Annotated in this window: 111 protein-coding genes and 2 pseudogenes (2 of these 113 cut by a window edge); 62 read left to right on the top strand and 51 right to left on the bottom strand. The window is 66.9% G+C overall.

Annotation, left to right across the window (positions count from 1 at the left end):
• The 5 genes in view from N536_RS0103920 to N536_RS0103900 are tightly spaced (at most 24 nt apart) and all read right to left on the bottom strand, a layout consistent with a single transcriptional unit that may run on beyond the window.
• Positions 1-111, bottom strand: the 5' end (the start) of a protein-coding gene (locus tag N536_RS0103920; RefSeq protein WP_231514400.1) for an MFS transporter. It extends 1059 nt beyond the left edge of the window; only the first 111 of its 1170 coding nucleotides appear in the window; its start codon is at positions 109-111; the stop codon falls past the left edge of the window.
• Positions 111-1214, bottom strand: coding sequence for a 3,4-dihydroxy-2-butanone-4-phosphate synthase (gene ribB, locus N536_RS37415; protein WP_231514399.1), 1104 nt, complete (start codon positions 1212-1214; stop codon positions 111-113). Before ribB ends, N536_RS0103920 begins: the two co-directional genes overlap by 1 nt.
• A gap of 11 nt (positions 1215-1225) precedes the next feature.
• Complete coding sequence (locus N536_RS0103910) at positions 1226-2527, bottom strand: NtaA/DmoA family FMN-dependent monooxygenase (protein ID WP_029112401.1); 1302 nt, start codon at positions 2525-2527, stop codon at positions 1226-1228.
• Positions 2527-3828, bottom strand: coding sequence for an NtaA/DmoA family FMN-dependent monooxygenase (locus tag N536_RS0103905; protein WP_029112400.1), 1302 nt, complete (start codon positions 3826-3828; stop codon positions 2527-2529). The genes N536_RS0103910 and N536_RS0103905 overlap by 1 nt, the downstream gene beginning before the upstream one ends.
• Positions 3829-3852: 24 nt before the next feature.
• The gene (locus N536_RS0103900; RefSeq protein ID WP_369798376.1) at positions 3853-6003 is read right to left on the bottom strand and encodes a thiamine pyrophosphate-dependent enzyme; all 2151 of its coding nucleotides are present in this window, start codon (positions 6001-6003) and stop codon (positions 3853-3855) included.
• A gap of 109 nt (positions 6004-6112) precedes the next feature.
• On the opposite strand from N536_RS0103900, the gene N536_RS0103895 reads away from it, so the two are divergent.
• Positions 6113-7090: a hypothetical protein gene (locus N536_RS0103895; RefSeq protein WP_029112398.1), complete on the top strand. Its 978-nt coding sequence runs from the start codon at positions 6113-6115 to the stop codon at positions 7088-7090.
• Here N536_RS0103895 and N536_RS0103890 read toward each other — a convergent pair.
• A complete protein-coding gene (locus tag N536_RS0103890; RefSeq protein WP_036435100.1) occupies positions 7087-7545 on the bottom strand; it encodes a MarR family winged helix-turn-helix transcriptional regulator in 459 nt (152 codons plus the stop codon). The two genes, N536_RS0103895 and N536_RS0103890, sit on opposite strands and share 4 nt — an antisense overlap.
• Before the next feature lie 144 nt (positions 7546-7689).
• Between N536_RS0103890 and N536_RS0103885 the strand changes: the two genes are divergently transcribed.
• Genes N536_RS0103885 through N536_RS0103875 form a run of 3 tightly spaced genes read left to right on the top strand, consistent with a single transcriptional unit; the run spans position 7690 to position 11401 of the window.
• The gene (locus tag N536_RS0103885; protein WP_029112396.1) at positions 7690-8133 is read left to right on the top strand and encodes an MmpS family transport accessory protein; all 444 of its coding nucleotides are present in this window, start codon (positions 7690-7692) and stop codon (positions 8131-8133) included.
• Positions 8112-10967 carry an RND family transporter gene (locus N536_RS0103880; protein ID WP_036435420.1) on the top strand — a complete coding sequence of 952 codons (2856 nt, stop codon included), beginning with the start codon at positions 8112-8114 and terminating at the stop codon, positions 10965-10967. Before N536_RS0103885 ends, N536_RS0103880 begins: the two co-directional genes overlap by 22 nt.
• Positions 10964-11401: a hypothetical protein gene (locus N536_RS0103875; RefSeq protein ID WP_029112394.1), complete on the top strand. Its 438-nt coding sequence runs from the start codon at positions 10964-10966 to the stop codon at positions 11399-11401. Before N536_RS0103880 ends, N536_RS0103875 begins: the two co-directional genes overlap by 4 nt.
• Here the strand turns inward: N536_RS0103875 and N536_RS0103870 are convergent.
• The 3 genes and pseudogenes from N536_RS0103870 to N536_RS0103860 form a co-directional block, all read right to left on the bottom strand.
• Positions 11376-11669: a cupin domain-containing protein gene (locus tag N536_RS0103870; protein WP_231514416.1), complete on the bottom strand. Its 294-nt coding sequence runs from the start codon at positions 11667-11669 to the stop codon at positions 11376-11378. The two genes, N536_RS0103875 and N536_RS0103870, sit on opposite strands and share 26 nt — an antisense overlap.
• Positions 11670-11775: 106 nt before the next feature.
• Positions 11776-12764: pseudogene (locus N536_RS37410) on the bottom strand (aldo/keto reductase).
• A 9-nt stretch (positions 12765-12773) separates the two neighbouring features.
• Positions 12774-13658 (bottom strand): aldo/keto reductase, encoded by an 885-nt coding sequence (locus N536_RS0103860; protein WP_029112392.1) that lies wholly within the window; start codon positions 13656-13658, stop codon positions 12774-12776.
• Between the two features lie 100 nt (positions 13659-13758).
• On the opposite strand from N536_RS0103860, the gene N536_RS37405 reads away from it, so the two are divergent.
• Positions 13759-14697: a helix-turn-helix domain-containing protein gene (locus tag N536_RS37405; protein WP_051574210.1), complete on the top strand. Its 939-nt coding sequence runs from the start codon at positions 13759-13761 to the stop codon at positions 14695-14697.
• Positions 14698-14706: 9 nt separating this feature from the next.
• Positions 14707-16503, top strand: a complete 1797-nt coding sequence (locus N536_RS0103850; RefSeq protein WP_029112391.1) for a fatty acyl-AMP ligase — start codon at positions 14707-14709, stop codon at positions 16501-16503.
• A gap of 95 nt (positions 16504-16598) precedes the next feature.
• On the opposite strand, the pseudogene N536_RS37400 reads toward N536_RS0103850, so the two are convergent.
• Positions 16599-16895: pseudogene (locus N536_RS37400) on the bottom strand (winged helix-turn-helix transcriptional regulator); the annotation flags it as partial.
• Positions 16896-17099: 204 nt separating this feature from the next.
• On the opposite strand from N536_RS37400, the gene N536_RS0103840 reads away from it, so the two are divergent.
• Genes N536_RS0103840 through N536_RS0103805 form a run of 8 tightly spaced genes read left to right on the top strand, consistent with a single transcriptional unit; the run spans position 17100 to position 24296 of the window.
• Positions 17100-17681: an NADPH-dependent FMN reductase gene (locus N536_RS0103840; RefSeq protein WP_029112390.1), complete on the top strand. Its 582-nt coding sequence runs from the start codon at positions 17100-17102 to the stop codon at positions 17679-17681.
• Positions 17682-17728: 47 nt separating this feature from the next.
• Positions 17729-19162, top strand: coding sequence for an APC family permease (locus N536_RS0103835; RefSeq protein ID WP_029112389.1), 1434 nt, complete (start codon positions 17729-17731; stop codon positions 19160-19162).
• Positions 19159-19920: a hypothetical protein gene (locus N536_RS0103830; RefSeq protein ID WP_029112388.1), complete on the top strand. Its 762-nt coding sequence runs from the start codon at positions 19159-19161 to the stop codon at positions 19918-19920. Before N536_RS0103835 ends, N536_RS0103830 begins: the two co-directional genes overlap by 4 nt.
• Before the next feature lie 4 nt (positions 19921-19924).
• Positions 19925-20764 carry a fumarylacetoacetate hydrolase family protein gene (locus tag N536_RS0103825; protein ID WP_029112387.1) on the top strand — a complete coding sequence of 280 codons (840 nt, stop codon included), beginning with the start codon at positions 19925-19927 and terminating at the stop codon, positions 20762-20764.
• A 4-nt stretch (positions 20765-20768) separates the two neighbouring features.
• Complete coding sequence (locus N536_RS0103820; RefSeq protein WP_029112386.1) at positions 20769-21179, top strand: RidA family protein; 411 nt, start codon at positions 20769-20771, stop codon at positions 21177-21179.
• The gene (locus N536_RS0103815) at positions 21166-22566 is read left to right on the top strand and encodes an amidase (RefSeq protein ID WP_029112385.1); all 1401 of its coding nucleotides are present in this window, start codon (positions 21166-21168) and stop codon (positions 22564-22566) included. Before N536_RS0103820 ends, N536_RS0103815 begins: the two co-directional genes overlap by 14 nt.
• A 5-nt stretch (positions 22567-22571) precedes the next feature.
• A complete protein-coding gene (locus N536_RS40615) occupies positions 22572-23045 on the top strand; it encodes a cupin domain-containing protein (protein WP_155948398.1) in 474 nt (157 codons plus the stop codon).
• Positions 23046-23087: 42 nt separating this feature from the next.
• Positions 23088-24296, top strand: a complete 1209-nt coding sequence (locus N536_RS0103805; protein WP_029112384.1) for a cysteine desulfurase-like protein — start codon at positions 23088-23090, stop codon at positions 24294-24296.
• On the opposite strand, the gene N536_RS0103800 is transcribed toward N536_RS0103805, so the two are convergent.
• The 3 genes from N536_RS0103800 to N536_RS37390 are packed head-to-tail and all read right to left on the bottom strand — an operon-like array spanning position 24293 to position 26639.
• A complete protein-coding gene (locus N536_RS0103800) occupies positions 24293-24709 on the bottom strand; it encodes a DUF5313 domain-containing protein (RefSeq protein ID WP_029112383.1) in 417 nt (138 codons plus the stop codon). The two genes, N536_RS0103805 and N536_RS0103800, sit on opposite strands and share 4 nt — an antisense overlap.
• 24 nt (positions 24710-24733) lie before the next feature.
• Positions 24734-25219, bottom strand: a complete 486-nt coding sequence (locus tag N536_RS0103795; protein ID WP_029112382.1) for a MarR family winged helix-turn-helix transcriptional regulator — start codon at positions 25217-25219, stop codon at positions 24734-24736.
• Between the two features lie 58 nt (positions 25220-25277).
• A complete protein-coding gene (locus N536_RS37390) occupies positions 25278-26639 on the bottom strand; it encodes an NAD(P)/FAD-dependent oxidoreductase (protein WP_036435095.1) in 1362 nt (453 codons plus the stop codon).
• Between the two features lie 59 nt (positions 26640-26698).
• On the opposite strand from N536_RS37390, the gene N536_RS0103785 reads away from it, so the two are divergent.
• On the top strand, positions 26699-27769 hold the full coding sequence (locus N536_RS0103785; protein WP_029112381.1) for an aldo/keto reductase: 1071 nt from the start codon (positions 26699-26701) through the stop codon (positions 27767-27769).
• 1 nt (position 27770) lies between these two features.
• On the opposite strand, the gene N536_RS0103780 is transcribed toward N536_RS0103785, so the two are convergent.
• From N536_RS0103780 to N536_RS0103770, 3 genes are all read right to left on the bottom strand, one after another.
• Positions 27771-28664, bottom strand: coding sequence for an RNA polymerase sigma-70 factor (locus tag N536_RS0103780; protein WP_029112380.1), 894 nt, complete (start codon positions 28662-28664; stop codon positions 27771-27773).
• On the bottom strand, positions 28661-29839 hold the full coding sequence (locus N536_RS0103775; RefSeq protein WP_029112379.1) for an NAD(P)/FAD-dependent oxidoreductase: 1179 nt from the start codon (positions 29837-29839) through the stop codon (positions 28661-28663). Before N536_RS0103775 ends, N536_RS0103780 begins: the two co-directional genes overlap by 4 nt.
• A 71-nt stretch (positions 29840-29910) precedes the next feature.
• Complete coding sequence (locus N536_RS0103770; RefSeq protein ID WP_155948396.1) at positions 29911-30750, bottom strand: cutinase family protein; 840 nt, start codon at positions 30748-30750, stop codon at positions 29911-29913.
• A gap of 233 nt (positions 30751-30983) precedes the next feature.
• Between N536_RS0103770 and N536_RS0103765 the strand changes: the two genes are divergently transcribed.
• Positions 30984-32534 carry an HNH endonuclease signature motif containing protein gene (locus tag N536_RS0103765; protein WP_029112377.1) on the top strand — a complete coding sequence of 517 codons (1551 nt, stop codon included), beginning with the start codon at positions 30984-30986 and terminating at the stop codon, positions 32532-32534.
• Positions 32535-32538: 4 nt separating this feature from the next.
• Here N536_RS0103765 and N536_RS0103760 read toward each other — a convergent pair whose 3' ends face one another.
• Positions 32539-33255 (bottom strand): CoA pyrophosphatase, encoded by a 717-nt coding sequence (locus N536_RS0103760; protein ID WP_029112376.1) that lies wholly within the window; start codon positions 33253-33255, stop codon positions 32539-32541.
• Positions 33256-33326: 71 nt separating this feature from the next.
• On the opposite strand from N536_RS0103760, the gene N536_RS0103755 reads away from it, so the two are divergent.
• Complete coding sequence (locus N536_RS0103755) at positions 33327-35834, top strand: RNA helicase (protein WP_029112375.1); 2508 nt, start codon at positions 33327-33329, stop codon at positions 35832-35834.
• Here the strand turns inward: N536_RS0103755 and N536_RS0103750 are convergent.
• Positions 35831-37471 (bottom strand): peptide chain release factor 3, encoded by a 1641-nt coding sequence (locus tag N536_RS0103750; protein ID WP_029112374.1) that lies wholly within the window; start codon positions 37469-37471, stop codon positions 35831-35833. The genes N536_RS0103755 and N536_RS0103750 overlap by 4 nt on opposite strands.
• 93 nt (positions 37472-37564) lie before the next feature.
• Between N536_RS0103750 and N536_RS0103745 the strand changes: the two genes are divergently transcribed.
• The 4 genes from N536_RS0103745 to N536_RS0103730 are packed head-to-tail and all read left to right on the top strand — an operon-like array spanning position 37565 to position 40884.
• On the top strand, positions 37565-38401 hold the full coding sequence (locus N536_RS0103745; protein WP_029112373.1) for a family 16 glycosylhydrolase: 837 nt from the start codon (positions 37565-37567) through the stop codon (positions 38399-38401).
• Between the two features lie 46 nt (positions 38402-38447).
• On the top strand, positions 38448-39305 hold the full coding sequence (locus N536_RS0103740) for an ABC transporter substrate-binding protein (protein WP_036435405.1): 858 nt from the start codon (positions 38448-38450) through the stop codon (positions 39303-39305).
• The gene (locus N536_RS37385; RefSeq protein WP_036435085.1) at positions 39302-40129 is read left to right on the top strand and encodes an amino acid ABC transporter permease; all 828 of its coding nucleotides are present in this window, start codon (positions 39302-39304) and stop codon (positions 40127-40129) included. Before N536_RS0103740 ends, N536_RS37385 begins: the two co-directional genes overlap by 4 nt.
• The gene (locus N536_RS0103730; protein WP_029112371.1) at positions 40126-40884 is read left to right on the top strand and encodes an amino acid ABC transporter ATP-binding protein; all 759 of its coding nucleotides are present in this window, start codon (positions 40126-40128) and stop codon (positions 40882-40884) included. Before N536_RS37385 ends, N536_RS0103730 begins: the two co-directional genes overlap by 4 nt.
• On the opposite strand, the gene N536_RS0103725 is transcribed toward N536_RS0103730, so the two are convergent.
• Together N536_RS0103725 and atpE are read right to left on the bottom strand one after the other, a co-directional pair.
• On the bottom strand, positions 40867-41565 hold the full coding sequence (locus N536_RS0103725; protein WP_051574207.1) for a cutinase family protein: 699 nt from the start codon (positions 41563-41565) through the stop codon (positions 40867-40869). The genes N536_RS0103730 and N536_RS0103725 overlap by 18 nt on opposite strands.
• Before the next feature lie 121 nt (positions 41566-41686).
• A complete protein-coding gene (gene atpE, locus N536_RS0103720) occupies positions 41687-41917 on the bottom strand; it encodes an ATP synthase F0 subunit C (RefSeq protein WP_369798375.1) in 231 nt (76 codons plus the stop codon).
• 228 nt (positions 41918-42145) lie between these two features.
• Here atpE and N536_RS0103715 point away from each other — a divergent pair, with 228 nt between their 5' ends.
• The 4 genes from N536_RS0103715 (at position 42146) to N536_RS0103700 (ending at position 45229) form a co-directional block, all read left to right on the top strand.
• Positions 42146-42628, top strand: a complete 483-nt coding sequence (locus N536_RS0103715; RefSeq protein ID WP_029112368.1) for a hypothetical protein — start codon at positions 42146-42148, stop codon at positions 42626-42628.
• An 83-nt stretch (positions 42629-42711) separates the two neighbouring features.
• Positions 42712-43968, top strand: a complete 1257-nt coding sequence (locus N536_RS0103710; RefSeq protein WP_029112367.1) for a hypothetical protein — start codon at positions 42712-42714, stop codon at positions 43966-43968.
• A 3-nt stretch (positions 43969-43971) separates the two neighbouring features.
• Complete coding sequence (locus N536_RS0103705) at positions 43972-44478, top strand: DUF4232 domain-containing protein (protein WP_064751510.1); 507 nt, start codon at positions 43972-43974, stop codon at positions 44476-44478.
• Between the two features lie 19 nt (positions 44479-44497).
• Positions 44498-45229: an esterase gene (locus N536_RS0103700; RefSeq protein WP_029112365.1), complete on the top strand. Its 732-nt coding sequence runs from the start codon at positions 44498-44500 to the stop codon at positions 45227-45229.
• On the opposite strand, the gene N536_RS0103695 is transcribed toward N536_RS0103700, so the two are convergent.
• The 6 genes from N536_RS0103695 to N536_RS37375 all read right to left on the bottom strand — a co-directional run bounded on the left by N536_RS0103695 (position 45226) and on the right by N536_RS37375 (position 51902).
• Positions 45226-46500, bottom strand: coding sequence for an aspartate aminotransferase family protein (locus N536_RS0103695; protein WP_036435082.1), 1275 nt, complete (start codon positions 46498-46500; stop codon positions 45226-45228). The two genes, N536_RS0103700 and N536_RS0103695, sit on opposite strands and share 4 nt — an antisense overlap.
• A 13-nt stretch (positions 46501-46513) precedes the next feature.
• Complete coding sequence (locus tag N536_RS0103690; RefSeq protein WP_029112363.1) at positions 46514-47359, bottom strand: amidohydrolase; 846 nt, start codon at positions 47357-47359, stop codon at positions 46514-46516.
• Positions 47356-48375, bottom strand: coding sequence for an aldo/keto reductase (locus tag N536_RS0103685; protein WP_029112362.1), 1020 nt, complete (start codon positions 48373-48375; stop codon positions 47356-47358). The genes N536_RS0103690 and N536_RS0103685 overlap by 4 nt, the downstream gene beginning before the upstream one ends.
• Positions 48376-49347, bottom strand: a complete 972-nt coding sequence (locus tag N536_RS0103680) for a DUF5107 domain-containing protein (RefSeq protein ID WP_029112361.1) — start codon at positions 49345-49347, stop codon at positions 48376-48378.
• On the bottom strand, positions 49344-50888 hold the full coding sequence (locus tag N536_RS37380; RefSeq protein WP_197040053.1) for an APC family permease: 1545 nt from the start codon (positions 50886-50888) through the stop codon (positions 49344-49346). The genes N536_RS0103680 and N536_RS37380 overlap by 4 nt, the downstream gene beginning before the upstream one ends.
• 120 nt (positions 50889-51008) lie before the next feature.
• The gene (locus tag N536_RS37375) at positions 51009-51902 is read right to left on the bottom strand and encodes a LysR family transcriptional regulator (RefSeq protein ID WP_036435079.1); all 894 of its coding nucleotides are present in this window, start codon (positions 51900-51902) and stop codon (positions 51009-51011) included.
• A 149-nt stretch (positions 51903-52051) separates the two neighbouring features.
• On the opposite strand from N536_RS37375, the gene N536_RS0103665 reads away from it, so the two are divergent.
• The 4 genes from N536_RS0103665 (at position 52052) to N536_RS0103650 (ending at position 56631) form a co-directional block, all read left to right on the top strand.
• Positions 52052-52885: a hydroxypyruvate isomerase family protein gene (locus N536_RS0103665; RefSeq protein ID WP_231514398.1), complete on the top strand. Its 834-nt coding sequence runs from the start codon at positions 52052-52054 to the stop codon at positions 52883-52885.
• Positions 52882-53781 carry a 2-hydroxy-3-oxopropionate reductase gene (locus N536_RS0103660; RefSeq protein WP_029112359.1) on the top strand — a complete coding sequence of 300 codons (900 nt, stop codon included), beginning with the start codon at positions 52882-52884 and terminating at the stop codon, positions 53779-53781. Before N536_RS0103665 ends, N536_RS0103660 begins: the two co-directional genes overlap by 4 nt.
• Positions 53781-55841, top strand: coding sequence for a transketolase (gene tkt / locus N536_RS0103655; protein WP_029112358.1), 2061 nt, complete (start codon positions 53781-53783; stop codon positions 55839-55841). Before N536_RS0103660 ends, tkt begins: the two co-directional genes overlap by 1 nt.
• A 109-nt stretch (positions 55842-55950) precedes the next feature.
• On the top strand, positions 55951-56631 hold the full coding sequence (locus tag N536_RS0103650; protein ID WP_029112357.1) for an SDR family oxidoreductase: 681 nt from the start codon (positions 55951-55953) through the stop codon (positions 56629-56631).
• Here N536_RS0103650 and N536_RS0103645 read toward each other — a convergent pair.
• Entirely contained in the window at positions 56600-57451 is an 852-nt protein-coding gene (locus tag N536_RS0103645) for an SDR family oxidoreductase (RefSeq protein ID WP_036435071.1), read from the bottom strand. The two genes, N536_RS0103650 and N536_RS0103645, sit on opposite strands and share 32 nt — an antisense overlap.
• A 146-nt stretch (positions 57452-57597) precedes the next feature.
• On the opposite strand from N536_RS0103645, the gene N536_RS0103640 reads away from it, so the two are divergent.
• The 5 genes from N536_RS0103640 to N536_RS43420 all read left to right on the top strand — a co-directional run bounded on the left by N536_RS0103640 (position 57598) and on the right by N536_RS43420 (position 61981).
• Positions 57598-58266, top strand: a complete 669-nt coding sequence (locus N536_RS0103640) for an HD domain-containing protein (protein ID WP_029112355.1) — start codon at positions 57598-57600, stop codon at positions 58264-58266.
• Between the two features lie 160 nt (positions 58267-58426).
• Positions 58427-59227, top strand: a complete 801-nt coding sequence (locus N536_RS0103635; protein ID WP_029112354.1) for an alpha/beta hydrolase — start codon at positions 58427-58429, stop codon at positions 59225-59227.
• A complete protein-coding gene (locus N536_RS0103630; RefSeq protein ID WP_029112353.1) occupies positions 59224-59832 on the top strand; it encodes a TetR/AcrR family transcriptional regulator in 609 nt (202 codons plus the stop codon). Before N536_RS0103635 ends, N536_RS0103630 begins: the two co-directional genes overlap by 4 nt.
• 30 nt (positions 59833-59862) lie before the next feature.
• Positions 59863-60297, top strand: coding sequence for an SRPBCC family protein (locus tag N536_RS0103625; protein ID WP_197040052.1), 435 nt, complete (start codon positions 59863-59865; stop codon positions 60295-60297).
• A gap of 115 nt (positions 60298-60412) precedes the next feature.
• Positions 60413-61981, top strand: coding sequence for a PGRS repeat-containing protein (locus N536_RS43420; protein ID WP_051574205.1), 1569 nt, complete (start codon positions 60413-60415; stop codon positions 61979-61981).
• Positions 61982-62008: 27 nt separating this feature from the next.
• Here N536_RS43420 and N536_RS0103615 read toward each other — a convergent pair whose 3' ends face one another.
• A complete protein-coding gene (locus N536_RS0103615; protein WP_029112350.1) occupies positions 62009-62782 on the bottom strand; it encodes an IclR family transcriptional regulator in 774 nt (257 codons plus the stop codon).
• A 316-nt stretch (positions 62783-63098) separates the two neighbouring features.
• Between N536_RS0103615 and N536_RS0103610 the strand changes: the two genes are divergently transcribed.
• Positions 63099-64097, top strand: coding sequence for a glycoside hydrolase family 6 protein (locus tag N536_RS0103610; protein WP_036435068.1), 999 nt, complete (start codon positions 63099-63101; stop codon positions 64095-64097).
• Between the two features lie 6 nt (positions 64098-64103).
• On the opposite strand, the gene N536_RS0103605 is transcribed toward N536_RS0103610, so the two are convergent.
• The 7 genes from N536_RS0103605 to N536_RS37370 are packed head-to-tail and all read right to left on the bottom strand — an operon-like array spanning position 64104 to position 69538.
• On the bottom strand, positions 64104-64589 hold the full coding sequence (locus tag N536_RS0103605) for an SRPBCC domain-containing protein (protein ID WP_029112348.1): 486 nt from the start codon (positions 64587-64589) through the stop codon (positions 64104-64106).
• A gap of 3 nt (positions 64590-64592) precedes the next feature.
• A complete protein-coding gene (locus N536_RS0103600; protein WP_029112347.1) occupies positions 64593-64934 on the bottom strand; it encodes a helix-turn-helix transcriptional regulator in 342 nt (113 codons plus the stop codon).
• A gap of 46 nt (positions 64935-64980) precedes the next feature.
• Entirely contained in the window at positions 64981-65661 is a 681-nt protein-coding gene (locus N536_RS0103595) for a DNA alkylation repair protein (protein ID WP_029112346.1), read from the bottom strand.
• A gap of 10 nt (positions 65662-65671) precedes the next feature.
• The gene (locus N536_RS0103590) at positions 65672-66859 is read right to left on the bottom strand and encodes a metallophosphoesterase (RefSeq protein ID WP_029112345.1); all 1188 of its coding nucleotides are present in this window, start codon (positions 66857-66859) and stop codon (positions 65672-65674) included.
• Between the two features lie 26 nt (positions 66860-66885).
• The gene (locus N536_RS0103585; protein ID WP_029112344.1) at positions 66886-67893 is read right to left on the bottom strand and encodes a LacI family DNA-binding transcriptional regulator; all 1008 of its coding nucleotides are present in this window, start codon (positions 67891-67893) and stop codon (positions 66886-66888) included.
• Between the two features lie 26 nt (positions 67894-67919).
• The gene (locus N536_RS0103580) at positions 67920-68687 is read right to left on the bottom strand and encodes an SDR family NAD(P)-dependent oxidoreductase (RefSeq protein WP_051574203.1); all 768 of its coding nucleotides are present in this window, start codon (positions 68685-68687) and stop codon (positions 67920-67922) included.
• On the bottom strand, positions 68684-69538 hold the full coding sequence (locus tag N536_RS37370; RefSeq protein ID WP_036435065.1) for a sugar phosphate isomerase/epimerase: 855 nt from the start codon (positions 69536-69538) through the stop codon (positions 68684-68686). The genes N536_RS0103580 and N536_RS37370 overlap by 4 nt, the downstream gene beginning before the upstream one ends.
• A gap of 271 nt (positions 69539-69809) precedes the next feature.
• Between N536_RS37370 and N536_RS37365 the strand changes: the two genes are divergently transcribed.
• Both N536_RS37365 and N536_RS0103565 read left to right on the top strand, forming a co-directional pair.
• Positions 69810-71051 (top strand): MFS transporter, encoded by a 1242-nt coding sequence (locus tag N536_RS37365; RefSeq protein ID WP_051574201.1) that lies wholly within the window; start codon positions 69810-69812, stop codon positions 71049-71051.
• Positions 71048-72775, top strand: a complete 1728-nt coding sequence (locus N536_RS0103565) for an FAD-dependent oxidoreductase (RefSeq protein ID WP_029112342.1) — start codon at positions 71048-71050, stop codon at positions 72773-72775. Before N536_RS37365 ends, N536_RS0103565 begins: the two co-directional genes overlap by 4 nt.
• On the opposite strand, the gene N536_RS37360 is transcribed toward N536_RS0103565, so the two are convergent.
• Positions 72732-73331: a TetR/AcrR family transcriptional regulator gene (locus tag N536_RS37360; RefSeq protein ID WP_051574235.1), complete on the bottom strand. Its 600-nt coding sequence runs from the start codon at positions 73329-73331 to the stop codon at positions 72732-72734. The two genes, N536_RS0103565 and N536_RS37360, sit on opposite strands and share 44 nt — an antisense overlap.
• A gap of 50 nt (positions 73332-73381) precedes the next feature.
• On the opposite strand from N536_RS37360, the gene N536_RS37355 reads away from it, so the two are divergent.
• Entirely contained in the window at positions 73382-74338 is a 957-nt protein-coding gene (locus N536_RS37355) for an SDR family NAD(P)-dependent oxidoreductase (RefSeq protein WP_081809022.1), read from the top strand.
• Here N536_RS37355 and abc-f read toward each other — a convergent pair.
• The 3 genes from abc-f to N536_RS0103540 are packed head-to-tail and all read right to left on the bottom strand — an operon-like array spanning position 74233 to position 77413.
• Positions 74233-75885: a ribosomal protection-like ABC-F family protein gene (gene abc-f, locus N536_RS0103550; RefSeq protein ID WP_029112341.1), complete on the bottom strand. Its 1653-nt coding sequence runs from the start codon at positions 75883-75885 to the stop codon at positions 74233-74235. The genes N536_RS37355 and abc-f overlap by 106 nt on opposite strands.
• Positions 75882-76571, bottom strand: coding sequence for a bifunctional 2-polyprenyl-6-hydroxyphenol methylase/3-demethylubiquinol 3-O-methyltransferase UbiG (locus N536_RS37350; RefSeq protein WP_051574200.1), 690 nt, complete (start codon positions 76569-76571; stop codon positions 75882-75884). The genes abc-f and N536_RS37350 overlap by 4 nt, the downstream gene beginning before the upstream one ends.
• A complete protein-coding gene (locus N536_RS0103540) occupies positions 76568-77413 on the bottom strand; it encodes a methyltransferase domain-containing protein (RefSeq protein WP_197040051.1) in 846 nt (281 codons plus the stop codon). The genes N536_RS37350 and N536_RS0103540 overlap by 4 nt, the downstream gene beginning before the upstream one ends.
• A gap of 111 nt (positions 77414-77524) precedes the next feature.
• Here N536_RS0103540 and N536_RS0103535 point away from each other — a divergent pair, with 111 nt between their 5' ends.
• The 3 genes from N536_RS0103535 (at position 77525) to N536_RS0103525 (ending at position 79768) form a co-directional block, all read left to right on the top strand.
• Positions 77525-78124: a TetR/AcrR family transcriptional regulator gene (locus N536_RS0103535; RefSeq protein WP_036435057.1), complete on the top strand. Its 600-nt coding sequence runs from the start codon at positions 77525-77527 to the stop codon at positions 78122-78124.
• Between the two features lie 103 nt (positions 78125-78227).
• Positions 78228-79256, top strand: coding sequence for a fused (3R)-hydroxyacyl-ACP dehydratase subunits HadA/HadB (locus tag N536_RS0103530; protein ID WP_029112338.1), 1029 nt, complete (start codon positions 78228-78230; stop codon positions 79254-79256).
• Positions 79257-79294: 38 nt separating this feature from the next.
• Positions 79295-79768: a hypothetical protein gene (locus tag N536_RS0103525; RefSeq protein ID WP_029112337.1), complete on the top strand. Its 474-nt coding sequence runs from the start codon at positions 79295-79297 to the stop codon at positions 79766-79768.
• Here N536_RS0103525 and N536_RS0103520 read toward each other — a convergent pair.
• From N536_RS0103520 to N536_RS0103510, 3 genes are all read right to left on the bottom strand, one after another.
• Complete coding sequence (locus tag N536_RS0103520; protein WP_036435055.1) at positions 79765-82617, bottom strand: RND family transporter; 2853 nt, start codon at positions 82615-82617, stop codon at positions 79765-79767. The two genes, N536_RS0103525 and N536_RS0103520, sit on opposite strands and share 4 nt — an antisense overlap.
• A 2-nt stretch (positions 82618-82619) precedes the next feature.
• Positions 82620-83066 carry an MmpS family transport accessory protein gene (locus tag N536_RS0103515; RefSeq protein ID WP_029112335.1) on the bottom strand — a complete coding sequence of 149 codons (447 nt, stop codon included), beginning with the start codon at positions 83064-83066 and terminating at the stop codon, positions 82620-82622.
• 186 nt (positions 83067-83252) lie between these two features.
• On the bottom strand, positions 83253-84251 hold the full coding sequence (locus tag N536_RS0103510) for a LacI family DNA-binding transcriptional regulator (RefSeq protein ID WP_231514397.1): 999 nt from the start codon (positions 84249-84251) through the stop codon (positions 83253-83255).
• A gap of 441 nt (positions 84252-84692) precedes the next feature.
• Between N536_RS0103510 and N536_RS0103505 the strand changes: the two genes are divergently transcribed.
• From N536_RS0103505 to N536_RS0103495, 3 genes are read left to right on the top strand one after another with little or no spacing between them, the layout of a single operon-like run.
• Positions 84693-85820, top strand: coding sequence for a fatty acid desaturase (locus N536_RS0103505; RefSeq protein WP_029112333.1), 1128 nt, complete (start codon positions 84693-84695; stop codon positions 85818-85820).
• A 39-nt stretch (positions 85821-85859) separates the two neighbouring features.
• Complete coding sequence (locus tag N536_RS0103500; RefSeq protein ID WP_029112332.1) at positions 85860-86174, top strand: MocE family 2Fe-2S type ferredoxin; 315 nt, start codon at positions 85860-85862, stop codon at positions 86172-86174.
• A 1-nt stretch (position 86175) separates the two neighbouring features.
• On the top strand, positions 86176-87414 hold the full coding sequence (locus N536_RS0103495) for an NAD(P)/FAD-dependent oxidoreductase (RefSeq protein ID WP_036435051.1): 1239 nt from the start codon (positions 86176-86178) through the stop codon (positions 87412-87414).
• A 2-nt stretch (positions 87415-87416) separates the two neighbouring features.
• On the opposite strand, the gene N536_RS0103490 is transcribed toward N536_RS0103495, so the two are convergent.
• Positions 87417-87707, bottom strand: a complete 291-nt coding sequence (locus tag N536_RS0103490; RefSeq protein ID WP_197040050.1) for a hypothetical protein — start codon at positions 87705-87707, stop codon at positions 87417-87419.
• Positions 87708-87780: 73 nt separating this feature from the next.
• Entirely contained in the window at positions 87781-88359 is a 579-nt protein-coding gene (locus N536_RS0103485) for a TetR/AcrR family transcriptional regulator (protein ID WP_029112329.1), read from the bottom strand.
• A 90-nt stretch (positions 88360-88449) separates the two neighbouring features.
• On the opposite strand from N536_RS0103485, the gene N536_RS0103480 reads away from it, so the two are divergent.
• The 6 genes from N536_RS0103480 (at position 88450) to N536_RS0103455 (ending at position 94053) form a co-directional block, all read left to right on the top strand.
• A complete protein-coding gene (locus N536_RS0103480) occupies positions 88450-89349 on the top strand; it encodes an SDR family NAD(P)-dependent oxidoreductase (protein WP_029112328.1) in 900 nt (299 codons plus the stop codon).
• Entirely contained in the window at positions 89349-90371 is a 1023-nt protein-coding gene (locus tag N536_RS0103475; protein ID WP_064751509.1) for an aldo/keto reductase, read from the top strand. The genes N536_RS0103480 and N536_RS0103475 overlap by 1 nt, the downstream gene beginning before the upstream one ends.
• 51 nt (positions 90372-90422) lie before the next feature.
• Complete coding sequence (locus N536_RS0103470; protein WP_029112326.1) at positions 90423-90851, top strand: pyridoxamine 5'-phosphate oxidase family protein; 429 nt, start codon at positions 90423-90425, stop codon at positions 90849-90851.
• Between the two features lie 80 nt (positions 90852-90931).
• Positions 90932-91603 carry a FadR/GntR family transcriptional regulator gene (locus N536_RS0103465; RefSeq protein ID WP_029112325.1) on the top strand — a complete coding sequence of 224 codons (672 nt, stop codon included), beginning with the start codon at positions 90932-90934 and terminating at the stop codon, positions 91601-91603.
• A gap of 99 nt (positions 91604-91702) precedes the next feature.
• Positions 91703-93124 (top strand): sialate:H+ symport family MFS transporter, encoded by a 1422-nt coding sequence (locus tag N536_RS0103460; RefSeq protein ID WP_051574199.1) that lies wholly within the window; start codon positions 91703-91705, stop codon positions 93122-93124.
• Positions 93121-94053, top strand: a complete 933-nt coding sequence (locus tag N536_RS0103455; RefSeq protein WP_029112323.1) for a dihydrodipicolinate synthase family protein — start codon at positions 93121-93123, stop codon at positions 94051-94053. The genes N536_RS0103460 and N536_RS0103455 overlap by 4 nt, the downstream gene beginning before the upstream one ends.
• On the opposite strand, the gene N536_RS0103450 is transcribed toward N536_RS0103455, so the two are convergent.
• On the bottom strand, positions 93993-94244 hold the full coding sequence (locus N536_RS0103450) for a hypothetical protein (RefSeq protein WP_029112322.1): 252 nt from the start codon (positions 94242-94244) through the stop codon (positions 93993-93995). The genes N536_RS0103455 and N536_RS0103450 overlap by 61 nt on opposite strands.
• Positions 94245-94322: 78 nt before the next feature.
• Complete coding sequence (locus N536_RS0103445; RefSeq protein WP_029112321.1) at positions 94323-95153, bottom strand: LLM class F420-dependent oxidoreductase; 831 nt, start codon at positions 95151-95153, stop codon at positions 94323-94325.
• A 168-nt stretch (positions 95154-95321) separates the two neighbouring features.
• On the opposite strand from N536_RS0103445, the gene N536_RS37345 reads away from it, so the two are divergent.
• Entirely contained in the window at positions 95322-96503 is a 1182-nt protein-coding gene (locus N536_RS37345) for a YbfB/YjiJ family MFS transporter (protein WP_231514396.1), read from the top strand.
• Here the strand turns inward: N536_RS37345 and N536_RS0103435 are convergent.
• Positions 96445-97368: a LysR family transcriptional regulator gene (locus tag N536_RS0103435; protein WP_029112320.1), complete on the bottom strand. Its 924-nt coding sequence runs from the start codon at positions 97366-97368 to the stop codon at positions 96445-96447. The two genes, N536_RS37345 and N536_RS0103435, sit on opposite strands and share 59 nt — an antisense overlap.
• Positions 97369-97494: 126 nt before the next feature.
• On the opposite strand from N536_RS0103435, the gene N536_RS0103430 reads away from it, so the two are divergent.
• The gene (locus tag N536_RS0103430; RefSeq protein ID WP_029112319.1) at positions 97495-98208 is read left to right on the top strand and encodes an SDR family NAD(P)-dependent oxidoreductase; all 714 of its coding nucleotides are present in this window, start codon (positions 97495-97497) and stop codon (positions 98206-98208) included.
• A 1-nt stretch (position 98209) separates the two neighbouring features.
• Complete coding sequence (locus tag N536_RS0103425) at positions 98210-98569, top strand: nuclear transport factor 2 family protein (RefSeq protein WP_029112318.1); 360 nt, start codon at positions 98210-98212, stop codon at positions 98567-98569.
• Here N536_RS0103425 and N536_RS0103420 read toward each other — a convergent pair.
• The 3 genes from N536_RS0103420 to N536_RS37340 are packed head-to-tail and all read right to left on the bottom strand — an operon-like array spanning position 98566 to position 102381.
• Positions 98566-100770, bottom strand: a complete 2205-nt coding sequence (locus tag N536_RS0103420) for a xanthine dehydrogenase family protein molybdopterin-binding subunit (protein WP_029112317.1) — start codon at positions 100768-100770, stop codon at positions 98566-98568. The two genes, N536_RS0103425 and N536_RS0103420, sit on opposite strands and share 4 nt — an antisense overlap.
• Positions 100767-101744, bottom strand: a complete 978-nt coding sequence (locus N536_RS0103415; RefSeq protein ID WP_029112316.1) for a xanthine dehydrogenase family protein subunit M — start codon at positions 101742-101744, stop codon at positions 100767-100769. The genes N536_RS0103420 and N536_RS0103415 overlap by 4 nt, the downstream gene beginning before the upstream one ends.
• Position 101745: 1 nt before the next feature.
• Positions 101746-102381: a (2Fe-2S)-binding protein gene (locus N536_RS37340; RefSeq protein WP_231514395.1), complete on the bottom strand. Its 636-nt coding sequence runs from the start codon at positions 102379-102381 to the stop codon at positions 101746-101748.
• Between the two features lie 174 nt (positions 102382-102555).
• On the opposite strand from N536_RS37340, the gene N536_RS0103405 reads away from it, so the two are divergent.
• The 5 genes from N536_RS0103405 to N536_RS0103385 all read left to right on the top strand — a co-directional run bounded on the left by N536_RS0103405 (position 102556) and on the right by N536_RS0103385 (position 107625).
• On the top strand, positions 102556-102948 hold the full coding sequence (locus N536_RS0103405) for a DoxX family protein (protein WP_029112315.1): 393 nt from the start codon (positions 102556-102558) through the stop codon (positions 102946-102948).
• 63 nt (positions 102949-103011) lie between these two features.
• The gene (locus tag N536_RS0103400) at positions 103012-104526 is read left to right on the top strand and encodes a serine hydrolase (RefSeq protein WP_029112314.1); all 1515 of its coding nucleotides are present in this window, start codon (positions 103012-103014) and stop codon (positions 104524-104526) included.
• A 114-nt stretch (positions 104527-104640) separates the two neighbouring features.
• Complete coding sequence (locus tag N536_RS0103395; protein WP_029112313.1) at positions 104641-106368, top strand: hypothetical protein; 1728 nt, start codon at positions 104641-104643, stop codon at positions 106366-106368.
• Between the two features lie 49 nt (positions 106369-106417).
• Positions 106418-106726 (top strand): DUF732 domain-containing protein, encoded by a 309-nt coding sequence (locus N536_RS0103390; RefSeq protein WP_155948392.1) that lies wholly within the window; start codon positions 106418-106420, stop codon positions 106724-106726.
• Between the two features lie 44 nt (positions 106727-106770).
• Positions 106771-107625, top strand: coding sequence for a carbon-nitrogen hydrolase family protein (locus N536_RS0103385; protein WP_029112311.1), 855 nt, complete (start codon positions 106771-106773; stop codon positions 107623-107625).
• Here the strand turns inward: N536_RS0103385 and N536_RS0103380 are convergent.
• Entirely contained in the window at positions 107622-109082 is a 1461-nt protein-coding gene (locus N536_RS0103380) for an aminotransferase class I/II-fold pyridoxal phosphate-dependent enzyme (protein WP_029112310.1), read from the bottom strand. The two genes, N536_RS0103385 and N536_RS0103380, sit on opposite strands and share 4 nt — an antisense overlap.
• A 144-nt stretch (positions 109083-109226) precedes the next feature.
• Between N536_RS0103380 and N536_RS0103375 the strand changes: the two genes are divergently transcribed.
• The 4 genes from N536_RS0103375 to N536_RS0103360 form a co-directional block, all read left to right on the top strand.
• Positions 109227-111002, top strand: a complete 1776-nt coding sequence (locus N536_RS0103375; protein ID WP_029112309.1) for an N-acetylglutaminylglutamine amidotransferase — start codon at positions 109227-109229, stop codon at positions 111000-111002.
• Between the two features lie 2 nt (positions 111003-111004).
• Positions 111005-112123 carry a glutamate--cysteine ligase gene (locus tag N536_RS37335; protein ID WP_197040049.1) on the top strand — a complete coding sequence of 373 codons (1119 nt, stop codon included), beginning with the start codon at positions 111005-111007 and terminating at the stop codon, positions 112121-112123.
• A gap of 95 nt (positions 112124-112218) precedes the next feature.
• Positions 112219-113229, top strand: coding sequence for a substrate-binding domain-containing protein (locus tag N536_RS0103365; protein ID WP_029112308.1), 1011 nt, complete (start codon positions 112219-112221; stop codon positions 113227-113229).
• Positions 113226-114120: the 5' portion of an ABC transporter permease gene (locus N536_RS0103360; RefSeq protein ID WP_029112307.1), read on the top strand. Its footprint extends 101 nt past the window's final position; only the first 895 of its 996 coding nucleotides appear in the window; its start codon is at positions 113226-113228; the stop codon falls past the right edge of the window. The genes N536_RS0103365 and N536_RS0103360 overlap by 4 nt, the downstream gene beginning before the upstream one ends.

The following is a 114120-nucleotide window of genomic DNA, read 5'->3' as shown; positions in this document are numbered from 1 at the left end:
GAACTCGCTGACGAAGATCACTTCCAGCGGCGCGGTGAGACTCATCGTGACCCCGCTGGCCGCCATCAACGGCAGGAACCATCGCGACCGGGGATTGGACGCGACGCGCATCAGCAGGACATTGACGTCTCATCGGTGGCCGAGGCGGGCAGCTCCACGGTTTCGGTGACCTCGAGACCGTAGGCCTCGAGCCCGATTCGCTTGACGGGGTTGTTCGTGATCAGCCGCATGCGCCGCACCCCGAGGTCGCTGAGGATCTGCGCCCCGACGCCGTAGTTGCGGGCATCCCCCTCATCCTGCAGGCCGTACGCGTGGCGCCCCTCCTGGCCGCGCAGATAGACCACCACGCCGCAACCCTCGGCGGCGATCATCTGCAACGCGCCGTCGAGTTCGGAGCCACAGTCGCAGCCCGCCGACTCGAAGACGTTGCCCATCAAGCACTCCGAATGCACCCGAACGAGTGTCGGCGCGTCGCCGTGGCGGGGTGCGTCACCCATCACCAGCGCGATGTGTTCGCGGTCGTCGAGCAGCGAGTGGAAACCCTTGGCCTGGAACTCGCCGTGGTGCGTCGGCAGGCGGCTGGAGGCCTTGAACTCCACCAGGCGTTCGGTCAAGCGTCGATGGGCGATCAGCTCCGATATCGTGACGATGATCAACTCGTGCTCTTCGGCGAAGTCCTGCAGTCGTTTTCCGCGTGCTACCTCTCCGTCGTCGCAGAGCACTTCACCGATCACGGCGACCGGGGGCAGCCCGGCCAGCCTCACCAAGTCGACCGCCGCCTCGGTGTGCCCGGCCCGACGCAGCACGCCGCCGTCGACGGCCCGTAGCGGGAACACGTGGCCGGGCCGACTCAAATCGCCCGGCTGCGTGTCGGGGTCGGCGAGTAGCGCGATCGTTCGGGCGCGGTCGGCGGCGGAGATTCCGCTGTTGATGCCCGTCTTGGCGTTCACCGACACGGCGTAGCCGGCGCCGCGTGGGTCCTCGTTGACGGCGACCATCGGTGGCAGACGTAGCCTGTCCAGGTTGCCTGCCGGCATGGGGACGCAAAGGATTCCGCTGGTGTGCCGCACCATGAACGCGACTCGTTCCGGCGTGGCGTGTCCGGCGGCCAGCATGAGATCGCCGTCGTCATCGGGGTTTTCGGCGTCGACGACGATCACCATGCGGCCTGCACGCAGCGCGGCGACCGCGGAGTCGACGGTCGAAGCCCCCAACGCCGACATGCTCAGAACTCGCGCAGCGTGTCGCGTAGGTGCGACTGGGTGTACTCGGTGCGTGCCAGTCCCTTGCGCTGCATGGCCGGAATGAGTCCCTCGCAGATCTCGGTGATGTAGGCCTTGCTGACCCTCTGGGTGCTGATCAGGAAGCCGTCGCCGCCGACCTCGGCCATGGCCTCGCCCATCTTGTCGGCGACCTGGTCGGGTGTGCCCACCAGCTCGATGGAGTCGGACGTGCCGCCGGCGTCGAGAACCAACTGGCGCAACGTCTTTCCGCTGCCCCACTGGGCGAACTTGTCCAGCGATCCGCGCTCGCCGTTGGTCTCCAGCTCGGGCAGCGGCTCGTCCAGCTCGTAGACCGAGAAGTCGATGTCGGTGACCGACGAGATGCTGGCCAGGGCCTGCTCGAAGAACGCCGGGTCCTCGGCGGCGGCCTTCTTGCGGGCCCACGCCTCCTCCTCGGTCGTGCCGAGGGTGGGGCTGACGACGAAGAGCACCTTGATGTCGTCGGGATTGCGGCCCTGCGCGGCGGCCCGCGCGCGCACGTCGTCGCGGTAGGACTTCATGCCATCCACGCCGTTGGCGACGGCGATGATGGAGTCCGCGTACTTCGCCGCGAACTGGCGGCCCTTCGGCGAACCGCCGGCTTGCACGAACGTCGGCTGACCCTGTGGTGAGCGCACCGTGTTCAGCGGGCCGCGCGACTTGAAGTACTTGCCCTCGAAGTGAATTGCGCGCACCTTCTTGAAGTCCGCATAGGTATTGGTCTCCTGGTCGCGGACCACGGCGTCGGGCTCCCACGAATCCCACAGCTGGCACACCAGGTCGACGTACTCGTCGGCGATGTCGTAGCGCAGATCGTGCTCGGTGAGCTTGTCCATCCCGAAGTTCTGCGCCGAACCGTCCTCACCGGAGGTGACGATGTTCCACCCGAAGCGTCCCTCGGCGATGCTGTCGAGTGTGGAGGCCAGGCGCGCGAGCAGGAACGGCGGATAGAACGTCGTCGACATCGTGGCGACCACGCCCATCTTCGACGTCGCGGCGGCCATGATCGCGGCCAGCGGCGCCGGATCGTGCTTGGGCGCCATGGTCGCGTACTTCAGATACACCTCGGAGTTGCCGCCGTACGCCTCGGACACCATGAGGGTGTCCTCGATCATGATGTAGTCGAAGCAGGCCTTCTCCATCGCCTGGGCCATCTCGATGTAGAACTTTCCGTTCCACGGCGTGCCGTCGTTGCCGAACGGCGTGTTCCACTCGTTGGCGGTGAAGTTCATAAACCAGCCGAGGTGTAACCTCTTGTCGCTCATCAGAACTCGCGCAGGTGTTCGCGCAGCATCGTGCCGGAGTAATCCGAGCGGGTGAGGCCGCGCTTCTGCAACTCGGGGACCAGACCGTCGGTGATCTCGGTGACGTAGCGCCGGTTGAGCCGCATGACCGGGCTGGTGATGAGGAAGCCGTCGCCGCCGACCTCTCCCATGACCCGCTCCATCTCGTCGGCCACCTCGACGGGTGTGCCCGTGAACTGAAGGTTGCCGCCGATGGTGCCTGCGCCAGTGACCAACTCGCGCAGCGTCTTTCCCTTGCCGCGGGCCACGAAGCTCTCCAGTGCCCCCCGCTCGCCGTTCGTCGACAACTCGGGCAACGGCTCGTCCAGATCGAACTGGGCGAAGTCGATCTCGGTGATCGACGAGATCTCGGCCAGCATGTACTCCACGTAGAGCGGGCTGGTGAACCACCGCTCCGCCTTGGCCAGCGCCTCGTCGTGCGTATCGGCGACGATCGGCGAGACCAGGTACAGCAGCTTGCAGTGCGACGGATCGCGTCCGATGGCCTTCATCCGCGCGTGGATGTCGTCGCGGTAGGACCGCATGGCCTCGACGCCGTTGGCAGGCGCGACGATGGTGTCGGCGTGCAGCGCGGCGAGCTCGCGCCCGGGCGGCGACGCGCCCGCCTGCGCGATGGTGGGGCGGTACTGCGGGGAGGGCGCGGTGTTCAGTGGGCCGCGGACCTTGTAGTACTTGCCCTCGAAGTCGATCGTGTGGACCTTCTTGAAGTTGGCGTACGTGCCGGTGGTGTAGTCGCGTTCGATGGCGTCCGGCTCCCACGACTCCCAGAGTTTGGTGACCACCTCCATGTACTCGCTGGCCCGCGCGTAGCGCTCGTCGTGCTCGTAGAGCTTGTCGAGTCCGAAGTTCTGCGCGGAGCGGTCCTCACCGGAGGTGACGACGTTCCAGCCGAACCGTCCCTTCGCGATGTGGTCGATGGTGCTGCACAGCCGTGCCAGCAGGAACGGCGGGTAGAACGTGGTCGACATGGTGGGGACGACGCCGAGGCGGCTGGTGGCCATCGCCATCATCACGGCCAGCGGAACGGGATCGTGTTTGGGGTTCACCCCGTGCTTGAGGTCGTGTTCCATCGTGCCGCCGTAGGCGGTCGACACCATGAGCTTGTCCTCGATCAGGACGTAGTCGAATTTGGCGCGCTCCAGATCCTTCGCCATTTCGACGTAGAAGTCTCCGGTGAAGTCACGCCCACCGTCGCCCCAATTCCCATTCCACTCGTCGGCGACGAAGTTCAGGAACCATCCCAGATGAAACATGTCGGTCATGACGACAAGACAACTGGGGAGGCGTTACTCCAGTGTGTCCTCGCTGTACCGCAGAGATTGCGCTACGAGCGCGACGGCGGCGGCTTCGATGGTCTCCTCCGACAGCAGCACCTGCAGGGCCGCGTCGCCGAGGGGGATGAAGCTGTCCCGGCTGGCCACTCGGCTCACCCGCCCGGTGTAGCCGTGTTCGAGCAGCGTCGCCAGAATGCCCTCACCCACGCCGCCGGTGGCGCGCGTTTCGTCGACGACCAGCACGCGCCCGGTGGCGGCTGCTTCGCGCAACATGTCGTCGACCGGCAGCGGCGCCAGCCACCGCAGGTCGACGACGCGGGTGCCGATGCCGCTGCGCTCCAGCTTGCGCCCCACCCGCAGGCTCATCCGCAGGCCGTTGCCAAAGGTGAAGATCGTCAAATCCGTTCCGTCACCGTAGGTTCGGGCCCGCCCGATCGGCGCGATCGACGCTGCCGTCAGGTCCGGATACGGCCTGACCCAGCCGTCGTCGCCGTCCTCGTACAGATCACGCGTGTGGTACAGCGCGATCGGTTCGAGGAAGACGCAGACGACGCCCGCGCCACTGGCCGCCTCGGCGCAGGCGTGCAGCATCGCCGCCGCGTCGTCCGGCCGCGCGGGTGAGGCGATCACGATGCCGGGGATGTCGCGGATCGCGGCGATCGAGTTGTCGTTGTGGAAGTGTCCGCCGAACCCCTTCTGGTAGGCGTAGCCGGCGACGCGCACGACCATGGGATTGCGGTACTGCCGATCGGAGAAGAACTGCAGGGTGGCGCCCTCGCCGCGGATCTGGTCGGCCGCGTTGTGCAGGTAGGCCAGGTATTGGATCTCGGGGATGGGCAGCAGCCCGGACACGCCTGCCCCGAGTGCGAGGCCGAGGATCGCCTGCTCGTCGAGCAGGGTGTCGAACACGCGCGCGGAACCGGCCTTGCCGAGCAGCCCGCGGGTGACGCCGTAGACCCCGCCCTTGCGGGCGACGTCCTCGCCGAAGAGCAGTGCCTCGGGGTGGCGCAGCAGGATGTCGTGCAGGGCCCGGTTGATGGCCAGCGCGACGGTCAGCGGCGCATCGTCGCGCGTACCGCCGGTTACCGGACGCGATGAGAGGGTGACGGCCTCGTCGAGGCTGTCCTGTAGCGGCGCCATCACCGTCCACGGGTTGTCGAGCTGTTTGAGTTCGCTGACCTCGGTGGCCAGGTCGATGACCTCCGTGCGTTTCGCCTCGTACCGCTCAAGCACCTCTTCGCGCGTCGAATAGCCCTGCGAGATCAGCATTTTCGCGGTGCACAACACCGGGTCGCGCTCGAAGTCGGCGGTGATCTCGTCGGGCCTGCGGTAGGCCGGCTCGAAGTCGGAGCCGGCGTGACCCATCAGCCGCACCGTGCGCAGGTGCAGGAACGCCGGCTTGCGGTGGGTGCGCACCCATGACGCCGCCGCGGTGGCGGCCTGCAGGGTGTCCGCGACGTCGGAGCCGTCGGCGCTGAAGTACTCGAGGCCGTCGCGGTCGCCGTAGGTCCTCGCGACCCAGCCGCGGGGAGTCTTGACGCTGATGCCGATGCCGTTGTCCTCGCAGACGAACAACAGCGGCATCGGCAACCCCTGGTACGCGGCGTGCATCGCGGTGTTGATTGCCCCCACCGCGGTGGAGTGGTTCACCGACGCGTCTCCAAAACTGCACACCGTCACCGCGTCGTCGGGCCAGGCGCATGCGACGCCCAGCTTCTTCGCCCTGGCGATCGCGAACGCGACGCCGACCGCCCGCGGCAGGTGCGACGCGATGGTCGAGGTCTGCGGAATGATGTTCAGGTCCTTGCGGCCGAACACCTTGTGCCGTCCACCCGAGATGGGTTCCTCGGTGGCACCGACCAGCCCGAGCAGTACGTCGCGGATCGGATCGCTGCCAGCCCCCTGCGCGGCGCGGGCCAGGAAGAAGCCGCCGGAACGGTAGTGCAGCAGGGCCGGGTCGGTGTGCCGAAGTGCCGCGGCGACCGCTGCGTTGCCCTCGTGCCCGGACGAGCCGATGGTGTAGTAGCCCCTGCCGTGCGAGCGCAACCAGCGCGCGGCGAGGTCGAGGTGGCGGCTGCCGAGCTGGGCGTCGAACAGGGCGAGCGCTTCGTCGCGACCCAGCCCGGCAACCGGCGTGGCCGGTTGCTCACCGAGCGCGGTGATGGTGGCGGTGAAGTACTCGTCGATGGCCTCGGACTTCGGACTGGCCACTTCACCTCCTGAGCGTCGGATCTTCCTAGGCCAGCATGCACGTCTGGTTAAAGTGCGTTCCATGGTGGTCCGGGCCGTGACCGAGTGGCTTCTGGATTCCGATCCCGCGCTGCGTTGGCAGGTCGAGCGCGACCTGCTACGCGAACAGCCCGATGTCTGGGAGGCGACGCGGGCGAAGGTCGCGACGGAGGGCTTCGGCGCCCGACTTCTGGCGCTGCAGGACGCGGACGGCCAGTGGGCCGGGGGCGCGTTCTTCCCCTCCGACTTCGACTTCGAGGGACCGGAGGCGGCCGAGGGCGCAGGGCAACCCTGGACGGCGACCACGTGGACGCTCAACGCGCTGCGGGAGTGGGGACTCGACCCGACCGTCCTGCGTGAGCGCCGCACCGTCGAGCTGCTCGCCGAGAACAGTCGATGGGAGTACGACGACCTGCCGTACTGGGCCGGTGAGGTCGACTGCTGCATCAACGCCTGGACCGTCGCCAACGGCGTATGGCTCGGCGCCGACGTTATGGGCATCGTCGACTGGTTTCTCACCCGTCGCCTCCCCGACGGTGGCTGGAACTGCGAGTGGGTCGACGGCTCGACGCGATCGTCGTTCCACTCGACGCTCAACTCCCTCAAGGGACTGCTGGCCTACGACGCATCGACCGGAGGCACCGGCGCGACGCGCGCTGCCCGGCGTTCGGGCGAGGAATACCTGTTGCAGCGGGGGCTCTTCCGGCGGCTCTCGACCGGTGCACCGGTGGGCGAATGGGTCGATCGGTTCGCCTACCCCATCCGCTGGTCGTGCGACGTGCTCAACGCCGCCGAGTACTTCCGGCAGAGCTCGCTGCTCGACGGGTCGCGGCCGGACGCGCGGATGGCCGACGCCATCGAACTCATCCGCGCCGCCAGGCAACCGGAAGGCACCTGGCTGCAGGCGGGTCGACCTCCCGGCAGGGTCTGGTTCGAGGTGGATGTGCCCGCGGGCGAGCCGTCGAAGTGGCTGACCCTCTACGGGACTCGGGTCCTCGAGTGGTGGGACGCCGGCGTTTAGGTCTCAACCGCCGCTTGCAGGCCGGCAGCCTCGCGCATCTGTCCGAGCACGCGCACGACCACCTGCGCGGCGAGCCACAACGCCACCTGATCGTCTCGGGACACCGGGGATAGCATCGCGGTGATGCGCTGCCGGCGAACCTCGGCCCGGTTCTCCCAGTTTCGTCGACCCCCTGCGCTGAGCATCACCAGCGATGCGCGGCCATCATCGGGATCACTCCACCTCTCCAACAGTCCTTGGCGTTCCATGCGCTGAACCAATTGGGTCATTCCCGACTGGCTGGAGCCCTCCGCCGCGGCGAGTGCCGTCAAGCGCATCGGGCCCTCGCGGTGCAACCGGTTCAGTACCAGCGCCGCGCTGGCGCTGAGATCGTCGCGGTCGATCAGGTGTCGCCACATCGTGTCCGTCCCGAGCGCGATCATCTCGCTGACGGCGTCGACGCCCGCTCGTTCCATGATGGCTTTATATCACCTTAGTGATGCATCACGGACCGCGAGTGACCCGTTTCCTGTGAGATCGCTAGATATTTACGGCCGCGCAGTTGAACTATCCATCCTGTCTAGGATATAAACCTCGTTGATACTGCGAAAGGTGATCGGGTGAGCCAACGATCGGTCGGCAGGACCGCTCTCGCGAAGTCCTGGATTCCACTGGTTGCCGTCGTCGCGGTCACGGTGGGTTCGTTGGGCATGTGGAAGGTGCACCAGGCGTCCGCACCAGGGTCCGTCCTCGCCGTGAACGGCCCGCAGGCGCCCGAGGAGTTCACCCCCAAGGAGCTGACCTACGAATTGTCGGGAGACCTTGGGGAGGGCGGGATGTTGGTCTACGTCGATCTCGACGCACATCCGCACCAGGTCGACATCACGGAGTTGCCGTGGTCGCACACCGAGACGACCACGCTCACGGTGGTCTCCGGCAGCATCTCGGCGCAGGTGCGCGGCGGCCAGGTCGGCTGCCGGATGCTGGTCAACGGCGTTGTGCGCGACGAACAGTCGGCCACTCGCGAGAATGCGGACGTCACCTGCAGGGTGAAATCCGCGTGAGCGCGCACCAAGCGAAGCGGCCGTTCTTCGCGAGGACCGTCCGCCTCCTCGCCATCCCGATCATCGTCTTCTGGGGCCTCGTCGCCGTCACGACGAACACGTTCATCCCGAAGGTGGAAGACGTCGCCGCCGAACTCGCCGGGCCGATGATTCCCACGTATGCGCCGTCGCAGGCGGCGATGCTGCACATCGGCGAGAAGTTCCAGGAATCGACGTCGACCAGCCTGACGATGGTCGTCCTGGAAGCCGACCGTCCATTGAACGACGGAGACCATCAGTACTACGACGACTTGATGCGACGTCTGCAGCACGACGCGCAGCACGTGCAGTACGTGATGGACCTGTGGGGCAAGCCGATCACCGCTGCGGGCGCACAGAGCGTCGACGGCAAGTCGACGTACGTGCTCCTCCGGCTCGCCGGCGACATCGGCCAGATCCAGGCGAATCAGTCGGTCGCCGCCGTCCGTGACATCGTCGCGAAGGACACCCCACCGCCCGGCCTCAAGGTGTACGTCAGCGGCGCGGCACCGCTGGCCTCGGACACCCTGACGATCGCGAACTCGAGCCTCAACAACATCACGATCGTCACGATCTTCCTGATCATCGTGATGCTGCTGATCGTCTACCGCTCCCCGACCGCACTGCTGGTGCCCCTGGCCAGCGTCCTGTTCGAGATGCTGATCGCCAAGGGCGCCGTCTCCACGCTGGGCCACCTCGGGGTCATCCCGCTGTCGTCGTTCGCGGTCAACATCGTCGTCGCCCTGTCGCTGGGAGCCGGGACCGACTACGGCATCTTCTTATTGGGTCGCTATCAAGAGGCCCGCCAGGCCGGCGAAACCCGGGAGGAGGCGTACTACACCGCGTACCGAAGCGTCTCCCCAATCATCATCGGCTCCGGGCTGACGATCGCCGGTGCGGGCCTGTGCTTGAGCTTCGCGCGGCTCGACTACTTCCACACCATGGGACCGGCCGTCGCCATCGCCATGCTGTTGACCATCTCGGCGGCGCTGACACTCAGTCCCGCAATCCTGGCCGTGGGCAGCCTGTTTGGGCTCTTCGACCCGAAGCGAGTGGTGCGGGGTCAGCTGTATCGGCGCATCGGAGCAAGCGTGGTGCGCTGGCCCGTGCCGATCCTCGCGGCGAGCTCGGCCGTGGTGATGGTCGGGGCGCTCTTCGTGCCGAGCTACCGGGTGAGCTACGACGACCGCACCTACCAGCCCGCCGACGCACCTGCCAACCAAGGTTTCGCGGCCTCGGATCGACACTTCCCGCCGAGCAAGCTGTTCACCGAGATGCTGATGGTCGAGACCGATCACGACATGCGCAACTCGGCTGACTTCATCTCGCTGGATCGCGTGGCGAAGGCCCTCATCCGGCTGCCCGGCGTCGCGATGGTGCAGAGCATCACCAGGCCACTTGGCCGACCACTCGACCATGCCAGCATCCCGTACCTGTTCACCACGCAGGGTAGCGGCAACGGCCAGCAGTTGCCGTTCAACCAGCAGCAGAACGCCGACACCGATCAGCAAGCCAAGATCCAGACCGAATCCCTTGCGGTGCTGGCCAAGACGATCGAGATCACCCAGAAGATGTCCGACGAGCTGCACTCGACCGTGCTGACCATGGAGAATCTGCAACAGGTCACCGACGAGATCAACGACAACATCTCGAATCTGGACGACTTCATCCGGCCTCTGAAGAACTACTTCTATTGGGAGCCGCACTGTTTCGACATCCCGCTGTGCTGGTCGTTCCGATCGCTGTTCGACGGGCTCGACGGCATCGATGCCCTCGACGCCGAGATCGCCAACGCCGTCACCGACCTTCAGGCCGTCGATGCGCTGCTGCCCCAGATGATCACCCAGTTGAAGATGATGCTGAACGACACCCAGGCGCTGCGAGCCGTCGTCGTCAACTCCTACGGTCCGGCGCATCTGCAGTCCACTCAGACCGACCAGACGTATGACGACATGATCAACGTGGGCAACGACTTCGACGCATCCCGCAGCGACGACTTCTTCTACATGCCGCGGGAAGCCTTCGACAACGAAGACGTCAAGACGGGGATGAAGCTGTTGATGTCGCCGGACGGCAAGGCCGCTCGGTTCATCGTCACCCACGAGGGCAATGCCATGGGCCCCGAAGGCGTCGAACACGTCGAGCAGTTCCCCGACGCCATCAAGGCCGCACTCAAGGAAACGTCGTTGGCTGGGGCGAAGATCTACATCGGCGGTGCCGGTTCGAACAACAAGGACATCAAGCAATACGCCGCTTCGGATCTGCTGATCGTGGCGATCGCCGCGTTCGTGCTGATCTTCCTGATCATGATGATCCTGACCCGAAGTCTGATGGCTGCCATCGTGATTCCCGGAACGGTGGCGTTCTCGTTCGCAGGCGCGTTCGGCCTGTCGGTACTGGTCTGGCAACACTTGATCGGGCTGCACCTGCACTGGCTGGTCCTACCGATCACGTTCATCATCCTGGTGGCGGTCGGTTCGGACTACAACCTCCTGCTGATCGCCCGCGTCAAGGAGGAGGTGGGAGCCGGGCTGCACACCGGCCTGATCCGCGCACTCGGAAGCACGGGTGGCGTGGTGACGTCCGCGGGCCTGGTATTCGCGTTCACCATGCTGGCGATGCTCACCAGCGATCTGCGCACCATCGGCCAGGTGGGCTCGACGGTGTGCATCGGCCTCCTTCTGGACACTCTGATCGTGCGTTCGTTCATCGTGCCGTCCATCATCCGAATTCTCGGGCCGTGGTTCTGGTGGCCCACACTCGTGCGCAGTCGTCCCCTGCGGCAACCGTCGGACTTTGCAGGAGTGCGGCGATGAGTCTTTGGGCCTATCTGACGATCGCCTTCTTCGTGGCCATTCTCGTCTTCGCGTCGCTCGCCTCGATGTTCGTGGCCCGCTTGGCGCGCCGACCAAGACTTCCGCTCAGCGACGAAGTCAACGGCATCCCAACGGTTTTGCGTAAATTGCGTCAGCGCGAACCGTTGTCGGATGAGGAGCTTGCCCTTGCCAGACAAGCTCTTTTCGACCGCGGATCCTTCCTGGCGCTGTGCATCCCCGCGACGATCTTCAGCATCGGTTGCTTCTACGTGTTCGGCAGCCTCGAACACCTCCACGGAGCCACGCCGTCGGAACGCACCTTCCTCGGAGTGATTCCCATGTTCACGTCCACGAGTCTGGCCATCCGGATGCTCGTGAGCGCACGCCTGAAGAGGCGTCTGCCGAAGGTCAGCCCCGGTACTCCTCGTCGGTGACGTGCTCGAGCCACGTCGTTGTGGTGGACGGGTTCTCGGCGTTGTCGAGCATCGCGAGGTGCTCCATGAACGAGTCTGGCGTCGCGCCGTGCCAGTGCTCCTCGCCGGGCGGGCAATAGATGGTCTGGCCGGGATGGGCCTCGACCTTGGCCTGGCCGCGCGACTGAACCCACGCGACTCCCTGAGTGACGTGCAGGGTCTGACCAAGGGCATGCGAATGCCAAGCGGTGCGGGCACCCGGTGCGAACCGCACCTTGGCGACGAACATCCGCTGGCCGTCTTCGCGAGGCCGCGCGATGGGGTCCAGCCAGACGTCGCCGGTGAACTGTTCGGGCGGGTTCTTGGTGGTCGGGGTGCGAGGCTCGATCTGCATGTCAGAGTCCAACCATCGCCATGCCTGCGGGGTTGTAGCGGTCACCCTGGACACCCACCCGCGCAGCGAGCGCGTCGAGGTCGGCCACCTCGTCGGCCGACAGCGCGACCTGGGTCGAGCCGGCATTCTCGTCGATGCGGCCGCGGCGGCGGGTGCCGGAATCGGCACGATCCACGGCTGCTGCGCGAGCAGCCAGGCCAGGGCGACCTGACCGGGCGTGCTGCCCTTCGCGTCGGCGAGCGCGCGCACGTGACTCACCAAAGTCTCGTTGGCACTGATGTTTTCCGCCTCGAACCGGGGGATGGTGGCCCGGACGTCGCCAGCCGCGAAGCTCGCAGAGGCATCCACCGTGCCGGTGAGGAAGCCCTTGCCGAGCGGGCTGAACGGCACGAATCCGACGCCCAGTTCCGCGCACGTGGGCAGCACTTCCGGTTCGGGGTCGCGGGTCCACAGCGAGTACTCGCTCTGCACCGCGGTGACGGGATGGACGGCGTGGGCGCGCCGGATGGTCGCCGCACCCGCCTCCGACAGCCCGAAGTGACGGACCTTGCCCGCTTGCACGAGTTCACCCACCGTCCCGGCGACGTCCTCGATCGGCACGTCGGGGTCGACACGGTGTTGGTAGAAGAGGTCGATGACGTCGGTTCCGAGCCTCTGCAGCGACGCGTCGGCCACCCGCCTGATCTGCTCGGGTCGTGAATCGGTGCCGACCATCTTGCCGTCCTGGATGTTCCAGCCGAATTTGGTGGCGATCACCACCTGGTCGCGCAGCGGTGCCAGCGCCTCGCCGACGAGCTCCTCGTTGACGTAGGGCCCGTAGACCTCGGCGGTGTCGAAGAACGTGATTCCGGCTTCTTGGACGGCGTAGCGGATCACGCCGATCATGTCGTCGCGGTCACCGGGGTTGGGACCGTAGCTCTGCGACATGCCCATGCAGCCGAGTCCGATGGCCGAAACCCGAAGGCCCTGGCCGAGCGTGCGTGTGTGCATGAATCCTCCTCAAGCTTCCGGTATTTCGAGACCGAAGGTCTCACGGGTGATGACGTCGGGCTCCGGGCCACCCCGGACACCGGTGTCGAGCGCGTCGATGGCGGCGAGTTGCTCAGTGGTGAGCTCGAAGTCGAACACGTCGAAGTTCTCGGCGATCCGCGACGGCGTCACCGACTTCGGGATGGCCTGGCGGCCCTGCTGCAGGTGCCAGCGCAGCATCACCTGCGCAGGCGACTTGGCGTGCGCGGCAGCGATTTCGCCGATCGCGGGATTCTCGAGCGTCGACGTATGCGGGCCCTCCCGGTAGAACGTGATGCCCCCGATCGGAGCCCAAGCCTGATTCAGGATGCCGTGTTCGTGATCCGCCGCGAGCAACTCCGACTGCCGGAAGTACGGGTGGACCTCGATCTGGTTGACGGCAGGCACCACGTCGGTCTCTTCGAGCAGCCGGTCGAGGTGCGTCGGCATGAAGTTGGAGACGCCGATTGCGCGTACCTTGCCGTCGGCGTACAGCTTCTCCAACGCCTTGTACGCGTCGATCGTCAGCTGGAACTCGCCGGGCAGCGCCTGATGCAGGATCAGCAGGTCGAGCTGGTCGACGCCGAGCTTGCCTGCCGACTTGTCGAAGGCGTGCAGCGTGGCGTCGAACCCGTAGTCGGTGATCCAGACCTTCGTCTCGATGAACACCTCGTCGCGAGCCAGGCCGGACCGGCGGATCGCGTCGCCCACCTCCCGCTCGTTGCCGTACGCCGCGGCGGTGTCGATGTGGCGGTAGCCGGTCTCCAGGGCCACGCCGACGGCCGCGACGGTCTCGGCAGGCGGAGTCTGGAAGACACCGAAACCGAGGGCCGGAATGTCGACACCGTTGTTCAGGGTGAAGGTGGGAACGGTCATGCCTCGACGCTAGCTTCGGCGCGGGCGACGAGGGAGTGCCCGTCGAACCAGGCACCAGCAGTACCTCCCTGCCCGTTCGCGCCGCGCTTACCGTGGGGTGATGGGCACGATGGACCTGCGCAACGAGATACGCGAATTCCTCGGTTCGCGCCGCGCGCGCATCAGCCCGGAGCAGGCGCAGCTGCCGACGTACGGCGGGAACCGCCGGGTCAAGGGGCTACGCCGCGAGGAAGTCGCGATGCTCGCCGGTGTGTCGGTCGACTACTACGTACGCATGGAACGCGGCAGCCTGGCTGGCGCCTCGGAGACCGTGCTCGAAGCCTTGGCCGCGGCGCTGCAGCTCGACGACGCCGAGCGCGACCACCTGTTCGCCCTCGCCAGGGAGTCCGGTGGGAGTAGCCGCCGTCGGCGGCGCAAGACACCGGCGACCGTTCGGCCTGCGCTGCAACAGGTCCTCGACGCGATCACGGATGCCCCGGCGTGGATCCGCAACGGCCGCCACGACGTGCTCGCGATGAACCAGCTGGCCCGTGCGCTCTACGCGCCCGTCCTCGCCGACCCACGCCGGCCGGCCAACACCACCCGCTTCGTCTATCTGAATCCCGAGGCGGCCAGGGAATTCTTCGTCGACTACGACAAGATCACCCGCGATGCCGCCGCGATGCTGCGGCTCGAGGCGGGCCGTAACCCGCACGACGAGGACCTGATCGCGCTGATCGGCGAGCTGTCCACCAGAAGCGAGCTGTTCCGGCAGCGGTGGGCGTCGCAGGACGTGCGCTTTCACCGCAGCGGCCGCAAGCGGTTGAATCACCCCGCCGTGGGTCAGCTCGATCTCGACTTCGAAGCCTTGGAGCTGCCCGCCGAGCCCGGCCTGCAGCTGAACATCTACACCGCACCCGCGAACACCCCGACGGCGGACGGCCTCAAGCTGCTCGCATCCTGGGCGGCCAGTCAGGACGATCTGCTCTCCGAACGGACGCAGCGAGATACCCATCACTCCCCCCAGAAAGTTAGTGATACTGCGCGTCACGTTAATTAAACTGGCGGCATGGATGACGGCCTGCTGCGGATCGAGGACTGCCTGGACGGCGACGGCGCCGTTGCGCTGCCGCCCGGCACCACGCTGCCATCGCTCATCGACCGCAACATCGCGAACGTCGGTGACACGGTCGCGTACCGCTACCTCGACTACGCCCGCGCGGCGGACGGGCAGGCCGTCGAGCTGACCTGGACCCAACTCGGGCGGCGGATGCGGGCCATCGGCGCGCGCATCCAGCAGGTCACCTCCCCGGGCGATCGGGTCGCGATCCTCGCCCCGCAGGGCCTCGAGTACGTCGCGGGATTCTTCGCGGCGATCAAGGCGGGGACCATTGCGGTGCCGTTGTTCGCACCCGAACTTCAGGGTCACGCGCAGCGCCTCGAAACTGCGTTGCACGACTCGCGGCCGACCGCAGTCATCACGACGGCAGCGGCGGCCGACGCCGTCACCGCCTCGCTGGTGAAGTTGTCGTCCGCCCGCAGGCCGCACGTCATCGTCGTCGACGAGATACCCGACTCGGCGGAGGACGGCTTCATTCCGGTCGATGTCGACGTCGACGACGTGTCCCATCTGCAGTACACGTCGGGTTCGACGCGGCCCCCGGTCGGCGTGGAGATCACGCACCGCGCGGTCGGCACCAACCTGATCCAGATGATCCTCTCGATCGACCTGCTTGACCGAAACACCCACGGCGTCAGCTGGTTACCGCTCTATCACGACATGGGGCTGTCGATGATCGGCTTTCCCGCGGTGTACGGCGGTCATTCCACTCTGCTGTCGCCGACGGCGTTCATCCGCAGACCGCAGCGCTGGATCCACGCATTGTCGGCCGGGTCGCGGCGCGGACGCGTGGTCACGGCCGCGCCCAACTTCGCCTACGAGTACACGGCCCAACGGGGCCTACCCGCACCGGGCGAGGACGTCGACCTCGGCAATGTGGTGATGATCATCGGTTCCGAACCGGTCAGCATCGACGCGATCAACACCTTCAACGCCGCGTTCGCGCCGTTCGGATTGGCGCCGACGGCGATCAAGCCGTCGTATGGCATCGCAGAGGCCACGTTGTTCGTCTCGACCATCGCGCCCAGCGCGCAGGCCACCGTCGCCCACTTCGACCGTGCGCAATTGGCCGACGGTCGAGCGGTACGGATCGCGGCGGACGCTGCGGGCGCCATCCCTCAGGTGTCGTGCGGTCAGATCGCCCGCAGTCAGTGGGCCGTCATCGTCGACCCCGACTCGGGTACCGAACTCGGCGATGGGTGCGTCGGCGAAATCTGGTTGCACGGCAACAACATTGCGCCCAGATACTGGGGCAGGACGGAGGAATCCGCACCGACGTTCGGCGCCACGCTTCGGTCGCGTCTGGAGGTGGGCAGCCACGCCGACGGCTCCCCGGAAGGTGCGACGTGGCTGCGAACCGGGGACCTCGGTGTCTACCTGGACGGTGAGCTGTACGTGACCGGTCGCCGTGCGGATCTGGTGGCCATCGACGGCAGGCACCACTACCCACAGGACCTCGAGGCCACCACGGCGGATGCGTCGACGATCGTGCGGCGGGGATACGTCGCGGCCTTCTCGGTGCCCGGCGACGGCCTGGTGATCATCGCCGAGCGCGCGTCGGGCACCCGTCGGGCCGACCCCACCTCCGCGATCCAGGCCATCCGGGCAGCCGTGTCCGATCGGCACGGGCTCGACGTCGCCGACGTCCGCTTCGTGCCTGCGGGCGCACTGCCCCGCACCACGAGCGGCAAACTGGCGCGCCTCGAGTGCCGCAGCGAGTACCTCGCGGGCGCATTCGGAGGCTAGGCCGAGCGTCCGTTCCTGCGCGAGCTCTTGGCGGGGCGCTGCGTTCGGTCCCTCTCCGCCTTGGTGCTGACGGTCCAGTCCTCGGAGTCCTCGGGCATCCAGTAGTCCGCCCACTCGGCGAGCGCGCGCACCGCGCGATGCAGATCGAGCCCCTTCTCGGTCAGCGCGTAGCCGACCCGCACGGGCACGGTCGGCTCGACGCTGCGCACCACGATTCCCTCGTCCTCGAGTTCCCGCAGCCGGCTGGCCAGCATCTTGTCGCTCATCTCGGGAATCTGCTCCGCGATCTCGGTGAACCGCGTGGCGCCCAGAAGTAGGGCGCGGATGATGACGCCGTTCCACCGGCGTCCGACCAGTTCGGCGGCGTGGTGGTAGCTGGGGCAGTAGCCCATGCCGAGGTCGTAGTGGCTTTCCTTCATCGCCGGCTCGCTCATTTCCACGCCCTTCTCAGCTCAGGTGTCACTTAACGATTGTAAGTGACTTTCCAGCGTTCGAGCGGAGAGCCCCGTTGAATTCATTTGGGTAGCCGCTTGCATTTGGTAAGTGACTAACTTAGTCTCGATTGTAAGTCGCTTACCGAGAGATAGTTGAGAGCCATGAATGGAACCGAACCGCTCCGGTTGGCCGTGGTCATCGGGAGCAACAGAGAGGGCCGCTTCGGGGACACCGTCGCACGATGGTTTCTCAAGCAGGCCAACGAGATCGACGGCCTGGACGTCGACACCATCGACCTCGCCGACCTCGACCTACACACCCGAATCGGCATCGACCCGCCGGAAGCGATGCGATCGGTCTCGGCACGCGTCGCTGCCGCCGACGCGTTCGTCTTCGTCACGCCGGAGTACAACCACAGCTACCCCGCGTCGATAAAGGCCTTCATCGACCTGCACGTCGACGAGTGGGCAGGCAAGGCGGTCGGGTTCGTCTCGTACGGCGGGCTGTCCGGCGGACTGCGGTCGGTCGAGGCATTGCGTCTGGTCTTCGCGTCGCTCAACGCGGCGACCGTGCGCAACACGGTCACGTTCGCGAACGTGTGGGACCAGTTCGTCGACGGCGAGCCGGTCGATCCGCACAGAAGTGCTCATGCCGCGAGAACCCTTGTCCATCAGATCAAGTGGTGGGGCCACGCGCTACGGGACGCCCGTCGTGCCGCGCCTCTGGCATCGGAGCCGGACTGAGGAGGCCCGGCGTCATGACCCATTCACGGCAAGAGTCAGGAAGTTCGATGGCATCGGAACCGCAGGATGCTTCGCATCATCACGAGGCGGCTGGTCTGGAGCCAAGCCAACTGAGGTCGGCGCAGATCATCGGGCTTGCACTCACGTCGCAGACACCCGCCGTGGCCCTGGCCACCGTTCCGTTCCTCATCGTGCTCACCGCGGGGAACGGAAGTTGGTTGGGCGCGTTGATCATCGCGATCACCACGGCGTGCATCGGGATTTCCGTCATCACGTTCGCGAGGCGCTACGTCGCAACGGGATCGGTGTACTCCTACATGCCGCACGTCTTCGGCGCATGGGCGCGCCTTCTCGTCGGGGCGACGTTGGCCATCGGCTTCGTGACGCTGATCGCGGGAGTTCTTCTGCTCACCGGCGTCTTCGCGGGCAGTTTCCTCGTCGCGATGGGCGTGAGTTCCGGACTCTCCGCCGGCGCGATCACGCTGACGAGCACCTGCGCCATCGTCATCGCCTCCGCGCTGGCGTATCGCGGCCTCGACGCATCGGTGCGTACCGCCGTCGTGCTGACCCTCATGACGGTCCCCATCATCGCGCTGATCACGCTCGCGACCGCGATGCACACCGGTCCTGTCCTGGGCGGACAACTCAGCCTCGAGGGGGCGTCGGTCAGTGGGATCTTCCAGGGCGTCGCGGCAGGCGCGGTGTTCGTGGTGGCCTTCGAGAGCTCCGCCGCGCTCGCGGCCGAGACCAAGTCGCCAAGGCGCAACATCCCGCTCGCCGTGATGAGCGTCCCCGTCATCCTCGGCGCCGCCTACCTGGTGGCCACGCTGTTGCAGGTTCCCGGTCTCACCGCGGCGGCGGACGCGATCAACTCCGGGTTGTCGCCCGCGGCCGCCCTCGCGCAGCAAGCCCGGCTCGGTGACGTGGTGGTGAAGTCCATCGACTTGGTTCTGGCCGTGGCGAACCTGGCTTCGCTGATCGCCTTCGTCAACTACGGCTCCCGCTTCGTCGCAACACTGGCTACCGATGGCCTGCTCCCCCGCGCGCTGGCCAAGGTGCACCACAGGTTCCGCAGTCCCAACGTCGCCGTGATATCGCTTGCAGCTGCGGCACAGGGCTGCCTACTGCTGCTGATTTGGCTCTACCCAAACGATCTGCTCACCAAGGTGTTTCCGTCGCTGTCCACACTCACCGTGTACGCGTGGGTCGTGCCGTGGGTGTTGATCTGCCTCGGATCCATAGTGCTTCGGATTCGCGAACGCCGAGCGCGGCCGTTACCCGTCCTCACGGCGCTCGTCGGTGCCGCGCTGACGGTGTGGATCTACGTGAACGCGATGGTCAATCCACCCGCGCCGCCCGTCGACAACATGACGTACGTCTTCCTGGTGGCCGCGGGTGCAATGTTCGCGGCCTTCGTCTACCTCGACCGCCGCCAACGCCGCAGGCAACCCCCGGTCCAACCGAACGGAGACCTTCCATGAAACGCGTCAAGACGATCGTGGCCGGTGGCTACCGCTACATCGAATCGGTGTTCCAGTTCTCCGGTGGCGTCGCCGCCCAGCCGGGTTTCGCCATCGAGCGGGCGCTTCTGCCACAACCCCTTCCGCTCGACGACGGATTCGCCGCGATCGAATCGCACCTGACCGCCGTCGGCCGCCCGACCACCGCACTGTGCGCCTGTGAGTTGCGGTCACCCGCACCGTTCACCGAGGCGGGTTTCGTCGAGTTCAACACCGCCTACGTCCGCACCCTGGAGCGTTTCGGCTTGTACCGCGACGGCGCCAATCCCGTTGCCCGTACGAATGTTTGCCCACGTACCGGGAAGCCGGACGTGCCAAGTATCTATGCGTTCTGCTACACCGTGCCGTCGGAAACCACTCAAGCCACCTTCGTCGTCTCCGGCGGTGCCGAGGCAGCAGAGGGCGCCGGTGACTACGTCGACAGCATCGTCCGGCTCGGCGACACCAGCATCGACGGGTTGCGGGACAAGGTCCGCTACGTGCGTGACGAGCAGGCGCTTCGGCTCACCGCGCTCGGCATGCAGTGGCGTGACGTCGTCGACACCCGGCTGTACACGTTGCACGACGTGGGTCCCCTACTTCAGGCGGAACTCCTGCATCAGGGCGTCGGCCTGCACGGCGTCAGATGGTACGACGCGAGCCCGCCCGTCCAGCAATGCGAGTTCGAGATGGACGCACGCACCGTCCTGCGCGACATCAAACTGACCGAGGAGAAGTAGTCCAATGCGTCTGGCCAGCTTCACGATTGACGGCACCGCCAAGTACGGGATCGTGACCGACGACGGAGTCGTCGACCTCACCCGGCACCTCCGCCATCGACACCTCAAAGCGGTCCTCGCCGACGATGCGCTCGACGACGCCGCCGCCTATTCGGACGCGGCTCCGGACCATTCACTGTCGGACGTCTCGTGGCTACCGGTGATCCCGAATCCGGGCAAGATCCTGTGCATCGGTGTCAACTACGCGGATCACCGCGAGGAGACCGCGAACGACGAGGTGCGCCATCCCGCGGTGTTCTTGCGGACCGCGGAGTCACAGACCGGCCATCGAGCCGCCATCGTCCGGCCCTTCGAATCGCACACCCTCGACTACGAAGCCGAGATAGCCCTGATCGTAGGGCGCGAGGGGCGCCGCATTTCCCGCGAGCGGGCGTGGGATCACATCGCCGGCTACAGCTGCTACAACGACGGATCCGTCCGCGAATTCCAGCGCCACACAACTCAATACACCGCGGGGAAGAACTTCGTCGGCACCGGCGCCTTCGGTCCGTGGCTGGTGACCGCGGACGAGATCCCACCCCAGACCACGATGACGCTGTCCTGCCACCTCAACGGCGAGCTGATGCAGAAGACCACGACCGACCAGATGATCTTCGACATTCCCACGATCATCGAATACCTATCGGTCATCACGCCGCTTCGACCAGGGGACGTCATCGTGACCGGGACTCCGGGTGGCGTCGGTGCCCGCAGGACGCCACCGGTCTGGATGAAACCGGGTGACCACGTCGAGGTCAGCGTCGACCGGATAGGCGTACTCGAGAACACGATCGCAGACGGGTGAAACCATGAAGACAGAACTCCAGACAGAACAATTGAGCACTCCCAGCGGACACTTCTCGCAAGGAGTCGTCGCAGATGCGAACGGCCGCATGGTGTTCCTCTCCGGAATGACGGCGCGTGCTGCCGATGGCCGGGTCGTCGGCGCCGGTGACATCGACGCGCAGACGCGGCAGGTGTGCGAGAACCTCAAGCGGGCAATGACCGCCGCGGGTGGCACGTTGAACGACATCGTCCGGGTGGACGTGTTCGTGCGCAACATCGAACACTTCGACGCCATTCATCGGGTGCGACGCGAGTACTTCCCGTCGCCTGCCCCCGCGTCCACCATGCTCGAAGTCTCCAAGATGGTGTCGCCGGACATGCTGATCGAGATCAACGCGATCGCCCTGATCCATCACGGTCATGCGGGAGAGTGAGCTCGGCGTCGCGCAGCTGGCAGATCTCATTGCCCGACGCGAACTCTCGCCACTCGAGGTGGCCAAGGCGTCGATCGCCCGCTTCGAGGAAACCGAACCCCTGCTCAACGCGTTCATCTCCCTCGACCGCGACCGCGTGCTCGCCGATGCAGCGCGCTTGGACGGCGAAGCTCGCCGCGGCGAGGTGCGCGGCCCGCTGCACGGGGTGCCGATCGCCGTCAAGGACAACATCTGCACGCGCGCTGAGCGCACCACGGCGGGGTCGGTCGTGTACGGCGCGCACGTCCCGGATCGTGATGCGACCGTCGTCGAGCGACTGCGATCGGCGGGGGCGTTGATCTTCGGCAAGACGAACCTGCCCGAATTCGCCTACGGCCCAGCCGATGCCTACCACTACGGGCCGACCCGCAACCCGTGGGACCCGGACCGGTACGCCGGCGGATCGAGCATGGGCTCGGGTGCTGCAGTCGCGGCCGGTGTGGTGGCAGGCGCGCTCGGCACCGACACGACGGGTTCGATTCGCAATCCGGCGACGTGGTGTGGTGTCGTCGGATTCAAGCCATCGTATGGACTCGTCCCGCTGCGCGGCGTGCTCCCGCTGGCAACGAGCTTCGATCACGTGGGCCCGCTCGCGCGGTCGGCAGAGGACTGCGCCAGCATCCTGTCGGTGATCGCCGGCGTCGATCACGCGGATCCGACGTCGGAGGCATTTCCTCGAGTCGACTACGTCGCGCAGCTGGGCCGACCCATTGCCGGTCTACGCGTGGGCGTCGTTCCGCAGCTGTGGGAAGCGCTGGGGCCCAGCGTGAGTCGCCCGCTGTGCCGGGCGTTGCAGGACCTGCGTCAGCTCGGCATCGACCTGGTCGGCGTGGACATCGGTTACTGGGACGCGGTCGTCGAGGCCGGCGCCGTGCTCGTCGAGTGCGAAGCGGCCGTCGAGTACCGCACCATCGTGGAGCAGTCCGGCTCACGGCTGCTGCCCGAGGTGGAAGGCCGGTTGCGGGCCGGGTTGGCCACGCCGGCACCGGCGTTGGTGGACGCGCTGCGCGTCGCGCGGATGTTTCGGCACCAGTACCGGAATGCGATGCGCGACGTGGACCTGCTGGTCCTTCCCGGCCATGAACGCACCGCGCCGCGCATCGACCCGAGTGGGCGCAGGCTGGACCCGAGCACCACGCTGCGCATGGTCATGCCGATGAACGTCGTCGGCGCACCCGCCGTGACGATGCCTGCCGGCGTCGTCGACGGCCTGCCGATCTCGCTGCTACTGGCAGGCGGTATAGGCAGCGAGGCATTACTGCTCGCCGTCGCTAGTGCATTTCAACGAATCACCGACTGGCACAGGCGACGTCCGCCGCGCCTTACCAACACAACCGAGAAGGAGTGACAGCCATGTCAGAACGTCAATCGATCGTCGTGCGCAGTGGTGAAGGCCGACGGTATCGCCAGGGTCCCGCGCTGTTCAAGGCCGCCGGCGACGAGACGGGCGGCCGGTTCGACTTCTTCGAGATGTCGATCGAATACCTCACTGGCCCCGGGCTGCACTACCACCACGTCCAGGACGACACGTTCTACGTCCTGGAGGGCGTCCTTGCGGTCCAGTTCGGCGACGAGGTGGTCGAATTGGGGCCCGGCGACTTCTGCACCGTGCCTCCCGGCGTGCCACACACCTTCGACAACATCCGCAAGGACCAACCTCCGGTCAAGGCGATCAACCTCATGACCCCTGCCGGATACGAAGGGTTGTTCGCCGCCAACGAGAACCTGGAAGCCGACGCGGATCCCGCTGTCCGAGAGCAGATCAATGCCGAGCACGAGGTGGTCTACGTCGGTCCGCCGTTGAAGGTGAAGCTCGGGCTCGAGTGACTCGCGCCGTCGGGGATCGGCGAGCAGTGGGAGACTTTCCCGGTGTCCAACCAACTCGACGTCGACGCGATCCGCGCCTGCTTCCCCGCACTCGATGACGGCACCGCGTACTTCGACGGACCGGGCGGATCCCAGACGCCCACCGCCGTCGCCGACGCCGTCCGCGATGCGATGCTGCACCCGTTGGCGAATCGCGGTCACACCACCGTCGCAGCGCGCAACGCCGAAGAGATCGTGGTGCAATGCCGTCGCGCTCTTGCCGACTTGCTCAACGCCGACCCTGACGAGGTGATCTTCGGGCGAAGCATGACCGCACTCACCTTCGATCTATCCCGGACACTGTCGACGCGCTGGCGTCCCGGTGACGAAGTCGTGGTGACGCGCCTCGATCACGACGCCAACGTCCGGCCGTGGGTGATCGCCGCCGGCAACGCCGGCGCCGTCATCCGCTGGGTGGACTTCGACCCCGAGACGTCCGAGCTGGACGTGCGCAGCGTCGAGGCACAGTTGAGCGAGCGCACCCGCCTCGTCGCCGTCACCGCCGCGTCCAACCTGATCGGCACGATGCCCGACGTGCGGGCCATCGCCACGCTGGTGCACTCCGCGGGCGCGTTGTTGTACGTCGACGGCGTGCACTACACCGCCCATGGCACAGTCGATTTCCGCGATCTCGGGGCGGACTTCTTCGCTTGCTCGCCGTACAAGTTCCTTGGCCCGCACTGTGGTGTGGTCGCCGGACGGCGCGAGGTCCTCGCCGAGCTGCGGCCCGACAAGCTGTTACCTAGCCCGGACGCCGTGCCCGAGCGCTTCGAACACGGCACGCTTCCCTACGAACTGATGGCAGGCACCACCGCAGCCGTCGACTTCCTCGCGGGCATGACCGCCGCCACCGGCACGCGCCGCGACCGGCTGGTGGCCGTCATGAGCGCCCTGGCGCAGCACGAGGACACCCTCCGCACGAGGATCGAGGCTGGCCTGCAACAACTTTCGTCGGTGACCGTCCATTCGCGGGCCGCGCGCCGGACGCCCACCCTGCTGCTCACCTTCGCCGGACGCGATGCCGGGGACGTCTCCGCGGCGCTGGCTGAGCACGACATCAATGCGCCCGCGGGCTCGTTCTACGCCTACGAGGCGTCGAGGGTGCTCGGCTTGGGCGCAACGGGCGGTGTGCGAATCGGCTTGGCCCCGTACAACAATGCCTCCGACGTCGACCGCCTTCTTGGCGTGCTGGCGAACCAATGTGGCGCCTAGAACGGGCTGCTGTTCGCCTGCCACTTCGCCGATTCGGGGCGTGGGCCGAAGCGCCGGATGTAGTCGTCGTGCATCGCCGCGTCCCTCTCGCGCTTGAGCACGTCGACCAGGTTCGGATCGAGATCGTGCTGCGCGAGCCGGTGTCGGCGCCACACCTTGTTGAGCGCGATCGTCATGAGCAGCGCCCAGATGTAGATGGGTGCGGTCATCTCGAGGTGCACGTAGAGCGACGCGGGAATCAACCAGAACGGAGCGAGGACCAGCAACGGCGGTATCGCCATCCGCGTCACGTGCCGTCGGACGGCTCCGGGACCGGCGAGGTCATGGGACACCCAGGTCCTCATCGAATCGGGTAGGCGACGTCCGTACGAGTACGCGACGTACTGCCAGAGGGTGGGTCGGTCGGTGGCCACGATGCCTCCTATGAGTTGAGTGGTTCAAACGTCCAGTGCGCCTGCCGCAATGGCGGCGGTGTTGATGTGGGTCAGTACCCGGCGCAGTTCTTCGAGTTCGGTCAATTCGACGCCCAGGCGCGCGACGACGGCGGGCGGAATCTCCAGTGCCCGCTCGCGCAGCGCGATTCCATCGTCCGTGAGCTCGACATTGGTCGAGCGTTCGTCGGCGACGCTTCGGGTGCGCGTGATGAAGCCGAGTGCCTCGAGACGCTTGAGCATGGGCGACAGGGTGGCCGAGTCCAATTGCAGCGATGACGCAATCTGCTTGACGGACAACGGAATTCGATCGTCGTCCGTCGCCCTGTGATGGTCCCAGAGCGCCAGCATCACCAGATACTGCGGGTGGGTCAGGCCCAGTGGTTCCAACAGCGGACGGTAGACGGCGAGAACCGCCCGATTGGTCACCGCCAGGGCGAAGCACACCTGCTGTTCGAGGGCGAGCTGGTCGACGTCATCGGTGATGGGCACGTTTTGATGGTACCCTAATAGTTAGTGCACTATCTATATGTCGATCGTCACAGGCTGCCTAGGGCTTGTCGGCTTCCGCCTGTCGTTCGGTCAGGGCCTGGAGATCGCAGTTCGACCAGGTGTAGGGCTGCTCGGCCGACGTCGTGTTCCCGAGTAGGAACGTCCGGTCGGTGCGGTTCGAGCGGGCGATGGCGCCCAACCACGTCGCCAGCGTGCTGACGCGGTTCCGCACGCCGGTGAGGAACGCGATGTGCACCAAACCCCAACCCAGCCAGCCGAGGAACCCGGTGAGCCTGACGGGGCCTGCCTGCAACAGCGCGTGCCCTCGGCTGATGTAGGCCGCCGAGCCGAGGTCGCGGTAGCGGTACGGCTTGCGCGGCTTGCCCTCGAGGTCGTGCCGGACGCACGCCGCGGCGTGCAGGCCACCCTGCATGGCATTCTCGGCCACCCCGGGTAGATCGTCACGGCCGACGAGGTCGCCAATGACGAAGACCTCCGGATGCCCCGGCACCGTCAGGTCGGCCTCGACGGCGATCCGACCTGCGTGATCCGACGACGCCCCCAACACCTCGGCGACTCGGCGCGCGAACGGAACGGCCTCGACGCCCGCCGTCCACAGCACCGTCCGCGCCGCATACTCCTCATCCGGGCCGCCCGCCTTGGGGGAGATGGTCACCCCGTCGCGGCGCACGTCGGTGACGTGCACGCCCATGTGCAGCTCGACGCCGAGTTTCTCGAGGACCTTGGCGGCCTTGCCCCCGAGGTCCGGCGCGAAGGTCTTGACCAGTCGATCGCCACCGTCGAAGAGCAGCACCCGAGCTTCCTCGGGGTCGATGCTGTGGAATTCGTTGGCGAGGGTTCGGGTGGCCATTTCCCGGATCTGCCCGGCCAATTCCACTCCGGTGGGACCGCCACCGGAGACGACGAAGGTCAGCCAGGCCTCGCGCTCCGGTCCGGGCGGGAGCGTCTCGGCGATCTCGAAGGCGCCGAACAACCGTCGCCGGATCGATAGCGCGTCGTCGAGGGTCTTCATCCCCGGTGCCCACTGCGCATACTCGTCGTGGCCGAAGTACGACTGCTGCATTCCGGCGGCGACGACCAGGACGTCGTAGTCGACGGTGAACGTGGTCGCATCGGGGCGGCGGGCAGTGACCCGGCGCGCGTCGGCGTCGAGGTCGATCGCGTCGCCGAGCAGGGTGGTGACGTTGCGGTGGCGCTCCAGCTCCTCGCGCAGCGAGCGGCTGATCTGCCCAACGCTCAGCGTCCCCGTCGCGCATTGGTAGAGCAGGGGCTGGAAGACGTGGCACGCCGCGCGGTCGAGCAGCGTGACGTCGACGTCGACACCGCCCAACCTGCGCGCGCAGAACAGGCCACCGAAACCGCCCCCGATGATCAATACCTTCGTGCGACTTTGGCTCACTTCTCCGAGGCTAGCCGCCGGACCAGCCGAGAGCCGGTGCGTCACTACCATTGGCGGCCATGGCCGACGACCTCGCGATCACCGACGTTCCGTTCACTCACGATCCGTGGCTGGCAGCCCGGGAACGCTATGCCGCGATGCCCTACCGGCGGGTGGGCACGTCCGGGCTGCTGTTGCCCGCCATCTCGCTTGGCCTCTGGTACAACTTCGGCGACAATCGGCCCTTCGACGGGCAGCGCGAGGTGCTGCGCTACGCCTTCGATCGCGGCATCACCCACTTCGACCTCGCCAACAACTACGGGCCTCCGTACGGCTCGGCCGAGGAGAACTTCGGCCGGATGCTGCGTCGCGACTTCAAGCCGTACCGCAATGAACTGATCATCTCCACCAAGGCGGGGTGGGACATGTGGCCGGGGCCCTACGGGCAGCTCGGCGGGCGGGCCTACCTGCTGGCCAGCCTCGACGAGTCCCTCGACCGCCTCGGACTGGACTACGTCGACGTCTTCTACTCCCACCGCATCGATCCCGTGACACCGCTGGAGGAAACCATCGGCGCCCTCGACACCGCGGTGCGTTCGGGCAAGACGCGGTACGTCGGCATCTCGTCGTACTCGGCGGCCAAGACCGCGGAAGCGGCGGCCATCGCGCGGCGACTGGGCACGCCGCTGGTGATCCACCAGCCGTCGTACTCATTGTTCAACCGCTGGATCGAAGGTGGCCTCACCACTGAGCTCGCCAGCGCCGGCATGGGAGCCATCGCGTTCACCGCGCTTGGCCAAGGCCTTCTGACCGACCGGTATCTGGAGCGGCCCGCGGCCGACGTCGACCGCGCGACGGCACGTCCTACCTTCGACGACGACGTGGTGACCGACGAGGTCCGCGACCGCCTTCGGGGCCTCGCCGCGATCGCCGAACGACGTGGCCAGACGCTGGCGCAGCTTGCTCTGGCATGGGTGCTTCGCGAACCGATCGTCGCGTCGACGCTCGTCGGCGCTTCGAGCGTCGCTCAGCTCGAAGAGAACCTCGGTGCGTTGGCGAACCTCGACTTCACACCGGAGGAGCTCAGCGAAATCGACCAGTACGCAATGGATTCCGGCATCGACCTGTGGCGTGAGAGTTCGGACGTCTGACCTAGCGGCTGATCCTGCGTGCCGTGGTGATCGTCGTCAGCTTGTCCGGATTGGCCATCGCGTAGAGGTGGGTGATCTTGCCGCCAATGATCTCGAGGGTCAAGATGCCATCCAGGACCTCGCCCGAGTACACCGCGACGGCTGGTGCGCCGTTGGCGGTGACGACCTCAAGTCGCCTGCCCACCAGGCCCTTTCGTAGTGGACCAGCTACCAAGGCGGCTACCTTCGCGGCGCCGACGATCGGCTTGCGTGCCGCACCGACCCTGCCGCCGCCGTCGGCGATCGAGGTGACGTCCGGTGCCAGCATCGCCATCAGGCCGTCGACGTCGCCGCTGGCGGTCGCCGCCAGGAACTGCTCGGTGATCCGCCTGCTCAGCTCGGGGTCGACGGGATCGAACTTCTTCCGCCGCGCCTGCACGTGCTCACGTGCGCGGTGTGCTACCTGACGCACAGCGGCAATGGATTTACCTACGGCCCCGGCGATTTCGTCGTAGTCGAATCCGAACACCTCGCGCAGCACGAACACGGCCCGCTCGTCGGGGGTGAGCGTTTCGAGCAGCACGAGCATGGCCATCGACACCGACTCGGCGAGCACGACATCGGATGAGGCGTCGCGCTCGTCGAGCAGCAGCGGCTCGGGTAGCCATGGCCCGATGTAGTCCTCCCGGCGACGGGCGTTGGTACGCAAAGTCTTGAGCGCCTGGCGGGTCACCAGCTGCGCCAGATATGACTTGGTGTCCCGCACCGTCGCGAGGTCCACTTGCGCCCACCGCAGGTAGCTGTCCTGCAGCACGTCATCGGATTCCGTTGCCGAGCCCAGGATTTCGTAGACGATCGTGAACAGCAGCGGCCGCAGATGGGTGAACCGTTCGGCGTGCTCGTCGGTGTTCGTCACGGGGTCGTGCTCACTTCTCGTTCCAGCGCCGGGCGCGGGCCGCCCTTGAGCCAGACGGTCGAACCCGGTTTGCGCGCCTCGCGGCGCAGGCCCCACAGCGCACCCTTGGTCACCGCCTCCTTGAGCATGGCGGGGATGCGACCGCGGATGTGGAAGTCCACGGGAGTGTCGTCCTTGTGGGTGAATTGCCCAACGGCGGCGCGTCGGCCCAGGCCGACGTTGGACGCAATGAACGCCATGTCGAAGGTTGCGGGCGGGACACCGGCGATGCGGCTCAGCACGGTGTCGACTGCCGTGGCGGCGGTGGGTCCGGCGGCGGCGCAACACATCCGCACTGCATGTCCCGACGGTGCTACGGCGTCCCCGCCACCGACGATGCGATCGTCGTCGACGCTCGTGAGCGTCTCGTCGGTGAGCAGTCGGCCGAGCGCGTCCGTCCGCAGGCCGCTTTGGGTTGCCAGATCCGGCACCCCGAATCCGCCCGTCCAGATGGTGATCGCGCTGGGGCGCACCGTCCCATCCGCCAGCACGACGGCGTCGGTCCGAACCTCGGTGACCACTGCGCCCTCCAGCACCGTGACGCGATTCCCATTGAGCCACTTGGCGACTGAACGCCGCGCTGGCTCGGCGAAGGACGGCGCCAGTCGGCCGCCGCAGACCATCGTGACGTTGCGACCCTGCTCGGTCAGCTCGGCGGCGATCTCGATTCCGGTGAGCCCGCCGCCGACGACCGTGATCGGAACGTCGGGATCGGACGCGTCGAGTGCGGTGCGTAGCCGTTGTGCGGGCTCGAATTCGGCAAGGGGATAGGCGAATTCGGCCACGCCCGGTACTCCCGCGGGCGCCGCTGCGGTACTGCCGACGGCGTAGATGACGTAGTCGTAGCCCAGCGTGTCACCCGAGGCCAGCAGCACCTTGCGCGCGGCGGTGTCGATGCGGGTCACGCTGTCGACGACGAGCCGGACGCGCTCGCCAAGCAGCGAGCCGTAGTCGGCGGTGGCGTCCCCGGTCCCTGCTGCGAACTGGTGCAGCCGGAGGCGCTGGACGAATTTCGGGCGGGGGTTGACGAGGGTGATGCCGATGGCGGGGTTCTGCTGCAGACGGTTGGCCGCCAGGGTTCCTGCGTAGCCGCCGCCGATGACGACGACCTCGTGGGTTTTCGTGTGATCAGTCATGCCCTCGAGATCCCGGCGCCGCCCGTTTTGTGACAGGACGTCCTCGATTGTGACTCAGGTCACTTCGGTCGCTAGGCGCCGGGCGCGGTCAGTGCGACGGCCGACGTCGGCGCCGCCGTAGCGGCAGCGGCCACCAGGTTGTAGAGCGGCGCACCCCAGGCGTGCACACCGCTTTCGGCGGGCGCGTACGAGGTGTGGATCGCCAGAGCCGCCGGCGACAACGCGTCGGTGTCGGCATCCGGGCCGGCGTCACAGACCGGATCACCCACGTCGCACACGCTGACGGTCCGCGCCCCGATCTCGGGCGGCAGCGGCGAGGTGGGAGCCGACGCCAGGAACGAGTGCTCTTGGGCGACGCCCTTGCCGACGCCGGGTGCCACGGCGGTGGAGCCCATGTTGATGGTGGTGTCGGCGGGCAGCCGGTCGCCGTCGGCGATCAGCAGTGCGGCCGCCACGTGGGGGTCATCGGCGAGGTCGTGCAGGTTGCGGTGGATCACCATGGCGCCCTGCGAGTAGCCGGCGAGCACCACCTTGGTGTTGGGGCAGCGCTCGGTGAACGCCTCGAACTGCTCGGCAGTCGCGTCGGTGCCGTCCTCGACGCTGTCCATGAAGTCCATCCAGCCACCGATGCCGCCCTCCAGGGGGACCGGAGCGGCTGGGTACTGGACGGCTTCCGCGGTGATGGTCCGCCCGCTTGCGGCCAGTTCGGCCTGCAGCTGCTGGAAGGACTGGTAGACGACTGCGCCCATGCCGCCGTTTTCTCTCAGGCCGGCCGCGTCACGCTGACCGGAGCCGGCGGCGCCGAGCCAGTGAAAGTCGGCGCACCCAGGTGCGGCCGATGCGGTGCCGGTGGCGAGTCCTGCCAGCGACATGCCGGCCACGAGAACGGCCAATCCCATACGACGAATCACGACGAGTCCCTCCAACCCTCGCGGCAGACGTTGTTCGGTGTCCTGCCGCGCTCAACCGGTTATCGGTCTTTGGGCCGGTCGGTGTTACAGCTGAGGCTCAGGAAGCGAGCCGCCTACACCCACCCTCCGACAATTCCGCCGCCGCGAGAGGGACTTATCCACAGTTGCGAATTCATCCACAGATCGCGTTCTCGGGGTCGCGGACCAGGGGTGTTCGGCATAGCTTCGAAAGCATGTTCGATGAGTTGGTGGCTGACGCAGCCGGTGCGTCCAGCGCCGCGGCCGTCGCCCGGTGGGCGCGGGAGGAAGCCTCCGCGTGTGCCCGCCGGCTGGCTGCCATGGTCGCCATGCTCGACGTCCGCTATGCCGCCGACGGATCGGCGCGCCGCGAGCAGTGGTACCTGGACAACTGGGGCGCGGTGGCCGCGGAGATCGGCGCGGCGCAGAACATCACGCCCGGAGCGGCGTCGCATCAGCTGATGGTCGCCACCGCGCTGCGTGACCGGTTGCCGAGGGTCGCGGCGGTGTTCGCCGACGGCCTGGTCACGTATCGAACGGTGGCCACGATCGTGTGGCGCACGTTGCTGATCCTTGACCCCGACGCACTGCGGGCCGTGGACACGGGGCTCGCCGAGGGGTTGCTGTCCTGGGCGCCGATGTCGGTGGACGAAACCACTGGGGCGATCGATGAGCTAATCGCTCGCCACGATCCGCACGCGGTACGCCGCACTCAGCGTCAGGCCCGCAGTCGGTCAGTGGACGTCCACATCGACGACGACAGTGGGGTGGCGTCGGTGTGGGCCACTTTGTTCGCCCACGACGCCAAGGCGTTCGATAGCCGCGTCGACGCGATAGCCCGGTCCACCTGCGCTGGTGATCCGCGCACGCTCGATCAACGCCGCTCCGAGGCCCTCGGCGCCGTGGGCCGCGGCGCCGACCGCCTCGCGTGCATGTGCGGCGCCGCCGACTGCGAGGCCGCGACGGCCACGGTTCCCAATCCCTCAGTGGTGTTCGTCGTGACCAACGACGACACCCTGACCTCCGACGATCAGGCCGCCGTCGCGCAGGACGCCGCCCTCGACGGCGACGAGCCTCCACCTGCCAACGCCAAGCCGCTGCGCGAGCAGACGGTGACCGAGGCGTTGACCGATGACGATCCCGGTGAGCCGGCCGCCACCCGCCCCGGGGCGATGATGGGTGGACGGCTGATGCCCGGCCCGCTCGTCCGCCGCATGGCTCTGCAGGCTGCCGTCAGGAAGGTCTTCCACCCCGGCGACAGCCCACCCGAACCCCGCTATGCCCCATCCCTCAAACTGGCGGACTTCGTACGGTGTCGTGATCTGACGTGCCGGTTTCCCGGCTGTGACGTACCGGCCACGAATTGCGATGTGGACCATACGATTCCGTACCCAATGGGGCCGACGTGTGCGTCGAACCTCAAGTGTCTGTGCCGTTTTCACCATTTATTGAAGACCTTCTGGGGCGGGCCTCAGGGCTGGCGCGATCGACAGCTGCCAGACGGCACGGTCGTCTGGACGTCCCGGGGCGGGCAGACGTACACCACCCAGCCCGGTAGCCGACTGCTGTTCCCGTCCTTGTGCCTGCCCACCGCCCCCGTCGTGATGAACGCTGCGCCCAGCACACCGGCAAACGGCGCTGGGTTGACCATGCCTCGTCGCGCACGGACCCGCGCCGATGACCGCCTGAGCCGCATCGACGACGAGCGGCGCTTCAACGCAGCGGTGCTGGAGGCCATTCGAGAGGAAGAGCCGCCCCCCTTCTAGGTGCCTACTTCCAGGCGAAGACGGGCTGCTCGAGCTCATCGACCGCGTCGTGCCGGCCTTCGAGGCACAGCCACCGCAGCTGCAACAGCACGGCGCCGGTCGGTGCGTGAATGAGGTCGTTCCCCAAGGGAATCTGCACGACCGCGCGCGGGCTCTCCGGGATGTCGATGAACCGCGGCGAATCATCGCGTTGCAGTTGATGCAACCCCACCCGGTACACCGCCACCACTTCATCGGGCGACGGATGGAGCTCGAGCCGTCCACCACCCCAGATCACGACGGGCGTGATGACGTAGCCGGACCGCGTCGGATAGTCGTCGAGCAGGCCGAGCACGGACGACTCGGGCAGCGCGACGCCCACCTCCTCGTCCAACTCCCGCAGCGCGGCATCCACCGCGGTTTCGCCCGGATCCAGCCGGCCGCCCGGCAGCGCCCACTGCGCGGCGTGCGCCCTGAGCCGAGCGGCCCTGCGACACAGCAGGAAAGCGGCTCCACCGGACACGTCGACCATGCGACCGTCGAGGCCAGCCTCCATCGGCCGCCCGGCGATCCAGTCGTCCACCGGCGCCGAATCCACCCTGTCCTCACCGACCTCGGAGTCCACGATCACCACCGCGACGGCTGCGTGGCGCTTCGTCGGGTCGGTCACGGCCCGCCGATCGTGCCCCGCCAAATTCGCGCGCATCCGCTCGCGCAGCGCCTCGTCATAGGTGATCGTCACCGCTCGACCATAAGCAGGCGACCACGGCGATGCCGCGACCGGTAAGCCGATCAGGCACGCTGGTGGTCACGATGACCGCTCCCCTGCTCGCTTCCAGCGCCGACCCCGACGAGCTGTTCGCCTCGTTCGCCGCATGGGCCGAGGCGAGCGGCACCGTGCTGTACCCGGCACAAGAGGAAGCGCTGATCGAGCTGCTCAGCGGCGCGAACGTGATCCTGGCGACGCCGACCGGCTCAGGCAAGTCCCTGGTCGCCACCGGCGCGCTGTACGCGGCGATGGCCGCCGGACGTCGCAGCTACTACACCGCGCCGATCAAGGCGTTGGTCAGCGAGAAGTTCTTCGCGCTGTGCGACGTGTTCGGCGCCGCCAACGTCGGCATGCTCACCGGCGACGCATCGGTCAACGCGGGGGCGCCGATCATCGCGTGCACCGCGGAGGTGCTGGCCAACATCGCGCTGCGCGAGGGCGCTGACGCCGACATCGGCTTGACCGTGATGGACGAGTTCCACTTCTACGGCGACCCCGACCGCGGCTGGGCGTGGCAGGTGCCGCTGCTGGAGCTGCCCAGGGCCCAGTTCCTGCTGATGTCGGCCACGCTCGGCGATGTCACGTTCCTGCGCGAGGACCTCACCAGGCGCACCGGCCGGTCGACGGCGCTGGTCGCCAATGCCGAGCGTCCGGTTCCGCTGCATCACTACTACGCGACCACGCCGATGCACGAGACGATTCAGGATCTGCTCGATACCAAGCAGGCGCCGGTCTACGTCGTCCACTTCACCCAGGCCTCGGCGCTCGAGCGGGCGCAGGCCCTGATGAGCGTCAACGTCAGCACCAAGGAGGAAAAGGCCGCGATCGCCGACCTCATCGGCGGGTTCCGGTTCTCGTCGGCCTTCGGCACGACACTGTCGCGTCTTGTCCGGCACGGCATCGGCGTCCACCACGCCGGGATGCTGCCCAAGTATCGGCGCCTGGTGGAGCAGCTGGCCCAAGCCGGCCTGCTCAAGGTCATCTGCGGCACGGATACCCTCGGCGTCGGCATCAACGTGCCGATCCGGACCGTCGTCTTCTCGGCCCTGTCGAAGTACGACGGCGTCCGCACCCGACTGCTGCAGGCCCGCGAATTCCATCAGATCGCCGGGCGAGCAGGCCGGGCCGGCTACGACACCGCGGGCACCGTCGTCGTCCAGGCACCCGATCACGAGGTGGAGAACCTCAAGCAGTTCGCCAAGGTCGCCGACGACCCGAAGAAGCGTCGAAAGTTGGTGCGCCGCAAGGTGCCCGAGGGCATGGTGCCGTGGAGCGAGTCGACGATGAACAGGTTGATCGAGGCCACGCCCGAACCGCTGACCAGCAACATGCGGGTGTCGACGGCGATGATCCTCGACGTCGTCGACCGCCCGGGCGATCCGTTCGTCGCGATGCGCCGGCTGCTCACCGAGAATCACGAGCCCCGCAAGCGGCAGCTCAAGCACATCCGCGAAGCGGTGGGCATCGCCCGCTCCCTGCTGCAGGCCGGCGTCCTGGAACGGCTGAAAGAACCCGAGCCAGATGGTCGGCGCTACCGGCTGACCGTCGACCTGCCGCCCGACTTCGCACTCAACCAGCCTCTGTCGACGTTCGCGCTCGCCGCGATCGAGGTCCTCGACCCCGCGGTGGAAACCTATGCGCTGGACGTGGTTTCGGTCATCGAAGCCACGCTCGAGGACCCCCGCCAGATCCTGGCGGCGCAGCTGAACAAGGCGAGGGGCGAGGCCGTCGCAGCGATGAAGGCCGAGGGCATCGAATACGACGAACGCATCGAACTGCTGGACGACGTCACCTACCCGAAGCCTCTCGAGGAGTTGCTCGGCCACGTCTTCGAGGTGTACCTGCACACGAACCCGTGGGCTGCCGACGCGCGACTGTCCCCCAAGTCGATCGTGCGCGAGATGTGGGAGCGGGCCTTCACGTTCCGCGAGTTCATCAGCGTCTACGGCCTGACCCGGTCGGAGGGCGCGGTGCTGCGCTACCTCTCCGACGCCTTCAAGGCGCTGCGCTCCGGGGTGCCTGCCGCTGCGCGCACCGAGGAGGTCACCGACATCGTCGAGTGGCTGGGAGAGCTTGTCCGCCAAGTCGATTCGAGCCTGCTCGACGAATGGGAGCAACTCACCAACCCCGAGGAGCCGCTGGACGCGCCCGTCGCCGTCCCCGCGCGCCCGCGCCCCCTGACAGGGAACGAGCGGGCCTTCACCGCGATGGTCCGCAACGCGCTGTTCCGCCGCGTGGAGCTGTTCGCGCGCCAGCGCTGGTACGACCTCGGCGAGCTGGACGCCGGCTCCGGGTGGACGGCGGAGCGTTGGGAGGACGTCGTGCGCGCGTACTTCGACGAGCACGACGAGGTGCTCACCGGCGCCGACGCGCGCGGCCCGGCAATGCTCATCATCGACCGGCAGCCCGACGTGTGGCGGGTGCGGCAGATCCTCGACGACCCGGCCGGTGACCATGACTGGGGCTTCGACGTCGAGGTGGACCTGGAGGCCTCCGACGAGGAGGGCGTTGCGGTGCTACGGGTGGTCGACGCGGGTCGTCAGGACAGTTAGTCGCCGGCCGCGACCAGGGAACGCAGCTGCATGGTGGGGTTCTCCCGTTGCACGTTCTCGAGGCGCCACTTCGTCGAGAACACCGCAAGGAGGACGCCGTCGGTGCGGGTGAACACCTCGACCGACGCCTGTTTCTGCAGTAGCTCGACATCGGCCGGGTCGACGGCACGGGCCACGGTGTACGGGAGCGGCTCGAGCTGGATCGGTGCGCTGAACTCGCCGGCCATCCGGTGGCTGGCCACCTCGAACTGCATCGGCCCGACGGCCGCGAACACCGGCGCCTGGTCGCCGCGGCGGTCCGAGCGCAGCACCTGGATGACGCCCTCCTGGTCGAGCTGCTCGATGCCCTTGCGGAACTGCTTGTGCTTGCTCGGATCCGTTCCGCGCGCGACGGCGAAGTGCTCGGGAGAGAAGCTGGGGATCGGCGGGAATTCCACGGGCACGTCGACGTAGAGCGTGTCGCCGGGGCGCAGCGCGTTGGCGTTGGCCAGACCGATCACGTCGCCAGGCCACGCCGTATCCAGCGTCGAGCGCTGTTGACCGAAGACCGATTGCGCGTACTTCGTGACGAACGGCTTGCCGGTGGCACCGTGGGTCAGGACCTCGCCGCGTTCGAACGTGCCGGAGCACACCCGGGCGTAGGCGATGCGGTCGCGGTGTGCGGAGTCCATGCCCGCCTGGACCTTGAACACGAAGGCGCTGAACGGCGCCACCGCGTCGCGTCGGTTGCCGTCGACGTCGAGCTGTCCGCTCGGCGGCGGCGCGATCTGGACGAGCACGTCGAGCAGCTGGTTCACCCCGAAGTTGAGCACAGCCGACGTGAACAACACCGGCGTCGACTCGCAGCCAAGGAAGGTCGCCGGGTCGTAGTCGGATCCATCGGCCTCGAGCAGTTCGGATTCCTCGACCGCGCGATCCCAATCGACGCCCGCCGAGTCGTGAGCGTCGTCCGGGGCGATGTGCTCTTCGGGCGCGGCCTTGGCGCCGCCCGCGGTGCGGGTGTAACGGATGAAGTTGCCGGTGCGCCGGTCGAGGACGCCCTTGAAGTCGCCTGCGACGCCGACCGGCCACGTCAAGGGGGTGGGACGAAGGCCGATGCGCGCCTGGATCTCGTCGAGGAGCTCGAGCGGGTCGCGGCCGGGGCGGTCCCACTTGTTGATCACCGTGATGATCGGGATCCGGCGATGCCGGCACACCTGGAACAGCTTGAGGGTCTGCGGCTCAAGGCCTTTCGCGGCGTCGATGAGCATCACGGCGCAGTCCACCGCGGTCAGGACGCGGTAGGTGTCTTCGGAGAAGTCGGCGTGGCCCGGGGTGTCGAGCAAGTTGATGACCGACGTTTCCCCGCTCTCCGTCTGATACGGAAACTGCAGGGCCGTCGACGTGATCGAGATGCCGCGGGCCTTCTCCATCTCCATCCAGTCCGACACGGTGGCGCGGCGACCGGCCTTGCCGTGGATGGCGCCGGCCTCGGTGATGGCCCTGGCGTGCAGGACGAGCGCCTCCGTCAGGGTGGACTTGCCCGCGTCGGGATGGCTGATCACCGCGAACGTCCTGCGACGTCGCGCTTCGGCAGAGATGCGGTCTGCCTGGCGGCCTGTCGCGGCCGTCGACACACCTGAGGCGGTATCGGTCATTGCACGGTCGAGTTTATTGGCCCCAGGTGCTGAAACGATAATCGCGCGCCAAGCCGTTTGCGCTGGACGGACCCAGCGGCTTTCATGGTGTGGGTGCCTGACATGAACCGTCGCCATGCGATCTCGCTGGCCGGCATCGCCGCACTGGCCGCCGCGCTGCCCACCGGAACTGCCAACGCCTCACCCGGCCGCGTCGATCTGCCACCGCCGTCGGCGCCGCCACCGAGCGGCTACCTCTTCCAAGACGAGTTCGACGGGCCCGCCGGGTCGGCCCCGAACTACGCCAAGTGGGAGCCTGCGCTGGAGCGCGAGTCGATGGAGGACCCCACGTTCTGGGAGTTGCCCGAGAACGTCGGCCAGTACCGGGACGACCGCCGCAACGTGTTCCTCGACGGCAAGTCCAACCTGGTCCTGCGTGCCGCCAAGGACGGCAACACCTACTACAGCGGCAAGCTGTTCGGGAAGTTTCGGGGCGGCATCGGCCACACCTGGGAGGCCAGGATGAAGCTGAACTGCCTCACCCCGGGGTGCTGGCCCGCCTGGTACATGGCCAACAACAGCCCGGTCAACGGCGGCGAAGTCGACGTCATGGAGTGGTACGGCAACGGTCACTGGGCCGCGGGCACCGCAGTCCACGCCAACCTCAACGGTGGCGAACACGTGAGCCAGGGCATCACCGTCGACAGCGGTTGGCACACCTGGCGCGTCCAATGGGACGAGGCAGGCATGCGCTTCTGGAAGGACTACGTCGACGGCGCGCAGCCGTACTTCAACGTCCCCGCGAACTCGCTGCCGAACTGGCAGTTCAACGAGCCCGGCTATCAGATGTTCCCGATCCTGGGTCTCGCCGTCGCGGGTTCCGGCGGTGGCGACCCCGGACCGGGCACCTACCCGGCCGACATGCTCGTCGACTACGTCCGCGTCTGGTAGATCCGAACGTTGGCGCGCAACGGCCCAGTGCGCGATGATGCGGCCCATGCGCAACCTCTCGTTCGTCGTCTCCATGCTGGCCGTCGTCGGGCTCGTCACCGCGACCGCCTGTGCCCCGGCTGACGACACGTCTTCGGCCACGTCGTCGGCGCCCGCCGGCGACAAGTGCTCGAAGGACTCGCTCACCACGCTGAGCAAGGGGTCGATCACGTTCGGCACCGACCAGCCGGCCTACCCGCCCTGGTTCATCGACGACGACCCCGCCAACGGCAAGGGCTTCGAGTCCGCGGTCGCGTACGCCGTCGCAGGCAAGCTCGGCTACGCCAAGGAAGACGTCAAGTGGGTGCGGGTGCCGTTCAACGCGGCCATCGCCCCGGGCCCAAAGACGTTCGACGCCAACCTCAATGAGTTCTCCATCACCGACGAACGCAAGCAGGCCGTTGACTTCTCGACGCCGTACTTCGACGTGACGCAGGCGATCGTCGCGGTGAAGGCGTCGCCAGCGGCCCAAGTGAAGGACCTCGCCGGGCTCAAGGGTCTCAAGCTCGGCGCCCAGGTCGGGACGACCAGCTACACCGCCGCCAAGGCGATCGACCCGGGCGTTGCGGTGTTCAACAACAACGACGATGCCAAGGCCGCGTTGTCGAACGGCCAGATCGACGCACTGGTGTTGGACCTGCCGACGGCCTTCGAGGTGCAGAGTGAAATGACGGATGGCGTCATCGTCGGCCAGCTGCCCGCGGGTGACGAGAAGGCCGAGCAGTTCGGCATCGTGCTGGACAAGGGCAGCCCGCTCACGGCATGCGTTTCCAAGGCCGTCGACGACCTCGGCAATGACGGCGAGCTGTTCAAGCTGCAGAAGGAGTGGCTCTCCGGCGCAGGCGCCGCGCCAATGCTGTCGTGACGACCGCCGCCATCGACCGGGTTGCCTACCGGCAGTCGCGGGCCCGCCGGTCGACGCTGATCGCGCTCCTGTCGACGGTGGTGTTCGCTGCGGTACTGCTGTTCGCGGTCACGTCGTCGCCGGGTTGGCCCCGAGTGCGCGACTCGTTCTTCAACCTGCGCCTCGGCTGGGACAGCCTGCCCCTGCTGTTGGAGGGGCTGTGGCTCAACATCCGGGTGCTCGTGGTCTGCGAGGTGCTGGTCCTGATCTTCGGTCTGGGCCTGGCCGCGGTGCGGACGCTCCGCGGGCCGGTGTGGTTTCCGGTGCGGGCGTTGGCAATCGGGTACGTCGACCTGTTCCGGGGCCTGCCGCTGCTGATCTGCCTGTACCTCGTCGGTTTCGGCCTGCCCGGGTTGCGGTTGTCGGGCATCCCGACGAGCCCCGTGCTGCTCGGTGGTCTTGCCCTGGTGCTGATCTACTCCGCGTACGTGGCGGAGGTCTTCCGCGCGGGCATCGAATCGGTCCATCCGTCGCAGCTCGCCGCCGCCAAATCCATTGGCCTGGACTACCGCCGCACGATGCGGCTGGTGGTGTTGCCCCAGGCGACCCGTCGGGTGACGCCCGCGTTGCTCAATGACTTCGTGGCGTTGCAGAAGGACTGTGGGCTCATCTCGGTGCTCGGTGCGGTCGACGCCGTGCGGGCGGCTCAGATCCAGGCCGCCACGACGTACAACTTCACGCCGTATGTCGTTGCGGGCCTGTTGTTCATCGCGCTTGCGGTGCCGTCGGCGCGCCTCGCCGACTGGGTGGCCCAGCGGGTGGCGACGCGGCAGGGGGCAGTGTGACCAGCCCCCTGTTGTCGGTTCGGGGACTGGTCAAGGCCTACCACGACCGACCGGTGCTCAACGGAATCGATCTCGACGTCGCCGAGCACGAGGTCGTGGTGCTGATCGGGGCGTCGGGGTCGGGGAAGTCGACGCTGCTGCGGTGCATCGACCTGCTCGAGGACATCGATGACGGGCAGATCCTGCTCGGCGGCCGCGACATCAGCGATCCGCGCATCGACGCCGACGAGGCGCGCCAGGCGATGGGCATGGTCTTTCAGTCGTTCAACTTGTTTCCGCACATGACCGCGTTGCAGAACGTCGCGCTGGCACCCCGGTTCGTGCACGGTGCGTCGCGGAGCGACGCCCAGGATCGCGGCCGAGAGCTGTTGACCCGCGTCGGTCTTTCCGCGCACGCCGACGCGTACCCGGACAAGCTGTCCGGTGGGCAGCAGCAGCGGGTGGCGATCGCTCGGGCCCTGGCGTACGAGCCCCGACTGTTGCTTCTCGACGAGATCACCAGCGCCTTGGACCCGGAGTTGGTCGGCGAGGTCCTCGCCCTCGTCGGTGAGCTCGCCGCCAGTGGAAGCACTATCGTGATGGCCACCCACGAGATGGCGTTCGCCCGCGACGTCGCCGACACCGTGTACTTCCTCGACGGCGGCCAGATCGTCGAATCAGGTTCGGCCAAGCAGATTTTGGCCGACCCGCAGCAGGACCGGACCCGTCAGTTCCTGCGGCGGTTCACCGGCGGGCTCTCAGGCCGCGGCAGTTGACGGCTGACCCGTCAGCACGCGGTTGGCGGCGAACGTCGCTCCCTGTTGGACGAGGCCGGACTGCACGTACAGGCTGTGGGCGGCCCTGTCGTCGCCGGGCGAACACACCGGGTCGGCACCGTTGCACAGGTCGATGGCCTTCGCGCCGTACAGCGGGCTGAGCGACGTAAGTGGCTGCCCGACCTTGTTGGACGGATTACCGAAGACCGCAACCGCGGCAACGTGATTCGCGACCTCGGGCGGCAGGATGTTGTCGAACCCCAAGGTGGGCGTCGCCGCCGTCGTGATGGCGTCGATCACCGCTGCGCCTTGTGAGTACCCGCCGAGGACGATCTTCGTGGTGGGACAGCTCGCGGCGGTGGCCTGGACGTGAGCGCTTGCGTCGTTGGCTCCCGCAGCTGCTTGCAGGAACTCGTTCGATGCGGGGTAGTCGACCGCATAGACACCGACGGACTTGCCGTTGACCTGCGTGCGCAGTGCGTCGACGAATGCCTGGCCCTCCCGGCCGACACCGGGCGCCTGGCCGGTGCCGCGGGCGAAGACCACCTCGACGGCAGGACAGGCATCGGCCGACGCGGCCGGCGCGGCCGCGACCAGAGCAATGGCTGGTGCGCTCGCCAGCACCGCGGTCGTGGCGAAGACGGCCAACCGGGTTGACGCGAATGCGCTCGTAATGGGCATGCTGGACTCCTAGGAAGGCGGAAACGCGATGTCGAGACGTGAAAGTCGAATCGCGATTCGCAAATTCCTTAGACCGTCGAACTTCCTCGGTGTCCTCGGTCACACCAGGCCGCGGGCAGGCCTATCCACCCGGTGTGGCAAATACGAAGAGCGCCATGAAGGCGACGTTGATGAAGAAGACCGCCTCCACCAAGCCGACCGTGATGAGGAACGGCGTGAACAGTCGGGCTTGCGCATCGGGTTGCCGAGCGACTCCGGCGATGAACTGGGCGCCGGCCAGGCCGTTGCCCATTCCGGCGCCGATGGCACCGCCCGCCAGGGTGATGGCGCCCGCCAGCAGGGCGTTTCCCATGAGTTCGTCAGTGGCCATTTGAACACCTCCACGGCTCCGTTGCCTACTACCAAATGTAGTACTACGTGCGCCGTTTGCATAGCCCCAACGTCAACGAAAGGGCAACGCCAGCAACACGTCGCAGCTAATCTGTCGGCACTCTCTTCTTGGGATCGGTAGCAACCCCGACGCCATTCACTGGCCCCACGAGCGCCGCACTCCGCGGCGACCTTGACGGATGGACGCGCAATGACGACGACGAGAGCCACGACGCTCGCGCTGCTCGCCGCAGCGTTGTTGACCGCGGGGTGCTCCGCCACCACGTCCGATGCACCGGTGGCGACTCCGGTCGCGCTCCAGCCGTGCGACTGGGTCACCGCCGACGAAGCCGCCGCCGTTCTGGGCGGCCCGGTCACCACCTCGCCGCACGACGATCAATCCGATGCCGGCGAAATGTCTTGCGGCTACAGCAGGGGAATCGGGGACAACGGGATGACGTCCGAACTGCAGCTGTCCGGCACCTTCCCGGTCGCGCCCGCGAACGCCACCCCCATCGAGGGCGTTGGCGTCAAGGCGCACTGCGTGATCGAGCCGACGACGACGCCGCCGTCCACCACGCTGGTCGTCTCACTGAGTGGTGGACGGCTCTACCGGGTCACCGGTTGGTACACGCCGTCGTGCGATTCGCTGAAGCAGCTCGCCAAGGCTGCCGTCGGTCGCATCGGCCCCTGACCCCGTCGCTCCAAGAATCATCCAAGCCGCACGGCGCACTGTAGCCACGAGATACACCAGCAGACCACGAGAAGGACATCCGCATGAACCACACGCCTCGCACACTCGCGAAGGTCGGCGTCGCCGTCATCGCGACGTTGCTGGCCGGTTGCTCGACGACGGCCAATCCCCCTGCGTTGCAAGCACCGTCGAGCTCGGCAGCGCCGGTCGCACCCGCCGCCGCTCGCGGTGTGGAGGCCGCCATCAACGACGTGCCATGGGAAGACGTCGGCCCCGGTTGGACACTCGCCACCTGGAGCCCCGCCATCGCACACCGGCCCGGCGAAGAGCGCGCCCCCGGCGAGCCGGATCCGAACACTGCTGCCACGACGCTGTTCCTCGTCGACCCGGCAGCCAACCGCTACGCGATCACCACCTTCTCGGGTGCGGCCGCGAACCTCGACTTGACGGACTGGTCGGGCGACGGCAGCAGGGCACTGTTCACCGGCGGCGCCAAGGCCATCTCGGTTGACCTGCACACTGGCGAGCAGACCCTCATCCCCGCCGGGGGCTACGCCCGCTACACGCGGCCCGACGGCAAAGCGCTGCTGGTTTCGACGAGCTTCAACGGCAATGAACCCGGCACCCTGAAGCGAATCGACTTCACCGGCGACGTGCAACAGACCTACCCGACGGAGGACCTCGGCGGAGCAGGCCAGTTCAGCGGCCGCTACCTCGCGTCGCCCGATGGCACGCAGCTCGTCCTCGGGACCGCCAACCTCGGAAACGAGGTCGTACCGCGCAGCGACGACAGCCTGGTGGTGGTCGGCAACGACGGACGGATCATTCGGACACTGCCGACGCCGATGGCCAACGCCGACTGCGCACCGATGAGGTGGTGGGCACCCACCGTGGTTCTCGCGGCCTGCTCGCCCGAGCAAGGCTCCGGCAGTCAACTCTGGACGGTGCCGATCGACGGTGCGGCGCCGACGGCGCTCACGGCGCTCAACTCGGGCCAGGGCGACGATCCGGGCTTCGGCTCCAGCATCGCCGAAGGGCTCGCGTGGAAGCTGCCCAGCGGCACGTTCCTCCAGTCGGCCGGAGCCTGCGGCACCGCGTTCCTGTCGCGCTTGACTCCCGACGGCCACGTCACGCGAGTGGACGTTCCCGGTATGTCGCAGAGCGTGTTCGTCACCGGGGCGACCGGTGACAAGTTGATCCTCGAGGGCCACCTGGACTGCGGCGGCGGTACCGGTCTGGTGTCCTACGACCCGGCGGCCAACACCTCCACCTTGTTGCTCGGCGGAACTGTCAACGGTGGCGGCGTCACCGAGGCGATCCTCTTCCCGGAAGGGGCATGAACGATGAACCGCATTGTCCGCCAGCTGGTTCCGCTCGCACTCATCGTGTGCGCCACGACAGCCCTGCCCGCGCTCGCACACGCCGAACGACCGCAGGCCTGCTCGCCCGGGCACGTACAGGTGACCAACGGCGGCGAGCAGGCGGCCGCCGGACATCGTCGGGTGCTGCTGGTCTTCAGCTTGGCTCCCGGTGCCACGCCGTGCACGCTCACCGGCTATCCCGGAGTCTCCTCCGGCGCAGGCGGACCGCTGCTCCACGCCGACTGGACGCTGTCCGGCTACATGGGCGGTGTGCAAACCGAGAAGCCTCCGGTCGTCACGCTGGCGGCATCGCAACCGGCGTACGCCGTCGTCGAGGGCACCGCCGTCGACCAGGGCGATGCCGATCACCCTTGCCCGACCTACACCGACCTCCAGGTCATTCCACCCAACACCAGCGATGCGACAACCATCCCGGTCACGATCGACACCTGCGGTCTGCAGGTCCATCCCGTGACTCCACAGGCCTAGCGCCGGAACGAGATTCGACATGAGCACACGAAAGGCGTTGATCGCACTCACCGCTGCCGCGGCGTTCGTCGTGGCGACGGCCTGCGGCCCATCGAGCACGGCAGAACCGAGCACCTCGACCTCAGCCGCGCCCGCCGCACAGTCGGCGTGTGCCGACCTCGCCGGAACGGTCGACGCTGACCAGACCTGCCGCGTCCACGCCGCAACCCCCACCTACGTGGTCGACATGACATTTCCCGTCGACTACCCGGATCAGCAGTCGCTGTCGGATGTCCTGAGGCAGGAATACGACTCGTTCATCGACTGGGTCGCGCAATTCGGGCAGCCTGCTCGTGGCCGGCCGTACGAGAAGACCGTGACCGCGACGTCGTATTCCTCGGGCACACCGGAGTCCGGCACCCGGACCCTGGTGCTGAAGGTGCAGTCTGACGCCGGCCTCGCCCACGAGGGCCACCCGAACACGTCGTTCGACGCGCTCAACTACAACCTCGCCAAGCACGCCGCGATCACGTTCGACACGCTGTTCAAGCCAGGCACCCAACCGCTGGAGACGCTGAACCCGATCGTCCTGCGCGAACTGCAGAAACCGGGCTCCGTCGTGAACGACCTCAGCGAGCGCACCTACCAGAACTTCGCGCTCACCGACGACGCGGTGCTCTTCTTCTTCGCCCAGGACCAGGTGATCGTCGACAACAATGGCTCACACCGGGTTTCGGTGCCCAAGGCGGAACTCGCGTCGCTGCTAGCCTAGACGGTGCTCAGGTCCGACAGGGCGGCGTCGAAGCGCTTGACGGTCTCGTCCACGTCGGCGGTGGTGTGCGCCGCAGAGACGTACCAGATGCCGCGGTAGGCCACCCAGATTCCGGAGGCGATCAGTTTCGCCGCGAAGCGGCCGTAGCGGTCACCGTCGATGGCCTGCAGCTGCGCGTACCGCGTGACGGGCTCGGTGCCGGAATCGAATCGCGCGTGAAAGGCCATGGGCAGGCCCTGCATTCGGATCGGTACGCCGTGGTGGTCCAGCAGGGCGGTGAGGGCGTCGATGAGCGCGGTACCGACCGATTCGACGTGGCGGTAGACGCTGCCGTCCTCGAGTTCGTCGAGCGACGCCAGCACGGCGGCGGTGGCGATGGTGTTGCCGTTGAAGGTGCCCGCGTGGGTGAGGGCGCCGGTCGCCACGTCGGAGAACAAGTCGTGTCGCCCGACCAGCGCGGCGCAGGGCCAGCCGGCCGCCATCGCCTTGCCGTACACCGCGAGATCCGGTGTGACAGCGAAGCGTTCGGCCGCACCGCCCAGCGACACCCGGAACCCGGAGATGGTCTCGTCGAAGATCAACACGATGCCGAGACGAGTGCACGCGTCGCGCACCTGGTCCAGGTAGCCTTCGGCAGGCATGATGGCCCCGGCGTTGAGCATCATCGGTTCCATGACGACTGCGGCGATCGTGTCGCCGTACTCGCTCAGCGCCGTCGCGAAGGCCTGCGGGTCGTTCCACTCGATGGTCAGTGTGGGATCTAGGGCGTCGGGCAGTTGGCCGAGGCTTCCCGGCTCGGCCCGTGCGCCTTCGGAGCGGATCTGGATGTTGTCGAACCAACCGTGGTAGTGGCCGTGGAAGCGCAGCACGTTGCGCCGGCCGGTGGCATTGCGGGCGATGCGCATGGCGGCCTGAATCATCTCACTGCTGGAGCTGCCGAACCGGAGCTGATCGGCCCATGGCAGGACCGTGAGAATGCGTTCGGCGGCTTCGATCTCGCGGCGGTGGGTGGCGGCGTAGATGATGCCGTCGCGTTGAGCAGCCACGACCTTCTCCACGACGCGAGGCGGGGCGTACCCCAAGAAGTTGGGGCCCTGCCCGAGCAGGTAGTCGACGTACTCGGTGCCGTCGGCGTCCCATAGCCGGCAACCGCTGGCCCGCTCGACGATGAGGTGCGGGTTGAGCAGCCGGGTGTTGCTGCTGACACCCCCGGCCAGTGCTCGTAACGCCCGCTGCTGAAGGCCCCGTTGGGTCGAGGTGGGGTTGGTCATCACTGCTCTCCTCTCATGCAGGCGGTCGGTAGAAGCGCAAGGCATTGCGGCAGAACACGTCACGCCGCTCGTCGTCGTTCAGCGCGGCCAGGCAACGCCCGGTCGCGGCGACGACGCCGCCATAGGTGGAGGCCAGCTCGCAGACCGGCCAATCGGATCCGAACATCAGTCGTTGGACGCCGAAGACACCGAGCAGGTGGTCGACGTAGGGCTGCAGATCAGCAGGAGTCCACGCCGCCCATGCCGCCTCGGTGGCAAGGCCCGACAGCTTGCACCACACGTGGCGGTTGCGAGCGAGGGCCGAGATTCCGTCGGCCCAATCGTGGGACCAGCCCTTGGCCACGGGCGGTTTCGCGCCATGGTCGACGACGAAGCGGACCTTCGGATGACGGCGGACCAGCGCAGTGGCGGCTGCCAGTTCACGGGCGGTGATCTCGAGGTCGAAGGTCAGGCCGCGGCCGACCAGTTCCCGCATCCCAGCGTCGACGTCGGTGCGGAGCAGCCAATGCGGGTCCGGCTCGTCGGCGACGGCGTGCCGCAACCCGACCAGATGCGTGCCCCCCGGGCCTGCGCGCAACGCATCGATCTGGGCGCCGACGCGCGGTGACGTCAAGTCGACCCAGCCGACCACGCCGACGATCGCCGTTGTCCGCGAGCACAACTCGAGCAGGTCCGCCGTCTCGTCCAGATCGGCGCGCACCTGCACGGCGATCGTGGCGGTGACGTCATTGGCGACCAGATGGGGTTCCAAGTCGTCGAAGTCGTAGCGGCGCCGCAACACCGCGAAGTCACCCGTCATCCAGGGGTATTCCCCGACGTCGGGATCCCACAGATGGTGGTGGGCGTCGACGATCGTCACCGTCCCGCGCCTGCGGCGGGCGTCGGGGCGGTGTCGGCCAGGAGCCGTTCCGCCTTCAGGTCTAGCCACAGCTCGTCGGGGATCGGCAGATCGAACAATGCCACGTTCTCGGTGATCTCGGCGCTGCTGCGGGCTCCGGTGAGCACCGCGGCGACGACGGGATGGGCTATGGGGAACTGCAGCGCCGCAGCCTTGAGCGGCACGTCGTGCCGCCGGCAGACGTCCGCAAGCCGCTGCGCGCGTGCGATGAGATCGGGCGGGGCGGGGTCGTAGTTGTAGCGGGCACCAGGGCCTGCGTCGGCGAGCAGGCCGCTGTTGAACACACCGCCGGCGACGACGGCGATGCCGCGCTGCTCGCACAGGGGCAGGAAGGATTGCAGCGCAGTCTGTTCCAGCAAGGTGTAGCGGCCCGCGAGCAGGAACATGTCGGGATCCGACTCGCGGGCAAACCGTTCCAGCGCCGCGGTCTGGTTCATGCCCGCCCCGATCGCGGTGACGACCTTCTGCTCCCGTAGCTCGATGAGCGTGGGTAGCGCCGTCGCCAGCGCCTCGTCCACGTAGTCGTCGGGATCGTGGACGAGGACGACGTCCAGGCGATCGGTGCCCAACCGCGCCAGGCTTTCCTCGATGGACCGCAGGACGCCGTCGCGGGAGTAGTCGTACACCGTGGCGACGTCGGGTGCCCCGGCGTCGTACGGGCGGCCCGTCGAGTCGAAGTCGTCGGGATGAGGCGGCGCGTCGGCACGCAGCAGCCGGCCGACCTTGCTGGACAGCACGTAGTCGTCGCGGCGGTATCCGGCAAGGCCGCGGCCCAGGCGCACCTCGCCGTTGCCACGCCCGTATTGCGGGGCGGCATCGAAGTAGCGCAGGCCGGCATCCCATGCCGCTGCCACGGTTTCGCGCGCGGCGTCGTCGCTGACCTCGGTGTACATGCCGCCGATCGCGGTGGCCCCGAACCCGAGCGCGGTGACCGTCAGTGCGGTCCGGCCCAGCTGGACCGGGGTGTCGTGTGCCATCTACCGCACCGTTCCGTCGGGGTGCAGTTCCGTCACGGTCTCGACGCCGTCGTACAGGACCGCGACGACCTCGGTCGTCTGGCTTTCCTCGGGAGCGAGCAGGCGGGCGCGGCCTGCGGCGACGGCGCCCTCCAGCGGACTCGGGTAGCCGGTCCACGGTTCGATCAGCGCCTGCTGGTATCCGCGCCATCCGCCGTAGACGAGGCAGAACCACACCACGGGAAACAAGTCGTGGTCGAAGCACAGCCCGAAGCCACGTCGGTCGGCGACGTCGGTGGCCGCCACCCAGCCGGCGGTCAGCCCGGTCAGGTAGTGCAACGCGAACGCACCGATGTCGATGTCGTCGGCGCGCCGCAGGTCGTGCCCGCGTAGTTCGGGCCAGTCGTATTCGTCGCCGGGGAGTCCGAGCCGCTCGCCACCGGCCTCGTCGACGAGGCCCGTGGTGGCCGGGATGTCGAACCGCATGCCGGGCCTGATGGCCAGGCTCGGGTGGACGCCCCAGTTGTAGTCGAAGGGCATCGTGCCGATGTTGCGCAGCGCGTAGCTCAAGGTGAAGTGCTGTTCGTCGTCGCGCAGGGTGATCGTGCGGGTTAGTTCAGCAGGTGTGATGGGGGTCCGCACCGTGGTGGTGAGGCTGACTTCGTCTGCGCTGGCGTGCATTCGATAGTCGGCGGGGGCGGTCCACACCTCACCCATGTACGGCAGCAGGTCACCGTAGCGGTTGCGGCTGGCTCGTCCGCCGGGGAAGGCGTCATCCCAACCACCCGCCCAGTGGTCGTCGAAGTCGGCGTGCACGGCCGCGACATGAGGTGTCACGCGCGACGACTTCCACAGCAGATCCATGTCGCGGTGCTTGTCCAGTACCCGAAAGATGTTGGCGCCGCGCTGCGGAAGGACGTCGAGAGCGATGTGCTTGTTCTCCAGCCGCACCACCCGCAGGCCGTGGTAGGTCCAGTTGTCGTCGATGTTCATCGCGGCTGCCGGGCCGTGTGCAGGTGCTCCTCGACCTCCTCGACCGCGGTGGCCAGGTAGCCGGCCTCGGTCGACAGTCCCTCGTCGCGGCTCAACGATTCCGCGATCCTGCGAGTCGTCTTGGGAGCGGCGATGATGACGACGATGATGGCGATCACCCAGATCGCGGCGATGACGATGTTGGCGCGGCCGGGAGTGGTGGCCGGCCACGGTACGACGTTGCGGAACATGGTGTACGCGATGACGCCGACTGCCAGTACGGGGATCACGTAGTCGAGCTTCGCCGCGGGATGTCCGTGCCGGGGCGCCCGGACGCACAGGTAGTACCAGGCTCCGACGGAGAACAACGCGTAGGCGACCAACAGCACGAGTGTGCCGACGGTGCCGGACCAAGCGAACAGGTTGAAGGCCGTGTCGGTGATCGCGACGCGCATCAGCACGATGATGGCCGCGGCCAGCCCGCACACGAACAGCGTCGCCGAGATCGGCGTTCCCGACTTGGCGGAGACCTTGGTGAAACCGCGGCGTTCGAACGCACCGCGATTGAGCGCGAACAACAGTCGCGACGCCGCCACGGCGGTCGCCAGTGCGCAACCCATCGCGGAGATTGCCGTGCCGAGCGTGACGAGGTCGCCGACCACGGGTCCGACGTACTGTTCGCCGAGCGTGCCGAACAGCGAGGCCGACTTGGAGAAGGCGTCGACCCCGGCGGCGTCGGTGCCGAAGCCGAGCATCTCCACGGTCGTGCCGATGATGTAGAACAGGCCGCCGAAGAGTGCAACGCCGAAGATCGCGATCGGGATTGCTCGTTTCGGGTTGGTGGTTTCCTCGCCGAGCGCGGCGGCGGCCTCGAAACCCGCGAAGGACAGGAAGCCGAACACGATGCCCAGGAACAGCGTGCTCGTCGATATCTCCGGCGGCACCGTGAACATGTCCAGCGTGAACCGTTGTCCACCAGGCGCATTCCCCTCCGTCACCCTGAACACGACGACGGCGGCGATGACGACGATCACCGCTGTCGTCACGATCTCCACCCACAGCAGCGTGGCCATCGACTTCTTCACCGGGGAGATGGCCAACAGCGTCGCGATGCCCACGGCGACCAGTGCGATGATCCAGGGCACGATGCCGGGTGTCGTCTCGTAAATGCCCAACCCGCGCAGGAATTCGGCACCGAAGATCCCGGCGGTCATCGACGTGGTCAGCATGAAGCTGAGGTAGGCACCGAGCAGCGACCACCCGGCCACCACGCCGGCGCGTGGACCGATGGTGACGCCGGTCAGGCCGAAGACGGAGCCGGCGTGGCTGAGTCTGCTACAGACCCTGGCGAATCCGTAGGCGACGAGAAGCACACCCACCGTGGCGAGGACGAAGGTGAGCGGTACTGCCCGCCCCACCGTCGCACCAGCGCCCTGCGGGTTGATGTTGATCGCGAGGCTGGCGCCCATCGCGGCCACCGAGAGTGAGATCGCCGCCCACGTCGCCAGCGACCGCCGTAGTTTCGGTTGGGCTCGGGTTGACTGCTCTGCTGATGAGGTCATGGTTCCCATTTCTCGTGCGGCGGCCAATGGGCCGGGGTGGCTCGACCGTAACGACGGACTCTGCCGCGACACAATGACGAACCTGGCCGACGATTATTCGGCTGAGCCGAAGGACGCAGGTCAGACGCTGCCGCCGAAACCGGTGGCGATCGTGACGAGGTCGGCGACCTTCGCCGTGTGTTCCGGCCACCACGCCAATGCCACCACGCACGGCGGGATGTCGCGGATGCGGCGGAACGCCACGCCGGGTCGGGAGTAAAAGCGTTCGGCCCCTGCGGAGGTGACGCTGATCCCGACCCCACGCGCGACGAGGTGCAGTTCGGCGTCACGGGTGCTCGCCTCGTCGACGACGGGCGCAGGTGTGGTGCGGTAGTCGCTGAGCAACCAGTAGTCCCGCCACGGCCCAGGTCCCTTGGGCGCGGCGATGATCGGTTCCTTCAGTAGATCGGCGACGGAGACACTGTCCTGGCTTGCCAGCGGATGCCCCTCGGGCAGGCAGGCGACGCGGTCCTCACTGAGCAATTCGAGTGTGGTCAATCCCGCCAGCCCCGTCGGCGGTCGGATGATCGCGGCGTGCACGGAGGAGTCGCGCAACCCCGCGGTGGGATCGACGAAATCGTATTCCACCGTACGCAATAGGCGATGCGGGTACTCGGTGGCGAAGGCCCGCAACAGCCATGGAATGACCTCGAGTCCGGCGCCGATCGTGTAGCCGAGGACGAGCGCCGATCCGTCCCGGTCGGCGGTGCGCTGCGCGGTCTTGATGGCCGAGTCGAGGTCGTCGAGCACCTGTGCGGCCAGAGTGGAGAACACCACGCCTGCCTCGGTCAGCTCGACCGATCGGGTGGTGCGGGCGAACAACTTGAGTTTGAGTTGGTGCTCGAGGTCCTTGATCGTCTCGCTCAGCCACGGGTTGGACACCAGCAGCTGCTCGGCGGCGCGTGAAAAGCTGCGATGTTCGGCCACGGTGAGGAACGCACGGAGTTGACGCAGAGTGATGTTGGGCTGCGTCATGCGGCGAGACGCTACTCGCGATTGGGCTCAACTGTTCGCCGAGTGCGAATAATGCCCTGACTCACCCGTCATTGTTCGGCGCCGGGTCGCTCCCTAGCATCGGTAGTGCACGCATGCAGTGTGCAATTCCCCTGTTACGGATCGAGGACGTGTTGGTTTCCGCATTGTGGCCGCAGTCGCAGGCGAACATCTCGCTGTTGTTCGGCGAGGTTCCATTCGAACGTCGACCAGCCGCCGCAGCGGCGGCCGGTTTCACCGCGATCGAGTGCTGGTGGCCGTTCACCGGCGCGACGCCGTCGGCCAGGGAGGTCGATGCGTTCGTCGCGACGATCACCGACGCCGGCGTGCACCTGCGCGCGCTGAACTTCTTCGCGGGCGACATGGCCGGTGGAGAACGGGGCATCGCCTCGCATCCCGACCGGCGAGCGGAATTCGACGACAGCGTTGCGGTGGCCGTCGACATCGGCGCCCGACTGAACGTCACGGGATTCAACGCGCTCTACGGCAACCGCCTCCCCGGGGTCAGCCACGCAGAGCAGGACGAGGCCGCGCTGCAGGCGCTCGCCGCCGCCACCGAGCGGGCAGACGCCATCGGCGCCACCGTGCTGGTGGAGCCGGTCAGCGGGGTGGACGCCTACCCACTCAAGCTGGCAGCCGACGCGCTGAGCGTGATTCGCGGTGTGCGCGAACGGATACGGACAGGGCGGGTTGCGCTGCTAGCGGACCTGTATCACTTGACCGTGAACGGAGACGACGTCTTCCGCGTCATCGCGCACCACGTCGACCAAATCGGGCACGTGCAGATCGCGGACGCACCCGGTCGCCACGAACCCGGCACCGGGCACGCGCCGATCGTCGAACTGGTCGACCTCCTCAGCGTCGCCGGCTACACCGGTGGCCTTGGTCTCGAATACATTCCGGCCGGGGACACCGTTGCCGGCCTGGAGTGGCTGCGTCGACTGGTGCCCGAGGTGATCCGATGACCGCTCCCGACACGACCATCGCCTTCATCGGGCTGGGAATCATGGGGTCGCCGATGGCGGCGAACCTGTGTGCGGCCGGTTTCGACGTCGTCGGCTACAGCCGTACGCGTGCCAAGGTCGACGAGCTGGTGCCCCGCGGCCTACGTGCGGCGGACGACGTCGCAGCAGCCGTGCGGGAAGCCGACGTCGTCATCACGATGTTGCCCGACTCCCCCGACGTCGAAGCGGTGGCGCTCGGACCGGGGGGAATCCTCGAAAACGCCCGAAAGGGCGCGTTGTACATCGACGCGAGCAGCATCCGGCCGGACACCGCCCGGGCCGTCGGCGCGCGCGCCGAGAGCCACGGCGTGCGATTCCTCGACGCCCCCGTCAGTGGTGGCGAACAGGCCGCGATCGACGGCACGCTGTCGATCATGGTCGGTGGCTCCGCCGCCGCGGTGGCGGAAGCCGAACCCGTGCTGCGCCACCTCGGCAAGACCATCGTCCACGTCGGCCCCGTCGGATCGGGCCAAACCGTCAAGGCCGCCAACCAATTGATCGTCGCGGGCAACATCGAACTACTCGCTGAGGCGCTGCTTTTCCTCGAAGCCCACCACGTCGACACCGAGGCGGCCATCACCGTCTTGGAGGCTGGCCTGGCCGGCAGCACCGTGATGGCACGCAAGGCTCGCACCATGGTGGCCCGAGAATTCCAGCCGGGGTTCCGAATCACCTTGCACGACAAGGACCTAGGCATCTTCACCACCGCCGCCCACGAGGCCCGCGTCGCCGCTCCGCTGGGCGCGGTGGTGGCACAACTGATGTCCGCCGCCCTCGCTCAAGGCGACGGCGACCTCGACCACTCGGCACTGTTCCGGCTCGTGGAGCGGCTCTCCGGCGTCTCGAAGGAACTGTGATGACCGATCTGGACGTAGGCGTCGACGTCGACACCGTCGCCATCAACACCATCAGGACGTTGGTCATCGACGCCGTGGCACAGGCGAAGTCGGGGCATCCCGGCGCCGCGATGGCACTGGCGCCCGTCGGTTACGCGCTGTGGAATCACGCCTTGACCTACGACGTCTCCGATCCACGCTGGATCAACCGGGATCGGTTCGTCCTCTCGGCCGGGCACGCCTCGATGCTGCTGTACGCGTTGCTGCACCTAGCCGGTGTCCGAAGTGCTGATGACGACCGGCTGGCGGTGGAACTAGACGACATCCGGCGGTTCCGCCAACTCGGCAGCCCGTGTGCCGGGCACCCCGAATACGAACTGGCCGACGGCGTCGAGTGCACCACCGGGCCGTTGGGCACGGGCATCGCCACCAGCGTCGGCATGGCCATGGCGGGCAAATGGCAAGCCGCGCACTTCAATCGGTCCGGCTTCGACGTCTTCGACTACCGGGTCTACGCCCTCGCCGGGGACGGCGACATGATGGAGGGCATCGGCCAGGAGGCCGCGTCGCTCGCAGGCCACCTCAAGCTGGACAACCTCTGCTGGATCTACGACAGCAATGCCGTCACCATCGAGGGCGAGACGTCGTTGGCGTTCACCGAGGATGTCGCCACCCGGTTCCGGTCCTACGGATGGACCGTCACCTACGTTGCCGACGCGAACGACATCGACGCTCTGCGAAGGGCGTTCACGCGGTTCGCCGACCACACCGGATCGCCGATGCTCATCATCGTCAGCAGCATCATCGGCTACGGCGCACCGACCAAGCAGGGCACCGCGTCGGCGCACAGTGAACCGCTCGGCGAGGAGGAGGCTCAGGCAGCGAAGCGCTTCTACCGTTGGCCGGTCGACGCCCAGTTCCTCGTCCCCGACTCGACCTACGAGCAGTTCGCACTCGGCATCGCCGCCCGCGGTCACGAACGCCGGACCGAGTGGAACTCCGCGTTCGACGCTTACCAATCGGCCCACCCCGAACTGGCTGCCGAGCTCGCCTCGATGCTGGCTCGGACTCCACCCGAGGGCTGGGATGGTGCCCTACCGGAGTTCAGCCATGAGGACGGGCCGATTGCAGGCCGGATGGCAAACCACGCGGTGCTCAACGCCGTGGCCGCCACCGTTCCGTGGGTGATCGGTGGTGCGTCGGATCTCGCGCCGTCCACCAAGACCACGCTCGACGGCGCCAGTGGGCACTTCGGCCCTGCCGACTATGACGGCCGTAACCTCCACTTCGGGGTCCGCGAGGCCGCCGCCGCGGCGGCAGCCAACGGCCTGGCCTTGTGCGGTCTTCGCCCGTTCCAGGCCGGGTTCCTGGTGTTCTCCGACTTCCAGCGCGGGCCTCTTCGTCTCGGCGCGTTGATGCGGCAGCCGGTCATCCACATCTATACCCATGACTCCATCGGCATGGGCGAGGACGGACCCACTCATCAACCGATCGAGCAGTTGGCCTCGCTTCGAGCGATCCCCAACCTGATCGACCTTCGGCCCGCCGATGCCAACGAGATCCGCGAAGCGTGGCGCGTCATCATGTCGGTCACGGACAGGCCCGTCGCCCTGGTGCTGTCCAAGCAGGACCTGCCCGTCATCGACCGGTCGCACACCGGGGCCGCGTCGGGACTGGCCCGCGGCGCCTACGTGCTGGCCGAGCCGCCCGAGGGGAAGCGGCTGGACGCACTGATCATCGCGACCGGCAGCGAAGTGGCCCTGGCGATGGAGGCCCGAGAACTGCTCGCCGACACTGGTATTGGTGCCCGCGTGGTCAGCATGCCGTCCTGGGCGCTGTTCGACGAGCAAGATCAGGCCTACCGCGACGCCGTTCTCCCACCCGATCTGATCGCGCGGGTGGCCGTCGAGGCCGCTTCCGGATTCGGCTGGGAACGACACGTCGGAGCGCACGGGTGCATCATCGCGATGGACGGCTTCGGCGCCTCCGCTCCGGCTGCGCAGCTGCGCAGCCACTTCGGCTTCACTGCGGAGAACGTCGCACGAGCCGCCGGGGCACTGGTCGGTGTAGTTCTCAGCTGACGCACGGGTTCCGGCTAGCTGCAATATCCGACCGGTTAGGGACTTCATCCAGGGGTTTCCATGTTCTCCTCGGTATCCCACACCCGGTGGGAAGCGAAGGAGGCACACGATGAATACCGAAAACGTCACTGCGCTGGTGACCGGCGCCAATCGGGGGCTCGGTCGGCGGTTCGCAAAAGAACTCGTCGAACGCGGCGCCAAGGTCTACGCCGCGGCGCGCAATCCCGAGACCGTCGACATCCCCGGCGTCGTACCCATCCAGCTCGACATCACCGACCCCGAGTCGATCCGTCGGGCCGCCGAGCAGGCCGCCGACGTCAACGTCCTGGTGAACAACGCGGGCGTCTCGACGCGCGCCACGCTGCTCGACGGACCGCTCGAGGACATTCGTCTCGAGATGGAGACACACTTCTTCGGCACGCTGCAGGTCATTCGCGCCTTCGCCCCGGTCATCGAGCGCAACGGCGGCGGCTCCATCCTGAACGTACTGTCCGTGCTGTCCTGGGCGCACCCACCGACCAGCGGTGCGTACGCCTCCGCGAAGGCGGCGGCCTGGGCGTTGACGGACGCGTTCCGAACTGAGTTGGCGCCCAGGGGGATTCACGTCACAGCCCTGCACGTCGGCTACATGGACACCGACATGGTCAGCTACATCCCCGCCGACCAGAAGACCGACCCCGGCGTCGTAGCGAGATTGGCGCTCGACGGACTGTTCGCCGGCGAACCGGAGGTCCTCGGCGACGAACTGTCGCGACAGGTCAGGGCTGGCCTGTCTTCGCCGCCTCGGTGACCCTGGCTCGCTCCTTGATCGAGGCGATCACTCCGCCGTCATTGAGGATGTCGGTGCCGGTGAGGTAGCCGGCCTTGTCACTGACGCAGAAGGCGAACAGCTCTGCCAGTTCTTCGGGCTTGCCCCACCTCGGGACGGCGGCGTCGACGACCATCGCGCCCGCACCGGCCTGTTCCTCCAGCCGGCCCATCTCGGTGTCGATCGATCCTGGGGACACGGAGACGATCCGAAGGCCCCGTCCGTTGAACCGTTCGGCCTGCGATGAGCTGTACCACTTGACGAAGCTCTTGCTGACCGAATACGCGATGCCCGATCGCATCTCGTCGGGAACGACGTTGCAGGAGGCCAACATGTCGGTCATGAACGCCTGTTCGTCCTGCAGCGCGCGCGGGAACCGAGCCGTGGGCGTCATTTCCTCGGGCAGCATGTGGGCCGCCATCGACGCGACGTTCACGATCGCGGCCCCCTCGGCGGCGGTTTCGTAGAAGACCTCGTTGACGTTCAGCGTGCCGAGCGCGTTGGTTCTCATCACGTAGTCGGCATCGCCCATGCTCGGGCTCACGCCTGCTGCATGGACCACTGCGGCGACGGTCCCGAGGCCGGCCGCGGTCTCGAACAGCGCGACGACCGCCTGCCGATCGGTGACGTCACAGTTGACGGCCGTAGCCGTCATCCCGAGGTCCTTCAGCGTGGCGGCGGCGGCATCGAGGCGGTCCTGTCTGACGTCGCACAGGACGACTGTGTGGTCCCGGCCGACGATCTTGGCCGTGGCCAGACCCATGCCGCCCGCGCCGCCCGTGATTACCGCCACTCTTGTCATCTCTGGACCGTATACGGATGGCGCCCCCGTTACACATCGGGGGTTGGGTGTTACGCCCGTCGGCGCCTGGTGGTCAGTCAAAATCCTTTCGGATGATGGCCAGCTAGCCGCTGTCGCACCCAGTCGGGCTTCGGCAGTGTGACGGCATGACCAAGGCAATCCGCAATTCAGCCACGTGGGACCTCCCGGACTCCGACGTCTGTTCGGCCGCACTGGAGTTGGCGTTCGATGCGTCTCCCGAGTTCCTCGCCAACCACTGCGTGCGCAGTTATCTCTTCGCACGGGAGCGGGCAGCCGCGACGGGCTTGCGCAGCGGCGTCGACTACGACGATGAACTCGTCTTCCTCAGTTGCCTCCTGCACGACCTCGGCATCACCGACCGCGGCGCTGGCGACCAGCGGTTCGAGGTCGAGGGAGCCGACGCCGCGGCCGGCTTCCTCCGTGGCGACGGGGTTCCCGACGACAGGGTCACCACGGTGTGGCAATCCATCGCCCTGCACACCAGTGCGGGCTTGGCGGAGCGATTCGGTCCCGACCAGGCCGTCTCGCACTTCGGCATCGCACTGGACATCAGCGGCATGGAGAAGGACCTGCTCTCACCGGGTTTCGCGGAGCGGGTTCACGCGGCGTGGCCGCGACACGACCTTGGGTACGCCATCGCCTACCGCATCGCCAGCGGTACAGCGGCCAACCCGATGAAAGCGCCGCCGTTTTCGTTCCCCGCGCACCTGCACCGGTTGATCAACGGTTCGTCGTTGACGTTCTTCGACCTGGTGGGTTGGGGGGATCAACCCCTCGTTTTGGAAGCGCCCTGAATACTGCCCCACGGCCGTGAAGTCGGCGATCATCGCGGCGAAGAATCCGACGCGATAGCCCATGTGACGACGCCCACGTCGGCGTCGGGATGATCCGCCGCCTTGGCGCCGTTGAGCACTCTACCGGCTTATGTAACGTCGTTCTATAGAGGAGCTCATCATGACCAACGTCGTCTTCATCCACGGCCTGTGGATCTCGCACACCGCGTGGCAACCGTGGATCGAACACTTCGCCGCCCAGGGCCATCAGGCCATCGCCCCGGCATGGCCCGGCGAGTACCCAAGTGTGCAAGAGACGCGCGAAAATGCTTCTGACCAAGCGGGATTCGGCATCGACGACTTGACCGATCACTTCGCCAAGGTGCTCGATCGGTTCGACACCCCGCCCGTCGTGATCGGCCACTCGTTCGGCGGCCTCATCGCCCAGAAATTGCTCGCGCAGAACAAGGCGGCCGCTGCGATCGCCATCGATCCCGCGCCGATCAAGGGCGTCAGGCCGCTCCCGATCGCCCAGCTACGCTCGGCCTTCCCCGTACTGGGCAATCCCCTCAACCGCGGCCGCGCGAAGGCGCTCACCCAGGCGCAGTGGCGCTACGGTTTCGGCAACGCCCTGACACCCGCGGAATCCGACGCGCTCTGGGAACAGTGGTCCATCCCGTCACCCGGCAAGCCGCTGTTCGAGGCCGCGAGCGCGAACTTCTCGCCCAATTCACCCGCAAAGGTCGACACCACCAACGGCACGCGCGGACCCCTGTTGATCACCGCAGGCACGGCGGACCACACCGTACCCCTGGTGACCGCCAAGGCTGCCCACGCGCTCTACGGAAAGTCCGACGCCATCACCGACTTCCACGAATTCGAAGGACGCGGACACTCCCTTACCATCGATGGCGGGTGGCGCGACGTCGCCGACACCGCCCTCGCCTGGATGGTTCATCGAGAGGTTGCCGCGCTGGCATGACCACGACTCGCCGTCGCCGCACGGCCAGTGACCAGGTCTCGGCCGCATTGCTACACGCGGCCGAGACCGTGCTGGACCGCGACGGCACCAACGGCGTCACCATCCGCGCGGTCGCGAGTGAAGCGGCCGTCGCACCCATGAGCGTCTACAACAGGTTCGACAACAAGGAAGGCCTTCTTGCCGCGTTGGCCGTGCGGGCGTTGGACGAGCTGGCCGCCGTCATCGAGACACCCTCGGACGCCGAGCCAGTGCAGCGATTTCGTCAGGCGTGCCGGAGTTATCGCGACTACGCACTCGAGCACCCGGCTCGATACCTGTTGATCTTCTCGATGGGCAGCCCACTCGAAGACCAGTCGTCACCAGTCGCGGATCACGGGCGCGCAGCCTTCGGCGTCCTCATCGAGCTGATCCGCGCGATGGCCGCCGACGGGACGTCTTCCGATCCGACCGAAGCCGCACAAGCGGTCTGGAGTGCGCTCCACGGCGCCGTCACCATCGAGATTGCCGGGATCGGTCAGACGTCCGACGCCACGACCAGCTACGAGAACATGCTCGACCTGCTGATCGCGGGCCTCGGTGTCTATGATCCCGGGCAGAGATCTTGATCGGGCGACCGGCCGCGCCGACGACCGTCGATGAAAGGCGCAACGTCCATGTGGGAGTACGAGCACACCATCGAGACAACCGTTGCGCCACAAGCACTGTGGGAGGTCTGGGCCGATATCGAGGCGTGGTCGCAGTGGAGCCCGGGCATCGCCGAGATCAAGGTGGATGGCCCCTTTACGGCAGGCACCACGTTCGCGATGATCCCGGGACCGGATGAGGAGCCGATCAACATGCGCTTGGCCGACGTCGTCGTCGGTGAGCAATTCACCGACGTGTGCGATTTCGGTGGAGTCATCGTCACCACGGTGCACCGCCTCGAGCCGCTCGACGGTGGCGGCACCCGAGTCACGTACCGCACCGAGATCACCGGTGCCGAAGCTGACGAGCTCGGCCCGCAGATAGGCCCTGACATCACCGCGGACTTTCCCGACGTGGTAGCGGCCTTGGTCGCTCGAGCTGCCTAGCCCGGAGCCCTCGCCCATTTCATTCAATGAGCCCATTTCACTCAATGAAACGGGCGCGCGACAATCCGCCGCACCAAGTCGTATCGTTCGCTGACTTGATCCGAGGGGGGCCGCGATGACGACTGCCGCACGTGCCAGCCACCTCACCATGGCGACCGCCGCCCTGGCGGTCGGCGTACTCGCAGCTGCCGGAACCGCCTACGTCTCCGGCCCGCAGACCAGCGGCGCGCCGGTGCGAGCCGTTCCCCGCTCCGTCGCGATTTCGCCCGCGCCGGCAGCGACACCAGTGGCATTGGCCGGGCTCGCCACACCGAATGGCCTGCTTGCCGCAGCGCTTGCACTGCCGGGGAACACCGGACCCACGACCGTCTCTTCGTCAGAAGAGGGCGCCGTTTCGGGCGGCACTTCCCTTGTAGGACATGGTGTAAGCGCCGGTCCGATCTCCACCTCGATGTTCTTCGCGCCGAGCGGTTTCGGCCCTTCCGCGACGCCCTCCGGCGGTTCATCGTCGGCCGGAATGAATCCGACAGCGCTGGTGGCGGCCCATCCCCTACTCACGCCGCTAGCGCCGACGGCAGTGCCGTCGATCGGTGACTTCTTCGCCGCCGTGGTCGGCATCTTCATCAGCAATGGCGATGAGCCGGGCGAGAACGGTGGCCTGCTGATCGGCAACGGTGCCGACGGCGGACCTGGCCAAGACGGTGGCCACGGCGGCTTCTTCTTCGGCAATGGTGGCAACGGGGGAGCCGGCGCGCTCGGCCAGGCGGCCGGAAACGGCGGCGGGGCAGGACTGATCGGCAACGGCGGGAACGGCGGCGCCGGCGGTGACGTCGTGGAGACCACGGCCGTCGCCGTCGGACGCGCAGGTGGCAACGGCGGATCCGGCGGGCTGCTCTTGGGCAACGGCGGCGCTGGCGGCGTGGGCGGACAGGGCGTGAGCGTCGACGGTCTCGCATTCGGCGGACGAGGCGGCGAGGGCGGCGCCGCTGGCCTGATGGGCGCCGGCGGAACGGGCGGCATAGGCGGACTCGGCCAGAGCACCACCTCCCAGGGCGCAGGCGGCTCGGGGGGCGGCGGCGGCGACGCACAGTTCGGCGACGGCGGCACGGGTGGCCAGGGTGGTGAGGGCCTGAGCAAGTCGGGCAACACCTTTGGCGGCGTCGGGGGCGACGGCGGCAATGCGATCATCGCCGGCAACGGCGGCGACGGCGGCTTCGGTGGGATCGGAATCAGCACGTCGGGTCAGGGCCTCGGTGGCGGCGGGGGCAACGGCGGCACCGGAGCCTGCAGTGGCGACGGTGGTAACGGCGGCGACGGTGCTTCCGGTAACAGCACGAGCGGGAACGCCTTCGGCGGCGCAGGGGGATTTGGCGGCCAGGGCGGTTCGACTGGCAGTGGTGGCGGCGGCGGAGACGGCGGCGCGGCCGGCAGCCCGTTGGGCGCCGCGGTGGCCGGTCATGGCGGAAACGGCGGCGCCGGCGGTACCGGGCAGCCCGGGGGCGACGGCGGTGGCGGCGGCCTTGCGCAGTCCCTGTCCGGCAACGCCTTCGGCGGCGATGGCGGCAACGGCGGAGCCGGCGGCAAGGGAGCCGCCGGCGGTGCAGGCGGCCCCGGTGGACCCGCCACCAGCTCGACCGGCAGCCATACCGACGGGCAGACCGGCAGCCCCGGCGCGGACGGCTAGGACGCGCTACGGCGCTCCGCTCATCCGTCAGCTCGAAGGTCGATGCAGCGGGCCGATGTCTGCCGCGACGGCGTCGAACGCACGAAGGACGGCGCGGATGATTTCGCGCGCGTTGGCGCGGCCTACGGGCAGAGTGACACCGATGACGGCCTTCGTGTCTGTCGTGGTTGGCAGCGGCGCGGCCACACAGCTCCACCCCGGGGTGCTCTGTTCGGATTCCACGGCGAAACCCTCCTGGCGAGCTCGTTGCACAGACGCGAACAACTGTCGGACGTCGCGTGGGGCGTTGGGCGCGGATGGCGCCATTGGACGCCGGGCGACGCGTTCGAATAGTTCTGGTTGCTGCGCGAGCGCTAAATGGCCCAAAGCAGTGCTCGTCAACATCGCCACGCTGCCCGGTGCCGGCCATCCGTGGCGCGCAAGGACGACGAACTCTGGATCGGAGACCCGCACGACAGGCGCAACATCTTCCAGCTCACGTCCGGCGGCCATCCACGCGATTCCCCCGTATGCTGCGTGAAGATCCTCCATGACCGGGACGTAGCGCTCGAAATCTCGTTGCAGGGCGGCCTTTTCACCGAGGCGACTCAGTTCGGGGCCCAGCGAGTAACCGCCGTCGGTGCGCGTGAGCAGCTGCCGGCTCACCAGGCCGGTTGCAATTCGCAACACCGTGGGCTTGGGGATGCCACTGACCGCAGCCAGCTCAGCCAAAGTGACTCGTGGACCGCAGATGGCCACCGCCTCGATGAGGGCCATGGCACGGCCGACCACGGTGTGGTCGTCGACAACCTCACCCGCCATGTCGGATCATCCCTCGCCGCGCCGATGCTCCGCTTCACTCGGGGGGACGGAGCAAAGCACATTCTGACAGAGACCTCACCCAGTTCGCGGGCTTTGGACAGTCCAGACAAATCTGTGAATGTGCTTGGAGTTCACTGGGAATCCGTCGGCACACCTTCGCCCGGTGGCGTTCAAGAGCGACCTATGGTCGTGACCAACCAGCAACCCACCAGCAACCCGGGCAGCGCGCAGCCAAGCTGGTCGTTGATTTGCGAACCCGCAGTCGAGAGTCAGTCGCGGATTGGCGCTTACTGCGTAGCCCCACTATTTTTCTGGGGTGACGTCCTCAGCTGCTGGTGCAGTAACACGTTGGATCTCCCCCTTCCTTGCCATCGCGGCGGTCGCCGCGGGCGTGATCGCTGACCCAGTGCCTGCCGTTCCGGCCCCGACGGTGCGCCTGGCCGCCGACGCGAACCCGTTGGCCGGATTGCCGTTCTACGTCAACCCCTCCTCCAAGGCCAGGAACGCCGCCAACGGCGTCAACCCGCCGAGCCCGGAGCTGAACGCCATCGCCGACACACCGACCGCGTACTGGATGGACAACCTGTCTACTCCTGCGGTCGACGCGCAGTACATTGCCGCAGCTCAGGCTGCCGGCACCATGCCGGTACTCGCGCTGTACGGAATTCCGCACCGCGACTGCGGCAGCTTCGCCGCCGGTGGATTCGGGTCCGCCGGCGCGTACAAGGGCTGGATCGATGGCGTCGCGGGCGCCATCGGCGCTGGCCCGGCGACGGTCATCCTCGAACCCGATGCCCTCTCCATGGCCGACTGCCTGTCGGGTGACCAGCGCCAGGAGCGCTTCGACCTGATGAGCTACGCCGTCGACGCGTTGACCCGCAACCCCGCCACGGCCGTCTACGTCGACGCCGGGCACTCCCGGTGGACGGCCGCCGGCGAGATGGCCAACCGGCTCAACCAGGTCGGCGTCGCCAAGGCACGGGGCTTCAGCCTCAACACCGCGAACTTCTTCACCACCGCCGAAGAGATCGGATACGGCGACGCCATCTCCGGGATGACGGGCGGCAAGCCCTACGTCATCGACACGTCGCGCAACGGTGCCGGCCCGGCCGAGGGCGAAATGTACTGGTGCAATCCGACCGGACGGGCGCTCGGCGCCCGCCCGACGACGGATACCGGCAACGGCAACGTCGACGCCTTCCTGTGGATCAAACGCCCCGGTGAATCCGACGGTTCGTGCGGCCGGGGTGAGCCCGGCGCCGGGCGCTTCGTCAACCAGTACGCGATCGACTTGGCCCGCAACGCCGGACTCTAGCCCGCGTCAGGACGCAATCAGGTCGTCGATCTGGTTGATCGACAACGAGGCGCCCTCGACGATGCCCATGTCGAGGACTTGCTGCAACGCCTCGGCGGACTCGAAGGTGCTCGTGAAGATCGCCCGCGTGCCGCCGTCGTGTTCGGCGAAGGTGTAGACGTTCTTCGAGACCGGCATCTCGGGGTTCGGGTTGAAGTCCAGGTCGGCGAAACCGTCGACGAAGGTGAAGCTCGTCGGCTCGTCGACGGACGTGATCTGCCAGTATCCGGCGTGCTTGTCGCCGTCCGGGCCGGTCATGAAGTACGTCATGCGGCCGCCGGGCGCGAGGTCGTGGTCGACCACGGTGGCCGGGTAAGTCGGTGGCCCCCAAACCTTCTCGAGCTGACGCGGGTCGGCGTAGACCTGCCAGATACGCGCCACCGGCGCGGCGAAGTCGGCGGTGATGGTGAGCGTCAGCGCGTCGAGGTCGTGTTGGACGTCGGTCACGGGCATCGTTCAGTTCTCCTTGGTTGGGTCGAATGAGATGAGTTCGTCGATGCGGGCGATGCGGCCACGCCACACCTGTTCCAGCTCGGTCAGCATGGAGGCCACCGACCGCACCGCAGCCACGTCACCGCTGGCCAGCTGCTCGCGACCACTACGCCGCTTGGTGAGCAGACCCGCCTTCTCCAGCACGACGACGTGCTTCTGTACCGCCGCGAAGCTCATCTCGTACCCCGCGGCGAGCGTGGAAACCGAGTGCTCTCCGGCCAGCACCCGGCGCATGATGTCGCGCCGGGTCCGGTCGGCGAGCGCGTGGAACAGGGCGTCCGCCCGGTCCTCGTCGGTCTCGATCACGCACTAAACATACAACCAATCGGTTGTAGGTTGTCAAGGCCCAGTACTACAGGTGCTTGAGCGCCTCCCGTTTCGACAGACCGCTGAGTTGGTCTTCTCGGTCGGCGACGAAGGCTCGTACCCACTCCGGGTCTGTGCGCGCGTACTGCCGCAGCGCCCACCCGATGGCCTTGCGAATGAAGAAGTCGGAGTCATCGAAGTTCGCGTCGATGGCCGATGTGAGCAGCGTCAGATCCGTCCCTTGCTTCGCGCCCAACTGCGCGATGATCGACGTTCGGCGCAGCCAGAGATTCGGATCGGTCGCCCACCCGAGCACGGTCGGACGAACGTCGGCGGGATGCGCGATCAAGATCGGGCCGATCACGTTGGCGGCGATCTCGTCGACCGTGTCCCACCAGGCACCGGCGATGATCAGTCTGCAGTACAGCGGAATTCGGTCCGGTGTCTGGAACGCGCGGTAGAGCCGGTGTTTGGCGAGTTCGATTGCGGCGTAGCGCTCTTCGCGGTGTGTCGCATCGACGAAGAGACTCTCGACGGTGTCGTCGAAGGCACCGTCCGACTCGACGGGATGCGCGGCGAAGATCGGCCGGCAGATCCGACGAACATCGGGAAGGCGCACGCCGTAGTAGGGCATCTCCGACTTCATGTACGCCTGCATCGCGGGAGCGCGGCTCGGGTCACCGGCGGCGGCCAGTGCGTGGCGGACGGCGTCGGTCAGCTGGGACACGCCGAGATTCTCAGGCCGTGCGACGCAGCGTCAGTAGCGTGATCTCGCTGGGCGCGAAGACGCGGAACGGTGGGCCCCAGAAGCCGGTACCCCGACTCGTATAGAGCTGCGTGCGCTCGCCATGCTTGCTCAGTCCCTGCACGACGGGTTGATCGAGTCGAACGAGGAAGTTGAACGGCCAGATCTGCCCGCCGTGGGTGTGTCCCGAGATCTGCAGGTCCACTCCCGCAGCGACCGCCGCGGTGATCTGCTTGGGCTGATGGGCGAGCAGCAGCACCGGCAGCCTTGAATCGGTATTCGCCAGCGCCGCTTCGAGATTCGCGCCGTGTCCAGCGACGCCGGAGCCTTGGGCCGTGGCGTCGTCGACGCCCGCGATGACCAGCTTGTCGCCGTCGCGTTCGACGGCAATGTGCCGGTTGTGCAATGCATCCCAGCCGATTCCGTCGATGTAATCGAGCCAGCCCTGCGCCTCGCTGAAGTATTCATGGTTGCCGGTGACGTAGACGCGGGCGAGCCGCGCGCGCACCGAGGCGAGCGGTCTGGCCTGCGGCTCCCGGACGTCCACCGTTCCGTCGGCGATGTCGCCGACGTGGCAGACGACGTCGGCATCGAGTTCGTTGACGCGATCCACCACCCCGGCCGACCAGCGCGCCCGGTCGATCGGCCCGTAGTGGGTGTCGGTGATCACCGCGACGCGCAGACCGTCCAGTCCGGGACCCAGTCGAGAGATTCCGACGTCGACGCGCCTGATGCGCGGCACCCGCATCGCCTCGGCATACCCCCACGCGAGGAGGGCGACGACGACGGCCACCACCACGCCCGCGACGATGCGCGAACGCCCCGGCTCCCCGACGCCGCCGACCAGCAAGGCGAGCCGAAGCAGTACGGACAACACCGACCAGACGAACAGCACCCAGATCGCCCCGAGCAGCGCGTCGCCCGTCGCGGCGGCCCAGTCGCGGTGCCGGCCGTGCCCGAGCGTCATCATGACCGGCAGCCCGACGAACGCCGCGGCGAAGGCGATGGTGCCGGCGACGACCATGCCCGTCGGCCATTGCGTGCCCGCCACCAACAGCGTCCACCAGGGCACTCCCAGCAGGAGCAACGTGATGGTGAAGACGAGAAGCAGCCGGCGCCTGCGCCGCCGGGGGCGTGCGCGTGCGACCGATTCGACCTCGGCGGCCGGAGTGTCTTGCATTACCGCGAGGGTACCGTCGCCGCGAGTTACCTGGTTGGTGCCGGACCGGTGGTGCCCCGTACGTGCAGGGTGACGGGAAAGACCCGCGCACCCGGCTGTTCGGGAACGTCGTCATCCAGCCGGGCCAGCAACAACCGGACCGCTTCGCCGGCCATGTCCTCGATCGGTTGATGGACCGTCGTCAGGTTGATCATGGCCCACTCGGCCTGTGGCGAATCGTCGAAGCCGACCACGGACAGCTCTTCGGGTACCCGCACGCCGAGACGCGCAGCCGCGTCCAAGGCAGCGAACGCCAGTTCGTCGGTCACACAGAAGATGGCCGACGGGGGGCGGTCCACCGAGAGCAACTCGGTGGCCATCTGTACCCCATGCTCGTGGTCTATCTCGCCCCGCCGGACATAGTCCTTGGGCAACGCGATACCGCGACGCTTGAGTGCTCGACGAGCACCATCCTCGCGTGCGGCACCGTTGGTCCGGTCGCGGGGGACCGACAGGATGGCGATCTCGCGGTGGCCGAGCCCGGCCAAGTGGTCGATGACCAATTCACCGGCCCCGTCGTCATCGGAGAGCACGGCCTCGAGATTCAGCGTTGGATCGTTTCGACTCAACAGCACGACGGGCGTGTTCCGTTCGAGCACCTTGCGGACCGTGCGCGATTTCCGTCGCGCCGAAACGAAGATCATTCCGTCGACTGTCGCTGGGTCGAGGACGTCGACGCTGTCGACGTCCTTGGGAATGTCGGGATCCCGAATGAGCGCCATCCGGTAGCCCTGTTGGCTCAGCCGGTGCTGGATGGCGTCGACCACTGCTGGGTAGAACGGGGACTTCAAGTCTGCGACGACGACCCCGATGGCCCGTGCGCGCTTGGTGACCAAGCTGCGGGCTGCGGAGTTCGGGACGTACCCGAGTTCTCGCGCGGCGGCGAGCACTCGTTTGGTGGTCTTCTCCGTCACGGCGGGGTCGCCGCGCATCACGCGCGACACCGTCGACTGGCTCAAACCCAAGTGGGCAGCAAGGTCGACGCTCGTCACCACCTACTCATCCTATCGGCGACGCGTCGTCAAGCGGTGTTGCGCCCTCCGCTCAGATCGAGTGTTTGACCGGTGACGTAGCTTGCCTCGACGGACAACAACCAAGTCGCCAGAGCCGAGAACTCGGCCGTGCTGCCAACGCGTCCCATGGGAACCCGGGATAGCAGTGCCGCGTTCCGTTCCGGGCTGAGGTCGGCCAGCATTGGAGTTTGCATCATCGATGGCGCAATGGCGTTGACGGTCACGTTGTCTCGAGCCACCTCCTTGGCGGCGGTCTTGACCAGAGAAACCACGGCGGCCTTCGACGCGGAATAGGCGGCTTGATGCGGATTGCCCTCACGCGCCGAAATCGAGGAGAGAACCGCCACCCTGCCGTACCCCTGAGACACCAAAACCGGGAGCAATACGGCGAGTCCGTGAAAACAGCCGTCGAGGTTGACGCTCATGGTCTTCGACCATCCGTCGACCGGCATGGATGGAATCGACGTCTCCGGTCCTTGAATCCCGTGGGCGAACAAGGCGCCGTCGATCCGACCATGGGTGGCCAGGACTCGGGCCACCGTCTCCTCCCACGCCGCGCGATCCGTCACGTCTAGCGCAGACAAGCATGCGCCAACGTTGTTCTGGTTAGCCACGATATCGGTGCCGACAACCGATGCACCTTCACGAATGAGCCGCTCGACCGTTACCGATCCCAGGCCCCCGGCGGCGCCGGTAACGAGAATGACCCGCCCCGCGAATCGGCCGGGGTAGAAGATCGACGAATCGGCGACGGTAGCGGCGTCCAGTACGGTCATTGCAGCACATTCCTTCGTTCGGTGGCGAGCAGGTTGCGAGTCGATGTCATGAGCCGCGCCAAGTGGCGTGCGACGCCGAAGGTTTCGACGAAGACGACGTCGGGCACCTCGATGCTGATCGGTACCCCCGGCAACTTCGCGAGGATCGCGTCGAGCGGGAAGTCACCCGCACCCGGGACGAGACGTCTTGCCCGCGACTCGATTTGACGGGCAGATCCGTCGGTGTCTTGCCCGAGCGGCATGCGCGCCGGCGCCGCCAGGTGGGGAACCTCGGCAGGCCCGTCACAAAGTTGAATGAGCTGAACCATTCCCTCAGGAGCGGCCTCTAAGTCGTTGGCGGTTCCGCCTGCGCGAACGAAGTGCAAGACGTCGAGCATGATTCCGCAACCGGTGCGTGCGGCGACGGAGACGGCGGCGGCGAACGTATCGACCTTCTGGTACGAAATCGGCTCGATCAACGGCATGATCCCGAACTCGCGTGCATCACGCACTAGACCACTCAGGTTGTCGATCAAGCGATTTCGCTGTTCATCGCCGCCGATCACGTTGAGCACGCTTGCCCCCAGAAATGCCCCCGCCTCCAGTACCGGCAGCCATTGCTCGCGACCGCGTGTGCCGTCCAGGGTGAAGACTTCGACGTCGAACACAGCCAGACCGACGTCTGCGAGCCGGGCAACAGTCTGCGCCGCCATCGGTGAACCCGCCGTCATGGGATACCGCGCCTCCGAGGGCGTCGCGGGATGAACGCGGACACCCACCGAGGCGTACCCGCAGCTGGCCGCGACTTCGACCAACTCAGGGGGAGACAAGTGCAGGGCGGATAGATGGGCTAGTCCGATGGGTCGTGTCACGGAGGTCCTTTGCGCTGTTACAGGCGAGGGTTGACGTACCGTCGCCGGCGTACTTATGCTGTGGATCACAGTTTGACTACGTAGTCATTGTTGCATCGCGATTCTCTCCCTGCAAGTGGCTATGACGCCCACAGCACCACTCGACGAAAGAGAGCCCACCATAACGCCCTCGAATGCTCCAGCGTCGGAACCGATTCCGAGGCACATCGTGGATGGCGTACACGATCGAGCTTCCGACCCACCCGTCCGACAACGTTCGCGACGCGCAGCCATGGCCAGCACGGTCGGTGCGATCGTCGATTGGTATGACTTCTTCCTGTACGGGACTGCGGCAGCGCTGGTATTTGGACCGTTGTTCTTCCCCAACGAGACTCCGGCCGTAGGCACTCTGGCGTCCCTTGGCTCATTCGCCGTGGGCTTCGTCTTCCGCCCGATCGGCGGAGCGATCTTTGGTCACTTCGGCGACCGCGTAGGACGACGAAAGATGCTGGTAATCACCATCTTGCTGATGGGCCTTGCCAGTACGGCGATCGGCTTGTTGCCCAGCTACGCCATGATTGGCATCGCAGCTCCGATCCTGCTGATTCTGTTGCGCTCGGTGCAGGGCATCGCGGTGGGTGGCGAATGGGGCGGCGCCGCCTTGATGGCAGTCGAGAACGCCCCCAAGAACAAGCGCAACTTCGTCGCCAGCGGTGTCCAGATCGGTTCCTTTCTCGGACTGCTCCTGGGCACCATGGCATTTGCGCTCGTCACCAACCTGACCACGGAACAGCAATTCCAGTCCTGGGGTTGGCGACTACCGTTCTTGATCAGCATCTTGTTCGCGCTTGTCGGCCTATGGATACGCAGCGGAGTTCCAGAATCCAAGGTGTTCGCAGAGTTGGAGAAGACGAAGAAGAAGCAAGCCGCTCCCCTACTGGAAGCGCTGAGGACCAGCCCCAAGCAGATCGTCGCCATCATCGGCATGCGATTGGTGGACCAGAGCACTTTCTACCTCGGGTTCACGTTCTCGTTGGTGTACGTCAAGAACTACACGGACACGCCGCCGAGCAGTGTGCTCACGGCGTCGATGGTCGCCCTGGTGCTGGCCGTGCCGATCACGTCATTCTGGGGATTTCTTGCCGATCGGGTCGGGGCCCGTTGGTTCTACGTCGTCGGACCGCTCTGTGCCGCAGCCGCGGGTGTCCCCTTCTTCCGTGCACTGGAGACCGGATCGATTCCCATGATGGTCCTCGGCTTCTTCATCCTCATCAATCTCGGACACAACATTTCGACCTCGGTTCAGCAAACCTGGTTCACCGACATGTTCGATGCGCGAATTCGTTATAGCGGAGCCGGTTTCGGATACGCGGTGGCCGGGGCCGTGGGCGGATTCGTACCGCTGATTGCTACCGCGCTGCTGGACGAGAGTGGCAATTGGCTTCCGGTGGCCGCTCTGCTCGCTGCTGCGTCTATCACTGCACTCTTGAGCTCGCTGTGGTCGTACAGGTGGACCGGGCAGGCGAAACGATGACCGACATCTCTTGCGACCTACTCGTCATCGGCGCGGGTGCGGGCGGACTCTCGGCAGCGGTCACCGCGGCCTACCGGGGCGCGAAAGTCGTCGTAGCCGAGAAGTCCGACGTCTGCGGCGGCGCGACAGCATGGTCCGGCGGCTGGATGTGGGCGCCGGGCAACCCACTGGCTGTCGCAGATGGCGTGTATGAAAGCGTCGATCTGCCACGCACTTATCTCGAGCACCGCCTCGGGGCGAACTTCGACGCCGCCAAGGTGGACGCGTTTCTCCGGAGTGCACCGCGAATGGTCGAGTTCTTCCACGACAACACCCGGCTGCAGTTCGTGCCCGGAACCAACATTGCCGACATCTACGGCGGCACACCGGGCGCGGGAACCGGACACCGTTCCGTGGCGCCACAACCGATCGACGCCTACGGGATCCCCGCTGCCGTCAGAAGGATGATGCGCTGGCAGCTGTACGAAACCTCATTTCTGGGCATGGGCATCATGGCCGGCCCAGACCTGCAGGCGTTCCTGCACGCCACCCGCTCCCCCAAGGCCTTTGCCCACGCCGCACGCCGAGTCAGTCGCCACCTCGTCGACATGGCGATCGCCCGCAGGGGCATGCAGCTCGTCAACGGCGCCGCGCTGATCGGTCGGCTCATGACATCGGCCCACGAGTTGGGAGTCGACGTGCGAGTGTCGTCGCCGGCACGGGCGCTGATCACCGACGACGCGCGGGGCGTTGTCGGAGCGCGCCTCGACGGGCCAACCGGGCCGCTCACCGTCCACGTGACACAGGGGGTGGTCCTGGCGACAGGCGGCTTCCCGAGCAACGTGGCGATGCGGAAGACGCACTTCCCCCGCACCCCTACCGGGCGCGAGCACTGGACCCTGGCACCCGATACCGCCGCCGGCGATGGCATCGCTCTCGCCGAATCGGCCGGAGGACGCCTCGACACGACCGTCGCATCACCGGTCGCCTACTGCCCGGTCTCGCTGGTTCCGTATCGCAATGGTCGGACCGGGGTGTTTCCCCACATCCTCGATCGCGGAAAGCCCGGCGTGATAGGCGTATTGGCCTCGGGGCGACGCTTCGTGAACGAGGCCGACGGCTACCACGACTACACCACAGCGATGATCCGCGCAGTGCCGCACGGAGAAGAGGTGTGTTCCTGGCTGGTGTGCGACCACCGCTTCCAGCGGTTGTACCCCCTGGGCATGTCCAAGCCGCGCCCAATCCCGGTGTGGCCCTACGTTCGATCGGGCTACCTCAAGCGAGGCCGCACGATCGCGGACCTGGCGCGCGAGTGCGGAATCGACCCCGTCCAACTGCAGTCAACGGTTGCGTCGTTCAACGATCACGCGCGGCGCGGCGAGGATCCCGAATTCCACCGTGGTGAAACGCCTTTCAATCGTGGTTCTGGCGATCCAGACAACCCGTTTCCCAACCCGTCGCTCGCGCCATTGGAAAAGGGGCCGTTCTATGCCGTCAAGGTGGTGCCCGGTAGTTTCGGCACGTTCGCCGGCGTGGTCACCGACGCATCGGCCCGCGTGCTCGACGACTCCGACAATCCGGTACCGGGCCTCTACGCCGTCGGTTCCGATCAGGCCAGCGTCATGGGCGGGCATTACCCCGCCGGGGGCATCAACATCGGGCCTGCGATGACGTTCGGTTACATCGCCGCGAAGCACGCTACGGAGTCGACGGCCGAGCAGATTGCGCACGACTCGGCGTGACCGTCGCCGCGATTCCGTCGATGAGTTCCTCGGCGGTGGTGTGCCATTTCTCCGTGCGGAGAAGGCCACTCAGTTCCAGGCCGGCGGCTCCGTGCGCGGCGGTCAGGAGGGTCGCCGCGGTGCGCTCGGCGTCGCGTTCGCCGGTCACTTCGATGACGATGACGATGAACTCGTCGCACATCCGCTGTGCGGCCCGGACCACCGCCGCCGGATCTCCTGACGGCGTGCTGAACATCAGTTGGTAGAGGTGCGGCTGCCGGCGGCTTAGGGCGATGACGGCGACCAGCGCTGCTCGCAACTTGTCGGCGGGCCGAAGTCTTGAGTCAGATTGCAGTGTGCACATCTCATCGCCGAGGCGCTCCCAGCCTTCCGCGGCGACGGCGGTCAGCAGGCTCTCCTTGTCGGCGAAGTGCCGGTATGGCGCTCCACGGGTCACGCCTGCCCGTGCGCCCACCTCGCGCAGCGTCACTGCGGCCGGACCGCCCGCGTCCAGAAGTTCGGCGGCGTCGTCGAGCAAAGCGCGCCTGGTGGCGGCGGCAGATTCGGCGCGACTCATGATCATCCACTCTAGTTGACATCGTCATCTGAGCGGGTACGTTGGCTCAGATGACAACGTCATCTGACAATCGAGAGCTTGCCGTCGTCACCGGCGCGTCCACCGGCATCGGCGCGGCCACCGCCCGCGAACTCGCCCGGCGGGGATTCCATGTCCTCGCGGGTGTCCGGCGCGACGAGGATGCCGACGCCATCCGGGGCCCGGGTATCGAGCCGGTGATCATCGACATCACCAACTCGGATCACGTCTTGGCGCTCGCCAGGCGGGTGAACGACGATCCGCAGGGCAGGGCCGTGCGGGCACTGGTGAACAACGCCGCCATTCAGGCCAACGTCCCGATCGAGGCCTTCGCGATCGACGAGTGGCGACACATGTTCGAGGTCAACCTCTTCGGCCACGTCGCCCTGACACAGGCGTTGCTGCCCGCCCTGCTCGACAGTTCGGGTCGGGTGATCAACATCAGCTCGGTGGGCGGCAAGGTGGCCATGGCTACCTACGGTCCTTATGCCGCAACGAAATTCGCGCTCGAAGCAGTCAGCGATTCCTTACGACGTGAATTGGCGCCGTTCGGCGTCCACGTGGTCGTGGTCGAACCGGGCGCCGTGCGCACGGAAATGCTCGGGCGGGCGATCGCGGCAGCCAATGACCTGGTGCCGGCCATGACGCCCGATCAACGTCGGCGCTACGGCGGACTGATGCAGGCCGTCAACACGCAGGCCGCGACGTCGACCAAGTCAGGCCTGCCCGCCGACGCCGCAGCCGTGGTGATCGCCGACGCGATCACGGCACGCAAGCCGCGCACCCGCTACACCGTCGGCCGCGAAGCCGCCCTGATCCGTGTGGTGCGCTTCCTCCCCGACCGGGCCCTCGACCGCATCCTTGCCGCGGCGCTGCGTCCGCACTACAACTCCACGACGCGGCCACCGTCGACGAGCCACGACCGGTCCAGCCGCACGTTCTGCAGCATCCGACGGTCGTGCGTCACCAGCAACAACGCGCCGTCGTAGGAGTCGAGCGCTTGCTCGAGCTGTTCGATCGCGGGGAGGTCGAGATGGTTCGTCGGCTCGTCGAGCACCAGCACGTTGGTGCCCCGCGCCTGCAGCAGGGCAAGACCGGCACGGGTCCGCTCACCGGGCGAGAGCTCGTCCACCGTCCGTTCGACGTGGTCGGTGCGCAGGCCGAACTTGGCGAGCAGAGTCCGCACGTCGGCGGTCGTCCAGGTCGGGACTCGCTGCTCGAAGCGATCGACGAGCCGCTCGTCACCGGTGAAATCGGCACGCGCCTGGTCGATTTCGCCGATGTCGACGTTCGCGCCAAGACTCGCACGGCCTTCGTCGGGCCGCTGTCGGCCGAGGAGCAACCGCAGCAGCGTCGACTTTCCCGCCCCGTTGGGACCGGTGATGCCGATCCGCTCGCCGGCATCGACTTGTAGCGAGACAGGGCCGAGCACGAAATCACCTTGGCGCACAATGGCATCGACGAGTGTCGCGACGACCGAGCTCGATCGCGGCGCCGCTCCGATGGTGAACTCGAGCGACCATTCCTTGCGGGGTTCGGCGACCTCTTCCAGGCGCGCGATCCGGCTCTCCATCTGGCGGACCTTCTGCGCCTGCTTCTCGCTGGACTCGGTGGCCGCCCGGCGTCGATTCTTGTCGTTGTCGGGGGCCTTGCGCATCGCGTTGCGGACACCCTGGCTCGACCATTCCCGTTGGGTGCGTGCGCGTGCCACGAGGTCGGCCTTCTTCTCGGCGAACTCGTCGTACTGTTCGCGTTTGTGTCGGCGGCCGACCTCACGCTCCTCCAGATAGCTTTCGTACCCGCCGCCGAAGACCGTGGTCGTGTTCTGGGCCAAGTCAAGCTCGAGGACGCGGGTGACGGTGCGGGACAGGAACTCCCGATCGTGACTCACCAGCACCACGCCACCGCGCAGTTCTCCGACGAAGTCCTCCAGCCGGGCGAGGCCGTCGAGGTCGAGGTCGTTGGTCGGCTCGTCGAGCAGCACGATGTCGAAGCGCGACAGCATCAGCGCCGCCAGCCCAACCCGCGCCGCCTGCCCGCCCGACAGCGCAGTCATCGGTGACTCCGGCCGCACCGCGTCGGAGTCGAGCCCGAGATCGGCCAGAACCGCGGGCAATCGCTCGTCGAGGTCGGCCGCCCCGGTCGCCAGCCAGTGATCCAGCGCGGCGGAGTAGGCGTCGGCCTGGGCCGCGCTGTGATCCGGATCGGACAGCGCTGCGGCCGCTGCTTCCATGGCGTTCGTCGCCTCGGTGCATCCCGTCCGCCGCGCGATGTATGCGGCGACGGTCTCCCCGGGCACCCGCTCGTGCTCCTGCGGCAGCCAACCGATGAACCCGTCGGGAGGCGCGACGTTGACCGTTCCCTCGAGCGGTGCGAGATTCCCGGCGAGGATGCGCAGCAGCGTGCTCTTGCCTGCCCCGTTGGCGCCGACGACGCCGATGACGTCGCCCGGTGCCACGGTGAGGTCGACGCCCTCGAAGAGGGTGCGGTGGGCGAACCCGCCTGCCACGTTCTTGGCGACGAGGGTTGCGGTCATGGCCCTATCGTCGCATCGGCGCCATCGCTAGTCGTAGTAGGCGAAGTGCGGACGAGTTCGAAGCGCAGGATTCGCAGTCGCCCGCTGCGCATCCCTACCTTGAAGGGCGGTGGGATGGGAGTGTGGCGGGCGATCTCCTCGATCGGCACCACGCCGCTGGCTCGCAAAGCCCAGGCGGGAAAGCGGCCACGCACGTCGTCCTCGGATATGCCGGGAACGACGCCGCGAACTTTCGTGAATCCAGCCATGCACAGCAGCGCACCCGGGGCAGCAACGCGCGTAACACCGTCGGCGTAGGCGTCTCGCTGTCCGTCGGAGAGGTTGTAGTAGCAGCCGCTGTCGACGATGAGGTCATAGCCATCGCCGATGTCGAGGTCGTCCAGTCGGGTGACGTCTCCTCGTAGAAATCGCGCGCCGGACGCGTCACCGACCGCGCGGGATCGTGCGATGGCAACGGCGTGGCTGATCATGTCGATCCCGGTGACTTGCCATCCGCGGCGGGCGAGGTAGAGCGTGTTGCGCCCGGCACCGCAGCCCAGGTCCAGCGCGTGACCAGGTTCGAGTCGGTGGCCGCCTTCGACGTATTCGATCAGCCAGCTGTCGGGCACGTCGGCGCCGTTGAGCGCAGGATTTCCGCCGATTCGCGAGAGCACCTCGTACAAGGGGCGCATGCTGCGGCGGTTCATCTGTGCTCCGTTCGGGTAGGTGGCTGATCGGCCGGCTTGCGTCCCCAGGCCGACACGACGGGGAAGGCCGCAATGTCGAGTTGGCCGGTGTCCAGGTCGGCGAGATGTTGGTCGATCTCTTGCGCTGTCGCCGATCCGGCGGCGATCAAGGCGGGACCGGCACGCATCACCAGCGTGGCTTGCAGGCGCCGGGCATTCGGCCCGCCCATGGTGAACCCCACCTCGGCCTCCACCTCGGTCAACCCGGCCTGCCGCAGTCGTCGCGGCAGCGTCCGTCCGAGGCTGAGGTCGGAGCGCGCGGCCAGCGCGCTCCACACCGCGCTGCGCAGCTTGTTGGCCAACGCTTGGCTGGGCCCGGTCTGCTCCGGGCAGGCCAACGGCTGCAGCATGGGATCGGAGCTCTCCACGAGCAGCCAGCCACCGGGCCGTAGCGCGGTCACCGCGGTCGCCAGTGCCGCCGACGGGTTGCCGAGGTGCTCGAGCACCAGCCGGGCATGCACCAAGTCGAAGTCGGCTCCCGGTGGCGGGTCGACCGTCAGATCGTGACGGCGCACCTCGAAAGCCGGGTTCTCGACGTCCTCCAGTGCGGACGTGTCGATGTCGGAGGCCAACACCCGCCCCGCGGGCCCGACCTGCCGGGCCAGCCAGCTGGGGACGCCGTCGCCGCCGGCGCCGGCCTCCCAACAGTGCCAGCCGTCGCGGATGCCCAGCGCCAGGATGTGCCGAAAGGTGCGCTCGTCCAATAGATCACCGAGCACAGCGAACTGATCGCGCGCCATCCTGCGTCGTTCCTCCGGTGACGGCGCCCTGATCGTGGTGATGGTCGCTGGGTTGGGTTGCACTCGATCAGCTCCTTCGACGCGCATACAGATAGGGTACGGATAGTTCTCTATTTGCGCGCTACGCTACCACCGGAACGACGCCGGACCAACAACTCCGAAGGGGGCATCGCGATGAATGCGCAGCCGGTCGATCACCGACGGCTGCCGCGCCGACGTGACGGTGTGCTCATCGAGGCGATCCACGCCGCGACCCTGGCGGAGCTGAGCGAAAGGGGCTACGCGGGCCTTTCCATCGACCGGGTCGCCAAACGGGCCCGCACCAGCAAGGCGGCGATCTATCGGCGGTGGCCATCACGCGCGGAGTTGGTGGCCGCGGTCATCCGCCACGCCAGCGAGGGCGATCAGAACATGGCCCCCGACACCGGCGATCTGCGAGACGACTTGTTCGCGGTGCTACGCGCGGCCGCCGACCGGCTCGACGGCCCATTCGGCGAGGCGGCCCGCGGACTGATCGCCGAAACGCTCGCCGACCCCGACTCGACCCGGGCCGCGCGCGACCATCTCCAAAGTCAGCGCAACGCGATGATCACAACCGTGCTTGAACGCGCCGTGAGCCGGGGTCAGGTCACGCGTAAAGTACTGACGCCACAACTGATTTCACTGGCCCCCACACTTGTCAGCCACCACTTTCTCTTGCACGGCGCCCCGATCGCCGACCAGACCATCATCGACATCCTCGATCACGTCGTCATGCCATTGCTGCAGCCCTGACCGCGGCGCACCCTCACGAACGCTTTGCGTTGCTACCCGGTCCGCGCGTTAGTGTGCTTTGGTCTGCCGAAGCGAGCAGCCGATAGAAGAGTTGAGCAAATTCATGACCGCAGCAGCAGAGACGTCGACGCTGGAAGCCCGCGTCGGCCACTACTACCAGATGGACGGCACCTATCTGGTCGGCCGCGAGAAGGTGCGCGAGTTCGCCCGCGCGGTGCAGGACTACCACCCCGCCCATTGGGATGTCGCCGCCGCCGCCAAGCTGGGCTACTCCGACGTCGTGGCGCCGTTGACGTTCACGTCGGCCCCGGCCATGGCCTGTAACCAGCAGATGTTCGAATCCGTCGTCGTCGGTTACGACATGTACCTGCAGACCGAGGAAGTCTTCGAGCAGCATCGCCCGATCGTCGCGGGCGACGAACTGCACATCGACGTCGAGCTGACGTCGGTACGCAGGATCGCCGGCCGAGACCTGATCACCGTGACGAACACCTTCACCGATGCCGCAGGCGAGCGGGTGCACACCCTGCACACCACCGTCGTGGGCGTCACCGGCGAGGACGTCGACCCAGCAATCCGGGCGGCCGTGCAGGGCGTGATCATGCACGACGTGAACCTGCTCGGCGTCGACCACTCCGATGACGCGTACGAGAAGACGGTGCGCCCCGACGGTGAGGTCCACATCGCGGAGGACGGTTCGCGCACGCCGGGCACGCCCTCCTTCGACGACGTCAAGGTCGGCGACGAGCTTCCGGTGCACCACGCGCGGCTGTCCCGCGGCGACCTGGTGAACTACGCGGGCGTGTCCGGCGACGCCAACCCGCTGCACTGGGACGAGCAGATCGCGAAGCTCGCAGGGCAGCCGGACGTGATCGCCCACGGCATGCTCACCATGGGTCTTGGCGCCAGCTTCGGCGCCGCATGGTCAGGCGACCCCGGAGCGGTCACTCGGTACGCGGTGCGCCTGTCGCAGCCCGCGATCGTGCCTGCCTCCGGGGGTTGCGACATCGAGTTCAGCGGGCGGATCAAGTCGCTGGATCCGGCGACCCGCACCGGTGTCGTCATCGTCGGCGCGAAGTCCGTCGGGCGGAAGATCTTCGGATTGGCGACGTTGCACGTCCGCTTTCGCTGAGGCTGGCAAAACTACTTAGTTCGGGTAACGTTTATAGGATGAGTCTCGGTCCATGGGGTGATCTGACGATCCTGGCTGCGGTCCTCGAAGTCGTCTTCGCCACGTGCGTGTTCGTCTACATCGGTCAGCTGGAGAAGCGGACCGCCCATCCGTTGGGCGAGAAGGTCGGCGCCCACAAGGCGGTCCTGGCCAAGCTCCGCAAGGGCGAACCGCTGTCGCGGGACGAGGTCGACTACGCGAGCGAACTGATCACCGACGCTCGATCGCCGCTCGCATACGCGATACCTGCGGCGTTGTTCACCATGGGATTCTTCTACGTAGTCGGCTGCCTCTTCGTGCTGCACATCCATGGCGGCCACCCGTCGTTTAGAACCTTCATCGGGGGCATCCCGATGCTGACCTCCATGAACATGGCCGCTCAGCTGCGCAGGGTCGCCCGTTTGAAGGGCAAGTTGCCCGACGTTTCGGTGCCGGAGCCCGCGCCGTCCAGGGAACTCGTCGGAGCCCACTAACTCGCCGGCTCGCCGTCCTCCCATAGCGGCAGCTGACCAGCCGCTTGGCGTGGTTCGTGTCGCTGACGCAGTGGGCGGGCGCGCACGTTCAGGGGCCACCAGAACCAGCGGCCGATCAGCGCTGCAAAGGCCGGGGTCATGAACGACCGCACGATCAGCGTGTCGAACAGTAGGCCCAGGGCAATCGTCGTGCCGATCTGACCGAGAATCCGCAAGTCGGCGAACACGAACGACGCCATCGTGGCCGCAAAGACCAGACCGGCCGCCGTCACCACCGCACCGGAACCGGCCATCGCCCGGATGATGCCGGTGTTCAAGCCGGCGCCGATCTCCTCCTTGAAGCGGGAGATCAACAACAGGTTGTAGTCCGACCCCACCGCCAACAGCAAGATGACGGCCAGCGCCAGCACGATCCAATACAAGTCGATGCCAAGCATGTCCTGCCAAATCAGCACGGACAGCCCGAAGGAGGCGCCCAACGAGAGCGCCACGGTCCCCACGATGACGAGCGCCGCGACGATGCTTCGCGTAATGAACATCATCACCAGCAGGATCAGGCTGAGCGCCGCGATGCCCGCGATCACGAGGTCGTACTTGGCGCCGTCCTGAATGTCCTTGTAGGTGGCCGCAGTACCGGCGATGTAGACCTTGGACCCGGCGAGAGGTGTGCCCTTGACCGCCTCCTGCGCGGCATGCCGGATGGCGTCGATGTGCGAAATGCCCTCTGGCGTAGCGGGATCGCCGTCGTGCGTGATGATCATCCTGGCGGCCTTGCCGTTTGGTGACAGGAACAGCTTCAGACCGCGTTGAAACTCGGGGTTGGTGAACGCTTCCGGCGGCAGATAGAAGGAGTCATCGGTCTTCGACGCGTCGTATGCCTGGCCGAGGGCCGTGGAGTTCTGCAGTGCCGCCGCAGTCTGGTCGTTGATGCCCGACGTCGTCGCGTAGTTCGTCAGCGTCAGATCGCGGTTGGTCTGCTGGGTGGCGATTTGCGGTGGGATCAGTGCCAGCAGCTTCGGCTGCAGCGCGTCCAGCTTGGCGATACTGCCCGCAACGTCCGCCAGTTGATCGGTCAGCTGATCGATGCCGTCGAGGGCGTCAAAGAGCGACCGCAGCGCCCAGCACACCGGGATGTCGAAACAGTGTGGCTCCCAATAGAAGTAGTTGCGCAGCGGGCGGAAGAAGTCGTCGAAGTTGGCGATCTTGTCGCGTAGATCTTGGGCCGTGGCCACCGTGCCCTGGAAGGCCTTGGTCTGTTCGTCGGTGACGGCACTGGACTGTTGTTGCAGCGAATACTGTTGCCGCAGAACGTCGATCGAGTTGTTGATCACGTCCACCTGCTTGAGCAGGTCGGCGCCGCGGGCCTGTTGGAAGGGCAGGTTGTTGATCTGCGACGCGCTGCCCGCGCTGATCTGGAACGGTATCGACGTGTGGTCAAGCGGTGTGCCCAGCGGCCGGGTGATCGACTGCACCTGAGCGATGCCGTCGGTGTGGAAGACCGCCTTGGCGACGCGTTCCAACAGGATCATGTCGGTGGGGTTGCGCAGGTCGTGGTCCGCTTCGATCATCAGCAGTTCGGGATTCAGGCGCGCCTGCGAGAAGTGGCGCTCGGCGGCCGCGTAGCCGACGTTGGCCGGCGCACCAGCCGGCATGTAGGGCCGCGCGTCGTAACTCGTCTTGTACGCCGGCAGTGCCAGCAGCCCGATGAGGGCAATGGCGATCGTCGCCACCAGGATGGGCCCCGGCCAGCGCACGATCGCCGTGCCGATGCGCCGCCAGCCCTTGGTGCGCATGGGCCGGCCGGGTTCGAACAGACCGAAATGGCGGCCGATGACCAGCAGGGCCGGAGCCAGGGTCAGTGCGGCGACCACGGCGACGAGGACGCCGATTCCTGCCGGCACGCCCAGGCTTTGGAAGTACGGGAGCCGGGTGAAGGTCAGACAGAGCACCGCGCCGGCGATCGTCAAACCCGAACCCAGGATGATGTGCGCGGTCCCGTGGTACATCGTGTTGAACGCCGAGACCCGGTCCTGCCCCGTGTAACGCGCCTCGTGGAAGCGGCCGAGAAGGAAGATCGCATAGTCGGTTCCGGCGGCGATGACGAGCAGGGTCAGCAGATTGGTCGAATACGTCGACAGCTCGATGACCCCGGCATTCGCCAGCACGGCGACGACGCCGCGGGACGCGGTCAGCTCGATCATCACCGTGAAGAGGACGAGGAAGACGGTGGTGAGACGACGGTAGAGCCAGAACAGCATCACTGCGATCACGCCGAGGGTGATCAAGGTCGTCTTCAAAGTGCCGTGCCTGCCGACCTCGAACTGATCGGTGACCAGGGGCGCGGCGCCGGTGACGTAGGCCTTGAGACCGGGCGGCGGCGGGCTGTGCTCGACGATGTCGCGCACCGAATCGACGGACTCGTTCGCCAACGACTCGCCCTGGTTGCCTGCCAGGTACAGCTGCACCAAGGCCGACTTGCCGTCGGAGCTCTGCGAGCCGGCCGCAGTCAGCGGATCGCCCCAGAAGTCCTGAATGTGCTGGACGTGCTTGGTGTCCTGGGCGAGCTTGCGCACCAGGCCGTCGTAGTAGTGGTGCGCTTCCGCGCCGAGCGGCTGATCGCCTTCGAGGACGATCATCGCCGAACTGTCGGAATCGAACTCGTCGAACACCTTGCCGATGCGCTTGGCGGCCTGCAGCGACGGTGAATCCTGCGGACTCAGGGACACGTTGTGCGATTCGGCGACGGTCTCCAACTGCGGCACGAAGACGTTCGTCACCACCGCGAGGCCCAGCCAGAACAGCGCGATGAGCACCGAATACCGTCGGATCAGGTCCGGAATGCGTTGCATGCTCAGCCCGACTTGTCCAGGCAGAAGGTGTAGGCGTTCAAGGTGTTGGCAGACCTCTCGTCCTTGACCGCGTCGTCGATCTTGATTCGGCAGCCGATCGATTCACTGTCCCCCTGGGCCGCGACGTTGACGAAGACTGCCGGCTGAGTGGTGGTGGTGTCGTAGGCCCAGGGCAGCGCGGCGGCGTCGACGCGCTGCGGTTGAGCGTTGATGTCAAGGTAGGTGATGGTTGCCACCGTTCCCGGCGGGCCGAAGACCTCCATGACCACGTGCTTTGGGTTGAACGGGACGATGTCGTTGTCGGTGCCGCTGCCCGTGGACGTGACGTCCTGCGAGGCGAAGATGCCGTGCAGCCGATACACCGCGAATCCAGCGACCGCGATCACCACGACCGCGACGAGCACCATCCAGCGTTGGCTCACTCGGCGGCCGAATGAAACCCGCTGCATCCGTGACCCTTTCATGTAGCAAAGCTAATCAACTGGGTTGACGGTACGACACCGGACCGGACTCCACAACACCGGAGTGGGGCTGCGCGCAGGCGTGCGTCATTCACAGCGAGTTCCGAGCCCAATCATCTGGTGCGGCCGTCTACTCGAGGCCTAGGACGCAGCGCGAGGGCACGTCCGCGGTCGTCACTCCGTCCGCGCAGCGCCGGTCGTGGCCCTGACCATCAGCTCTGGACGCAATACGACTTCGCGCGGTTCTGCCGGCGTTCCTTCGATGCGGGCAACCGCACGCTCGATGGCCAACCGGGACATTTCCTCAGTGTCCTGCGCGACGGTGGTGAGACGGGTGTGCGGAAGCTTCGACAACGCGCTGTTGTCCCACCCGACGACTGAAACATCCTGAGGCACACGATATCCCGCGTGGATCAACGATTCGACCACCGCGACGGCCATCTCGTCGTTGAAGGCGATCACTGCCGTTGGCAGGACCGGATCGTCGAGAAGGGCGCGCGCAGCGAAGTAGCCTTCCATCTGGGTCTCCCCACCCGAGATGACGCGGATCTCGGCTTGACAGCGGATCGAAGTCATGGCGGCCACGTAGCCTGCCCTGCGCGCGCGAGCAACTTCCCCATGCCCGCCGTCGATGTGCACGATGCGCCGGTGTCCCCGTTCCGCGAGGTAGTCGACCGCCTGCGCCATCCCCACACGGTCGTCGGTTCGGACGACGTCGACAGCCGGGTCATCGACGCTCCAGCCGATGGCCACCACGGGCAGCTTGCCCGCAAGCACTGGTGCAGGGTTCGGGGGGTCGACCATTATCACCGCGTCTGGGCGAAAACCCTGCAACGTCTCGACCGCACGAATCTCGTCCCTGCTCTTCGTGACTGCACTCAGAATCAACTCGTAGCCATGCCGGGCCGCGGCGACGTACAGCCCGTCAAGCAGCAGGGTGTTGAATTGGAAGTTCAGGCCGATCATGCCGAAGACGGTTCCAATGTGCCGCGACCGGCCGCGTGCGAGCATTCGGGCGCGCATGTCGGGCTTGTAGCCGAGTGCGTCGGCCGCTTCGAGTACCCGTTTGCGTGTCTCGGTGCTCGCGCCGGGCGCATTGCGGATGACGATCGACACCAACGCGCGCGACACACCCGCCTGCGCAGCAACGTCTTCCAGCGTTACGCGTTTCACGTTGTGGCCTTCGCCGCTCGCCGAAATCAGCCGACTCCATCCCAATGTGTCTCGTCGCCGACGACCCGATGCCAGGACGGAAGCGATCGCCGTCATCCTAGCGCGCTCTAGGGACGGGTTCCTCCAGGTGGGCCGCGATGTCCGCGGTCAGTCGATTAGCGCGCTCTAAGCCGTGATGACCTTCGGGCCACGGCGGAAACCGTGCCTTCGTTCTTGACTCGTAGCCGCTCGCCGCACCTCCCGCGCCTCCTGTACCGCACCATACGCGCTGCTCAAGCGGATTGACCAGCACCGTCACGGGCGCATGTCAACCGTCAGGCGCAAGCAGTGATTGACACATCGCCGGGCTGCGAATTAATCTCCTACTAGAACGCTCTAGTAGGACAGCCCCAGTCCCGCCGCGTGGCACCCGCGCACAGTCAGAACCGGAGAAGAAATCAGATGAACTCCGATCGTTTGGCCGCGTACGACTTGATCGGACCGGAAGGAGAGCGTGCGCAGCGGGTAGGCATCGCGGGCGGGACTTGGTTCCGCAGCTCGATTCCGCGCAAACGCCTGAAGGAACTGATGCGTCGCGACGACCGTCACGCCACCAAGAACACGGCAGTTTGGTTGGGTTCGCTGGCGTTGACGGGCGCTGCCGGTGCACTGGCATGGACCAGCGGTTACACCTTGCTCGCGATACCCGCATTCGCCGCCTACGGGCTCCTGTACGGCACGGCCTCCGATTCACGCTGGCACGAGGCCGGCCACGGCACGTTCTTCGCAACACGCTGGAAGAACGAAGCGCTGTACCAGATCTCGTCGTTCATGCGCATGCTCTCACCGACCAAGGAGCGGTGGAGCCACACCCGCCATCACACCGACACCCTGGTCGTCGGCCGCGATCCCGAGATCGACGTGATGCGGCCGGCTCGACTCGCCAGAATCCTCGCCAACACGATTCGGCTGATCGACGTGCCCCAGTCGCTGGCCGCGATGACGCTGCACTCGTTCGGTCGGCTCACCGACGAGGAAAAGACGTACATCCCCGAGCAGGAACAACCGAAGGTGGTGCGCACTGCGCGTATCCACCTGTCCATATTCGTCGCGACCGCCGCCGCGTGCGTGGCCACCGGTTCAATCGTCCCGGCGTTGTTGATCGGCTTGCCCACCGCCTACGGCGCACCGATGCTCACCGTCTTTTCACTGACTCAACACGCCGGACTGGGTGAGAACGTGCTCGATCACCGGCTGAATACCCGCACGGTGTACATGTGCCGATTCAACCGATTCCTCTACTGCAACATGAACTTCCACATCGAACATCACATGTTCCCGATGGTGCCGTCGCATCGGCTGGCCGAATTGCACGAAGAGGTCAAGCAGGATTGCCCGCCACCGTATCGCTCGTTGTGGGCCGCCTACCGGGAGATCATTCCGGCCATCGCGCGTCAGCTCAAGGACCAGACGTACTACATCCGCCGGGAACTACCGGAAGGCGCAGCGCCGTACCACATCCCGGTTCCTGCCGCCGACGGCCGCGCCATCTCGGTGGGCCGCGACGGCGCTCAGATCACGGTTGCCTGACGGCTACCGACCACCGAAATCTCGAAGGGACTGCCTGCCATGACACAGTGGATCGCTGCATGCAAGACTGAGGACGTCGAAGCCGAGGACGTGGTTCCGTTCGAACACGACGGCGCCCACTACGCGATTTATCGCTCACCCGACGACGACTTCTTCGCCACCGACGGCTTTTGCACCCACGAGCGCGAACTGCTCTGTGACGGCTTGGTCATGGGAACGGTGATCGAATGTCCCAAGCACAATGGGCGTTTCGACTACACCTCCGGCTCCGCGCTCGGTGCGCCCGTGATCGAGAAGCTCCGCACCTACCCCGTCAAGGTGGAGGACTCATGCGTGTACATCGGGCTGGGTTGAGATGACCCAGTCGGCGATGGTCGTCGTTGGTGCCGGTGAGTGCGGCACCAGGGCAGCCGCAGCGCTGCGTGCGGCGGGATGGTCGGGCCCCGTCGAGTTCATCGGCGCGGAACGTCATGTGCCGTACGAGCGCCCGCCGCTGTCGAAGGCAGCGCTGACCGGGTCCGGCGATCCCGGCCCCGTCACCGTGCACGACGAGGCGTCGTTACGCGCGGTCGGCGTGCGTTACCGCGCCGGAGTCGAGGTCGTCGACCTCGACCGTGACCGTCGGGCCATCTTGCTCGACGACGGCACGTGGATCCACTACCAGTCCTTGTTGCTGGCGACGGGTGCCAACGCACGACATCTGCCGTCCGCGGCAGGTGTGCGCCGCGCCCGGATCCTCCGCACGTGGGACGATGCACTCCAATTGCGCGCTGATCTGAGAGGCGCTCGAGCCGTCACCGTCGTCGGCGCCGGCCTCATCGGACTCGAAGTTGCCGCCGCTGCAGCAACATTGGGGGCCAAGGTCACCGTGCTCGAAGCAACCGACCAGATTCTCGGCCGCGCGGTGCCTGCCGAGGTGGCAGCTGTCATCCACGATCGCCACGAATCCGCGGGAGTAGACGTACGCTGCGGGGTCAGCGTGACCACCATGCGCGAGACGGCGTCGGGAGTCAGCGTCGACACTTCCGACGGCCGCACCTTCGAAGCCGACGTCGTCGTCATCGGCATCGGTGCGACGCCCAACGTCGCACTGGCTGAAAAGGCGGGCCTCGACGTCGACAATGGGATCCGCGTCGACCGCGAGCTCAGGACCAACGATCCACACATCTTCGCCGCCGGCGACTGCTGCTCATTTCCACATCGGCTCTACCGTGACAGACGCATCCGTGTCGAATCATGGCGCAACGCAAGCGCACAGGGCCAACTCGTGGCCGAGAACGTGTGCGGAGCACATCGCGAATTCACCGCTGCGCCATCGTTCTGGTCCGATCAGTACGACATGACACTTCAAGTCGTAGGTCTGCCCGATGAAGCCGAGATGGTGGTGCGACGCCAGCGGCAAGACGGCGTCGTCATCAGCTTCGGCGTAGACGGAGCCAATCGGCTCGTGTCCGCCGCGGCCGTCGGGACGGGCAATGCCGTCGCGCGCGACATTCGTCTGGCCGAAATGGCCATCAACAAGGGGGCCGTGACCGATATGACCATGTTGGCCGATCCCGGCGCCAGCCTGAAGCAGTTGCTCGGCCCACGCTGAGGTTAGATCGCCCCGGGCGTACCGGGAGGACTCATCGAGCCGTCGACGTTCGGCACCATCGCCGGGGCTGGTATTCCGCCCTCCGCCGCGTTGTCTCCTGGAATCCCGTCGTCAGGCGGGTTTTCGAACAGGCCGCCAGCACATGCCGGATGCCGCCAGCCCAACCACTCGCATGCCGGATCATCCTGGGCGAGGGTTGCCGTTGCCGGAACGGTCATACCCGTCACGGCCATTCCGGCAATCGCCACCGCCACAACCGTTCTGGCCAGCCTGCCGCGCGCTCCTGAAGTCATCACGGCACGATTATCGCCCTCTTGACGGCCGTCGGGGCCGAATCACTTCTTTGCCGCAGGCGTCAAAATCGGGTCAGCCCAACGGGGTTTCGACGATGGCGTCGAACACCGCTTCCAGCAACTCGGCGAGTCGATCGGTGTTGGCCTGGTTGAGCGCGCGAGTTTCGACCACGCGTCGCATCAGCAGCACCCCGCTGATCACCGAAAGCACGACGTCGCGGCGGAGCTGTCGTCCCGGCTCGGGCAACTGCCTGGCCAGTCGCTTCCCGACGTGACGCTCGATCGCGTCGCGGACGATCTCGGCCGCGCTCGGGTTCGACGCCGACCGCAGCATGATCAGAAACGGTGCCAAGTCGTCGGCGTCCGGGGCCGAGCGCGCGACCAATGCCGCAGCGGCGTCCCGAGCGATCGCCTCCGGGTTCTCGGCGATGAACACCGGCGGCGCGAAGGACGTCTCGACCGCCTCGGCGAACAACTGTTCCTTGGATCCGAAGTACCTGTTCACCAGCATGGCGGTGACGCCGGCGTCGCCGGCGATCTCGCGTACGCCGACGCCGTCGTATCCAGCGCGTGCGAAGTTGCGGATGGCCGAGTTCAGGATCGCCTCACGGGTCGCGGCGGCATTGCGCGGGCGGGCCGGGCCGGAAGGCATGGCCCCACGTTAGGGAATAGATGCCGCCAAGTCTACGTCTGTATATTTCGTCGTAAGTCTACGAGCGTAGATAAGAGAGTAGGAACTGCCATGAACAACCCGTCGCGCGTCTTTCTCGTGTCCGGCGCCTCCCGCGGACTCGGGCGGGCCATCACCGAGGCCGCCCTGAACGCCGGCCACCGCGTGGTCGCCGGCGTCCGCTCCGCCTCGGCGCTGAGCGACCTCGCCACGGAACACCCCGACCGCCTCGTCGTCGTCGAGCTCGACGTCACCAACGACGAGCAGGTCCGCTCCGCAATTGCCGCCGCAGTCAACCGGTTTGGCAGCCTCGACGTGCTGGTCAACAACGCCGGCTACGCCAACATGGCCGCGATCGAAGACGTCGACTTCGACGACTTCCGGACCCAGGTCGACACCAACTTCTTCGGCGTGGTGCGCCTGACGCGGGCCGCCCTGCCCGTCATGCGCACCCAACGCGGTGGCCACATCATTCAGATCTCCTCGGTGGGCGGCCGGGTGGTACGCGCCGGCCTGTCCGCCTACCAGTCGTCGAAGTGGGCCGTTACCGGGTTCTCTGCCGTCCTCGCCAAGGAGGTCGCACCACTGGGCATCAAGGTCACCGTCCTGGAACCCGGCGGCATGCGCACCGACTGGGCCGGTTCGTCCATGCGCATCGATCCCGTCCGCGACGAGTACGCCTCCACCGTCGGCGCCGCCGCTGCAATGAGCAACCCCGAGAACATCGGCGCCAGCGACCCGGCCAAGGTCGCCGCGCTGCTGGTCGAAATCGTCGACATGGCCGAGCCGCCCGCCCGACTCCTGGTCGGCCCGGACGCCTACCGCTACGCCACGGCCGCGGGCCGGGATCTACTGGCGAGTGACGAAAAGTGGGAAGCACTCAGCCTTTCCACCTCCGCCGACGACGCCACCGCGAATCAACTGGATCCCCTCGCATCGGTCGGCGCCCAGGCGTCGGAAGGGGGACGCTGATGTTGGCGCGGGTCACGCTGGGCCACTCCGACCTGTCGGTGCATCCAATTGGGCTGGGCTGCATGGGCATGTCACAGTCGTACGGCGCCGCCGATGACGACGCATCCATTGCGACGATTCGGACAGCGCTCGACCTCGGCGTGGACTTCCTCGACACCTCCGACTTCTACGGCGCCTCCGACATCACCTGGGGCGTACCGATTCGCGGGTTCGGCCACAACGAGGAGCTGATCGGGCGCGCGATTGCGGGCCGGCGCGACGACGTCGTGCTGGCCACGAAGTTCTCGGCGAAGATCAACGCCGGCCACGACGGCATCGCCATCGACGGCCGGCCCGAATACGTCCGGGCTGCCTGCGACGCAAGCCTGCAGCGGTTGGGCACCAACGTCATCGACCTGTACTACTACCATCGCCTCGACCCGTCGGTGCCCATCGAGGACACCGTCGGCGCGATGCACGATCTGGTCGACGAAGGCAAGGTCCGCGCCCTCGGACTCAGCGAGGTTGGCCCAGACCTAATCCGCCGTGCGCACGCCGTACACCCGATCACCGCGCTGCAATCGGAGTACTCGCTGTGGGAACGCGGTGTCGAGAACGGTGTCACGTCGACCTGTCGTGAACTCGGGATCACTCTGGTCCCCTACAGTCCGCTTGGCAGGTCCGCCCTGACCGGTCGACTGAAGGCCGGAGAGCGGTTCGGGCGGGGCGACTTCCGCGCCACCAACCCGAGATTCTCACCTACCAACCTCGCCACGAACCTTCGGCCGGTCGAAGAGCTCGTGGCGATGGCCGAGGGAAAGGGCTGCCGCCCAGGACAACTCGCGTTGGCCTGGCTGCTCGCTCAACCGCTCGACGTCGTGCCGATACCCGGCACCAAGCGTGCGGAGTTCGTGCGCGAGAACGTCGCGGCGACCGCCGTCGCGATCAGCGCCGACGAAACCGCCTACTTATCCGAGGTGTTCGCTCAGGACCGCATCGCGGGAGAGCGGTATGCGGAAGTGCACGCCCGAACGATCACGTGACCCCGTCTCTGCGGGGAATACCGCATACGAACTTCCGTGTTGGCTCGGACCATGAGAGCTTTCACGGACGACGAGCGGCAGCGGTTCCTGGCAGACACCCACGTGGGCGTCCTGTCGGTCGCAGCAGACAGCGGCCGACCGCCGGCCAGCGTGCCGATCTGGTACGACTACACCGCCGACGGGCACATCCGGATCAATACCGGGGCAGCCTCACGCAAGGCGCGACTGATCGAGCGGGCCGGTGTCGTCTCACTGGTCGTTCAGCGTGAAGAGCCGCCGTACCAGTACGTGGTCGTCGAGGGCACCGTCGTCGACGTCACGAATCCGGCGCCACGGGACGTCCGCGAGGCCATCGCCATCCGCTATCTCGGTGACGAAGGCGGGCGCGCGTTCGTCCAAGCGATGGGCGATGAGGGGAGCGTGCTCTTCACGGTGCGGCCGGATCGTTGGATGACGGCGGACTATTCGGGCGACGTATAGCGCCGCGGACGCGGTAACCTACCTGATATCCGAGAAGCTGCCACGCTGGCGGCGCTATCGACGATGTCGCTGGAGGACCGATGCGAACGCTGCTGTCATATGAGACCGGTGCCGCCATCCGTGCCTACATCGTCGACCGGCAGCTCAAGCCCGGTGATCCGCTGCCGTCGGAAGCCGAGCTGGCGGCGCTGCTCGACGTCGGCAAGACCTCGGTGCGTGAGGGCCTACGCCGACTCGAGGCGCATGGCGTCGTCGAAGTCCGGCGAGGCAAGGGATTGTTCGTCGGCACATTCAGCTTCGGACCCCTGATCGAGCAGCTGCCCTACGGCTTGCAGGCAGACAGCGTGCCGCTGGCTCACCTGCTCCAGACCCGGCGCGCGATCGAGGAGGGACTGATCGGCGAAGTCGCGAAGGTCATCACCGACGACGAACTGCGCCACCTGGACGAGCTGGTCGACAGGATGCGCGCCGAGGCCAAGGACGGGCGTGTGCCCGCCGACGTCGACCACGCTTTCCACCAGGCGCTGTTCGCGCCGCTGCACAACCCGTTCGTGCTGCAGCTGATCGACGTGTTCTGGACCATCTTCGGCAAGGCCTCCGACCACATCGTGCTTGACCTGCGCAGGCCCACCGCCGAAGACCACGCCGCGATCGTCGACGCGCTTCGTTCCGGAGATCCCACCGCGATGACGCAGGCCGTCGCCCGGCATTTCGAGGACCTGCAGCGCAGCCTCGACACTCACCCGGCCTGACACCAGGAAGGCCCGCTCGGCTCTTGCTGTGATCTACGTCATGCGCTACCGTCCAGATATCCGTTCTCACATATCCGATATCTGTTCTGAGGTGTAGCCATGACGACGCCGCCGACTGAGACGAACGACCGCGCCTCGTTGACACGCACGCAGTGGAAGCAGTTCTGGGCCGCCTGGCTGGGCTATCTGCTGGATGGCTTCGACTTCATCCTCATCACCCTGGTGCTGACCGAACTGGCAGACGAGTTCGACCTCAGCCTGGTGCAGGCCACGACACTGGTCAGCGCCGCCTTCGTCTCACGATGGTTCGGCGGCCTGCTGCTGGGGGCAATCGCCGATCGCTTCGGCCGCAAGGGCGCGATGGTGATCAGCATCCTGTGCTTCGCCGGAGGCAGCTTCCTCTGCGGTCTGTCGTGGGGCTACTGGTCGATGTTCGTCTTCCGCGCGATCGTCGGCATCGGCATGGCCGGCGAGTACGCCACCAGCGTGACCTACGCGATGGAGTCCTGGCCGAAGACCTTCCGCAACCGCGCCAGTGGAGCACTGCTGTCGGCGTATCCGATCGGCGTGGTACTCGCAAGCCAGCTCTACCCGCTGGTGGTGCCCAGTCTCGGTTGGCGGTGGATGTTCTTCATCGGCTTGGTTCCCGCGGCGTGGGCCCTGTGGATGCGGCGCGCACTGCCCGAGGCGAAGGAGTGGGAGGACGGCGTCAAGCACGGCGCGATCCGCGAGAACACCGCGATACAGCTGCTCTTCAATCCGCAACGGCGCCTTGCCAATATCGCGGTCTCGATCGTCGCCGCCGTCGTCCTGGTCGTCATCTTCAGCCGCACCGTGACCGGCCCGTGGGTGTTCGCCCTGGCGCTGATCACCGCGGCCTGCTTCTTCGTTCTGGCCAGGCAACTCGCCGCGAACAAGACCGGCATGTTCGTGATGCTCATCATCACCGTGCTGACGGCGTTCCTGTATTCCTGGCCGCTGCAGTCGCTCCTGCCGACCTACCTGAAGACGGAACTGCACTTTGACCCGGCGCAGGTGGCACACGTGCTGCTCTGGGCCGGCCTCGGTTACGCGGCGGGATCGGTGGCCTCGGGCATGGTCGCCGATCGGCTGGGCACGAGGCGCACATACGTTCTGGGCCTGGTCATCTCGCTGTTCTTCGTCGTTCCGGTGTTCGCGCTCAACAGTGACAAGGTGGTCTGGCTCTGGGTTCTGCTGTTCGGTCTGCAGTTCTTCAGCCAGGGAATCTCGGGCCTGCTGCCCAAGTTCGTGTCCGACCACCTTCCCGTCAACGTTCGCGCCAGTGGACTCGGCTTCTGTTACAACGTCGGAGCACTCGGCGGCGCGATCGCTCCCATCATGGGTGCGTCGGTCGCAGCGTCGCTGGGGCTTGGCACCGCGCTGACGGTGTTGACGCTCGGCTTCACCGTTCTGATCGCCATCCTCGTCGGCTTCGACGTTCCAAAGCGGGTCGGTCGCCTCGGCTCGGATGTCGACCGTGATGTGGAGGTATCCCGATGAGCGCCAGCACCTTGGGTGGCGTCATTCCACCGCTCACCACGCCGCTCGACGCCGACGACGGCGAGGTCGACACGGCCTCGATGGAACGGCTGTGCGGCTTCCTCATCACGGCAGGCGTCGACGGTCTGTTCGTCGGCGGCTCGTCGGGTGAGACGGCACTACTCTCCGACGCGCAGCGGTACCGGGCCGTCGAGATCGCCGTGAGCGTCGCGGGCGGTCAGGTCCCGGTCGTCGCTGGTGCGGTGGACACCGGCACCTCACGCGTCATCGACCACGCACGGGCGGTGGCCAAGCGCGGTGCCGCGGCCGTCGTATCGACCGGCCCGTTCTACGTCGCGCCGCACCCCGACGAGGTGGTGAGGCACTTTCAACTCATCTCCGATGCCGTCGACGTGCCGGTGATCGCCTACGACATTCCGAGCGCCACGAACACCCGGCTGCCGCGCCGCGCGATCGAGACGCTGGCGGCCTCGAGAACGATTGCCGGTCTGAAGGATTCGAGCGGTGACCTCACCGCCTTCCGCCAGATTCTGCTCGCGACGGCGGATTCCGGCCTGCGGGTGTTCACCGGTTCGGAGACCGTCACCGACGTCGCGTTGCGGCTGGGCGCGCACGGACAGGTGCCCGGATTGGGCAACGTCGATCCCGACGGCTACGTCAGGCTGGGCCGAGCGGCGGCCGCCGGCGACTGGTCCGCGGCAACCGCCGAGCAGGAGCGACTACTGCGGTTGTTCACGATCATCGACGTCGCCGACCGGTCCCGGATCGGGTTCACCGCAGCGGCATTGGGCGCCTTCAAGGCCGCGCAGTACCTTCGCGGCGTGATCGCGTCGCCACGGTGCGCGGATCCGCTGCTTCCCCTGGTGGATCAGGAGTTCGACGCGATCCGCGAGATCCTCGTCAGCGAGGGCATTGCCGTCGCGCGGTGAACCTCGCCCGGTCGCTGAGCGTTTCTGTGCCGATCCAGGGAAATGACCTGGCCGTACCCGTCGCGCAGCTCACGATTGCGCCGCATCGCCTTGGCGATTTCGTCACCGCGCTTCGCCGCAGCCCCGAACCGCAGTCCAACGCCGATGATCAGCAGCCAGCCAACGGCGCCGGCAACGGCGATGGTCGTCATGGACGTCTTCCAGTGCTCATGGCACGACAGTGCCGAGGGAGCCTTGGAAGATTCTTGTGGTGTCGTGACGGCGCCTACTCAGCCTCGGTACTTGGCGACCTGCTCGGCGTACTCGTCCAGCAGTCGGAGCGAATCGTCCAGCGGCTTGGTCGGCAACAGGAGGTTCAGTTGGCCGTAGCCCAGGCCTTCGAGACCGGTCCAGTACTCCTGATCGATCGGCGTGCCGAAGGTCGTCAGCGGGACGTCGTGGCCTGCACCGTCGCGAATCTGGTCGACGCGGCGCTTGATGTGCTCGACGGGGAAGGGGTTCGAGATCCAGCCCGCCTCGTGGCGGATCACCCGCTTGACGGTGGCATCGGAGTCACCGCCGATCAGGATGGGCGGGTGCGGGTTCTGGACCGGCTTCGGACGAAGGTAGGAGGCGTCGAAGTCGACGTACTTGCCGTGGTACTCCGCGGGTTCGGCGGTCCACAGCGCCTTGATGGCTTCGATGCGTTCGTCCAGCAGCGCACCACGAGTTTTCGGATCGGTGCCGTGATTGCGCAGTTCCTCGATGTTCCACCCTGCGCCCACGCCGAACACGAACCGGCCGCCCGAGATCAGATCGATGCTGGCGGCCTCCTTCGCGGTGACGATCGGGTCACGCTGGATGAGCAGGGCGATGCCGGTGATCAATTGGATGCTGGTCGTGACGGCCGCCGCCGCAGCGAGGGTGACGAACGGGTCGAGTGTCCGGTAGTAGATGCCGGGCAGGTCGCCGCCCATCGGATAGGGAGTCTCCCGGCTCGCCGGAATGTGGGTGTGCTCGGCGATGGCCAGCGAGTCGAACCCGCGCTCTTCTATCGCGCGGGCCAGCGACACCGTGTCGATGGCGTCGTCGTTGACGAATGTGGAGATTCCGAACTTCATGTGCGCACCTAACTGACGTCGTCCGGCGTCGCAACGCCGGCCACCATGTCGATATTCCCGCGCCTCCTGTCTACACCCGACCATTTGGACGCAGCTGTGAGGCGGTGCCTCATAGCTGGGAGCAAACGAGTCGTGGCGCCGTCGTAGCGCGATGGCCACGATGACGGTATGGCCTGGCATCGCTCACACGTCCACATCGCCCGTGGCGCAGCGGCATTGGCGGCCGCAATGGGCATCGGGCGGTTCGTCTACACACCCATCCTGCCGCTGATGACGTCGCAGGCCGGGTTGAGCCCGGCAGGCGCGAGCGGTCTCGCGACTGCCAACTACGTCGGCTACCTCGCAGGGGCGCTCGCGGGTGTGGCAGCACCCCGGCTGATCCGGACCACCACCACATGGCGGTTCGCACTCATCGCCATCGTCGCGAGCCTGGCGCTGATGCCGCTCACGCACGACGTCATCGCCTGGCTGGCGATCCGCACCGTCGCCGGGTTCGCGAGCGCAGTGCTGTTCGTCATCGCCGTCGACTGGATGCTGGACCACGCCCGCGGCCGGTCGGCGCAGCTGCCGGGGTGGGGCTTCGGTGGTGTGGGCATCGGCATCGCCCTGTCCGGCGCCATGGTGCTGGTCCTGCCTGCTGCAGGGTGGCGCACCGCGTGGTGGGCGGCGGCGGCACTCGCCGCCGCGGTGGGGGCGATCGCATGGCACATGCGTGGCGCGGGTCCTGCGCCCGCCCCCACCTCGGTCGAGCGAGCGGGCCCGCGGCGATGGTTCCTGGTTCTGCTGGTGTGCTACACGCTGGAAGGGATCGGGTACATCATCGCCGGAACGTTCCTCGTCGCGGCCATCGGCCAGGCCTCACCGGGCTGGTTGGGCAACGGCGCCTGGTTGCTGGTCGGGTTGGCCGCCGCACCGTCGGCGGCCCTGTGGGCGATGGCGAGCGCGCGCTGGTCACGCCCGGCGCTGCTCGTCGTGGCGCTGGTCGTTCAGGCCGCGGGAATCGCCCTGCCCGCACTCATCGGTGGCACCGCATCCGCGTTGATCGGCGCAATGGCGTTCGGCGGCACGTTCATTGGAGTGAGCACCATGGCGTTGGCAGCGGGCCGGGCGCTGGCCTTCCCCGGCGCCGTGGCGGTGCTCACCGCCGGGTACTCGGTGGGTCAGATCGTCGGACCGCTCGTGGTGACACCCCTGTTGCATCATGGCTTTCGCTACGCGCTGCTGACCTCTGCAGTGGTGGTGGCGGCGTCGGCGCTCACTGCCGCGTGGTTGCGGTTGGGCTGCCGTGAACTCAGCCCGCCGATGCGCGGTGCGGATCGTCTGCAGGCAGCCACATTCCCGGTTCGGTGAGGCTGGATCCGTCGACGCCCGCGGTGAAGGCATCGGCGACGGCGTGCACCAACGGATTCGGCTCGCCACGTCGCCACACCAGAGACCACGTCCACATCGGAATCGGGTGCTGCACCGGCCGCCGCGTCATGTCCGGCGGCGTTGCGTCGTTCTGCCCCTTGGGATTGTTCAACACCGGACGCCGGAGCCTGCGGACGTGGTCGTAGAAGGTCGAACCCGTCACTCCCCCGTCGTCGACGCGGCTCACCCGGGCGCCGGTCTCGGCCGCGAACTGCTCGGCAAACCTGTTCCACGACGACCAGCTCGCCTCATCGGCGTCAACCAGCACCGTCAGGTCGGCCGCGGCGACGGGTGACGAGTCCCGTCCGACGTTCAACGCGTAGAGCCGGTCGGCGCCGACCAGTCGGGCCTCGAGTCCCAGCGTGTGCAGATCGGCCTTCTCGACCCAGCAGATCGCAAGGTCAAGGCTGCCGTCCGCGACGCGCGCAGCCTGTGCATGCGAGGGCATGACCCACGTGTCCATCCGGACCTGCGCCACGCCCGCGGCCCGCTCCGCCCAGTCCGTCGGGCACCACTGCACGTACCCGATCCGCACGGGCTCCGACGACGACAGACCCAGCGCGTGGCGCCGTAGCTCGTCGGCCTGACCGACCAGGGCCCGCGCCCGCGGAAGCAGCGCCGAGCCGGCGGCCGTCAACGCCACCGAACGGCGGTCGCGGTCGAACAGCTGGACCTTGAGGTCACGCTCGAGCGCCTTGATCTGTTGGGAGAGCGACGGACCCGCGATGCGCAGCCGTTCGGCGGCCCGGCCGAAGTTCAGCTCGTCGGCCACGGTGACGAAGTAGCGCAGCTGTCGCAGCTCCACACGGGTCAGCGTAGTGCAGTGCGAGCCTGCGCCTACCAGCAGCGAGCCAACCGGTCCTGCCAATCCGGACTTCGGGTGGACCACGTCGCGTTCTGGTTGGCATCATCACGAAGAAGGAGCACGAACATGACTTCCACTCCACGCGTCGCACTCATCACCGGCGCATCGCAAGGAATCGGTGCGGGTCTGGTCGACGGATACCGCAAGCTCGGCTATGCCGTCGTGGCGAATTCCCGCACGATCGACCCCAGCGACGACCCAATGTTGTTGACCGTGCCGGGGGACATCGCCGAACCCGGCGTCGGCCGGCGCATCGTCGACGCAGCGGTCGAACGCTTCGGGCGGATCGACACCGTGGTCAACAACGCGGGCATCTTCATCGCCAAGCCGTTCGCCGACTACACCGACGAGGATTACGACGCCATCACCGGCGTGAATCTCCGTGGCTTCTTCGAGGTCTCCCGGGCAGCGGTGGCGCGGATGCTCGAGCAGGGTGACGGTGGCCATCTCGTCACCATCTCGACGACGCTGGTCGAGCACGCCAACTCCGGAGTGCCGTCTGCACTGGCCTCGTTGACGAAGGGCGGCCTCAACGCCGCGACGCGGGCGCTCGCGATCGAATACGCCACGCGGGGAATCCGTTCCAACGCAGTGGCACTCGGCGTCATCAGGACGCCGATGCACGGGCCGTCGGAATACGATGCCCTGGCGGCGCTGCACCCGGTGGGTCGCGTCGGTGAGGTATCCGACGTCGTCGACGCCGTGCTCTACCTGGAGAACGCGCCGTTCGTGACCGGCGAGATCCTGCACGTCGACGGCGGCCAGAGCGCGGGCCACTGACATGGACGCCGCTCAGGTCATCACCGAGGTCATGGACGAGTGGAAGGCCGGGATCGACAGCCACGATCCCGGCCGGGTGTCCGCCGTGTTCACCGAGGACGCCGTGTTCCAGGGGCTGCGGCCCTACGGCGTCGGCCGTGACGTGGTAGTCGAGTACTACGACTCCCAGCCCGCCGGCATGACGGTCACCTACCGCGTCCTCGAAAGCCGCAGTCCTGCAGACGATGTCGTGCTCGGCTACCTGGCCGCGACGTTCAGTTACGCCGACCGTCCCGCGGTGGACGCGACCATCGGTGTCGTGCTCACCCGGCATGGCGACGGCTGGCAGGTGGCGCAGTACCAGGCGTCGGCCGCCGTTTAGGCTTCGCGCAGCAGATCTTCGGGGTGGATCGGTAGGTCGTGGATCCGGATGCCGGTGGCATTGAAGACGGCGTTGCCGATGGCTGCAGCCGAGCCGACGGTACCCAGTTCGCCGACACCGCGTGCCCCGACGTCGCTGAAGTTGGTGTCGTCGCCGTCGAGGCAGACCGCGTCGATGTAGGGAATGTCGGCGTTGACCGGGACGAGGTAGTCGCCGAGGTTGGCGCACGCCATCCGGCCGGACTCCTCGATCGGGTTAGCCTCCAGCAGGGCGTGGCCGATGCCGAAGATCACGCCGCCGACGACCTGGCTGCGGGCTGCCTTGGCGTTGATGACGCGACCGATGTCGACGACCGTGGTGAACCGGTTGACGCGGGTTTCGCCGGTGAAGGCGTTGACCCGCACTTCGCAGAAGTGGGCTCCGAAACTGTGCGCGGCGAAGCGATTCGGGTCCGGGACCGAGTCGTCGCCGGTGGTGGAGGCCTCGATGCCGGGCATGCCCAGTGCATGCAACAGGTCCGCGAAGTCGATGGTGCTGCCACCGGTGTGCAGGGTGCCTGCGCGATAGGCCACCGGCGCGGAGGCCTCCGCCAGCGGCGAGCGCGGATCGGCGGCCGCCGTGTCGATGAGCTTCTGAATCGCCGCGCCGGCAGCCGCACGGGCGATGGGTGTCATGCTGCCGGTGGCGCGGGATCCCACTGCCCCCGCCCCGGGCGGCAGCGTGGTGTCGCCGACGCGCGCGACGACGCGGTCGAGCGGCACACCCACCGCGTCGGCAACGACGATGGCCAGTGCCGTGGCCGCGCCGGTGCCGATGTCGCTGGTGGACGTAGCGGCTTCGACGGTGCCGTCGTCGCAGAACCGGACCCGGACTTCGTTGGCGCTGCGCCCCGCCTTGTAGATCGCCGACGCCATGCCCATCCCTATGAGCCATTGCCCGTCGCGCCGTGACCCGGGCACGGCCGGCCGCTGGGCCCAACCGAACCGGGCCGCGCCGACGCGGTAGCACTCGTCGAGCCGCTTGCTGGTCCAGACCAGCTCTTCCCCGGGCACCGTGGTGGTGTAGTTCCGTAGCCGCAACTCGACGGGGTCGACGCCGGTGGCCACGGCGAGTTCGTCCATCGCCGTTTCGATGGCGAACGCCCCGGGCGCTTCGTGCGGGGCGCGCATCGCCCAGGTTGGTGGCACGTCCATGGTCACCAGCCGCTGGTCGATGTGCATGTTCGGGGTTCGGTAGAGCATGGCGGTGGTGTCCGCGGCCGGCTGCATCGGCCAGCCGCCCACGGCGGGGCCCTCTGCATCCGACTGGTGACTGACGGCGGTGAGCACTCCGTCTCTACTAGCGGCTAGCCGCACGATCTGGCGCACGGTGGAGCGGTGCCCGACGATGGTGAACACCTGGGCGCGGGTGAGCACCAGCTTGACCGGGCGGTTCAATGCCCGCGCAGCGGCTGCGGCCAGGACGACGTCCGACCACGTCATGGCCTTGCTGCCGAACCCGCCACCGACATAAGTGGATACGACGCGCACCTGGTCGGGCCGGAGGCCGAGCCGGCCGGCGACCGAAGTAGCGGTGCTGGCTGGCCGTTGCGATCCGGTGTAGAGGGTGAGGTGGTCGCCACGCCAAACCGCAACGGAGGCATGTGGTTCCATCGCAGCGTGGTTCTGCTGGGGCTGGCTCGTGATGGTCTCGACCAGCACGTCGCCAGCTTGCAACGCCTCCTCGATCGAGGTAACGCCCGGGGCGAGGAAGGTCCGCTGCCCCGGGTCATCCCCGGCGATGCTGGTGCCCGGCCCGGCGTCGGTCAGGGAGGTCCTAGGCGCCCGTTGTTCGTAGTCAGCGGTGATCACTGCCGCGGCGTCGCGGGCGTCTTGGAAGCTGTCGGCGACCACGACGCCGATCGTTTGTCCGCGAAAACGAACATCGCGATCCTGCAGCGGCTGGTAGTTCTCGCCGCGTCCGCTCGGATCGGGATAGAGCCGCAGCGGGTCGAACGGCGAGTAGACGGCCAGCACGCCCGTGGACTTCGCCGCCGCGGCGGTGTGCATCGCGGTCACACGGCCCAGCCCAATGGTCGCCTGCACCAACACCGCATGGGCCATCTCGGGTTCGCGGTAGTCCGCGGCGTAGCGGGCGCTACCGGTGGTCTTGGCGCGGCCGTCGACACGGGAGATCTGGCCACCGATCAGCGGGGCGGTCACGAGACGTCCGTGATGTCGGCCAGAGCGCGGGCGATCGCTCGACGCAGCATGTGGGGTTTGAAACCGTTGTGGTCCAACGGCCTCGCATCGGTGGCCGCTGCTGCAGCGGCCGCTTCGAACACCGCCGCGCTCGGCGGCCTGCCGATGAGCAGGTTCTCGACCTCGGGCAGGCGCCAGGGCACGGTGGCCACGCCGCCGGCTGCCACCCGTACCCGTGTCATGACGCCGCTGACCACGGTGACCGCGGCGGCCACCGACGTCAGCGCAAACTCGTAGGACTGCCGATCCCTGACCTTCAGATAGCCCGATCGGGTGCCGGAAGGCAGTCGGGGCACGGTGATGGCAGCGACCAGTTCCCCCGATCCCAGGTCGTTCTCGACGTGCGGGGTGGAACCCGGCAACCGGTAGAACCGATCGAGCGCCACGGCGCGTTCTCCGCGTGGGCCCTGCAGCACCACGGTGGCCTCGGCCGCCACCAAGGCGACGGCGACGTCACTGGCATGGGTTGCCACGCACGCATCGGAGGTGCCGAGTACCGCGTGGGCACGGTTGTAGCCCGTCACCGCCGGGCAGCCGGAGCCGGGGTCGCGCTTGTTGCACGGCACCGTCGTGTCACGGAAGTATCCGCACCGGGTGCGCTGCAGCAGGTTTCCGCCCATGCTCGCCATGTTGCGCAATTGCGGGGACGCACTCAGCTCCAGCGCCTGACTGATCAGCGGGAAGTCCCGGCGAACGCCGGGATGCTCGGCGACGGCGGCCATGCGCTCCAGCGCCCCGATCCGCAAACCGTCGGCGCCGGTGGTGATCCCGGTCAACGGCAGTCCGTTGATGTCGACGACGCGGGCCGGTGTGAGCACTTCCAGTTTCATGAGATCGACCAGCGTCGTACCGCCGGCCAAGAACATCGCGTCGGTCGCGGTGTGGTCGGTCGCCGCGCGCACGGTGCGCGCGACGCTGAACGCGTAGGGCCGCATGTCAAGCCATCCGATCCCGGGCCGTCTTGACGGCCTCGACGATGAAGGGATAGGCGCTGCATCGGCAGAGGTTGCCCGACATCCGCTCCCGGATCTGCTCATCGGTGCCCGCGTTGCCTTCGTTGAGAAGTGCTGCGGCGGACATGATCTGGCCAGGGGTGCAGAAGCCGCACTGCAGTCCATCGTGGTCGATGAACGCTTGCTGTACTGGGTGCAACCGGTCTCCGTCGGCCAGGCCCTCGATCGTGACGACGGTGCGGCGGTGCAGGGTGGCGGCCAACGTCAGACACGACAGCACGCGCTTCCCGTCGACGTGCACCGTGCAGGCCCCACACTGGCCGTGATCGCAGCCCTTCTTGGTTCCGGTCAGGTCGAGCTGGTCGCGCAGTGTGTCCAGCAGCGTGGTCCGTGGGTCGATGTCAAGGCCCTCGGCGGTGCCATTGACGGTGCACTCCACGTGCACCGTGTGCGCGTCGCCGGCGGCCATTTCAGTGTCGTCGCCGCTGAGCTTGGCCACGGCGACCGCTGCGCCCGCCGATGCGGCGACTGCGGTGCCGGTCCAGCCGAAGAAGCGTCGCCGCGAAACGCCAGAGGACGGGGAGGCTGGTGAATCAGTCTGTTCTACAGAGTCATTCAACGAAACGGCCCTCCTGCGCGGCGATGACGGTCACCCGGATCGGTGACGTCCAGACCTGATGCTGACATCGTTCAGACTGGACGACGCCGACTTCATAGGGAACTCATACGTAGCCACATATGAATCGCCTATGAGTGAGCTGACACGGCTGCAGCGGGGCGGTACGAACGGGGCATGACTACCGCCACGCTCGAAGCGCGCATCAGTTCCCGCTCGGCAATCGCCCTGTCCGTCTTCCGCATTGCGGTCGCCCTGCTATTCGTGATGCACGGAACTGCAACGCTATTCGGATGGCCGCACGGTCAAGCGGCCGCACTCGGCGCGTGGCCGGCGTGGTGGGCCGGCGCGCTCGAGTTGATCCTCGGCACCCTCATCGCCATCGGATTGTTCACCCGGCAGGCAGCATTCATCGCCTCCGGCATGATGGCGGTCGCCTACTTCTGGATGCACCTGCCCGGTGGCTTCTGGCCCATCGTCAACGACGGCGAACCTGCCGTCCTGTATTGCTTCGTGTTCCTGTTGCTGGTCTTCACCGGCCCCGGCGCGCTCGCGGTGTCTCGGCGTTGACCCGCCGTAAAACGGACCACCGGGATCGGGTGACGTTCCGCATGGTGCCCAACTACCGTCGGTCTGGTGAGGGTGTCCGGATCACGCGTCGCCCGCGTCTCCGCGGTTGGACTGCTCCTGTTCACCCTAGCCGAGGTCCCTTCGTGTGGACGGGCGACGCACCCGCCGTCAAGCAGCAGCAGCGCGCCTGCTGCCACCGCGCCGGCGGTGACCGCGCCGGCGGTGACTCCCGAGGGTGACTTCGCGGCGGTCTCTCGGCTCGTGGCCGATGCGATCGCGGCACGTCGGTTGCCCGGGGCGGTAATTCAGATCGGGCACGCTGGCAGGATCGTCTTTCGGCAGGCGTTCGGCTTGCGCAAGCTCGCCGGCGAACCCGGACTCAATGGTTCGCCCGCACCCGCTGAGCCGATGACCGAGGACACGATGTTCGACCTGGCTTCGTTGACCAAGAGCGTGGCGACGACCACCGCCTTCCTGCAGCTGTACGAGCGGGGTTTGGTTGGGATCGACGATTCCGTGCAGACGTACCTTCCGGACTTCAACCCGACGAACGACCCGCGAAGGGCTCGGGTGACCCTCCGCATGCTGCTCACGCATACATCCGGCATAGCGGGCGACCTGAGCCTGGATGGTCCGTGGGGACTCGACGGTGCCGACAAGGCCGAGGGCATTCGCCGAGCCGTCGCCGCGTGGGTGGTATTCGGTCCCGGAGAACTCTTCCACTACTCCGACATCAACTTCATTCTCATTGGCGCAATCATCGAGCAGATCACCGGCGAGGCATTGGACGACTACATACCGGACAACGTCTTCGCGCCGCTAGGCATGGTGAACTCGCGCTATCTGCCCGCGGCCAAGGCATGTGGTCCACACCAGATCCGGGGTACGGCGGTCGCTCTCGGCCAGTACCCACCCTGGGGAGGCCAGTGTCCGGCAGGTGCCTGGAGCACAGAACTCCTGGCGCGGATCGCTCCGACGGCGCGCGACGAGGACACCCCGGTCCTCAACCCCGACTACGGCCACCAACTACGCGGTACCGTGCATGACCCAACGGCACGCCGCATGGGTGGAGTGGCCGGCAGCGCCGGTGTGTTCTCGACGGTCGACGACATCGGCCGGTTCGCCCAGGCGCTTCTCGACCGCCTCGCGGGTCGGCCGAGCATCTTTCCGTTGACCCGATCCACCGTCGAGTTGATGACGACTCCCCAGCAGCCCGGACACACCGCCGAACAACTCCGGGCAGCGAACGACGCCAACCGGGCAGCCATCGAACGGACTCCCAACACATCTGATCCGCGTCTCGCGCCGCACTATCCGGCGATACCGGGACAAGACCTACGCGGCCTCGGCTGGGACATCGACACGGCGCACTCCAGACCGCGCGGCATGATCTTTCCCATCGGCAGCTTCGGGCATACCGGCTTCACCGGCGTGACGTTGTGGATGGACCCGGGCTCGGACACCTACGTGGTTGTCCTCGCGAACGTGATCCATCAACCCGGCGGCCCACCGATTGCGGGTCTCAGCGGCGAGCTAGCAACAGAAACGGCCCGGGCCCTAGGCCTTTACGGAAACTAGCGTGGCTCGTCGGCCGAGGTGATCCCAATTCTCGAGTAGCGCACTACTCACCACACCGAACGTCGACCGTTTGATACTTGCACCCGTCAGTTCACACTGGGGTAAGGGGCATCCATGGATCCGCGGTTCGCAATCAGCACGGTCAAGATTGGAAATGGCATCGACATTGGCGAGGCGCTGTTGCCTACGATGACCCACCACTACGACGACGAGAGTTTCGGCGGTGTGTGGGCGCATCCGACCGAGCGGGTTCTAACGTTCAGTGACAACGCATTTGCGGCACCATTCGTCTACCACGGTGGCCCTGTCGGGGGCATCAGCACGCCGGTGCGGCTGATATTTTGGGGTAACTGGTGGTTGACGGCGGACGGAGTAGCTCGCCGCGACCTGGTCATAACCCGGACGCAGGCGATGCTGAACAGCCACTACTTCGATCAGCTCGACCAGTACTACATTGCAACGCCGCCGGTTTGGGGCGGTGACGCGAAGGTCGTTATCGAGCCAGGACCGCCCGGCGCCGTGAGCGCGAATGACGCGCAGGACGCCGTGCTCGACATGGTTGACAACTTGATCGACGACGGCGAGTTCGGCGACCCTGACGACGGACCGCGGATCGCCTTCATCGTCTGCATGCCGCCCGGGTTCGTGTGTACGAGGGCCGACGGAGCCCACAAGTACGACTACGACTGGGATTTTCCGTTCGATACCGACAACTACTGGGCCGGTTGGTGCCGTTACTACGACCCCGCCGTAGAAGACGTCGAGACGATGATGCAGACGATTGCGCACGAGATCGTGGAGATGATCACCGATCCCGAAATCGACGGCTGGCACACGGATCTCGAGAGCGATGCCACTGGCGGCGAGATCGCCGACATCGCATTGTCCATGGACGGTTCAGGCGGTCAAGTGTGGCAGTCTGCGTGGGTCAATGATGTCAACGTGCAGGCGTATTGGTCCAATCGGCACAACGCAACCGTGATCCCAATCGACCAGGATTACGGGGCTCGAATCACCGGGACATCGGCGGAGGTGGAACGCTCGCTGGTACAAGAAGGTGGCTTTCGGCCCGAAGCGTCGGACTCCGCGGCTTGCAGTACCTCGCTTCCGGAGTGCTGCATCGACGACCGCGAATACTGGTGGGCGGTCTACGACGTCACCGCGGCCGTGCGGCTGGAGCTGGACATCAGACGTTACCGCGATCCGCTGGTGAGCTGGACCATCAATGGCCTTCCGGCAGTGGGGAACAACCCGCTGACCGTCACCGTGGATTACGACCAGTTCAACGGGCGGGAAACGACGTCGGCCAACGGGCCGATCGACATCCACTTCAACGAACATGGCCGGAACCTGGACATCACGGTAACCGGCTCACAAGCCAACTTCGATCTGGAGATCGCGTGCACCGTCACAGAAGGTGCGATCACCGGCAACCCGACGTCGCGGCTCGCCGCGACCACCCGGATCACTGCGGGCGTCGTGGGTGCCGTGCTGGAGGTGGAGCAGGCATACATCGATCAAAAGTCGGACTGCTTGACGGCAATGTTGCGGCGCTACATCGAACAGCACGTAGTGACCGGCAGGGGCTGGCGACAACGGGGAATCAACTACGAGAAGGAAATTGGATCGCTCGTACTGCCCGGCTACGCGCACTTCTCGCAGTATCTGCAGGCGCGCCAGGCAGCCAAGGCGGCCCACGCGGCCTATGCGCTGTTGGAGCCCGAACATGCGCGGGTCTTCGTCGACGACCTGATCGCCGGCATACCCGCGTTGGCAGGTGCGATGAACCGACGCCAGGTGGTGACGGCGGGTAAGCGGTTCACCGCTGCGCGATTCGCCTGACGGCTCATTATCCAACGGGAGCGCTGCGCCGGGTTCTATCGTGATCACCATGCGCGCTCTCGTCATCGCCGTCGCTGGTCTCGTCGCGCTCGCTCCCGTCGCCAACGCCACCCCGCAAGACGATCAGTACGTCGCCGCCCTCAAGTCACGCAATGTCGGCGGAGATCCCGACAAACTCATCGGCTACGGACTGACCGCCTGCGAGAACTACGGAACACCCGAATTCGGCGCCCAGATAGACCACCTTGAAGCCATTGGCTACACGCACATTCAGGCCGAAGAGATTGTGGGCTTTGGACTGCAGGCCTACTGCCCGGACAAGCTGCCGCCAAGCGGCGCTCCCGGAACGCAACCTTGACGGAAGCGGGGTTTGCACCACCGCTGCGGGGGTATCGCGAGCGCGTGCCGAAAGAACTGTCGCTCGCGCTCGTGCAGTCCGACGCCGTCGCGTCGGCGGCGGAGTTCGCCGAGCAGGTCCGGCTCTTGGCGCGGCAGTATCCGAACACCGAGATGTTCGTCTTCCCCGAGCATCACCTAGAGGGGTCATGGGACCCGTGGGATCCGGTGAGCACGGAGCGTCACGCCGAACCGCTCGACGGGCCGTTGTGCCGCGACGTCGCCGCCCTGGCCGCGGAGCTCGACCTTTGGCTGGTGCCGGGAAGCATCCTCGAACGGACGGCGTCGGGAGTCATCCACAACACGATGGTGGTGTTCTCTCCGGCCGGTGAACTGGCCGCGAAGTACCGCAAGGTCTTCCCGTGGCGCCCGGTGGAGACGTGCGAACCCGGGGCCGAGTTCATCACGGTTGCGATCGGCGACGTCGGTACGGCCGGATTGACGGTGTGCTACGACGCGTGGTTCCCGGAGGTGTCGCGCCAGCTGGCGTGGATGGGTGCCGAGCTTCTGCTGAACGTCGTGCTGACGCCGACGGGTGACCGCGTGCAGGAAGTCGTTCTCGCGCAAGCCAATGCGATCGTCAACCAGGTGTTCGTCGCCAGCGTCAACGCGGCGGCACCTCGTGGCCAGGGTCGCAGCCTGCTGGTGGATCCGCAGGGCCGCATCCTGGCGGCGGCCGTCGGCGCAGAACCGACGGTGCTGGCCGCGACCATCGACCTCGACGAGGTTCGCCGCACCCGCGAACACGGAACAGCCGGGGTGACCAAGCCATGGTCGCAGTTCGTCGAAACCGACCGGCCCATCGATCTGCCCGTTTACGAGGGCCGCATCACGCCGCAGACCTGGCGCCCAAAGCCTTAGGCCACGACTCTGAACTTGTGCACCTGCTGATCTGACGCATCCGGGAGATTCATCCCCGCGTCCGCACCGGTGCGCAGGTAGTTGATCACTGCGTCGTTGAGTAGTTCGCCCGGTGTCACCGCCGGAATGCCTGGCGGATAGGGCGTGATGAGTTCGGCAGACACCCGGCCCGCTGCCTGTTCGGCGGGCACCATTTCCGTCGGGCCGAAGAACGCGTCGCGGGGAAGCACCACCGTCTCCAACTGGATCTCCTCCGGCGACGGCAGGTCGATTCGCGGCGGGGGGTCAAAGTCGCGCGCGGCCTCGCGCCACGACGTCAAGGCGTTGAGCAGGCGGTCGACGGTGTGCGCGTCGTCGGCGTAGGACATCTTGGCCACCATGCGCCGATGGTCGCCTTCACCGACGTCGAGCAGGCAGTGTTCTCGGATCCAGTCGACGGCCTGATACCCCGACGTGCCCGTGTCGGCGATGTCGATCAACACCTGCAAGTGATCGAGGTCGTGCGAAGCCTGCTCACCGAGCAGCTCGTCCTCCAGCACCTTGACGTCCGGTATCTGGTTGATGCGCATGCGAGTGGAATTCGCCAGTTTCAGTGCGGCCGTGAGCAACTCGGTACCCCGCTCGACCATCTGGCGCCGCCACGCATCCAACGCTGCGTACACCATCACGTTCGGGCTGGTGGTCATCAGGAAGTCCGCGCACTTGACCAGCCGATCGCTGTCGACCAGGTCACCTTGGAGGTGAAAGACCGAACCCTGCTCGAAGCCCGAACCCATCTTGTGCACACTGACCACACAGACGTCGGCGCCAGCGTCCATCGCCCACGTCGGCAGATCGTCGTGGAACGGCAGGTGGGCACCCCAGGCCTCGTCGACGATCAGCGGCTTCCCCCGTTCGTGGCACACCTCGACGATGCCGGACAGATCAGCACAGGTGCCGTACGGGCTGGGGCTGACGACCAACGCGCCCGCGGCGTCGGGATGCTTCTCCCAGGTTTCGCGCACCTGCTGCGGCGACGGCGGATGGGAGAAGTGCCGCTCCGCATCCCACTGCGGCGTTATCCAATGCGGTTGCACGCCTGCGAGCACCAGGCCGGAAACCACCGACTTGTGACTGTCCCTGCCGACGAGCAGACCGCCCTCGGCTCCACCGGCCACCGCCATCATCGCGGCCTTCACCGACAACGAGCTGCCACAGGTGGAGAAGAAGGCCGAATCCGCGCCGACGGCCTCGGCCATCAGGTCCTCGGCGTCCGACAAGTAACCACCCCGCGACAACCGGTCGTCGAGCCCGCCGGAGGCCACCACGTCGTCGCGGAACGGGTCTTTGCCGAGGACGGCGAGCGCCCGCTCGTCGGTGCCGCGGCCCTGCCGGTGCCCTGGCGGGCTGAACCCGTAGCGCTCGCTGCGGTGATAGTCGGCCAACGCGTCCAACAACGGTGCCTTCGATTGATCCACGGTGTTCGGATACCCCCGAACAGTCGCTCGAATCGCGTTAGCTCAGCTGCGTTTGACGCCGCCGTCGACGGGTATCCCGCCGTGGTCTGAAGTCCAGTCCGGCGCTTCGGCCAGCTGTGTCGGCTTGCGGCCTCAGGACGTGAAATGTGCGGTATCTGCGGTGAGATTCGCTTCGACGGATGCACGGCGGACGTGCCGGCGACCGTCGCGATGACTGCGGCCATGGCATCGCGGGGACCTGACGGTGAGGGCCTCTGGCATGACGGACCCGTCGCGTTCGGCCACCGCAGGCTGGCCATCATCGACGTCAGTGACACCGGCGCTCAGCCGATGGTCGACGACGGGTGCGTGATCGTCTTCAACGGCTGCATCTACAACCACCATGAGTTGCGCAAGCGACTGACGGCGCTTGGCCACCAGTTCCGCTCGACGTCGGACACCGAAGTCGTGATCAAGGCCTACCGGCACTGGGGTGAACGACTCGTCGACCACCTCGTCGGCATGTTCGCCTTCGTTCTGTTGGACCGATTCTCGCGGCGGGTGATCATGGTCCGCGACCGGCTCGGCATCAAACCCCTCTACGTCGCGGACGTCGGTGGCGGCGTGCGTTTCGCGTCGTCACTGCCCGCCCTGCTCGAAGGTGGCGGTATCGATACGTCCCTGGATCCCGTTGCAGTGCACCACTATCTGAGCTGGCATTCGATAGTGCCTGCACCGCGGACGTTACTGCACGGTGTCCGCAAGCTGCCGCCGGCGACCATGCGCACCATCGAGCCCGACGGGCGGCCGCGTGACGAAATCTATTGGCGGCCCATATTTCATCGCCCCACCGGTCGGGCGCCGTCACCGGTGGAGTGGCAAGTTCGATTGCTCGAAGCGCTCAAGCGCGCGGTGGAACGCCGCATGGTCGCCGATGTGCCGGTCGGTGTCTTGTTGTCCGGTGGACTGGATTCCAGTTTGATCGTCGCCCTGTTGAGCGAGGCCGGCGCCACCGGCCTTCCTACGTTCAGCATCGGCTTCGAGCACAGCGCGGGAATCGACGGGGACGAGTTCTTCTACTCCGACTTGATCGCCCGACGTTTCGGCACTACCCATCACCGCATCCGGATCCCCAGCCGCGACATCGTCGACAACCTCGAGCCGACGGTGCTGGCCATGAGTGAGCCCATGGCCAGCCATGACGTGATCGCCTTCCATCTGTTGTCCGAGCAGGTCGCCAAACACATCAAGGTGGTGCAGAGCGGGCAGGGCGCCGACGAAGTGTTCGCCGGCTACGGGTACTACCAGCCGCTGGGAAACGTGCGGCGCCAGCGGGCCGGTGCCGTGTTCAGTCGGGAGTTCCGGGACGCATCGCACGCCGACGTGCTGGCCACATTGGGTGGGGAGCACCGGGTGGCCGACGACGTCAGCACCGAGTTGATCGAGCGGTCATGCGCAGAACCCGGTGCTGAAACCGCTCTGGACGCGGCGCTTCGGTTGGAGCTGACGTGTTTCATGCCCGACGATCCGGTCAAGCGCGTGGACAACACGAGCATGGCGTGGGGACTCGAGGCGCGAGTGCCCTTCCTCGACCACGAACTGGTGGAGCTCGCCGCCCAAGCCCCTCCCGAACTCAAACTGGCTCAGGGCGGCAAGGGCATCCTCAAGGACATCGCTCGGCCATTGGTGGGATCGGACGTCGTGGACCGTCCGAAGGGTTACTTTCCGGTGCCTGCGGTGTCGCACCTCGACGGAGATGTGCTCGATTACGTCGTCGACGTACTGCGGTCGCCCGTGGCGAAGGCCCGCGGACTGATCGATCCCGGCTACGTCGACGCGCTGCTCGCCGAGCCCGAACGACGATTCGCCGGCCAGGGTGATCGCCTGTGGCATCTCGGTGTGCTGGAAATGTGGTTGCAAGCCCACGGGATCGGAGGATGACGATGCCTCCATCGATTGGCGCTGTAGGCGAAACGCTTGGCGTCGAGGAGGAGTATCACCTCGTCGATCCGGCTACTAGCGAATTGGTTTCTCGTACTGCGCATTTCGATACGAACGACTACGTGCAGTGTGAACTGCAGTCCAGTCAGCTCGAGATCGGGACGCACGTGTGCCGCACCCTGACCGAACTTCGCGAAGACCTCGTCAAAGCGCGCCGGGCGGCCGGCGAAGCTGCGGCACAGTCGAATGCCTCCATCCTCGCTGCAGGCACCCACCCGTTCGCCCACTGGCGGGACCTGAAGCGCGTGGCACGACCCCGCTACGACGCCTTGGCGGATCGCTTTGGAGCCGTGGCGGATCGCCAGAACATCTGCGGCCTTCACGTGCACGTCGGGGTTCCCGACGTTGCAACCGCGCTGGCGATCATGAACCGCGCGCGGCCCTATGCGCCCGTGCTCGCTGCCCTGACGTCCAGCTCACCCTTCCAGGAGGGTGTGGACACTGGATTCGCCAGCTTCCGCACGATGTGGTGGGCCATGTGGCCGACGTCAGGTGCGCCGCCACTGCTGCCGTCGGTCGAGGCGTACGAGCAGGTGGTTGCCGATCTGACCGCCGGCGGAATCATTGATGACGCGTCGACGTTGTACTGGGACGTCCGGCCGTCCATCCGCTATCCCACCCTCGAGTTTCGGGCGGCGGACGTGTGCGCGGACATCGACGATGCCGTGCTGTACGCCGCGTTGGTGCGCTCGTTGGTGCGAACGCTCGCGGGAGAACTGGAGCGCGACGTCCCCGACCTGTCGGACGCCACGATCACCGCGGCACGGTGGCGGGCGGCGCGCGACGGGATCCGGGGAGAGCTCTGTGATCCGATGAGCGGCGCTGTGTTGCCTGCCGCCCTGGTGATTCGACGCGTGGCCGCGCAATTGGAACCCGATCTGCGCGAGCACGGCGAATTCGACGCCGTCAGCAGTTCGCTGACTCGCTTACTCGACCGGGGCACGTCCGCCGATTCTCAGAGCTCGCAGTTCGCGAGCAGCCGAGACCTCCGGCAGGTGGTGCGAAGCCTCGTCCGCGCCACGGGTTGCTGGGGGTCACCCGACGCCCGCGCCGCCCGCTGAATTCGGCGAAAGCGCATGCGCAAGCGCTTGCGTCGCTCTAGGCTGCTGCAGATCGCGCGGCGCGACCGGCGTCGCACCGGGACAAGGGAGTCCGCATGTTCGCACGGCGCAGCAGAAGCACGGTCACGGTCGGGGCGGTCCTCGTGGCCGGGTCGCTGGTTCTCGGTCTGACCGGCTGCGGCGGATCGGATTCGGGCAGCGTCAAGGTCGGGCTGATCACCAAGACCGATTCGAACCCGTACTTCGTGAAGTTGCGCGAGGCCGCCCAGGCGCAGGCCGACAAGGACGGTGCCCAGCTGATCGCACTCGCGGGCGCGTTCGACGGTGACAACGAGGGCCAGGTCTCGGCCATCGAGAACATGGTCGGCCAGGGCGTCAAGGGCATTCTGATCACCCCGAACTCCTCCACCGGAGTGCTCGACGCCATCAAGAAGGCGCGCGACGCCGGCGTCATCGTCATCGCTCTCGACACCGCGACAGACCCCGAAGACGCCGTCGACGCCACGTTCGCCACCGACAACAAGGCCGCAGGCGTCAGCCAGGGCAAGTGGGTGAAGGCCGCACTTGCCGGCAAGGCGCCTCAGGTCGTGATGCTGGACGGAACGCCAGGCGGAACCGTCGACACCTTCCGGCACGACGGGTTCCTCGAGGGCTTCGGCATCACGAACGATTCGCCGGAGATCGTCGGCCGGGAAAACACCAACGGCGACCAGACCAAGGCGCAGACCGCCATGGAGAACATCCTCCAGCGCGCCCCCGGCATCAACGCGCTCTACACGATCAACGAACCCGCGGCCGCCGGTGCGTACCAGGCGATTCAGGCCGCGAACCGCGCGAACCAGATCACCATCGGCTCGATCGACGGCAGCTGCACGGGCGTCGCAGACGTGAAGGCCGGCAAGATCGGCGCAACGGTCATGCAGTTCCCGGCGAAGATGGCCGAGCAGGGCGTGCAGGCCGTGGTCAAGTTCGCCAAGGACGGCACCAAGCCCAGCGGATTCAACGACACCGGCTCGGAGCTCATCACGGACAAGCCGGTCCCCGGACTCCCGTCGAAGGACACCGCCTGGGGCGAGAAGAACTGCTGGGGCACAGCTAGTTCATGACCACTGACGCTCCCGCGACCGCGACACCATCGGTCTCGAGCCGCTTCAACGCAGGCAACCTCCTGCGTGAACCGCTGCTCGGTCCGCTGGTGGCGCTGGTCATCGCCATCATCATCTTCAGCGCGGTCTCGAATTCATTCCTCAATCCGCAGAACGTGTCGCTGATCCTGCAGCAGTCGGTGGTCGTCGGCATTCTCGCCGTGGGCCAGACGTTGATCATCCTCACCTCCGGCATCGACCTCTCGATCGGCGCGGTCGCCGTCTTCGGGACGATCGTGATGGCGCAGAGTGCCGGTGCCAACGGGCCGATCATGGCGCTCGGGTCGACGCTGTTGGTGTGCGTCGTGTTCGGCGCGATCAACGGCGGGCTCGTCACCGCGCTCCGATTGCCACCGTTCATCGTCACGCTGGGAACGTTCACCGCGATACAGGCAGCCACCCGACTGCTCGCAGGCTCCGAGACCTACCGCGTGCAGCCGGGACCGCTGACCTTCCTCGGTACGTCGTTTCGCGTCGGGTCGTTCTCGACCACGTACGGCGTGGTCGCGATGCTCCTGGTCTATCTGGTGACGTGGTACGCACTGTCCCAAACTGCCTGGGGCAAACACGTTTACGCCGTCGGCGGCAACCCACAGGCGTCGAACCTGTCGGGCATCAAGTCCGGACGGGTGCTGTTGTCGGTCTACATCACGACGGGTGTGATCGCAGCCGTCGCCGCGTGGGCCGCCCTCGGTCGCATCCCGAACGCCGACCCGAACGCCTACCAGAACGCCAATCTCGAGTCGATCACCGCGGTGGTGATCGGCGGTACCAGTCTGTTCGGCGGGCGCGGCGGCGTTGGCGGAACACTGGTCGGCACCTTGATCGTCGGCGTACTCCGCAACGGTCTGA

Source organism: Mycobacterium sp. URHB0044, from assembly GCF_000620625.1.
Classification (GTDB): domain Bacteria; phylum Actinomycetota; class Actinomycetes; order Mycobacteriales; family Mycobacteriaceae; genus Mycobacterium.
This window is presented reverse-complemented; position numbering and strand designations above follow the sequence as displayed.

Coding starts and splice junctions, on each gene's coding strand:
- N536_RS37360 (WP_051574235.1), bottom strand. CDS start 73,331: ATGAGTCGCGCCGAATCTGCCGCCGCCACCAGGCGCGCTTTGCTCGAC.
- N536_RS0103775 (WP_029112379.1), bottom strand. CDS start 29,839: ATGACTGATCACACGAAAACCCACGAGGTCGTCGTCATCGGCGGCGGC.
- N536_RS0103635 (WP_029112354.1), top strand. CDS start 58,427: ATGACCAACGTCGTCTTCATCCACGGCCTGTGGATCTCGCACACCGCG.
- N536_RS0103405 (WP_029112315.1), top strand. CDS start 102,556: ATGACTACCGCCACGCTCGAAGCGCGCATCAGTTCCCGCTCGGCAATC.
- abc-f (WP_029112341.1), bottom strand. CDS start 75,885: ATGACCGCAACCCTCGTCGCCAAGAACGTGGCAGGCGGGTTCGCCCAC.
- N536_RS0103835 (WP_029112389.1), top strand. CDS start 17,729: ATGGCATCGGAACCGCAGGATGCTTCGCATCATCACGAGGCGGCTGGT.
- N536_RS0103830 (WP_029112388.1), top strand. CDS start 19,159: ATGAAACGCGTCAAGACGATCGTGGCCGGTGGCTACCGCTACATCGAA.
- N536_RS37375 (WP_036435079.1), bottom strand. CDS start 51,902: ATGACGCAGCCCAACATCACTCTGCGTCAACTCCGTGCGTTCCTCACC.
- N536_RS0103445 (WP_029112321.1), bottom strand. CDS start 95,153: ATGAAGTTCGGAATCTCCACATTCGTCAACGACGACGCCATCGACACG.
- N536_RS0103465 (WP_029112325.1), top strand. CDS start 90,932: ATGCGAACGCTGCTGTCATATGAGACCGGTGCCGCCATCCGTGCCTAC.
- N536_RS0103815 (WP_029112385.1), top strand. CDS start 21,166: ATGCGGGAGAGTGAGCTCGGCGTCGCGCAGCTGGCAGATCTCATTGCC.
- N536_RS0103875 (WP_029112394.1), top strand. CDS start 10,964: ATGAGTCTTTGGGCCTATCTGACGATCGCCTTCTTCGTGGCCATTCTC.
- N536_RS0103475 (WP_064751509.1), top strand. CDS start 89,349: ATGTTGGCGCGGGTCACGCTGGGCCACTCCGACCTGTCGGTGCATCCA.
- N536_RS0103480 (WP_029112328.1), top strand. CDS start 88,450: ATGAACAACCCGTCGCGCGTCTTTCTCGTGTCCGGCGCCTCCCGCGGA.
- N536_RS0103390 (WP_155948392.1), top strand. CDS start 106,418: ATGCGCGCTCTCGTCATCGCCGTCGCTGGTCTCGTCGCGCTCGCTCCC.
- N536_RS0103625 (WP_197040052.1), top strand. CDS start 59,863: ATGAAAGGCGCAACGTCCATGTGGGAGTACGAGCACACCATCGAGACA.
- N536_RS43420 (WP_051574205.1), top strand. CDS start 60,413: ATGACGACTGCCGCACGTGCCAGCCACCTCACCATGGCGACCGCCGCC.
- N536_RS0103565 (WP_029112342.1), top strand. CDS start 71,048: ATGACCGACATCTCTTGCGACCTACTCGTCATCGGCGCGGGTGCGGGC.
- N536_RS0103580 (WP_051574203.1), bottom strand. CDS start 68,687: ATGACCGTACTGGACGCCGCTACCGTCGCCGATTCGTCGATCTTCTAC.
- N536_RS0103705 (WP_064751510.1), top strand. CDS start 43,972: ATGAACCGCATTGTCCGCCAGCTGGTTCCGCTCGCACTCATCGTGTGC.
- N536_RS0103470 (WP_029112326.1), top strand. CDS start 90,423: ATGAGAGCTTTCACGGACGACGAGCGGCAGCGGTTCCTGGCAGACACC.
- atpE (WP_369798375.1), bottom strand. CDS start 41,917: ATGGGAAACGCCCTGCTGGCGGGCGCCATCACCCTGGCGGGCGGTGCC.
- N536_RS0103455 (WP_029112323.1), top strand. CDS start 93,121: ATGAGCGCCAGCACCTTGGGTGGCGTCATTCCACCGCTCACCACGCCG.
- N536_RS0103750 (WP_029112374.1), bottom strand. CDS start 37,471: ATGACCGATACCGCCTCAGGTGTGTCGACGGCCGCGACAGGCCGCCAG.
- N536_RS0103505 (WP_029112333.1), top strand. CDS start 84,693: ATGAACTCCGATCGTTTGGCCGCGTACGACTTGATCGGACCGGAAGGA.
- N536_RS37365 (WP_051574201.1), top strand. CDS start 69,810: ATGGCCAGCACGGTCGGTGCGATCGTCGATTGGTATGACTTCTTCCTG.
- N536_RS37380 (WP_197040053.1), bottom strand. CDS start 50,888: ATGACCTCATCAGCAGAGCAGTCAACCCGAGCCCAACCGAAACTACGG.
- N536_RS0103590 (WP_029112345.1), bottom strand. CDS start 66,859: ATGCAAGACACTCCGGCCGCCGAGGTCGAATCGGTCGCACGCGCACGC.
- N536_RS0103910 (WP_029112401.1), bottom strand. CDS start 2,527: ATGAGCGACAAGAGGTTACACCTCGGCTGGTTTATGAACTTCACCGCC.
- N536_RS0103640 (WP_029112355.1), top strand. CDS start 57,598: ATGACCAAGGCAATCCGCAATTCAGCCACGTGGGACCTCCCGGACTCC.
- N536_RS0103650 (WP_029112357.1), top strand. CDS start 55,951: ATGAATACCGAAAACGTCACTGCGCTGGTGACCGGCGCCAATCGGGGG.
- N536_RS0103450 (WP_029112322.1), bottom strand. CDS start 94,244: ATGACGACCATCGCCGTTGCCGGCGCCGTTGGCTGGCTGCTGATCATC.
- N536_RS0103860 (WP_029112392.1), bottom strand. CDS start 13,658: ATGACCGTTCCCACCTTCACCCTGAACAACGGTGTCGACATTCCGGCC.
- N536_RS0103820 (WP_029112386.1), top strand. CDS start 20,769: ATGAAGACAGAACTCCAGACAGAACAATTGAGCACTCCCAGCGGACAC.
- N536_RS0103700 (WP_029112365.1), top strand. CDS start 44,498: ATGAGCACACGAAAGGCGTTGATCGCACTCACCGCTGCCGCGGCGTTC.
- N536_RS0103615 (WP_029112350.1), bottom strand. CDS start 62,782: ATGGCGGGTGAGGTTGTCGACGACCACACCGTGGTCGGCCGTGCCATG.
- N536_RS0103490 (WP_197040050.1), bottom strand. CDS start 87,707: ATGACTTCAGGAGCGCGCGGCAGGCTGGCCAGAACGGTTGTGGCGGTG.
- N536_RS0103630 (WP_029112353.1), top strand. CDS start 59,224: ATGACCACGACTCGCCGTCGCCGCACGGCCAGTGACCAGGTCTCGGCC.
- N536_RS0103765 (WP_029112377.1), top strand. CDS start 30,984: ATGTTCGATGAGTTGGTGGCTGACGCAGCCGGTGCGTCCAGCGCCGCG.
- N536_RS0103395 (WP_029112313.1), top strand. CDS start 104,641: ATGGATCCGCGGTTCGCAATCAGCACGGTCAAGATTGGAAATGGCATC.
- N536_RS37405 (WP_051574210.1), top strand. CDS start 13,759: ATGGGCACGATGGACCTGCGCAACGAGATACGCGAATTCCTCGGTTCG.
- N536_RS0103515 (WP_029112335.1), bottom strand. CDS start 83,066: ATGCAGCGGGTTTCATTCGGCCGCCGAGTGAGCCAACGCTGGATGGTG.
- N536_RS37350 (WP_051574200.1), bottom strand. CDS start 76,571: ATGAACCGCCGCAGCATGCGCCCCTTGTACGAGGTGCTCTCGCGAATC.
- N536_RS0103870 (WP_231514416.1), bottom strand. CDS start 11,669: ATGTTCGTCGCCAAGGTGCGGTTCGCACCGGGTGCCCGCACCGCTTGG.
- N536_RS40615 (WP_155948398.1), top strand. CDS start 22,572: ATGTCAGAACGTCAATCGATCGTCGTGCGCAGTGGTGAAGGCCGACGG.
- N536_RS0103645 (WP_036435071.1), bottom strand. CDS start 57,451: ATGACAAGAGTGGCGGTAATCACGGGCGGCGCGGGCGGCATGGGTCTG.
- N536_RS0103890 (WP_036435100.1), bottom strand. CDS start 7,545: ATGGAACGAGCGGGCGTCGACGCCGTCAGCGAGATGATCGCGCTCGGG.
- N536_RS0103695 (WP_036435082.1), bottom strand. CDS start 46,500: ATGACCAACCCCACCTCGACCCAACGGGGCCTTCAGCAGCGGGCGTTA.
- N536_RS0103525 (WP_029112337.1), top strand. CDS start 79,295: ATGAGTCTCGGTCCATGGGGTGATCTGACGATCCTGGCTGCGGTCCTC.
- N536_RS0103850 (WP_029112391.1), top strand. CDS start 14,707: ATGGATGACGGCCTGCTGCGGATCGAGGACTGCCTGGACGGCGACGGC.
- N536_RS0103710 (WP_029112367.1), top strand. CDS start 42,712: ATGAACCACACGCCTCGCACACTCGCGAAGGTCGGCGTCGCCGTCATC.
- N536_RS0103520 (WP_036435055.1), bottom strand. CDS start 82,617: ATGCAACGCATTCCGGACCTGATCCGACGGTATTCGGTGCTCATCGCG.
- N536_RS0103430 (WP_029112319.1), top strand. CDS start 97,495: ATGACTTCCACTCCACGCGTCGCACTCATCACCGGCGCATCGCAAGGA.
- N536_RS0103495 (WP_036435051.1), top strand. CDS start 86,176: ATGACCCAGTCGGCGATGGTCGTCGTTGGTGCCGGTGAGTGCGGCACC.
- N536_RS0103530 (WP_029112338.1), top strand. CDS start 78,228: ATGACCGCAGCAGCAGAGACGTCGACGCTGGAAGCCCGCGTCGGCCAC.
- N536_RS0103500 (WP_029112332.1), top strand. CDS start 85,860: ATGACACAGTGGATCGCTGCATGCAAGACTGAGGACGTCGAAGCCGAG.
- N536_RS0103605 (WP_029112348.1), bottom strand. CDS start 64,589: ATGCCCGTGACCGACGTCCAACACGACCTCGACGCGCTGACGCTCACC.
- N536_RS0103840 (WP_029112390.1), top strand. CDS start 17,100: ATGAATGGAACCGAACCGCTCCGGTTGGCCGTGGTCATCGGGAGCAAC.
- N536_RS0103905 (WP_029112400.1), bottom strand. CDS start 3,828: ATGACCGACATGTTTCATCTGGGATGGTTCCTGAACTTCGTCGCCGAC.
- N536_RS0103660 (WP_029112359.1), top strand. CDS start 52,882: ATGACCGCTCCCGACACGACCATCGCCTTCATCGGGCTGGGAATCATG.
- N536_RS0103715 (WP_029112368.1), top strand. CDS start 42,146: ATGACGACGACGAGAGCCACGACGCTCGCGCTGCTCGCCGCAGCGTTG.
- N536_RS0103365 (WP_029112308.1), top strand. CDS start 112,219: ATGTTCGCACGGCGCAGCAGAAGCACGGTCACGGTCGGGGCGGTCCTC.
- N536_RS0103535 (WP_036435057.1), top strand. CDS start 77,525: ATGAATGCGCAGCCGGTCGATCACCGACGGCTGCCGCGCCGACGTGAC.
- N536_RS37335 (WP_197040049.1), top strand. CDS start 111,005: ATGCCTCCATCGATTGGCGCTGTAGGCGAAACGCTTGGCGTCGAGGAG.
- N536_RS0103485 (WP_029112329.1), bottom strand. CDS start 88,359: ATGCCTTCCGGCCCGGCCCGCCCGCGCAATGCCGCCGCGACCCGTGAG.
- N536_RS0103725 (WP_051574207.1), bottom strand. CDS start 41,565: ATGCCCATTACGAGCGCATTCGCGTCAACCCGGTTGGCCGTCTTCGCC.
- N536_RS0103685 (WP_029112362.1), bottom strand. CDS start 48,375: ATGGCACACGACACCCCGGTCCAGCTGGGCCGGACCGCACTGACGGTC.
- N536_RS0103895 (WP_029112398.1), top strand. CDS start 6,113: ATGGTGGTCCGGGCCGTGACCGAGTGGCTTCTGGATTCCGATCCCGCG.
- N536_RS0103680 (WP_029112361.1), bottom strand. CDS start 49,347: ATGAACATCGACGACAACTGGACCTACCACGGCCTGCGGGTGGTGCGG.
- N536_RS0103825 (WP_029112387.1), top strand. CDS start 19,925: ATGCGTCTGGCCAGCTTCACGATTGACGGCACCGCCAAGTACGGGATC.
- N536_RS37355 (WP_081809022.1), top strand. CDS start 73,382: ATGACAACGTCATCTGACAATCGAGAGCTTGCCGTCGTCACCGGCGCG.
- N536_RS0103740 (WP_036435405.1), top strand. CDS start 38,448: ATGCGCAACCTCTCGTTCGTCGTCTCCATGCTGGCCGTCGTCGGGCTC.
- N536_RS0103460 (WP_051574199.1), top strand. CDS start 91,703: ATGACGACGCCGCCGACTGAGACGAACGACCGCGCCTCGTTGACACGC.
- N536_RS0103755 (WP_029112375.1), top strand. CDS start 33,327: ATGACCGCTCCCCTGCTCGCTTCCAGCGCCGACCCCGACGAGCTGTTC.
- tkt (WP_029112358.1), top strand. CDS start 53,781: ATGACCGATCTGGACGTAGGCGTCGACGTCGACACCGTCGCCATCAAC.
- N536_RS0103425 (WP_029112318.1), top strand. CDS start 98,210: ATGGACGCCGCTCAGGTCATCACCGAGGTCATGGACGAGTGGAAGGCC.
- N536_RS37345 (WP_231514396.1), top strand. CDS start 95,322: ATGGCCTGGCATCGCTCACACGTCCACATCGCCCGTGGCGCAGCGGCA.
- N536_RS0103785 (WP_029112381.1), top strand. CDS start 26,699: ATGGCCGACGACCTCGCGATCACCGACGTTCCGTTCACTCACGATCCG.
- N536_RS0103415 (WP_029112316.1), bottom strand. CDS start 101,744: ATGCGGCCCTACGCGTTCAGCGTCGCGCGCACCGTGCGCGCGGCGACC.
- N536_RS0103375 (WP_029112309.1), top strand. CDS start 109,227: ATGTGCGGTATCTGCGGTGAGATTCGCTTCGACGGATGCACGGCGGAC.